Source organism: Nocardia sp. NPDC051052, assembly GCF_044456045.1.
In the GTDB taxonomy this organism is placed as follows: Bacteria; Actinomycetota; Actinomycetes; order Mycobacteriales; family Mycobacteriaceae; genus Nocardia.
Window position 1 is genome coordinate 1 of record NZ_JBITFL010000005.1, and the last position, 113,471, is coordinate 113,471.

The 113,471-nt window shown below is 68.1% G+C and carries 104 protein-coding genes; 53 read left to right on the plus strand and 51 right to left on the minus strand.

Annotated elements, in window-relative coordinates; genetic code table 11:
- Positions 1–223: 223 nt before the first annotated feature.
- From ACIBCN_RS17530 to ACIBCN_RS17545, 4 genes are all read right to left on the minus strand, one after another.
- Complete coding sequence (locus tag ACIBCN_RS17530) at positions 224–1,384, minus strand: VWA domain-containing protein (RefSeq protein ID WP_396992608.1); 1,161 nt, start codon at positions 1,382–1,384, stop codon at positions 224–226.
- A 118-nt stretch (positions 1,385–1,502) separates the two neighbouring features.
- Positions 1,503–3,950: a DUF5682 family protein gene (locus tag ACIBCN_RS17535; protein ID WP_396992609.1), complete on the minus strand. Its 2,448-nt coding sequence runs from the start codon at positions 3,948–3,950 to the stop codon at positions 1,503–1,505.
- A gap of 39 nt (positions 3,951–3,989) precedes the next feature.
- The gene (locus ACIBCN_RS17540) at positions 3,990–5,015 is read right to left on the minus strand and encodes an AAA family ATPase (protein WP_396993293.1); all 1,026 of its coding nucleotides are present in this window, start codon (positions 5,013–5,015) and stop codon (positions 3,990–3,992) included.
- Between the two features lie 71 nt (positions 5,016–5,086).
- A complete protein-coding gene (locus tag ACIBCN_RS17545; RefSeq protein ID WP_396992610.1) occupies positions 5,087–7,960 on the minus strand; it encodes an SWIM zinc finger family protein in 2,874 nt (957 codons plus the stop codon).
- Positions 7,961–8,383: 423 nt separating this feature from the next.
- On the opposite strand from ACIBCN_RS17545, the gene ACIBCN_RS17550 reads away from it, so the two are divergent.
- From ACIBCN_RS17550 to ACIBCN_RS17565, 4 genes are all read left to right on the plus strand, one after another.
- On the plus strand, positions 8,384–10,801 hold the full coding sequence (locus ACIBCN_RS17550) for an AAA family ATPase (protein ID WP_396992611.1): 2,418 nt from the start codon (positions 8,384–8,386) through the stop codon (positions 10,799–10,801).
- Positions 10,802–10,814: 13 nt separating this feature from the next.
- A complete protein-coding gene (locus ACIBCN_RS17555; RefSeq protein ID WP_396993294.1) occupies positions 10,815–11,264 on the plus strand; it encodes a hypothetical protein in 450 nt (149 codons plus the stop codon).
- Between the two features lie 102 nt (positions 11,265–11,366).
- Positions 11,367–11,756: a YchJ family protein gene (locus ACIBCN_RS17560; protein WP_396992612.1), complete on the plus strand. Its 390-nt coding sequence runs from the start codon at positions 11,367–11,369 to the stop codon at positions 11,754–11,756.
- A gap of 15 nt (positions 11,757–11,771) precedes the next feature.
- The gene (locus ACIBCN_RS17565) at positions 11,772–12,047 is read left to right on the plus strand and encodes a SelT/SelW/SelH family protein (protein WP_396992613.1); all 276 of its coding nucleotides are present in this window, start codon (positions 11,772–11,774) and stop codon (positions 12,045–12,047) included.
- 39 nt (positions 12,048–12,086) lie between these two features.
- Here ACIBCN_RS17565 and ACIBCN_RS17570 read toward each other — a convergent pair whose 3' ends face one another.
- A complete protein-coding gene (locus ACIBCN_RS17570) occupies positions 12,087–12,311 on the minus strand; it encodes a zinc ribbon domain-containing protein (RefSeq protein ID WP_396992614.1) in 225 nt (74 codons plus the stop codon).
- 151 nt (positions 12,312–12,462) lie between these two features.
- Here ACIBCN_RS17570 and ACIBCN_RS17575 point away from each other — a divergent pair, with 151 nt between their 5' ends.
- Complete coding sequence (locus tag ACIBCN_RS17575; RefSeq protein WP_396992615.1) at positions 12,463–14,094, plus strand: carboxylesterase/lipase family protein; 1,632 nt, start codon at positions 12,463–12,465, stop codon at positions 14,092–14,094.
- Between the two features lie 76 nt (positions 14,095–14,170).
- Here the strand turns inward: ACIBCN_RS17575 and ACIBCN_RS17580 are convergent, their stop codons facing one another.
- The 3 genes from ACIBCN_RS17580 to ACIBCN_RS17590 all read right to left on the minus strand — a co-directional run bounded on the left by ACIBCN_RS17580 (position 14,171) and on the right by ACIBCN_RS17590 (position 17,746).
- Positions 14,171–15,478, minus strand: a complete 1,308-nt coding sequence (locus ACIBCN_RS17580; RefSeq protein WP_396993295.1) for a cytochrome P450 — start codon at positions 15,476–15,478, stop codon at positions 14,171–14,173.
- A gap of 117 nt (positions 15,479–15,595) precedes the next feature.
- Positions 15,596–16,318 (minus strand): TIGR03089 family protein, encoded by a 723-nt coding sequence (locus ACIBCN_RS17585; RefSeq protein ID WP_396992616.1) that lies wholly within the window; start codon positions 16,316–16,318, stop codon positions 15,596–15,598.
- A 3-nt stretch (positions 16,319–16,321) separates the two neighbouring features.
- Entirely contained in the window at positions 16,322–17,746 is a 1,425-nt protein-coding gene (locus ACIBCN_RS17590) for an LCP family protein (RefSeq protein ID WP_396993296.1), read from the minus strand.
- 292 nt (positions 17,747–18,038) lie between these two features.
- On the opposite strand from ACIBCN_RS17590, the gene rfbD reads away from it, so the two are divergent.
- From rfbD to ACIBCN_RS17605, 3 genes are all read left to right on the plus strand, one after another.
- Positions 18,039–18,908, plus strand: a complete 870-nt coding sequence (gene rfbD / locus ACIBCN_RS17595) for a dTDP-4-dehydrorhamnose reductase (protein ID WP_396992617.1) — start codon at positions 18,039–18,041, stop codon at positions 18,906–18,908.
- Between the two features lie 91 nt (positions 18,909–18,999).
- Positions 19,000–19,896: a glycosyltransferase family 2 protein gene (locus tag ACIBCN_RS17600; protein WP_396992618.1), complete on the plus strand. Its 897-nt coding sequence runs from the start codon at positions 19,000–19,002 to the stop codon at positions 19,894–19,896.
- 128 nt (positions 19,897–20,024) lie between these two features.
- Complete coding sequence (locus ACIBCN_RS17605; protein ID WP_396992619.1) at positions 20,025–21,104, plus strand: sugar phosphate nucleotidyltransferase; 1,080 nt, start codon at positions 20,025–20,027, stop codon at positions 21,102–21,104.
- A gap of 105 nt (positions 21,105–21,209) precedes the next feature.
- Here the strand turns inward: ACIBCN_RS17605 and ACIBCN_RS17610 are convergent, their stop codons facing one another.
- Both ACIBCN_RS17610 and ACIBCN_RS17615 read right to left on the minus strand, forming a co-directional pair.
- The gene (locus tag ACIBCN_RS17610) at positions 21,210–21,908 is read right to left on the minus strand and encodes a response regulator (RefSeq protein WP_396992620.1); all 699 of its coding nucleotides are present in this window, start codon (positions 21,906–21,908) and stop codon (positions 21,210–21,212) included.
- The gene (locus tag ACIBCN_RS17615; RefSeq protein WP_396993297.1) at positions 21,905–23,434 is read right to left on the minus strand and encodes an ATP-binding protein; all 1,530 of its coding nucleotides are present in this window, start codon (positions 23,432–23,434) and stop codon (positions 21,905–21,907) included. Before ACIBCN_RS17615 ends, ACIBCN_RS17610 begins: the two co-directional genes overlap by 4 nt.
- A 191-nt stretch (positions 23,435–23,625) precedes the next feature.
- On the opposite strand from ACIBCN_RS17615, the gene ACIBCN_RS17620 reads away from it, so the two are divergent.
- A complete protein-coding gene (locus ACIBCN_RS17620) occupies positions 23,626–24,993 on the plus strand; it encodes a cation:dicarboxylate symporter family transporter (RefSeq protein WP_396992621.1) in 1,368 nt (455 codons plus the stop codon).
- 106 nt (positions 24,994–25,099) lie between these two features.
- On the opposite strand, the gene ACIBCN_RS17625 is transcribed toward ACIBCN_RS17620, so the two are convergent.
- Entirely contained in the window at positions 25,100–25,525 is a 426-nt protein-coding gene (locus ACIBCN_RS17625; protein WP_396992622.1) for a DUF4267 domain-containing protein, read from the minus strand.
- A gap of 106 nt (positions 25,526–25,631) precedes the next feature.
- Between ACIBCN_RS17625 and ACIBCN_RS17630 the strand changes: the two genes are divergently transcribed.
- Positions 25,632–26,222 carry a TetR/AcrR family transcriptional regulator gene (locus ACIBCN_RS17630; protein WP_396992623.1) on the plus strand — a complete coding sequence of 197 codons (591 nt, stop codon included), beginning with the start codon at positions 25,632–25,634 and terminating at the stop codon, positions 26,220–26,222.
- 148 nt (positions 26,223–26,370) lie between these two features.
- The gene (locus ACIBCN_RS17635) at positions 26,371–27,825 is read left to right on the plus strand and encodes a phytoene desaturase family protein (RefSeq protein WP_396992624.1); all 1,455 of its coding nucleotides are present in this window, start codon (positions 26,371–26,373) and stop codon (positions 27,823–27,825) included.
- A gap of 78 nt (positions 27,826–27,903) precedes the next feature.
- Here ACIBCN_RS17635 and ACIBCN_RS17640 read toward each other — a convergent pair whose 3' ends face one another.
- The 7 genes from ACIBCN_RS17640 to ACIBCN_RS17670 all read right to left on the minus strand — a co-directional run bounded on the left by ACIBCN_RS17640 (position 27,904) and on the right by ACIBCN_RS17670 (position 34,631).
- On the minus strand, positions 27,904–28,830 hold the full coding sequence (locus ACIBCN_RS17640; protein ID WP_396992625.1) for a cation diffusion facilitator family transporter: 927 nt from the start codon (positions 28,828–28,830) through the stop codon (positions 27,904–27,906).
- Between the two features lie 110 nt (positions 28,831–28,940).
- Positions 28,941–30,158: a mannose-6-phosphate isomerase, class I gene (gene manA, locus ACIBCN_RS17645; protein ID WP_396992626.1), complete on the minus strand. Its 1,218-nt coding sequence runs from the start codon at positions 30,156–30,158 to the stop codon at positions 28,941–28,943.
- Entirely contained in the window at positions 30,158–31,360 is a 1,203-nt protein-coding gene (locus tag ACIBCN_RS17650) for a tobH protein (RefSeq protein ID WP_396992627.1), read from the minus strand. Before ACIBCN_RS17650 ends, manA begins: the two co-directional genes overlap by 1 nt.
- 232 nt (positions 31,361–31,592) lie before the next feature.
- Entirely contained in the window at positions 31,593–32,969 is a 1,377-nt protein-coding gene (locus tag ACIBCN_RS17655) for a phosphomannomutase/phosphoglucomutase (RefSeq protein WP_396992628.1), read from the minus strand.
- A 137-nt stretch (positions 32,970–33,106) separates the two neighbouring features.
- Positions 33,107–33,487: a DUF3499 domain-containing protein gene (locus ACIBCN_RS17660; RefSeq protein WP_396993298.1), complete on the minus strand. Its 381-nt coding sequence runs from the start codon at positions 33,485–33,487 to the stop codon at positions 33,107–33,109.
- Between the two features lie 241 nt (positions 33,488–33,728).
- Positions 33,729–34,208, minus strand: a complete 480-nt coding sequence (locus ACIBCN_RS17665; protein WP_167768837.1) for a metallopeptidase family protein — start codon at positions 34,206–34,208, stop codon at positions 33,729–33,731.
- Positions 34,209–34,397: 189 nt separating this feature from the next.
- On the minus strand, positions 34,398–34,631 hold the full coding sequence (locus ACIBCN_RS17670) for a WhiB family transcriptional regulator (protein WP_029901515.1): 234 nt from the start codon (positions 34,629–34,631) through the stop codon (positions 34,398–34,400).
- 522 nt (positions 34,632–35,153) lie between these two features.
- On the opposite strand from ACIBCN_RS17670, the gene cofD reads away from it, so the two are divergent.
- The 8 genes from cofD to ACIBCN_RS17710 all read left to right on the plus strand — a co-directional run bounded on the left by cofD (position 35,154) and on the right by ACIBCN_RS17710 (position 41,959).
- On the plus strand, positions 35,154–36,149 hold the full coding sequence (gene cofD, locus ACIBCN_RS17675) for a 2-phospho-L-lactate transferase (protein ID WP_396992629.1): 996 nt from the start codon (positions 35,154–35,156) through the stop codon (positions 36,147–36,149).
- Positions 36,149–37,489 (plus strand): coenzyme F420-0:L-glutamate ligase, encoded by a 1,341-nt coding sequence (locus ACIBCN_RS17680; RefSeq protein ID WP_396992630.1) that lies wholly within the window; start codon positions 36,149–36,151, stop codon positions 37,487–37,489. The genes cofD and ACIBCN_RS17680 overlap by 1 nt, the downstream gene beginning before the upstream one ends.
- 73 nt (positions 37,490–37,562) lie before the next feature.
- Positions 37,563–38,081 carry an NUDIX hydrolase gene (locus ACIBCN_RS17685; protein ID WP_396992631.1) on the plus strand — a complete coding sequence of 173 codons (519 nt, stop codon included), beginning with the start codon at positions 37,563–37,565 and terminating at the stop codon, positions 38,079–38,081.
- Positions 38,082–38,263: 182 nt separating this feature from the next.
- A complete protein-coding gene (locus ACIBCN_RS17690) occupies positions 38,264–39,514 on the plus strand; it encodes an alkane 1-monooxygenase (protein ID WP_396992632.1) in 1,251 nt (416 codons plus the stop codon).
- Positions 39,511–39,684 (plus strand): rubredoxin, encoded by a 174-nt coding sequence (locus ACIBCN_RS17695; RefSeq protein WP_396992633.1) that lies wholly within the window; start codon positions 39,511–39,513, stop codon positions 39,682–39,684. Before ACIBCN_RS17690 ends, ACIBCN_RS17695 begins: the two co-directional genes overlap by 4 nt.
- Positions 39,681–39,863 carry a rubredoxin gene (locus ACIBCN_RS17700; protein ID WP_396992634.1) on the plus strand — a complete coding sequence of 61 codons (183 nt, stop codon included), beginning with the start codon at positions 39,681–39,683 and terminating at the stop codon, positions 39,861–39,863. The genes ACIBCN_RS17695 and ACIBCN_RS17700 overlap by 4 nt, the downstream gene beginning before the upstream one ends.
- Before the next feature lie 40 nt (positions 39,864–39,903).
- Complete coding sequence (locus ACIBCN_RS17705; protein ID WP_396992635.1) at positions 39,904–40,524, plus strand: TetR/AcrR family transcriptional regulator; 621 nt, start codon at positions 39,904–39,906, stop codon at positions 40,522–40,524.
- Positions 40,525–40,717: 193 nt separating this feature from the next.
- A complete protein-coding gene (locus ACIBCN_RS17710) occupies positions 40,718–41,959 on the plus strand; it encodes an alkane 1-monooxygenase (RefSeq protein WP_396992636.1) in 1,242 nt (413 codons plus the stop codon).
- 18 nt (positions 41,960–41,977) lie between these two features.
- Here ACIBCN_RS17710 and ACIBCN_RS17715 read toward each other — a convergent pair whose 3' ends face one another.
- A complete protein-coding gene (locus ACIBCN_RS17715) occupies positions 41,978–43,024 on the minus strand; it encodes a glycerophosphodiester phosphodiesterase family protein (protein WP_396992637.1) in 1,047 nt (348 codons plus the stop codon).
- Between the two features lie 101 nt (positions 43,025–43,125).
- Between ACIBCN_RS17715 and ahcY the strand changes: the two genes are divergently transcribed.
- The gene (gene ahcY, locus ACIBCN_RS17720; RefSeq protein ID WP_396992638.1) at positions 43,126–44,628 is read left to right on the plus strand and encodes an adenosylhomocysteinase; all 1,503 of its coding nucleotides are present in this window, start codon (positions 43,126–43,128) and stop codon (positions 44,626–44,628) included.
- 56 nt (positions 44,629–44,684) lie between these two features.
- On the opposite strand, the gene ACIBCN_RS17725 is transcribed toward ahcY, so the two are convergent.
- Positions 44,685–44,927 (minus strand): hypothetical protein, encoded by a 243-nt coding sequence (locus ACIBCN_RS17725; protein WP_396992639.1) that lies wholly within the window; start codon positions 44,925–44,927, stop codon positions 44,685–44,687.
- Between the two features lie 125 nt (positions 44,928–45,052).
- Between ACIBCN_RS17725 and ACIBCN_RS17730 the strand changes: the two genes are divergently transcribed.
- From ACIBCN_RS17730 to hpf, 6 genes are all read left to right on the plus strand, one after another.
- Positions 45,053–45,700 carry a dTMP kinase gene (locus tag ACIBCN_RS17730; RefSeq protein ID WP_396992640.1) on the plus strand — a complete coding sequence of 216 codons (648 nt, stop codon included), beginning with the start codon at positions 45,053–45,055 and terminating at the stop codon, positions 45,698–45,700.
- A 78-nt stretch (positions 45,701–45,778) separates the two neighbouring features.
- Positions 45,779–46,456, plus strand: coding sequence for an MtrAB system response regulator MtrA (gene mtrA, locus ACIBCN_RS17735; RefSeq protein ID WP_069163595.1), 678 nt, complete (start codon positions 45,779–45,781; stop codon positions 46,454–46,456).
- A 70-nt stretch (positions 46,457–46,526) separates the two neighbouring features.
- On the plus strand, positions 46,527–48,287 hold the full coding sequence (gene mtrB, locus ACIBCN_RS17740) for an MtrAB system histidine kinase MtrB (RefSeq protein ID WP_396992641.1): 1,761 nt from the start codon (positions 46,527–46,529) through the stop codon (positions 48,285–48,287).
- A gap of 5 nt (positions 48,288–48,292) precedes the next feature.
- Complete coding sequence (gene lpqB, locus ACIBCN_RS17745; protein WP_396992642.1) at positions 48,293–50,110, plus strand: MtrAB system accessory lipoprotein LpqB; 1,818 nt, start codon at positions 48,293–48,295, stop codon at positions 50,108–50,110.
- Between the two features lie 94 nt (positions 50,111–50,204).
- On the plus strand, positions 50,205–50,849 hold the full coding sequence (locus ACIBCN_RS17750; protein WP_396992643.1) for a ComF family protein: 645 nt from the start codon (positions 50,205–50,207) through the stop codon (positions 50,847–50,849).
- A 183-nt stretch (positions 50,850–51,032) separates the two neighbouring features.
- Positions 51,033–51,797 (plus strand): ribosome hibernation-promoting factor, HPF/YfiA family, encoded by a 765-nt coding sequence (hpf, locus tag ACIBCN_RS17755; protein ID WP_396992644.1) that lies wholly within the window; start codon positions 51,033–51,035, stop codon positions 51,795–51,797.
- A 79-nt stretch (positions 51,798–51,876) separates the two neighbouring features.
- On the opposite strand, the gene ACIBCN_RS17760 is transcribed toward hpf, so the two are convergent.
- From ACIBCN_RS17760 to ACIBCN_RS17775, 4 genes are read right to left on the minus strand one after another with little or no spacing between them, the layout of a single operon-like run.
- Entirely contained in the window at positions 51,877–53,016 is a 1,140-nt protein-coding gene (locus tag ACIBCN_RS17760) for an MAB_1171c family putative transporter (RefSeq protein ID WP_396992645.1), read from the minus strand.
- Positions 53,013–53,537: a hypothetical protein gene (locus ACIBCN_RS17765; protein ID WP_396992647.1), complete on the minus strand. Its 525-nt coding sequence runs from the start codon at positions 53,535–53,537 to the stop codon at positions 53,013–53,015. Before ACIBCN_RS17765 ends, ACIBCN_RS17760 begins: the two co-directional genes overlap by 4 nt.
- A 48-nt stretch (positions 53,538–53,585) precedes the next feature.
- The gene (locus ACIBCN_RS17770) at positions 53,586–54,023 is read right to left on the minus strand and encodes a hypothetical protein (protein WP_396992648.1); all 438 of its coding nucleotides are present in this window, start codon (positions 54,021–54,023) and stop codon (positions 53,586–53,588) included.
- 10 nt (positions 54,024–54,033) lie between these two features.
- Positions 54,034–54,741 carry a helix-turn-helix domain-containing protein gene (locus tag ACIBCN_RS17775; RefSeq protein WP_396992649.1) on the minus strand — a complete coding sequence of 236 codons (708 nt, stop codon included), beginning with the start codon at positions 54,739–54,741 and terminating at the stop codon, positions 54,034–54,036.
- 318 nt (positions 54,742–55,059) lie between these two features.
- Between ACIBCN_RS17775 and ACIBCN_RS17780 the strand changes: the two genes are divergently transcribed.
- Positions 55,060–56,352: an acetyl-CoA C-acyltransferase gene (locus tag ACIBCN_RS17780; RefSeq protein WP_396992650.1), complete on the plus strand. Its 1,293-nt coding sequence runs from the start codon at positions 55,060–55,062 to the stop codon at positions 56,350–56,352.
- Between the two features lie 451 nt (positions 56,353–56,803).
- Here ACIBCN_RS17780 and ACIBCN_RS17785 read toward each other — a convergent pair whose 3' ends face one another.
- From ACIBCN_RS17785 to ACIBCN_RS17800, 4 genes are all read right to left on the minus strand, one after another.
- Positions 56,804–57,040 carry a hypothetical protein gene (locus ACIBCN_RS17785; protein WP_396992651.1) on the minus strand — a complete coding sequence of 79 codons (237 nt, stop codon included), beginning with the start codon at positions 57,038–57,040 and terminating at the stop codon, positions 56,804–56,806.
- Positions 57,041–57,352: 312 nt separating this feature from the next.
- A complete protein-coding gene (bluB, locus tag ACIBCN_RS17790; RefSeq protein ID WP_396992652.1) occupies positions 57,353–57,973 on the minus strand; it encodes a 5,6-dimethylbenzimidazole synthase in 621 nt (206 codons plus the stop codon).
- A 419-nt stretch (positions 57,974–58,392) separates the two neighbouring features.
- The gene (locus ACIBCN_RS17795; RefSeq protein WP_396992653.1) at positions 58,393–58,620 is read right to left on the minus strand and encodes a hypothetical protein; all 228 of its coding nucleotides are present in this window, start codon (positions 58,618–58,620) and stop codon (positions 58,393–58,395) included.
- Between the two features lie 193 nt (positions 58,621–58,813).
- The gene (locus ACIBCN_RS17800; RefSeq protein WP_396992654.1) at positions 58,814–60,088 is read right to left on the minus strand and encodes a fatty acid desaturase family protein; all 1,275 of its coding nucleotides are present in this window, start codon (positions 60,086–60,088) and stop codon (positions 58,814–58,816) included.
- Positions 60,089–60,442: 354 nt separating this feature from the next.
- Between ACIBCN_RS17800 and ACIBCN_RS17805 the strand changes: the two genes are divergently transcribed.
- The gene (locus tag ACIBCN_RS17805) at positions 60,443–61,441 is read left to right on the plus strand and encodes an endonuclease/exonuclease/phosphatase family protein (protein ID WP_396992655.1); all 999 of its coding nucleotides are present in this window, start codon (positions 60,443–60,445) and stop codon (positions 61,439–61,441) included.
- A 56-nt stretch (positions 61,442–61,497) separates the two neighbouring features.
- Here ACIBCN_RS17805 and ACIBCN_RS17810 read toward each other — a convergent pair whose 3' ends face one another.
- The 4 genes from ACIBCN_RS17810 to ACIBCN_RS17825 all read right to left on the minus strand — a co-directional run bounded on the left by ACIBCN_RS17810 (position 61,498) and on the right by ACIBCN_RS17825 (position 66,336).
- Entirely contained in the window at positions 61,498–62,940 is a 1,443-nt protein-coding gene (locus ACIBCN_RS17810; protein WP_396992656.1) for a fatty acid desaturase, read from the minus strand.
- 82 nt (positions 62,941–63,022) lie between these two features.
- A complete protein-coding gene (locus ACIBCN_RS17815) occupies positions 63,023–64,180 on the minus strand; it encodes a ferredoxin reductase (protein ID WP_396992657.1) in 1,158 nt (385 codons plus the stop codon).
- A gap of 151 nt (positions 64,181–64,331) precedes the next feature.
- The gene (locus ACIBCN_RS17820; RefSeq protein WP_396993299.1) at positions 64,332–64,841 is read right to left on the minus strand and encodes a DUF6912 family protein; all 510 of its coding nucleotides are present in this window, start codon (positions 64,839–64,841) and stop codon (positions 64,332–64,334) included.
- A 73-nt stretch (positions 64,842–64,914) separates the two neighbouring features.
- Positions 64,915–66,336 carry a wax ester/triacylglycerol synthase family O-acyltransferase gene (locus tag ACIBCN_RS17825; RefSeq protein WP_396992658.1) on the minus strand — a complete coding sequence of 474 codons (1,422 nt, stop codon included), beginning with the start codon at positions 66,334–66,336 and terminating at the stop codon, positions 64,915–64,917.
- 304 nt (positions 66,337–66,640) lie between these two features.
- Between ACIBCN_RS17825 and ACIBCN_RS17830 the strand changes: the two genes are divergently transcribed.
- The 3 genes from ACIBCN_RS17830 (at position 66,641) to ACIBCN_RS17840 (ending at position 70,708) form a co-directional block, all read left to right on the plus strand.
- Positions 66,641–67,051: an Rv3235 family protein gene (locus ACIBCN_RS17830; protein WP_396992659.1), complete on the plus strand. Its 411-nt coding sequence runs from the start codon at positions 66,641–66,643 to the stop codon at positions 67,049–67,051.
- A gap of 204 nt (positions 67,052–67,255) precedes the next feature.
- A complete protein-coding gene (secA, locus tag ACIBCN_RS17835; protein WP_396992660.1) occupies positions 67,256–70,105 on the plus strand; it encodes a preprotein translocase subunit SecA in 2,850 nt (949 codons plus the stop codon).
- A 201-nt stretch (positions 70,106–70,306) separates the two neighbouring features.
- Entirely contained in the window at positions 70,307–70,708 is a 402-nt protein-coding gene (locus ACIBCN_RS17840; protein WP_396992661.1) for a YybH family protein, read from the plus strand.
- 30 nt (positions 70,709–70,738) lie between these two features.
- Here ACIBCN_RS17840 and rsgA read toward each other — a convergent pair whose 3' ends face one another.
- From rsgA to ACIBCN_RS17855, 3 genes are all read right to left on the minus strand, one after another.
- Positions 70,739–71,803 (minus strand): ribosome small subunit-dependent GTPase A, encoded by a 1,065-nt coding sequence (gene rsgA / locus ACIBCN_RS17845; RefSeq protein ID WP_396992662.1) that lies wholly within the window; start codon positions 71,801–71,803, stop codon positions 70,739–70,741.
- Positions 71,752–73,044, minus strand: a complete 1,293-nt coding sequence (gene aroA, locus ACIBCN_RS17850) for a 3-phosphoshikimate 1-carboxyvinyltransferase (RefSeq protein WP_396992663.1) — start codon at positions 73,042–73,044, stop codon at positions 71,752–71,754. The genes rsgA and aroA overlap by 52 nt, the downstream gene beginning before the upstream one ends.
- 273 nt (positions 73,045–73,317) lie before the next feature.
- On the minus strand, positions 73,318–74,826 hold the full coding sequence (locus ACIBCN_RS17855; protein WP_396992664.1) for an aldehyde dehydrogenase family protein: 1,509 nt from the start codon (positions 74,824–74,826) through the stop codon (positions 73,318–73,320).
- A gap of 208 nt (positions 74,827–75,034) precedes the next feature.
- On the opposite strand from ACIBCN_RS17855, the gene ACIBCN_RS17860 reads away from it, so the two are divergent.
- The gene (locus tag ACIBCN_RS17860; protein ID WP_396992665.1) at positions 75,035–75,820 is read left to right on the plus strand and encodes an SOS response-associated peptidase; all 786 of its coding nucleotides are present in this window, start codon (positions 75,035–75,037) and stop codon (positions 75,818–75,820) included.
- Between the two features lie 25 nt (positions 75,821–75,845).
- Here ACIBCN_RS17860 and ACIBCN_RS17865 read toward each other — a convergent pair whose 3' ends face one another.
- Together ACIBCN_RS17865 and ybaK are read right to left on the minus strand one after the other, a co-directional pair.
- Complete coding sequence (locus ACIBCN_RS17865; RefSeq protein ID WP_396992666.1) at positions 75,846–76,151, minus strand: hypothetical protein; 306 nt, start codon at positions 76,149–76,151, stop codon at positions 75,846–75,848.
- Between the two features lie 72 nt (positions 76,152–76,223).
- Positions 76,224–76,718 carry a Cys-tRNA(Pro) deacylase gene (gene ybaK, locus ACIBCN_RS17870; protein ID WP_396992667.1) on the minus strand — a complete coding sequence of 165 codons (495 nt, stop codon included), beginning with the start codon at positions 76,716–76,718 and terminating at the stop codon, positions 76,224–76,226.
- A 436-nt stretch (positions 76,719–77,154) separates the two neighbouring features.
- Between ybaK and ACIBCN_RS17875 the strand changes: the two genes are divergently transcribed.
- Both ACIBCN_RS17875 and rsrA read left to right on the plus strand, forming a co-directional pair.
- A complete protein-coding gene (locus ACIBCN_RS17875) occupies positions 77,155–77,730 on the plus strand; it encodes a sigma-70 family RNA polymerase sigma factor (protein ID WP_036559476.1) in 576 nt (191 codons plus the stop codon).
- Positions 77,731–77,750: 20 nt separating this feature from the next.
- Positions 77,751–78,020: a mycothiol system anti-sigma-R factor gene (gene rsrA, locus ACIBCN_RS17880; protein ID WP_396993300.1), complete on the plus strand. Its 270-nt coding sequence runs from the start codon at positions 77,751–77,753 to the stop codon at positions 78,018–78,020.
- A gap of 79 nt (positions 78,021–78,099) precedes the next feature.
- Here rsrA and ACIBCN_RS17885 read toward each other — a convergent pair whose 3' ends face one another.
- On the minus strand, positions 78,100–78,174 hold the full coding sequence (locus ACIBCN_RS17885) for a 50S ribosomal protein bL37 (RefSeq protein WP_022597109.1): 75 nt from the start codon (positions 78,172–78,174) through the stop codon (positions 78,100–78,102).
- A gap of 138 nt (positions 78,175–78,312) precedes the next feature.
- Between ACIBCN_RS17885 and ACIBCN_RS17890 the strand changes: the two genes are divergently transcribed.
- Together ACIBCN_RS17890 and ACIBCN_RS17895 are read left to right on the plus strand one after the other, a co-directional pair.
- A complete protein-coding gene (locus ACIBCN_RS17890; protein ID WP_357380764.1) occupies positions 78,313–78,528 on the plus strand; it encodes a biotin/lipoyl-binding carrier protein in 216 nt (71 codons plus the stop codon).
- Positions 78,529–78,548: 20 nt separating this feature from the next.
- Positions 78,549–80,063, plus strand: a complete 1,515-nt coding sequence (locus ACIBCN_RS17895) for a histidine kinase N-terminal domain-containing protein (protein ID WP_357380762.1) — start codon at positions 78,549–78,551, stop codon at positions 80,061–80,063.
- Positions 80,064–80,177: 114 nt separating this feature from the next.
- On the opposite strand, the gene ACIBCN_RS17900 is transcribed toward ACIBCN_RS17895, so the two are convergent.
- Together ACIBCN_RS17900 and ACIBCN_RS17905 are read right to left on the minus strand one after the other, a co-directional pair.
- On the minus strand, positions 80,178–80,432 hold the full coding sequence (locus ACIBCN_RS17900; protein ID WP_011211115.1) for a WhiB family transcriptional regulator: 255 nt from the start codon (positions 80,430–80,432) through the stop codon (positions 80,178–80,180).
- A 252-nt stretch (positions 80,433–80,684) separates the two neighbouring features.
- The gene (locus ACIBCN_RS17905; RefSeq protein ID WP_396992668.1) at positions 80,685–81,629 is read right to left on the minus strand and encodes a diacylglycerol/lipid kinase family protein; all 945 of its coding nucleotides are present in this window, start codon (positions 81,627–81,629) and stop codon (positions 80,685–80,687) included.
- 95 nt (positions 81,630–81,724) lie between these two features.
- Between ACIBCN_RS17905 and ACIBCN_RS17910 the strand changes: the two genes are divergently transcribed.
- Positions 81,725–82,150: a hypothetical protein gene (locus tag ACIBCN_RS17910; RefSeq protein WP_396992669.1), complete on the plus strand. Its 426-nt coding sequence runs from the start codon at positions 81,725–81,727 to the stop codon at positions 82,148–82,150.
- A gap of 40 nt (positions 82,151–82,190) precedes the next feature.
- Here the strand turns inward: ACIBCN_RS17910 and ACIBCN_RS17915 are convergent, their stop codons facing one another.
- From ACIBCN_RS17915 to ACIBCN_RS17940, 6 genes are read right to left on the minus strand one after another with little or no spacing between them, the layout of a single operon-like run.
- The gene (locus ACIBCN_RS17915) at positions 82,191–82,622 is read right to left on the minus strand and encodes an endonuclease V (protein WP_396992670.1); all 432 of its coding nucleotides are present in this window, start codon (positions 82,620–82,622) and stop codon (positions 82,191–82,193) included.
- 15 nt (positions 82,623–82,637) lie between these two features.
- On the minus strand, positions 82,638–83,123 hold the full coding sequence (locus tag ACIBCN_RS17920; RefSeq protein WP_396992671.1) for a GNAT family N-acetyltransferase: 486 nt from the start codon (positions 83,121–83,123) through the stop codon (positions 82,638–82,640).
- The gene (locus tag ACIBCN_RS17925; RefSeq protein ID WP_396992672.1) at positions 83,120–83,731 is read right to left on the minus strand and encodes an acid phosphatase; all 612 of its coding nucleotides are present in this window, start codon (positions 83,729–83,731) and stop codon (positions 83,120–83,122) included. Before ACIBCN_RS17925 ends, ACIBCN_RS17920 begins: the two co-directional genes overlap by 4 nt.
- A gap of 57 nt (positions 83,732–83,788) precedes the next feature.
- Positions 83,789–84,295, minus strand: a complete 507-nt coding sequence (locus ACIBCN_RS17930; RefSeq protein WP_396992673.1) for a nitroreductase/quinone reductase family protein — start codon at positions 84,293–84,295, stop codon at positions 83,789–83,791.
- Between the two features lie 39 nt (positions 84,296–84,334).
- Positions 84,335–85,570: a PQQ-binding-like beta-propeller repeat protein gene (locus ACIBCN_RS17935; protein ID WP_396992674.1), complete on the minus strand. Its 1,236-nt coding sequence runs from the start codon at positions 85,568–85,570 to the stop codon at positions 84,335–84,337.
- Between the two features lie 27 nt (positions 85,571–85,597).
- On the minus strand, positions 85,598–87,370 hold the full coding sequence (locus ACIBCN_RS17940) for a DEAD/DEAH box helicase (RefSeq protein ID WP_396992675.1): 1,773 nt from the start codon (positions 87,368–87,370) through the stop codon (positions 85,598–85,600).
- A 367-nt stretch (positions 87,371–87,737) separates the two neighbouring features.
- On the opposite strand from ACIBCN_RS17940, the gene ACIBCN_RS17945 reads away from it, so the two are divergent.
- The 3 genes from ACIBCN_RS17945 to ACIBCN_RS17955 are packed head-to-tail and all read left to right on the plus strand — an operon-like array spanning position 87,738 to position 90,467.
- Complete coding sequence (locus tag ACIBCN_RS17945) at positions 87,738–88,595, plus strand: hypothetical protein (protein ID WP_396992676.1); 858 nt, start codon at positions 87,738–87,740, stop codon at positions 88,593–88,595.
- 56 nt (positions 88,596–88,651) lie between these two features.
- Positions 88,652–89,719, plus strand: coding sequence for an alpha/beta fold hydrolase (locus tag ACIBCN_RS17950; RefSeq protein WP_396992677.1), 1,068 nt, complete (start codon positions 88,652–88,654; stop codon positions 89,717–89,719).
- Positions 89,720–89,777: 58 nt separating this feature from the next.
- A complete protein-coding gene (locus ACIBCN_RS17955; RefSeq protein WP_396992678.1) occupies positions 89,778–90,467 on the plus strand; it encodes a ferritin-like fold-containing protein in 690 nt (229 codons plus the stop codon).
- A 5-nt stretch (positions 90,468–90,472) separates the two neighbouring features.
- Here ACIBCN_RS17955 and ACIBCN_RS17960 read toward each other — a convergent pair whose 3' ends face one another.
- Complete coding sequence (locus tag ACIBCN_RS17960; RefSeq protein ID WP_396992679.1) at positions 90,473–91,309, minus strand: helix-turn-helix transcriptional regulator; 837 nt, start codon at positions 91,307–91,309, stop codon at positions 90,473–90,475.
- A gap of 102 nt (positions 91,310–91,411) precedes the next feature.
- Between ACIBCN_RS17960 and ACIBCN_RS17965 the strand changes: the two genes are divergently transcribed.
- Together ACIBCN_RS17965 and ACIBCN_RS17970 are read left to right on the plus strand one after the other, a co-directional pair.
- Entirely contained in the window at positions 91,412–91,963 is a 552-nt protein-coding gene (locus tag ACIBCN_RS17965; RefSeq protein WP_396992680.1) for a YceI family protein, read from the plus strand.
- Positions 91,964–92,126: 163 nt separating this feature from the next.
- The gene (locus ACIBCN_RS17970) at positions 92,127–92,354 is read left to right on the plus strand and encodes a DUF3107 domain-containing protein (protein ID WP_040738278.1); all 228 of its coding nucleotides are present in this window, start codon (positions 92,127–92,129) and stop codon (positions 92,352–92,354) included.
- A 62-nt stretch (positions 92,355–92,416) separates the two neighbouring features.
- On the opposite strand, the gene ACIBCN_RS17975 is transcribed toward ACIBCN_RS17970, so the two are convergent.
- A complete protein-coding gene (locus ACIBCN_RS17975) occupies positions 92,417–93,073 on the minus strand; it encodes a TetR/AcrR family transcriptional regulator (protein WP_150402487.1) in 657 nt (218 codons plus the stop codon).
- Between the two features lie 309 nt (positions 93,074–93,382).
- On the opposite strand from ACIBCN_RS17975, the gene ACIBCN_RS17980 reads away from it, so the two are divergent.
- The 3 genes from ACIBCN_RS17980 to ACIBCN_RS17990 all read left to right on the plus strand — a co-directional run bounded on the left by ACIBCN_RS17980 (position 93,383) and on the right by ACIBCN_RS17990 (position 96,661).
- A complete protein-coding gene (locus tag ACIBCN_RS17980; RefSeq protein ID WP_396992681.1) occupies positions 93,383–94,432 on the plus strand; it encodes a DUF3152 domain-containing protein in 1,050 nt (349 codons plus the stop codon).
- Positions 94,433–94,528: 96 nt separating this feature from the next.
- Complete coding sequence (gene moeZ, locus ACIBCN_RS17985; RefSeq protein ID WP_396992682.1) at positions 94,529–95,710, plus strand: adenylyltransferase/sulfurtransferase MoeZ; 1,182 nt, start codon at positions 94,529–94,531, stop codon at positions 95,708–95,710.
- Positions 95,711–95,806: 96 nt separating this feature from the next.
- On the plus strand, positions 95,807–96,661 hold the full coding sequence (locus tag ACIBCN_RS17990; RefSeq protein WP_396992683.1) for a TIGR02569 family protein: 855 nt from the start codon (positions 95,807–95,809) through the stop codon (positions 96,659–96,661).
- Positions 96,662–96,737: 76 nt separating this feature from the next.
- Here ACIBCN_RS17990 and ACIBCN_RS17995 read toward each other — a convergent pair whose 3' ends face one another.
- Both ACIBCN_RS17995 and ACIBCN_RS18000 read right to left on the minus strand, forming a co-directional pair.
- A complete protein-coding gene (locus ACIBCN_RS17995) occupies positions 96,738–98,246 on the minus strand; it encodes an MFS transporter (RefSeq protein ID WP_396992684.1) in 1,509 nt (502 codons plus the stop codon).
- A gap of 216 nt (positions 98,247–98,462) precedes the next feature.
- Positions 98,463–99,134 (minus strand): FadR/GntR family transcriptional regulator, encoded by a 672-nt coding sequence (locus ACIBCN_RS18000; RefSeq protein WP_396992685.1) that lies wholly within the window; start codon positions 99,132–99,134, stop codon positions 98,463–98,465.
- A 65-nt stretch (positions 99,135–99,199) separates the two neighbouring features.
- Here ACIBCN_RS18000 and ACIBCN_RS18005 point away from each other — a divergent pair, with 65 nt between their 5' ends.
- From ACIBCN_RS18005 to ACIBCN_RS18040, 8 genes are all read left to right on the plus strand, one after another.
- Positions 99,200–100,453: a CynX/NimT family MFS transporter gene (locus tag ACIBCN_RS18005; protein WP_396992686.1), complete on the plus strand. Its 1,254-nt coding sequence runs from the start codon at positions 99,200–99,202 to the stop codon at positions 100,451–100,453.
- 327 nt (positions 100,454–100,780) lie between these two features.
- A complete protein-coding gene (gene nirB / locus ACIBCN_RS18010; protein ID WP_396993301.1) occupies positions 100,781–103,291 on the plus strand; it encodes a nitrite reductase large subunit NirB in 2,511 nt (836 codons plus the stop codon).
- Between the two features lie 64 nt (positions 103,292–103,355).
- Entirely contained in the window at positions 103,356–103,757 is a 402-nt protein-coding gene (nirD, locus tag ACIBCN_RS18015; RefSeq protein WP_396992687.1) for a nitrite reductase small subunit NirD, read from the plus strand.
- 5 nt (positions 103,758–103,762) lie between these two features.
- Entirely contained in the window at positions 103,763–104,980 is a 1,218-nt protein-coding gene (locus ACIBCN_RS18020; protein WP_396992688.1) for a uroporphyrinogen-III synthase, read from the plus strand.
- A complete protein-coding gene (locus tag ACIBCN_RS18025; RefSeq protein WP_396992689.1) occupies positions 104,977–105,774 on the plus strand; it encodes a sirohydrochlorin chelatase in 798 nt (265 codons plus the stop codon). Before ACIBCN_RS18020 ends, ACIBCN_RS18025 begins: the two co-directional genes overlap by 4 nt.
- Positions 105,775–105,965: 191 nt before the next feature.
- On the plus strand, positions 105,966–110,066 hold the full coding sequence (locus tag ACIBCN_RS18030) for an amino acid adenylation domain-containing protein (protein ID WP_396992690.1): 4,101 nt from the start codon (positions 105,966–105,968) through the stop codon (positions 110,064–110,066).
- A 184-nt stretch (positions 110,067–110,250) separates the two neighbouring features.
- The gene (locus ACIBCN_RS18035; protein ID WP_396992691.1) at positions 110,251–111,228 is read left to right on the plus strand and encodes an alpha/beta hydrolase; all 978 of its coding nucleotides are present in this window, start codon (positions 110,251–110,253) and stop codon (positions 111,226–111,228) included.
- Positions 111,229–111,270: 42 nt separating this feature from the next.
- Complete coding sequence (locus ACIBCN_RS18040) at positions 111,271–111,612, plus strand: TfoX/Sxy family protein (RefSeq protein ID WP_396992692.1); 342 nt, start codon at positions 111,271–111,273, stop codon at positions 111,610–111,612.
- Positions 111,613–111,622: 10 nt separating this feature from the next.
- Here ACIBCN_RS18040 and ACIBCN_RS18045 read toward each other — a convergent pair whose 3' ends face one another.
- Positions 111,623–113,326: a metallophosphoesterase family protein gene (locus ACIBCN_RS18045; RefSeq protein WP_396992693.1), complete on the minus strand. Its 1,704-nt coding sequence runs from the start codon at positions 113,324–113,326 to the stop codon at positions 111,623–111,625.
- Positions 113,327–113,471 lie beyond the last annotated feature (145 nt).

Below are 113,471 nucleotides of genomic sequence, written 5' to 3' on the forward strand. Positions count from 1 at the left end.
CGCACCAACAAGGCCGACAAGCACCTTTCTCAAGCCTCACCCGACCCGCCTGGGTGTCCAGCACAACGTACTGAACCCCAACGAACTTAAGGAGCCCGATGGAATTCCTCACCACGCTCTCCACCCTGCTCGGCATCGCCGTGCAGTTGATCAACCTGGTCGCGGCGATCTCCAGCTTGTCCGGCTGATCTGTCAGGCGGGATCCGCGGCCACCAAGGGGGAGTCAGCTGTGGCTCGTGTTGGCGTTGGCCCAGGCTCTCAGGTCGCCGCGGTCCAGGGCTACGGCGAGTAGGGCGGGGAATTTGTCTGGGGTGCAGGCGAAGGCCGGGACGCCGAGGGCGGCCAGGGCCGCGGCATTGTCGTGGTCGAAGGCGGGGGCGCCTTCGTCGGAGAGGGCGAGCAGCACAACCACCTGGACGCCGGACTCCTTCATCGCATTGACCCGGCGCAGCATTTCGTCGCGGACGCCGCCCTCGTAGAGGTCGGAGATGAGCACGAACAGGGAGTCGGTGGGGCGGGTGATGAGGGTTTGCGAGTAGGCGATGGCCCGGTTGATGTCGGTGCCGCCGCCGAGCTGGGTGCCGAACAGGACGTCGACGGGGTCGTCGAGTTTGTCGGTGAGATCGACGATCTCGGTGTCGAAAACGACGAGCGAAGTCTTCAGCGAGCGCATCGAGGCGAGTACGGCGCCGAAGACGGAGGCGTAGACGACGCTGGCGGCCATCGAGCCGGATTGGTCGATGGCGAGCACGACATCGCGTTGTACCGCTTGGGCTTTGCGGCCGTAGCCGACCAGCCGCTCGGGCACGACGGTGCGATGCTCGGGCAGGTAGTTGGCCAGGTTCTTGCGGATGGTGCGGTCCCAGTCGATATCGCGCAGCCGGGGCCGGGAGACGCGCGCGGCCCGGTTCAACGCGCCGGAGACGGCGGCCACCGTGTGCGCGGCGATGCGCTGCTCGATCTCGCGCACCACCTTCCGCACCACCAGACGCGCGGTGGCCTTGGTGGTCTCGGGCATCACCCGGTTCAGGCTGAGCAAGGTGCCGACCAGGTGCACGTCCGGCTCGACCGCCTCGAGCAACTCCGGCTCCAGCAGCAGCTGGGTGAGGTTCAGCCGTTGCACCGCGTCGCGCTGCATCACCTCGACGACGGTCGAGGGAAAGTAGTTGCGGATGTCGCCGAGCCAGCGGGCCACCCGAGGCGCGGACCCCTCCAGGCCGCCCGATCGCTTGCCCGAGGTCCGCTCGTCGTCGTTGTACAGCGCCGACAGTGCCCGGTCCATCGCGACGTCGTCGCCCTCGCCGAGTCCGCCGAGCCCCTCCTCGGCGGCGGCGCCGAGCACCAAACGCCAACGGCGTGACTGTGTTTCATCGATGGCGTTCATCGCATCCCCTGAGTGCCGGTCGAGTCATCGCTCGAGGTGAAGCTGCATGTCGGCCGACTAAAGGCGAGCCGCCGTGCCAGGGCGGTCGAGCCGGAATGTGCGGCAAGTGGTGGCAAGTTCATACCGAGACCCCCAAGATCTCCGCGGCGGCGCGTAGCGCGATGGTGCCGCGCGCGACGTCCAAACTTCCGTCGTCCGCACCGGTCCCGAGGGGTGCGGCACCGCCGTCGCGCACCGCCTGGCCGATGGCGCGGCGCTCGCCCGACTCGAAGGCGCCGAAGGTTCTGCGCAGCAGGGGGAGTGTCTCGACGAACTGGTCTTCGCGCAGTGCCCGCAGCCAATCGTCGATGAGGCGCAACAACTCTCGGTCGTGCACCAGCAGGAGCCCACGACCGCTGAGGAAGCCGTCGACCCAGGCGGCCTTCGCGGCGGCGGTATTGCCGACCGACAGGGCGGCGGAAAGCCGACGGGCGGAATCGATCTCGTCGATGATGCCCGCGTCGCACAGCAGCCGGACGGCGCGGCCGACGAGGACGCCGTGCACGTCGTCGCGATCGGCGAGCTTGCCGAGCGCGCCGAGCCATTCGCCGGTGGCCCAGCCGTCGTCGCGAGTGTTGATGGCGGTGTGCGCCGCGTCGAGCATGGTGCGGAGCTCGGTGGCCGCGTCGGTGTCCAGGCCGGTGACGGCGCCGGGCAGGCCCGCGCAGACCCGCACCAGCAGGCCGTCGGCGACGTGCGCGAGCGCCTTGGTGTCGGTGCCGCGGACGTCGCCGTAGCGCAGCGTCCTGATCAGGCCGGGCAGCGCGGCGAGCAGATGGGTGATGTCGTGGTCCAGCGCGGCGGCCGAGGCCAGCCGGGTGATCAGTCCGTCGGTGGCGCCGCCGAGATCGGCGAGCAGCACGACCTCCAGTGCCGCCGCGAGATCGCCGACGGTGCTGTCCGCGCGGCTCGCCGTGTCGAGGATCTTCGCCTCGGCGGCGGTGCGGATGGTGGTGCCCCAGCGGGATGCCTCGATGATCGAAATGGCGTACTCCGGTCGCCATTCCAGCGTCCAGGTCTCCCGGAAGGTGCCGGTGCTGCGCACCTCGCTGGCGGTGAGCGTGCCCCAGGGGATGTCGAGCACGCGCAGCCGGTGCAGCAGGCGGGAGCGCTCGACCTCACGTTCCTTGCGCAGGTCGAGGTCGAGGATTCGGGAGAGCGCCTCCTGCTTCATCCGCAGCGTGCGGATCCGGGCGCGCAGGTCGGCGTCGAGCGGGACGGTCGGCGTGCCCTCGGGCACGGTGCCGAGCGCCTCGCCGACGACGAGTTCGTTGACGACCAGCCGCAGCATGGTCTCGTCGCCCGCACACATCACCGCACGGGTGGCCTCGGTGACCTCGGACAACCCGGCCAGCGGGCGATCACGCATGGCGGCGAGGGCGTCGGCGAGGCGGACGGCCTCGATGATGTGCGCGCTCGACACCGGCAGATCGTGCGCCCGCAGCACCCCGGCCACCTTGGTGAGCCAGCGGACGATCGGCCGCTCGGTCTCGGTGAACAGGTGGTGGTACCAGCCGGGTGAGGTGATCCCCGCGCCGTATCCGGAGATCGTGGACAGTCGCGAATGCGTCCACGGCACCCAGGTCAGGGTGGCTTTCGTCTTCGGAAGTCCCTTCAGCAGCCGGGTATCCGCGGCCGCGGTTCCGAGCTTGCCCGCGAGGGCGGGCGCGTGCCAGGCGCCACATACCACCGCGAGGCGGACCGCCCCGTCTTTGAGCGCCTTGCGCATCGTCTGCCGCATGTAAGCCTCGCGCCGCAGCGTGTGCGCGTCGATGCGAACGGGCCCGAGCCGGATCGGTTCCAGCTCGATGACATCGTCGGTTGCTTCGGCGACCGAGTTGGTGCCTGCCTCCCTGTCGTCGTCCGGTCGCAGGTCGATCGTCGGTTGCGCCGCCCGCGGCGGCGGATCTTGTTGGTCGGCATCGAGTTCGACCGCCGCAGTGGGATCGTCCAGCATGGCGGTGTTCGGCTCGAGCTCGGTCGAAACCTGCTCGGCGCCTTCGCGCAGCGCACCCATCGCCTCGGTGATCGCCGCGAAAGCGGTGGCGTCGGGGGCGGATTCGACGACCGCGTCCCACCACCGCTCGGCGTCGTCGTAGCCGCCCGCCGCGGCGAGCTCGGTCAACGGGTCGAACCGATCGCCGGGCTCCTCCTCGGCGGCGAGCACCGTGGTGGCGGGCAGATCGCAGAATCGAACGGGCACACCGTGTTCGGCGGCAAAACGCAGCGCCTGCCACTCCGGCGAGAACACCGCGTACGGCCAGAACGCCGCCTTCGCCGGTGCGTCCGGCACGTAGGCCAGCAGCGCGACCGGTGGCGCCATCCCCTCGGCCGCGACATACCCGACCAGCGGATCGGCGTCGGCGGGCCCCTCGATCAAGATGATGTCGGGCTGAAATGCCTCCAGCGCCAACCGAAGTGATCGCGCGGAACCCGGCCCGTGGTGGCGGATGCCGAACACGCGGGTCTGCGGGCCGCCGGACGTCGAGCGATCGTCGGCCGCGACGTCGTGCTGCGCTTGCGTCATGGTGTCACCCCCTGCTGTTCCGCCTGCTGATTTCGATGCTCACCCGGAGATCTCGCGGCAGGCCCGGTAGAAGTCCGACCACTCCGGGCGTTCGCGGACAACGGCTTCCAGATACTCGGTCCACACGACCGCGTCGGCGACCGGATCCTTGATCACCGAACCAAGGACGGCGCCCGCGATGTCGGCGGCGCGCAGGACGCCGTCACCGAAGTGCACCGACAGGGCGATCCCGTTGGTGATCACCGAGATGGCCTCGGCGGTGGAAAGAGTGCCGGAGGGCGATTTGAGCTTGGTGCGGCCGTCGGCGGTGATGCCGGACCGCAATTCGCGGAAGACGCGCACCACCCGGCGCACCTCCTCGGCCGCGGCGGGCACCTTCGGCAGTTCCAGCGAGGCGCCGAGCTGTTCGACGCGGCGGCTGACGATGGCGACCTCCTCGTCTTCGCTGGCGGGCAGCGGCAGCACCACGGTGTTGAAACGGCGGCGCAGCGCGGAGGACAGCTCGTTCACGCCGCGGTCGCGATCGTTGGCCGTGGCAATGACGTTGAAGCCCTTGGCCGCCTGCACCTCGGTGCCGAGTTCCGGCACCGGCAGCGTCTTCTCGGACAGCACGGTGATCAGCGCGTCCTGCACATCGGAGGGGATGCGGGTGAGCTCCTCGATCCTGGCGATCGAACCCGCGCGCATCGCGGTCAGCACCGGCGACGGCACCAGCGCGCCCTCGCTCGGGCCCTCGGCGAGCAGGCGCGCGTAGTTCCAGCCGTACCGGATCGCCTCCTCCGCCGTCCCCGACGTGCCCTGCACGAGCAGCGTCGATTCACCGCAGATGGCGGCCGAAAGATGCTCCGACACCCAGGTTTTGGCGGTGCCGGGCACGCCGAGCAGCAACAGCGCCCGGTCGGTGGCCAGCGTCGCGACCGCCACCTCCATCAGCCTGCGCGGACCGACGTACTTCGGGCTGATCACGGTGCCGTCGTCGAGGGTGCCGCCGAGCAGGTAGGTGACCACCGCCCACGGGGAGAGCCGCCAGGACGGCGGGCGCGGACGTTCGTCGGCGGCCGTCATGGCGCGCAGTTCGTCGGCGTAGGCCTGTTCGGCATGCGGACGCAGCAGGTCGGGCGTCACGTCGGTAGTGGTCACTGCAACTCCTCGAGCATCATCGAGCGGTGGTTGAGGTCGTGTGCGAGCTGATCGAAGGCTCGCTCCCAGGTGGGATCGCCGCAGCGGCGGGCCACCACGGCGGCGGCGCCCGCGGCGTCAACGGGTAGGTGCACCGACGCCGCGGACAGCAGCGATCGGTGCGCGTTGGGGGTGTTGCCGTGCGCCTCCGGGCGGCGGGCCGCCGCGCGCGCACGTTCGAACAGCAGCAGCATCAGGTGCTGCGCCAGCGGTTCCGGCCACGGATGCCCCATCGCGGGCAGCAGCGCCTCGATCTCGGAGAGCCAGGAGCCGTCCAAATCGAGCAGGTGCCGGGTGCGATCGGCCATCGGTAGCAGCGCGAACAGTTCGCGCCTGCGCAGCATGGCGACGTCGGTTGGCACGCCCGCGTCGAATACGGCCCGCGCCCACACCGAATCATGCTGTGCCAGTGCGGCATCCACCCAGCCATCGAAGACCGGCTGGCGGAAGCGGTCGTCGATGGTGGCCTTGACCGCCTTGTCGGGTGCGCCGAGCACGCTCGCCCAGTGGCTGAGCGGTGTCGCCGCCACCAGCTGGCGCAGTCGGCCCGCGGTGACGTCGGGTGCGCCGCCCCACCGGTAGGTGAACTCGACGCTGCGGTCGGTGATGCCGTCGCGATGCGCGGGCGGATCGAGCGTATCGGGCAGGGCGACAACGAGTTCGGTGTGCAGCATGCGGTGTTCGACACGGACCCACTCGGTCGCCCGCCGCGTCATTCGGTGCGCGAACGCCGAATCGGACAGCAGCGTGAGCAGACCGGCGGCGGTCCGCCGGACGTCGGAACGCCGATCGTCCAACCCGGCTTCCAACAGCGGTTCGTCGGCCCGCGAAATCCCGTCGGCGAGTACGGCGAGCAGCTCCGCCTTCAACGGCCCGGATTCTTTCGGCCATGCCGCGGCGAGCGTTTCGCGCGCCGCGTCGGCATCCCGGCGGCGCAGCTCGGCCAGCCAGCCCCGGCGCTCCGGCGGCTGCCCGAACTGCCAGACCTCCTCGGTGGGAGCCGCGGTGGACTGCCTGCGCACCAGGTTTCGCCATTCCGGATGCTGGCCTGCGAGCCACCGCCCGCGGGCGCCCGCCAGGCGCAGCAGCGGTTCGCGCAGTTCGGCACTGCTCTTCGCCTGGTCGAGCAGCTGGCCGCACAGCGCGTCGGGCGCGCGATAGTCGTGCGGCGCTGCCGCGGTGAACCATTCGGACAGGAAGGGGGAACGCTCCTGCAGCATCCGGGAGAGGTGACCGGCCGCGCTGGGGGGCAGCCGCCGCCGGGTGTCGTCCTCGGCGGGCTCGGGCGCCTTCGCGGTGGCCGGGCGGACTCCGCCGCGCGCGAAAATATCCTGGAGCGCGGCGGATTCGAGCAGGCGCAGCGCCGGATCGGCGGGTAGCCGGTGGGCGGCGTCGGCCACCGGCGCGGCCAGCCGGGTGAGGTCCGGTGCCCGGCGCGCGGTGCCGAGCAGCGCGACGGAGGTCAGGTCGGCGGCGTGCGCGGAGTTCGTCGTTCGAGCATTGGGCGCACTCCGGCCGACCGGATCGAGCCTGGCCAGATCGATCACCTCGCCGGCACTGAACACCGAGATCGGCACCAAGCCCTCGAGGGTCCAGTCGGCGGCAACGGTCACCGGATGGCCGCCGGACACGCCGAGCAGCCGCCATGGCTGCTCAGTCGGTGCCATCGGCAGTGCGGTGCCGTCGGATTCGGTGATGTACCAACCACTTTCGGTGAGTACCGGTACCACGTCGACGAGTAGCACCGGCCATCCGCGCAGCCACGGATCGCCGCCGAGTGCCGCGGCGTGGTCGGCGAGCGCGGCGGCCACCGTGCCCGGCCGGTCCGGATCGGTCGGCAGCGTCGTGAAAGGCTCTGCCGCACTGTGCCGTTCACCCCAGAGCGCGCGCAGCGGGGCGGCGCCGGGGTAGTAGTGCAGGTCCGCTTCGGCGAGCAGGCCGAGGGGCGGCACGTCCGCGGGGAAGCCCGGCGACCCGAATGAGTGGTCGACCACCAGCGCCCAACGCCGAGACTCGCGCCCGTACAACCACGTTCGCCGGGTGTAGAGGCGTTCGTCCTCGGTGATCCGCACGCCGAGCACCATCCACCGATCCCGCACGGCGGGCTCGGTGCGTACCGCCTCTGCGGGATTCGGATAGCCGACATGCGTGCGGATGCTGGCGCGTAGCTCGGGCGCGAGCTCGTCCAGCCGGCTGTGCGCCGTGACGAGCAGGTGCAGCCGCGCGTATTCGCGCAGCACCACCTCGGGCCAGTCGTCCCTGGTAACCACTGCGGTCGGCAGCTGACGCAGCGCCGAGGCGACGCCGGGTGCCTGCGCGTCGACCATTCGGGCGGCGATCGTCTCGAACGCCCGGAACGATCGGTCGGTCTGCGCCAGGCCGGTGCGCACCTGATCACCGAGCCACACATCGAGTTCGGCGAGCCCCGCGGTGACCCGGACCCGCCGCTGTTCCGCGGTCGCCGGATTCGCGGTGCGCGTGGCCGCCTCCGCCGCGGGCTCGGCCGCTTTGGCGATCCGGCCGTCGATCCAGCCGGCCGCGAAATCGATGGTCTCCGGTGCCTGCTCGACCCGGCCCGCAGCCCACTCCAGCAACAGCGACAGCGCGTGCTTGCACGGGAATTTGCGGCTCGGACAGGAGCACTTGTACGCGGGCCCGGACAGATCGATGATCGTCTGATACGGCTTGGCGCCGCTGCCCTGGCACAGCCCCCACAGCGCGGTGTCGTGCTGCCCGGTACCGCGCCAGCGGCTCGCGAGTTTCCGCGCGGCGGACAGCGAGCTCGCGTCCGGCGCGAGCGCCGTGACCTGGTCCTCGCTCCAGCGCGTCATGTCTTCCCCCGTTCCTCGGTTGACCGGATTTCTACCCCAGGGCACCGACAAGTGCCGACCCGGCCGGTGTGGTTCGCACGGAAATTGCTGTGCCGTCGCGGGTTTCGATGTCAAAAACCTCTTGCGTACATGGGTGTTCTCTGGCATTCTGTCCTGTTCGGCTCGACCGAACCATCCAAATCGGGTGATACACCGACGAGCTGCCCGCCGGGGCTGGCGAGGGGTGGACATCGAAGCGCGGCCCCAGCCGTTTCGATGGCCATATCCATCCCCGCGCGGGCAGATTCGCATCGGGGCCGGAGGATTTCCTCCGGTGGGCGAATCCGACGCGATCGGGTAGCGTTTCGCACAGCTTCGACAGTGGCGCCGTGCACGGAGCCGGAGGACCGGTAGCGGCTCGGTGGTGGAGGGGGTCCAATCAAAGTGCGTCCCGACGCCGATCCGGTGCCGAGATTGACCGAGGTGGTTACCCGCAGGCTCGCCGCGGACCCCTCGGTGACCCCGTCGGTCGCACGAACCGTGCTGCGCGCCCTCGGCGGCACCGAGAACGATGAGCGGGCAACCGAATTCGACGACGGCGGGATCTTCCTGCGCGCCATCCGGGTGCGCGGCTTCCGCGGCATCGGCCCGCAAGCCGAGCTGCAATTGCCGCCCGGCCCCGGCCTCACCCTGGTCGTCGGCCGCAACGGCAGCGGCAAGTCCAGCTTCGCCGAGGCCGCCGAGTTGGTGTTCACCGGCGGAAATCGCCGCTGGGACGGTCGATCCGCGGCCTGGCGGGAGGGCTGGCGCAACCTGCACGACGGCGGCACCGCCCGCATCGAGGTGGAGCTGCTCACCACCGGCAGCAAGCCACAGCTGACCATCGCCAAGGAATGGGCCGCCGACGCGGACCTACCCGACGCGACCTGGACCGAACAGCATCCGCCCACCGCGCCAACCGAATTCGATATGGACCGCTGGGCAGGCAGGCTGGAGCTCTACCGCCCGTTCCTGTCCTACAGCGAGCTCGGCGCGCTGGTCGACGGCAAACCGAGCGACCTGTTCGACGCGCTGCACCAACTGCTCGGCCTCGACGAACTGACCTTGGCGCAGGAGCGAATTCGGCTGCGCCGCCTGGAACTGGAACGCGCCGTGCGCGATTCACGCCAGGAACGCCTCGAGCTGCTCGAGGCACTCGAGACGGTGGCCGACGACCGCGCGGTGCGGGTGAACGGCCTGCTCCGCCCCGCGCAACCGGACCTCGCCGCCGTCGGGCGCGAGGTGATCGGCACCTTCGACGATCCGGACGGCCCGGCGGGCCTGCGCGCGATCGTGCGGCTCACCCTGCCGACGGCGGCGGAGGTCGCGCAGGTGGCCACCCGGCTCGCGGAATGCGGCACGGCGCTGACTCGCGGTACCACCGCCGATGCCGAGGCCGACCTGCGCGTGCTGGAGTTGTTGCGCCGGGCCCGCGACCACCACACCGCCACCGGTACCTGTCCGTGCCCGGTGTGCGGTCGCGGCGACCTGGACGACGCGTGGGCGCGCGAGGCCGACGCCTCGATCGCCGCCCTTGCCGCGCGGGTCGACGCGCTGACCACCGCGCGCACCGAACTCGGCGACGCGATGCGCGCGGCGCGGTCGCTGCCGGATCTCATTCCGCCGGAACTGGATTTCGACCCGCGCAACCCGCCCTCGGTGGATACCGCCGCCGTCCGCCGGGCCTGGGCCGACTGGGCCGCGCTCACCTCCGCCGACTACAGCACCGACCTGCCGGACCGGCTGCGCGGCGCGCACGCGCGACTGGTCGACGAACTCGAACAGGTGCAGCAGGGCACCCGCAAGGAACTCGACCGCCTCGACGAGGTGTGGACCCCGCTGGTGCCGCGCATCGTGAGCTGGCTGGAGGGCGCGCGCGAGGTCGCCGCGCACGCCGCCGAACTGCGCACCGTCAAGAAGGCCGAGGACTGGCTCAAGTCCGCCACCGCCGGCCTGCGCGGCGAACGGATGACGCCGCTGGAGACCACGGCGCGCTGGGTCTGGCAGACGCTGCGCCAGCAGAGCAACGTGGAACTCGGCTCGATCACCTTGCAGGGCAACGCCGGAACCGCCCGCCGGGTGCTGCTCGACGTCACCGTCGACGACGTGGACGGGGCCGCGCTCGGTGTGATGAGCCAGGGCGAGCTGCACGCACTCGGGCTGTCGCTGTTCCTGCCGAGGGCCACGGTCGAGGAGAGCCCGTTCCGCTTCGTCATGATCGACGACCCGGTGCAGGCGATGGACCCGGCGAAGGTGGACGGGCTGGCCAGGGTGCTCGCCGCGGTCGCGTGGACGCGACAGGTGGTCGTGTTCACCCATGACGAGCGCCTCGCGGAAGCGGTGCGCCGGATGCAGCTGGACGCCACCGTGCTGGAGGTGCAGCGCCGCGACCGTTCGGTGGTCGAGGTGCGGGTATCCAGCGACCCGGTCCGCCGCTATCTCGACGACGCCCGCGCGCTGGTGCGCACCCCGCAGCTGCCGCAGGCCATCGCCGACGAACTCGTCGCCACCTGCTGCCGTTCCGCGGTGGAGGCCGCGAGCCTGGGCCGGGCCAGACGCACCCTGCTCGCGGACGGCATGAATCACCGCGAGGTGGAGCGCCACATCGATGCGGCCCAATCCACCAGGGCCAAGGTCGCTCTCGCGGTGATGGGCGTCGGCGGCAAGGTCGACGATCTCAACAAGCATCTCGTTGCGCGCGAAGGGAAATGGGTGGTCGAGGCGCTGCGCGACGCGACTGCCGGTGCGCACGTGCCGATCGGGCGCGGCATGCGCGAATTGATCACCGAGACCGAACGATTCGTCGCGTGGCTGGCGAGGTGACCGCGCGGTGGCGATGACGCAGCGCGGGCCGCGCCGCGGTCCGGACGGTGGCGGGCGCGGAAAGCGCGGACCGGCGAAGAGCCCGAGGCGGCCGCGGCCGTCGGTGGCCGAGCGGCTCGACACGGTGGATCGCCTGCTGGCCGGATCGGTGACCGACGCGGGTGGCCTGTGGTCCCGCGCCACCGCGTGGATTCTGCGAATCGCGTTGGAGCAGTCCGTCGATGAGCTGTGGACCAGGCTGGCGCCCGCCCTGATGCGCTGTCCGATGCGGGCCCAGCTGATCGCACTGCGCACCTTCGCCGGTCCCGAGGTCGCCGCGCAGGTCGCCGCCCTGTGGGCCGCGCTCTCCAGGGCCGCGCACCACCACGACTACGAGCTCGCGCCCAGCGTCACCGACCTACGCCGCTGGCGCGAACAAACCGTCGCGATCGCCAAGGCCCTGTCGGCCGTCGAGGCCCGCTGAGCGGCGGAATCGACCGGCCGGGCCAGCTCGCTCGGGACGGTGTGCGGCCGGTCCTGGCTACCCGGCCCGATCTTGTTGCGGGCGACGCGCGACAATCGACGGATGAGTGGGACGCGGATGTGTCCGTGTGGCCGGGGCGAGGCCTTCGACGACTGCTGCGGGCCGGTGCTGAACGGGAAGCGGGCGGCGGCGACCGCCGAGGCGTTGATGCGTTCGCGCTACACCGCTTTCGCGGTCGGGGACACCGATTATCTTCGTGGATCGTGGCATCCGCGGACCAGGCCTGCGACGCTGGAGCTCGACCCGGGGCAGCGGTGGTTGTTCCTGGAGATACTGCGCACCGCTGACGGCGGGCTGTTCGACGAGACCGGCCTGGTCGAGTTCGTCGCGCACTATCGGGCGCAGGGCACCCGTGGCTCCCTGCACGAGGTGAGCAGGTTCCTGCGCGCCGACGGGGCCTGGGTCTACCTCGACGGTGAAATCGAAGGCTGAGTACCGTGACCCACTATGTCCCGTGTCGCGATCGAGTACTGCACCCAGTGCCGCTGGCTGCTGCGCGCGAGCTGGATGGCGCAGGAGCTGTTGAGCACCTTCGCCACCGAACTCGGTGAGGTGGCACTGATTCCGGGGACGGGCGGCGTTTTCCGGATCACCGTCGACGCCGAACAGATCTGGGAACGCAAGGCCGACGGCGGTTTTCCCGATATCGCGGTGTTGAAACAGCGGGTGCGTGACCGGGTCGCGCCGGACCGTGATCTCGGCCACGCCGATCGCCGGGACTGAACCCGGCCCCGGCGACACTCGATCGCGGTACCGCGACGCTCAGCCGCAGCAGCCTCCGCCGCAGCACCCACCTCCGGCCGACGGCGCGGCCTGACTCGGCGCAGGCGCCGCATTACCCCGGCTGACCGTGCCAAACGTGGTCAGCAGCTTGACTGTGTCGGCATGGCCGCTCGGGCAGGACGCCGGACTCGACGACTCCGCCATCGGGCGGTTCATCTCGAAAGTGTCCCCGCAACTGCGGCACCGATAGCTGTAACTCGGCATCGGTCAAGCGTACCGCCGGGGTCTCATAATGGTGCGTCGCGTTCCCAGGTCGTCAGCATGGACGTACTCTCGAAGAAGAGATCACGAGGTGCGGGGCCCGCTGCAGCAAATCGGCAGCACACCGATGGGTCCCTGGCAGGAGGTGCGAACCATGCGCGAACGCGGCGAGCCGATCAGTACAGCCACTCCGGGCACTCAGTTCGAGACCGAACCGGGTTGGGAAGTGGGCTCCGCGCCGGTTGCCACCACTACCTCGGGCAATATCCGCGGACGCTGGGACGGCCCGGTGGCGGTATGGCGCAGCATTCCGTATGCGGCGGCGCCGAGCGGGGAAAACCGTTTCCTTCCGCCATTGCCCGCGCCCGAGTGGTCGGGAACCCGGGATTGCGCGGTCTTCGGCGACATCGCCCCGCAGACCATGGGCAACATGGTCCCCGTCGACTCCGACCTGCGGATGGGCGAAGACTGCCTCTGGGTGAACGTCTGGTCGCCCCGGCACGACGTCGGCGACGTTGTGCACACCTTCGAGACCGGCGAACCGCGTCCGGTGCTGGTCTGGTTGCACGGCGGCGCCTACTGCCTCGGCACCGCGGCGCAGGGCATCTACGACGGACGCAAGCTGGCCGAGGCCGGTGACGTCGTGGTGGTCACCGTGAACTACCGGCTCGGTGCGCTCGGTTTTCTCGATCTGTCCTCGCTGCCGGGCCCGTTCACCCCGAATCTCGGGCTGCACGACCAGATCGCGGCGCTGGAATGGGTGCGCGACAATATCGCCGCGTTCGGCGGCGACCCTGGCAACGTGACGTTGTTCGGCGAATCCTCCGGTGCCGGTTGCGTTACCGCGCTGCTGACCTCGCCGCGCGCGGCCGGGCTGTTCCACAAGGCCATCGCGGAGAGTCCGCCCGCGACTACCGTTTTCGGTCAGGAACGGGCCGCCGCGGTGGCCCGGCGGTTCCTAGAGCTGCTGGAACTGCCCCCGCATCGGGCCGTCGAACTGCTCGACTGGCCGATCGAGAAGATCGTCGAGGTCGCGGGCATCCTGCTCGACGAGATTCCGTTGAAGGAGCCGGGCCGGTTGGCGGCGGCGCCGGTGGTGGACGGTGATCTGTTGCCGACCTATCCGATCGAGCGGTTCCAGCACGGGCGCTCGCATCGGGTGCCGTTGATGATCGGCACCAACAAGGACGAGGCGTCGCTGTTCCGGGTGTTCCGCTCGCCGATCATGCCGGTGACCCCGGACGCGGTGAACGCGATGCTCAGCGATGTGGCGGCCAGCCATCCGGAGCTGTCGCACGAGCGGATCGCCGAAATCACCTCCGCCTACCCGGATCTGGACAAGACTCGCGGCGCGCTGGCCATGTCGGGCGACGCCGCGTTCCGGATGCCCGCGCACTGGGTGGCCGACGCGCACGCGCAGCACTCACCGACCTGGATGTATCGCTTCGACCACGCGACGCCGATGCTGCGCGCCGCCCGGGTCGGCGCGGGGCACGCCACCGAATTGCCTTATGTGTTCGGCAATTTCGGCTCGTTCAACCATGATCCGACGTTCTGGCTCGGCGGCCGCAAGGTGGCCATGGAGGTATCCGGGCGAATGATGCGGCGCTGGTTGGCTTTTGCCACGCACGGCGTTCCCGCCGCGCTCGACGGCTCGAAACACTGGCCGCCGTACCGTCCGTCGACGCGCACCACCTTGCTGATCGACACCGTCGACCGCATCGTCGACGACCCGGACGCGGATCTGCACACCGCGTGGGGCGAGCAAGCGGTCGGCTTCGGCTGACCGCCCCGCGTCTCGGTTCTCCCCATGGCCGCAACAAAATTGGCGCGGGTACGCGGAACCGAGTCGCCGCGCGCGCTCAGACGGCGGTGGCTTCGGGGGTGCGTGCCCGGCGACCGAGCCGGACCGGCAGCTGCTCATATCCATGCAGCGTGAACAACTCCCGGCGCCGCGGTGCTCCGTCCAGTTGCAAATCGGGGAAGCGGTCGAACAGCGACTGCAGGGCGTAGACGCCTTCCATCCTGGCCAGGCTGGCCCCGAGGCAGACGTGGATGCCGCTGCTGAACGACAAGTGCTCCTTGGCATTCGCGCGGCCGACGTCGAAGCGGTCCGGCTCGGCGAACACCGCGGGATCGCGGTTCGCGCCCGCCAGCGACAGCACGACCGTGTCGCCCGCGCGCAGCTGGTTGCCGTTGATGTCTATGTCGCACAACGCGGTTCGAGCCGTTGTCTGGACCGGCGAGTCGAAGCGAAGAATCTCTTCGATGGCATTCGGCCACAGCTCGGGCTCGGCGCGCAGCCGCGCCAATTGTTCCGGATGCTCGAGCAGCTGGACCACGCCGTTGCCGATCAGGTTCACCGTGGTCTCGAAGCCCGCGCCCATCAGCAGGCTCGCGGATGCCTTGAGCGCGAACATATCCAGCTCACCGGCGGTGACCAGGGTGCTGAGAATGTCCTCGCCCGGGGTGCGGCGCAGCCGCGCGATGTGCTCGTCGAAATAGTCGTTCATCACCTCCATGGCCCGCATCGCGCGCCGGTGCGCACGCCAGGAGATGCCGACGTCGAGCAGCGGGGTCAGCTGGTCGCCCCAGTGCAGGAATCGTTCCTTGTCCGCGTCGGGGAAGCCGAGCATTTCGGAGATGATCGCGATCGGAACCTGCGCGGCGAAGGCGGTGATCAGATCGGCCGAGCCGCCGGACGGCAGCGCGTCGAGCAGTTCCGCGGTGACCGTTTCCACCCGATCGCGCAACCTGGCGATGGCGCGGGGGGTGAACGCGGAGGCGACCGGCTTGCGCATCTTTGTGTGCTCCGGCGGGTCGATCACCAGCATGGACGGCGGCTCTACCGGGCTCGGCGGCAGCGGGAAGCGCTTGGCCAGCTTCCGCATCGGCGCGGGGGTGTTGAAGCTGTCGGTGCTGCGCACACCGAATCGGTTGTCGCGCAAGATGGATCGGCACAGCTCGTGGTCGAAGCTCGCCCAGGCGATGGAGGTGCGGATCAGCCTGCCCTCGCCGCGTAGCCGCTCGATGAGGGGATAAGGATTGGCGAACCCGGTGGGCCCGCCCATCAGTTCGGCGAACGGCTCACCGCGCCGTGCCTGCGCGCGCAGCACGAGCCGGGGCGCGCCTTGACCGGATAACCAGCGGAACCAATACTGCGGCTTCATCATTCACCAACCCCGTCGTTGTGAGATAGCTCCACCGTACGGAAACCTGCCAGGATGTGGAACGTCCCCTAGTCGGACTTCCGCCTATACCGTGGTAGGAGTGAACCGCCTGCGGGGCTAGGCACGCTGGGCGGTGACGCGTTCGGATTCGATGCGGCGCTCGCGTAGGGCCGGGTCCGGGTTGACGACCTGAACCAGCGACGCGCCCGCGGCGAGTACCGCGACGAAGCCGTCGATCAGTTCGGCGGGAGTGTCCCACGGGGCGCTGGACAGCACCCGGTCGCCCTCCGAAAACCCTTGGCGCATGGCCGATTTCTTCGCTTCCGCGAACACCTCCGGCACCGGCATGCCGTCCAGCGCGGCACCCGCGCCACCCGGCAGGAACTGATCGCCGTGCACCCGCACGGAGGTGGCGAAGTCGGTCACGCCGACCGGCAGATCACGCACCGGGGTGCCCATCGCGTCCAGGGACAGTGCCGCGACCTCGGCGATGCCGTCGGCATCATCGATCCGGTCGGGCGTCACCAGGGCCAGTTCGGCGTCCGGGTCGGGGCGGAGCACCACCTCGGTGCCCGCCCACCAGCAGCCGAGCAGCACGGCGGCGGTCTGCCAGTGCGCGGGCAGCAGCACCGCGATCCTGGCGCCGGGGCTGAGGCCGAATTCGTCGCGGATCAGGTTGGCCGTCTTGGCCGCCCAGTTCGCCAGGGTCAGCCCGGACAGCTCGATCCGGGCGCCGGTGGCGTCGTCGTAGTAGGTGACGCGCGGATTCGCCGGCTCGCGCGCGAGAATCGGATCGAGCACCTGCTCGGTGAGGGTGAGCGCCTGCTCGAATTCACGCATGGTCTAGTTCACGCATTTCGGTCCGTTCTGGCCTGCGTCGATCGGTGGGGCGGGCGGGACTGGCGTCGCGGTGGCGCTCGACGTTCCGGAGAAGTCGAACATGCCCCCTGCCGCCGAGCCCGGACCAGAATAGTCGCTCGCCAGCACCACGCTCACCGAATCCGGCGACAGCGTCGTATCCGTGAGCACCGGCAGCCCGCCGAGTGCCTTGGCCACCGCCTTGGCCTTGGGGTCGGCGGTGCTCGCGGCGAGCACCCGGCTGCTCGAGACGCTGGGACCGGTGTAGTTGCCGACCAGCCCTTCGCGGAACCCCTTGCCGCTCAACGCCTGCGCGACCTGACCGGCCAGGCCACCGACGCCGCTGGCGTTGTACACGCTGACGGCCACCGTGCCCGGATCCACCGCGGGCTCGTCCGATTCGGCGGATTTCCCGTCGACCAGCGAGCCGACATAGGACTTGACCGCCTTGGGATCGACCCGGACCACCGATTCGCCCCGGTCGGTCAGGTAGTTCAGATCGGTGACCGGAATGGTCTCGAATTTCACCTGCCCGCCCGAAAGGTCCTGCAGCTGTTGCAGAAACGCGAGCACGTCCCAGTCGTCGTCGAGCACGACCGTGCGCCCGACCGCGTCGCTGAGCTGCTTCATCTTCGCGGGGTTGCCGAGCGTCTTCGCGTTGAGTACCTGCCCGACCAGCTGTGCCATGAACACCTGCTGGCGCACGATGCGATCGAGGTCACCGCGCGGCAGATTGTGCCGCTGCCGCACGAAGCTCAGGGCCGCGGGGCCGTCGAGGCGCTGCCGGCCGGCCGGGAAGTCGGCGCCGGACATCCATTCGTCGACGGGATTGCTCAGGCACACCTCGACCCCGCCGACGGCGTCGGTGAGCAGCACGAAGCCGAGCAGGCTCACCTCGGCGTAGTGATCGACGCTGATACCGGTCAGGTTAGCCACGGACTTGATCAAGGCCTGGCGGCCCGCCTGGGTGGACTGCTTGTCCGCCTCGGCCTCCGCGACGCCCTGGTTCATCAGCTTCAGCCGCTGTGTCTCTTTGGTCGCGCCATACGCCGAATTGATCTTGCCCTTGCCGAGATCGGGGATGTCGACGTAGGAGTCACGAGGAATGGAGATGGCGGTCGCGGACCGGCCATCGTTGGGTACCCGGATCAGCACGATGGTGTCGGTATTGGTGCCGACCTCGTCGCCCGCGTGCAGCAGCGCGCGCTCCCGATCGGACAGCGGATTGCCGTGCGCGTCGGTGCGGCTGTCGACGCCGACCAGCAGAATGTCCACCGCGCCGTCGCGCCCGCCGCCGAGGCCGAGGTTGCCGATCCGCTCGATATTGGAGATCAGGCTGTCGACGCTGTGCCAGGCGAAGCCGGTGATGACGAGCACCACGGCGGCGAGGGCCGCGGCGAAGCCACGCAGCGGGCCGCCTGCCGGTAAAAGCGATTCAGCGCCGCGCGGCCGGGTCACCCGGGACCTCCTGCGCCGCAGCTACTTTGTGTCCTCTCGACAACTCGACATCCTTTCGACAAGCTCGGGGCCTCTTTCGACAGCACGGTCTGAGTGACCACCCCACCTTTCTGTATCCCCCGGCACCCATGCGGCAAACCCTTGTTCGCGGTGGGCACCAGCCGAGGGCAACTGACTGAAGGCTAACGAATGGCGACGCGGGCGCCCGCAATCCGCAGGTGTGGCGGCGTGCCAGACTCGACCCGTGACAGCCTCGACATCGTCCGACGCCACCCGGCCCGTGCGCCTCGTCGTGACGGGCGCGGGTGGGCAACTCGGGCGGGAACTGCTCCGCCGCGCGCCCGATGCCTGTGCCTTCGGACGCCGCGACCTCGATATCACCGACGCGGACGCGGTCGCCGCCGTGCTCGAAACGGGTGATGTGGTGCTCAATTGCGCCGGCTACACCGCGGTCGACCAGGCCGAGTCCGATGTCGCGGCGGCTTTCGCGGGTAATGAGACCGGGCCCGCCGTGCTCGCCGCCGCTTGCGCGCGGGCCGAGGCCAGGCTTATTCACCTGTCCACCGACTATGTGTTCGCGGGCGTGCACGACCGTCCGTACGAGACCACCGATCCCACCGGGCCGGTCAGTGTCTACGGGGAGTCCAAACTCGCTGGGGAACAGGCGGTGCTGACGCTGGCTCCGCGGGCGCACGTGGTGCGTACCGCGTGGGTATATGCCGGGCGCGGAAGCGATTTCGTCGCTACCATGCGGCGGCTGGAGCGCGAGCGCGACACCGTGAACGTGGTCGACGATCAGCTCGGGGCACCCACCTACGCGGCGGATCTCGCGGCCGCCCTGCTGGAACTCGCGGGTCGTCCGGACGCACCCCGGCTGCTGCACGCCACCAATGCCGGGCAGGCCACCTGGTTCGAGCTCGCGCGGGCGGTATTCGAAGGAGTCGGCGCCGATCCGGCGCGGGTCCGGCCGTGTGACTCGTCCGCATTTCCGAGACCTGCACGGCGCCCGGCATATTCGGTGTTGTCGCATCGCGCGTGGGATGACGCCGGGTTGACTCCGTTGCGTCCATGGCAGGTGGCACTGGGGGACGCGCTGGCGCGGGTATCCGACTAGGCTGTGCGGTCGTGAGTGAGCGCAGCGAGCGAACCTTAGGCACGGCCGTCGAAACGGTCACAACGGAGCCGAGCGTCAGCGAGGCGGAGTTGTGAGCCTTTCCGATTCCGCCAAGCCGGGGCTGGCCGTCGTCACGGTGACCTATTCGCCGGGCGAGCACCTCGAGCACTTCATCACCACGCTCGCCGATGCCACCTCCGAGAAACCGCAGGTGATTCTCGCCGACAACGGATCTACCGACGGGGTGCCGGAGCTGATCGCCGAGGCCAATTCGCACGTGCGGCTGCTGCGCACCGGCGGCAATATCGGTTACGGCGGTGCGATCAACCGGGCCGTCGCCGAGATCGATCCGGATATCGAGTTCGTGGTGATCGCCAATCCGGACATCCGCTGGGGCACCGATTCGATCGACAAGCTGCTCGAAGCCGCGAAGCGCTGGCCGCGGGCCGGTGCGCTCGGCCCGCTGGTGCTGGAACCGGACGGCAGCGTCTACCCGTCCGCCCGCCAGGTGCCCGGCCTGCTGGACGGCGCCGGCCACGCGATCCTCGGCACGGTGTGGAAGACGAACCCGTGGACCCGCCGCTACCGCCAGGAGAACGAGCAGGTCTCCGAGCGCGTCGTCGGCTGGCTGTCCGGGTCCTGCCTGCTGGTGCGGCGCGCCGCCTTCGACTCGATCGACGGCTTCGACTCGCGCTACTTCATGTACATGGAGGACGTCGACTTCGGTGACCGGATGGGCAAGGCGGGCTGGCACAACGTGTTCGTGCCGTCCGCCGAGGTCACCCACGCCAAGGGACATGCCGCGGGCAGGCATCCCGAGGTGATGCTGCCCGCGCACCACGCCAGTGCCTACCGATTCCAGGCCGACCGGCACCCGCACTGGTGGCAGCTGCCGTTGCGGCTCGCGTTGCGGGCCGGACTTGCGGTGCGCTCCCGGATTGCGGTTCGATCTGCGCTGCGCCAACAGGCGCAAGAAGCGGGTCACTAGACACGCGGCTGAGCGACAATGGCGACGGGCCCGCACATGTTTCGGTGCGGCCCGGCGTGAACTGGCGCAGGCCGCGAGCCGATCGGCGCGCGCGCAACAATCGATCCACTGTGAACAGGGGACCTTGAATGGCAGGAAATGCAGGCACCGACGCCGTGATCCTGGTGGGCGGGCAGGGCACACGACTGCGCCCGCTCACCCTTTCGGCACCCAAGCCGATGCTGCCGACGGCCGGGTTGCCGTTCCTCACGCATCTGCTCGCCCGCATCGCCGACGCCGGGATCACGCACGTCGTGCTCGGCACCTCGTTCAAGGCGGAGGTGTTCGAGGAGCACTTCGGCGACGGTTCCGACCTCGGCCTCGAGCTCGAGTACGTCACCGAGACCGAGCCGCTCGGCACCGGCGGCGGCATCCGCAATGTGCTGCCCAAGCTGCGCGCCGACACGGTGATGGTGTTCAACGGTGACGTGCTCGGCGGCACCGAACTCGGCGCGGTGCTCGATACGCACGAGTCGACGAACGCCGACGTCACCTTGCACCTGGTCCGGGTGAGCGATCCACGCGCTTTCGGCTGCGTGCCCACCGACGAGAACGGCCGGGTCACCGCGTTCCTGGAGAAGACGCAGGATCCGCCGACCGATCAGATCAACGCGGGCTGCTACGTCTTCCGCCGCGAGTACATCGAGAAGATCCCGTCGGGCCGCCCGGTCTCGGTGGAGCGCGAGGTGTTCCCGACGCTGCTCGCCGAGGGCGCGCGCGTGCAAGGGCACGTCGACTCGTCGTACTGGCGGGACATGGGTACCCCCGAGGACTTCGTCCGCGGCTCCGCCGACCTGGTCCGCGGCATCGCGCCCTCGCCCGCCCTGCCGGGGCAGCGCGGCGAATCGCTGGTTCATCCCGGTGCAGGCGTCGCACCGGGTGCGTTGCTCATCGGCGGCACGGTCGTCGGTCGCGGGGCCGAGGTCGGCGCGGGCGCCCGCCTCGACGGCGCGGTCATCTTCGACGGCGCGGTCATCGAGGCCGGTGCCACCGTCGAACGCTCGATCATCGGCTTCGGCGCGCGCATCGGGCCGCGTGCGCTGGTACGCGACGGCGTTATCGGTGACGGTGCGCAGGTCGGTGCTCGCTGCGAGCTACTACGGGGCGCGCGCGTCTGGCCAGGGGTGGAGATCCCCGACGGCGGAATCCGGTTCTCCACCGACGTATAGCGGCGGCAAATGCTTGCCCCGGCTCTCTTTTCGCCGGAACGGTCGGCGCGATGGATTCGCGCCGACCGCCACCGTCGTGCCGTCGAGTATCAGCCGGTGCGGCCTTTACGCTTTGGTTTTCCAGACGTAGCGGGTCTTGGGGCGGCCCGCACGGCCGTAATCCGAACGGCGGGTGACCAATCCGTCGTCGGCTAACTTCTCCAGGTAGCGCCATGCGGTGATGCGGGAGACGCCGATCGTGCTGGCGGTGTCCGCGGCGGTGATGCCCTCCGGCGCGGCGCGGACGGTGCGGGATATTTCGTCGAGGGTCTGCGGCGCAACACCTTTGGGGGTGGTGGCACGCTGGTCGGAGGTGCGTAGCGCGCTGAGGGCGCGGTCGATGTCGTGCTGGGAGACCGCCGTTTCGCCCGCGGGGAGGGCGGTGCGGAATTCGCGATAGCGGTCGAGTTTGTCCCGAAAAGCGGCGAAGGTGAACGGCTTCAAGAGATAGAGGACAACGCCGTGCGAGACGGCGGTGCGCACCATGGCGAGGTCGCGGGCCGAGGTGATGGCGATGACGTCGGGTCGGGGAGCGAGGCCGGTCAGTGCCGCCGCGACATCGAGGCCGCTGGCATCGGGCAACCCGATGTCCATGAGCACCAGGTCGATCGGCGTGCCCTCGGCCGCGGCGTCGGCGGCCGCACGCATCGCCTCGCGACCGGTGTGCGCCACCCCGACGGGCGTGAAGCCCTCGATGCGGTCCACATAGGCGCGGTGTGCCTCGGCGATGAGGGGTTCGTCCTCGACGATCAGCACTCGGATCACTGTGCGTCCTTTCGCGGAATCGTCACGGTTACCGCGCTTTCCGGATCTAGTTCGGTACGGATGGTCCCCCCGTGCCTGGCCACCAGCCGGTGGACCAATGCGAGGCCGAGCCCGTGATGGTCGGCCTTGGTCGAATAACCGCGCTGCGACGCGCGCGTGAATGTTTCTTCGGACATCCCAGGCCCGCTGTCGGCGACGCGCACATACAACGCCGAATCGTGCTCGGCCGAAACAGCTTCGGCGTTTTCCCCGGCGCCACCCTGGTGTCGAATGGTGACCTCCACCCAGCCCGACGGGCTCTCGGCGGCGGCGTCGATGGCGTTGTCGATCAGGTTGCCGACCAGGGTGACCGTCTCCTGCGGGGAGAGCGGCTCGATCGAGTCGAGCGCCGTCTCCTCGGTGATGGTCAACTCGATGCTGCGTTCGGCCGCCTGATTGACCTTGCCGAGCAGCAGCGCCGCCAGCGCGGGCGAGCCGACCGCGTCGAGCAGCCGATCGATAAGCGCTTGGGACAGTTGCAGTTCCGAGGTGGCGAAGTCGACCGCCTCCGCGTAGCGGCCCAACTCGACCATGGTGACCACGGTGTGCAGCCGGTTGGCCGATTCGTGTGCCTGCGCGTGCAGTGACTCCGCGAAACTGCGCACCGAGTCGAGTTCGCCCATCACCGCTCGCAATTCGGTATGGTCGCGAATGGTCATCACGGTGCCGATCGGCCGTCCCTCCCAGGTGACGATGTCCTGGTTGATGAGCAGGATCCGGTCGCCGGTCACGTGCATCTCGTCGCGGACAACGCCCCAGCTCATCTGCCGCATCGAGGTCGGTAGATCGCCGCGGCGCACCTCGCCGTCGGGCAGTTCGAGCAGCCTGCGCGCCTCGTCGTTGACCACCTCGGCGCGCTCACCGGCCATGCCGAAGACCACCAGTCCCTCGTGGATCGAATGCAGGACGGCGTCGTGCTGCTCGTACATGGCCCGCAACTCTTCGGGCGCGAGCCCGTGCGTCTGCCTGCGCAGCCGACGGCTCAGCAGGAACGACCCGCTGCCGGAGACGATCAGGCCAGCCGCCGCCACGCCGAGGATCAACGGCAGCTGCGTGGCGACCTGGTCGCCGATCTTGGCCCTGGTCACCCCGGCGGACACCAGCGCCACCACGCGCCCGCCGTCATAGACAGGAGTCACCGCTCGGATCGACGGGCCGAGGGTGCCGGTGAAGGTTTCGGTGAAGGTCTCCCCGGCCAGCGCGCGGTCGATGTTCCCGCTGAACGGCTGCCCGATCATGGCCGGGTTGGTGTGCGTGTAGCGGGTGCGGTCCGGCGCCATCACGACGATGAAGTCCATGCCGGTCGCGTTGCGGATGCGCTCGGTCACCGGCTGCAGCTGGGCCGTCGGGTCGGTGGCGTAAATGGCGGTCAGGGTGGACCGCGCCTCAGCCACGCTCACCGCGACATCCCGTACTTCGCGGGTGGTCGTCACGTCGCTGTGGTGCCGCGCGTCGAGCACCGCCAGGACCGCGCCGACAGCGACCATCAGAGTCAACACGATCAGCTGTAGCGCGAAGGCCTGACCGGCCAGGGATAGCCGACCGCGTCTCACTAGCTGCTTTCCTCCACTGAACGTAATGCACCAAACCGTGACCGGCGTCACCCGGACCGTCATCATTCTGCCTGGAAGGCGTGAGGCACCTCACGTCGGCACCACTTCGGAGGACATCACCACTTATGAGCGAAGCAACACCGGAAGCACCACCGCGTAAGCGTGACCGCACCCACTGGCTGTATCTGGCCGTCATCGTCGCGGTCATCGCGGGCATTCTGGTGGGCTGGCTCGCGCCCGGGTTCGGGCAATCGGTTGCTCCGCTCGGCACCATTTTCGTGAACCTGATCAAGATGATGATCGCGCCGGTCATCTTCTGCACCATCGTGCTCGGCATCGGGTCGATCCGGTCGGCGGCTACGGTCGGCAAGGTCGGTGGGTTGACCATCGCGTACTTCATGGTCATGTCGACCGTCGCGCTCGTTATCGGGCTTGTTGTCGGCAATCTGATTTCGCCCGGCACCGGGTTGAACCTCGGCAAAACCATCAATGCGGGCAAGGATCTCGCGAAGACCGCACATGGCGCCGGTGGCACCTGGGACTTCCTCACCAGCATCGTCCCCACGACAATGCTGTCTTCGCTGACCTCGGGCAGCACGTTGCAGGCGCTGTTCATCGCGCTGCTGGTCGGTTTCGCGGTGCAGGCCATGGGCAAGACCGGTGAGCCGATCGTGCGTGGCGTCGCACTGATACAGAAGCTCGTGTTCCGCGTGCTGGTGATGATTCTGTGGCTGGCGCCGATCGGTGCGTTCGGCGCGATCGCGAATCTGGTCGGTAAGAGTGGTCTGGACGCCGTGCTGAAGTTGGCAACGTTGATGATCGCGTTCTACCTGACTTGCTTGATATTCGTGTTCGGCGTGCTCGGGGTGATGATGTGGGCGATTGCTCGGGTGTCGATACTCAAACTGGTCCGCTATCTGGCCCGCGAGTACCTCTTGATCCTCGCGACCTCGTCGTCCGAGTCGGCGTTGCCTCGGTTGATCGCGAAGATGGAGCACATGGGCGTCGAGCGGACGACCGTGGGTGTGGTTGTGCCGACCGGTTATTCGTTCAATCTGGACGGCACTGCAATTTACCTGACAATGGCCTCTTTGTTCATCGCGGACGCGATGGGTAAACCGCTCAACATCGGCGAGCAGATCGGCCTGCTGCTGTTCATGATCGTGGCGTCCAAGGGCGCGGCCGGTGTCACCGGTGCCGGCCTGGCCACCCTGGCCGGCGGCCTGGAGAGCCACCGCCCGGAATTGCTGGACGGCGTCGGCCTGATCGTCGGCATCGACCGCTTCATGTCCGAGGCCCGCGCCCTCACCAATTTCTCCGGCAACGCCGTCGCCACCGTGCTCATCGGCACCTGGACCAAAACCATCGACGTCGACCGCACCCGCGAAGTACTCGATCGCAAACTGCCCTTCGACGAACAAACCATGGTCGACAACGACCACCCCGCGCAGCCGCAGCAGGGGCCCGAGACCAAGGACCTGGTCTCGGCCTAGCTGCCCTGTGAAACACGAAGGGCCCGCAGGATCTGCGGGCCCTTCGCCATGTCCGGGACGATCACTCAGTGCCGCCGAAGCCCTCTCGAACTATCTCGGACGAGGGTCAGGCGTTGACTGCGACGGGTTGCGGGGTGGTCTTGGTGGCGAGTTGGTGTTCGCGGAGCAGGAGGGCGCCGGTGAGGAAGACGAAGGCGGCGGTGAGGCCGTGGATACCGAACGCGGCGGCGGTGGAGCCGCTCCAGCTGAGCACGGTCAGCATGTCGCCGACCGGGACCAGGGCGATGACCAGGGTGGCGATGCCGAGGGCGTAGCGCTGCTTCGCGGCGAGCAGCACCAGGATCAGCACGCCGAAGACGGTGTCGCGCACGCCTTTCAGGTTCATGAACGCGGTGGCGTCGCCGTCCGGCCAGGCGGGCAGGCCGAAGCCGGGCGCGATGGCGTCGGGGGTGAACAGGTAGCTGATGCCGATGTACAGGATGAAGGCCGCGCCGATGAGGGAGAAGGCGGTGGCGATGCGCGAGGTGGTCATGGTGCTGCTCCTTGGTGCGGGTTGTCCTATTTTCTAGCGTTGCTAGGTTCTCGAACAACCCTAGCGGAGCCTCGATAGCTTGTCTAGCACTGCTAGTATTTTGGATATGAGTCCGCAGACCCGCAAGGAACGTGAACGAGCCGAACGCCATCAGCAGATCATCGATACCGCTCGTGAGCTGGCGGAAGCGCAGGGGTGGGAAGCGGTGACGGTGCGCAAGCTGGCCGAGCGGATCGAGTACAGCCAGCCGGTGCTCTACAGCCATTTCGCGGGCAAATCGGCCATCGTGACGGCGGTGGCGCTGCAGGGGATCGTCGATCTGACCTCGGCGATGCGGAGGGGTCACGCCGAGGCGACGAGCCCGGCCGACGCGCTGTACCGCGTGACCCGCGCCTATCTGGATTTCGCGGCCGCCAATCCAGCCCGGTACGAGGCGATGTTCATGATGAACCTCGATCTGGTCTTCGGCCTGGACGCGCCGCAGCCGCTGGTCGACGCCTTCGCGGAACTGGAGGCCCTGTTCCGACCGTTCGTCGACGAGACGGACGTCGGCGCCCGGACCGAGGTGGCCTGGAGCGCGATGCACGGCCTCGCGACCCTCGACCGCGGCGGCCGGCTCCGCCCGGACCTGCGCGAACAACGCCTCGACATCCTCGTCGGCGAATGGCTGGCCGCGGTCGGCGCGGATTCCGCGTAGTCCCCGCATCGTCGGCGAATCCTGTTCCCGCTCATCGAATCGACCGTGCCGCGCGGTGACAGTTGCCTTCGCCGCCGACCTACCGAGCCGGGTGTGATCGGACGCGCATTTCGGGAGCGAGCGAGTCTCGATCGGTAGCGTGGGGGATATGCCTGATGTTGTGGTCGTCGGTTCCGGGCCGAATGGTCTCGCCGCCGCGGTGATTCTGGCGAAGGCCGGACTCTCGGTGGAGGTTTATGATGCCGAGTTCACAGCGGGCGGCGGGTCGCGGACGGCCGAGCTGACGTTGCCCGGATTTCAACACGACGTGTGTGCCGGTGCGCATCCGATGGCGTTGGCGTCCCCGTTCTTCCGCGCGTTCGATCTCGCGGCACACGGCGTGGAGCTGCTGACGCCCGAGGCGTCCTACGGTCATCCGATGGACGGCGGCACGGCGGGAGTGGCCTGGCGCGATCTGGAGCGAACCGTCGAGGGCCTCGGCCGCGACGGTGCCACCTGGCGCTCGCTGTTCGAACCGCTGGTGCGGCACTGGGAGTCGGTCGTCGACCTGGCGATGTCGGACCTGCGCCGCCCGCCGAAGGACCTGCTGACCGCGGTGCGGTTCGGCCTGCGGACGCTCGAGCAGGGATCGCCGTTGTGGAACACCAGGTTTCGCGACGATGCGGCCCCCGCGTTGCTGACCGGCGTCGCCACCCACGCGATCACCCCGCCGCGCCGGGTGCCCGCCGCGGGCGCCGGACTCCTGCTCGCGACGCTGGCGCACGCGGGCGGCTGGGTGATTCCGCGGGGTGGTAGCCAGGCGATCCCCAACGCGCTGATCGCGGAGCTCGAACGCCTCGGCGGCCGGGTGCACACCGGACACCGCGTCGACTCGCTCGGGCAGTTCGACGATGCTCGCGCGGTCGTCCTCGATCTCACGCCCGCGGAATTGATTCGCATCGCGGGTCATCGGCTGCCGGACCGATACGCCAAGCGGCTCAGGCGTTTCCGCTACGGCGGCGCCGCGTGCAAGGTCGATTTCGCGCTGGCGGGTCCGGTGCCCTGGCAGGCCGATGGCCTCGACCGCGCCGGATCCCTGCATCTGATCGGTACCCGTGCCGAGGCGATGACCGCCGAACACGCGGTCGCCGCCGGGCAACACGCGCAGCGGCCCTATGTGCTGTCCATCCAGCCCGGTGTTGTCGATTCGACTAGAGCCCCGGCGGGCAAGCACACCTTCTACACCTACGCGCACGTGCCGAACGGTTCGACCCGAGACGTCAGCGACGCGGTCATCGCCCAGGTCGAGCGCTTCGCCCCTGGCTTCCGCGACCTGATCCTCGCGAAGCACGTCTACACCGCGGCCGAAATGCCCGCGCACAACGCCAATTACATCGGCGGCGACATCTCGGCGGGAGCGATGACCCTGCGTCAGTTCGCCTTCCGACCCACCCCGCGCTGGAATCCTTACGCCACACCGCTTCCCGGCGTATACCTGTGCTCCTCGTCGACCCCGCCCGGCCCCGGCGTGCACGGCATGTCCGGCCTGCACGCCGCCCGCCACGTGCTGCGCCAGCGCTTCGACATCACCACCGACCCGCTGGACCTGCTCCGCGGTCCCTAGTCCCGCTGCCGGTCACAGCCGCACACCTTCTGACGGCGAGTCTGTGTGCGGGGGATCAGGATGTGTGCGGCTGGTCGGCTATCGGGTCGCGGCTTCGGTGCGGTAGAGATCGGGCTCGAGATACATGACCCGCGCCGCGGGAACAGCGGCACGGACTCGCGCTTCCGCGTCATCGATGGCCTTGGCGAGCTGGGCGACGTCGAGGCCGGGCACCGCGCCGATCTTGGCGGCCACCAAAAGCTCTTCGGGACCGAGGTATTGGGTCTTGAGGTGGATCACGCGGTCGATGCGGTCACCGTCGACGAGGTTCTCCCGGATGAGGCGGTCCTCGGCGGGGGTCGCGCCCTCACCGATCAGCAGGCTCTGCATCTCCACGATCAGCACGATGGCGATGACGCCGAGCAGGAGGCCGATGGCGATGGTGCCGACACCGTCCCACACCGCGTTGCCGGTGAGCATGGTCAGTCCGACGCCCGCGAAGGCGAACACCAGGCCGACCAGCGCGCCGGTGTCCTCCAGCAGCACCACCGGCAGTTCCGGGCTGCGCGAGTTACGGATGAACCGCCACCAGCTCGCGTCGCCCTTGAGCGGCGCGGACTCCCGCATCGCGGTGCGGAAGCTGTAGGACTCCAGCGCGATCGCGATGAACAGGATGACGATCGCCACGATCGGCGAGCTCAGTTCCTCCGGATGCTGGACCTTGTGCACGCCCTCGTAGAGCGCGTATCCGGAGCCGAGGGTGAACAGCACCAGCGCGACGATGAACGAGTAGAAGTAGCGGTTGCGCGCGTACCCGAACGGGTGCAGCGCGTCGGCCTCCTGCGCGGCGCGCTGCTGGCCGAGCAGCAGCAGCGCCTGGTTGCCGGTGTCGGCGACCGAGTGCACCGCCTCGGCGAGCATCGACCCGGAACCGGTGATCAGCGCACCGACGAACTTCGCCACGGCGATCCCCGCGTTCGCCGACAACGCGGCGAGAATCGCCTTTTTGCCACCACCAGCCGACATGCCCTGGACGTCCTCTCTCCGAATTGCCTGATCCTGGCTAACTTAGCGTGTGCTGGCATCCGAGGGCCCGATGCCTAACCGATCACCACGGTCGCGGGAATGCGCGTCGATCAGAGCTTGCCGACGCAGGCGCAGAAGAGCTGAGCCGCGCCGTCCAGCGCGCGGGCGCGAATGTCGGTGTCGGCGGCCGAGATCCACGCGGCCGCGCCGCGCGCCAGCGTCAATTCGGACGCGCCATGCAGCAGCCGCACCGAACCCGCCGTGCACAGCACGATGCCGGGACCCGCCGCGGTGAGCGGGACCTGGGCCGAGCCCGCGGTGAGGTCGAAGCGGCGCAGCTCGAATTCCGGTGCGGGCGTGCGGTAGCGCACCGAGCCGTCGCCCGCCGGTTCCGGCAGCACGACGGGCAGGTTGATCGGCTCGAAGTCGAGCACCCGCAACAGTTCCGGCACGTCGACGTGTTTGGGGGTGAGGCCGCCGCGCAGCACGTTGTCGGAGTTGGCCATGATCTCCACGCCGAGTCCGCGCAGGTAGGCATGCAGATTGCCGGCCGCGAGGAACAGTCCCTGGCCGGGTTCCAGTGTCAGCCGGTTCAGCAGCAGCGCCGCGAGCACGCCGGCGTCGCCGGGGTATGCCTCGGCGAGTTCGAGGGTGGTGCGCGCCTCAGGGGTGAACTCGCGCTTGCCTTTTCCGGACAGGTACCGAACGCAGCCGTCGAGCACCTCGGGCAGCAGCGTGGCGAGCACGTGCTGGGGCAGCGTGATCCAGGTGGTGAACAGGGTGCGCAGCCCGTCGGAATCCGGTTGCGCGGCAATCAGGTTGGCGAACGACTCCAGTCCGTCGACCCGCAGCGCCCTGAGCAGCTCGACGGTGCGGTGTGGGTCGCGGAAGCCGGCGAGCGCCTCGAACCGATCCAGCGCCACCACCAGTTCCGGCTTGTGGTTGTCGTCGCGGTAGTTGCGCATCGGCGAGTCGAACGGCACCTTGGTGCGGTTCTCCCGCTCGAAGCCGGCGTGCGCCTGCGCGGTGCTCGGGTGCGCCTGCAGCGAGAGCGGCTCCTCGGCGGCCAGGATCTTCAGCAGGAACGGCAGCTTGCCGCCGAATTCCTGGGCGGCGCGGCCCAATTCGCGCTGCGGATCCTCGGCGACGAAATCGAGCAGCGATCGGGGGTCGCCGTCGATCAGGACGTGCGCGGGATCGGCTGGATGCGCGCCGAACCACAGCTCGGCCTCCGGATGCGCGGACGGAACGGGACGGCCGCACAGCTGAGCGAGCGCGGTGCGCGAGCCCCAGGCGTACGAGCGCAGCGCACCAACGAGTTCGTGCACTAGTAGCTTCCCCCGAACTGCCCTTGGCTGCCGGCCGCGGTGCCGCGGGTTCCGATCAGCCGTAGGTAGGCGGCGGCCATTTCCAGTCGCACGGCGAGCACGGCGAACTGTTCGAGTTCGCCGCCGGGGCCGGGCGCGGGTTCCTCGGGGTGCGCCGGGACGGGCACCGAGGGGTCGATGAGGCCGGTGTGCAGCAGATCGAGTTCGGCGTTGACCAGGTCGGCGTCGACCAGGCTGGACCCGGTGCCGCCGAACACGGCGATCCGCCGGCGCGCGGCCGCCTGGTCGGGGTCGGCGCTGAGCACGAACACCCGGATGCGTTCCACCTGCACCGGACCGTCGAGCTCCTCGTCGTGGAACAGCGGATCGAAGCCGGGCGCGGATTCGCCTGCGGCCTCGACCATTCGGGACTTGGCGGCCACCGCCTCGGCCAGATCCACCGCGGTGGCGACTCGGCCCGCCGACTGCAGCAGCACCTCGGCGCCGTGCTCGGCCAGCTCGGCCGCGGCGGGGGAGTCTCCCGCCAGCACGACGCCGCGCTGATGCATGCGGGAGGCGAGGGTCTTGGCGGGGTTGCGGAAGACCTCGTTGGTCGGCCCGGCCCGCAACGCCTCGGCGTCGAGCACATCGGCCAGCTCGGTGAGGTCGGGCACGAGCGTGCCGCTGCGTTGCGGGTCGACCGCGCGCAGGACGGCGATTCCGGCGGCGAGGAAGCGCAGCAGCCGGTTGTGATCGAGTACCTGGACCCGAGGCGCCAGCACGGCGGCCCGGCCTGCCGCGACGGCACGCATCGGTCCCTCGATGGGTGTGGCGACGACCACCTCGGCGCCGCGGCGCAGCGCCCGGTCCACCGAGTCGGTCAGGCGCGGATCGCCCGCGTCGTCACCGGCGACCAGGACGACGTCGAGCGGGCCGACCCAGGGCGGCAGCGCGGTGACGGGCACGACGGGCAGACCCGCGCGGTCACCGAGCGCGGCGACGAGCAGACTCGCGGCGCGTGCGGCCCGGCCGGAGCCGGAGACGAACACCACGCTGCGCGGTCGCAGTCCGTCCAGACGCGCGAGCGCGTTCTCGTCGACGGCTGCCGCGGTGGCACGGACCTGAGCGCCGCCGGAGGCGGCCGAGCGCAGGGCGCCGCCGGTATCGGCCGCCTCCAGCGAAGCGGCGTCATCCAGGTCGAGTACAGGTGTTCCAGCGATCATCGGGCGTCCCACCTCCCCTCATCGCGCTGAGTCGTTTCCGCCCTCGCTCGCTCCCGGGTCAGCTGCCACGCCGGGCCCGAGTCGGGCGAATCCAAGGCCTGTGATTCCACTATTCCAGTCAGGAGCGGACGATGCTCAGAATCTCTGCATCGGGCCGAGCCGTCTACTTCTTCCCAGCCCTTCGCTGAATCCTGAGCATGTGATTCCATCCGCCGTAATTCCACTATCCCAGTCAGGAGCGGACGATGCTCAGAATCTCTGTTACGAGTGCGTCTACTTCTTCCGGCGATCTGGCTTCGACGTTCAGCCTGAGCAGCGGTTCGGTATTGGACGCGCGCAGATTGAACCAGGCGTCGTCGGCCAGCTGGATGGTCACGCCGTCCAGCCTATCCACCGAGATCGTCCGATCCCCGAATGCCTCCACCACAGCCATCGTCCGCTCCTTCGCGTCCGGCACTGTGGAATTGATCTCTCCGGAGGCCGCATATGTTTCATATGCCGCCATCAGCTCCGAGACCGGCCGGTCCTTTTCGCCGAGTGCGGCAAGCACGTGCAGCGCCGCGAGCATGCCGGAGTCGGCGCCCCAGAAGTCGCGGAAGTAGTAGTGCGCGGAGTGCTCGCCGCCGAACACCGCGCCGGTCGAGGCCATCTGCTGCTTGATGAACGAGTGGCCGACCCTGGTGCGCACCGGGGTGCCGCCGAGCGCGGTGACCAGCTCGGGCACCGCGTGCGAGGTGATCAGGTTGTGGATGATGACCGCGCCGGGCTCCTTGACCAGCTCGCGCTCGGCGACCAGCGCGGTGATGGTGGACGGGGACACCGGGTCGCCCTTCTCGTCCACCACGAAGCAGCGGTCGGCGTCGCCGTCGAAGGCGAGACCGATGTCGGCGCCCGACTTCACCACCAGGTCTTGCAGATCGACCAGGTTCTTCGGGTCGAGCGGGTTGGCCTCGTGGTTGGGGAACGAGCCGTCCAGCTCGAAGTACAGCGGGACGATGGTCACCTGCGGCAGCGCGTCGAACACGGCGGGCACGGTGTGGCCGCCCATGCCGTTGCCCGCGTCCACCGCGATGGTGAGCGGGCGGACCGCGGACAGGTCGACCAGGCCGCGCAGGAAGGTCGCGTAATCGGCGAGCAGGTCGACGCTGGTCGCGGTGCCGTGCGGCCCGTCGTAGCCGGGCACGCCCTCGGCGACCTCGGTCTTGATGGTGGCCAGGCCCGTGTCCTGGCCCACCGGAATGGCTTTGGCGCGGCACATCTTGATGCCGTTGTAGCGGGCCGGGTTGTGGCTCGCGGTGAACATGGCGCCGGGGCAGTTCAGGCTGCCGGACGCGAAGTAGAGCTGATCGGTGGACGCGAGCCCGATGTGCACCACGTCGAGGCCCTGGGCGAGCACACCGTCGGCGAAGGCGTTGGACAGCTCGGGGGAGGAGTCGCGCATGTCGTGTCCGATGACGGCCCGCGTCGCGCCTTCCGCGCGCATCAGCCTGGCGAAGGATGCGCCGATGTCCCTGACGAATTCGGCGTCGATCTGTTCACCGACCACACCGCGAACGTCGTAAGCCTTGATCACCGCGTTTACGAATTCGGCGGAGCGGGCGAGTGTCATGGTGACCACCCTAGGGGATGGCAGGCGGCGTAGCCGACGGGGTGGGTTCAGAACAGGGGATGGCAGGCGGCGTAGCCGACGGGGTGGGTTCAGCACAGCGGTTGCGACGCAAAGGGTTGGCCTGGTCCGCGGTTTGTTCAGGAGGGCGGGTCGGGAAGTACCCGGAGGTGTCCCCTGCGGCCGGTGCGCGTGGTGCGCTGCGGCGGCGGGGCATAGTCACGGTAGCCGCGCTGGTCGTGTTCGGGTGGGCGGCGGCGCAGGCCGGCCTCGCGGACCGCTTCGGCGAGCGCGGTCAGGTCATCGTCATCCGGTGTGCTGGAGGAGAATCCGCCTTCGTGGCGAACCATTTCCCAGCCCTTCGGGGCGGTGATGCGGGAGCCGTGTGTTTCGCAGAGATCCCAGGAGTGTGGTTCGGCGACGGTCGCGAGCGGTCCGACGACGGCGGTCGAGTCCGAGTACACATAGGTGAGCGTCGCGACGGCCGGATTCTTGCAACCTGGACGGCAGCAACGACGCATGGGGATCACGCCGATGAGAGTAACCCTCCCGGCGTGCCGATGCGGCTAGACACGCTCAGGAATCGGGCAAAAACTCCCGTCACGCGGCGGCTGCCGGTGACGGGCGAGGGGCCTCGGGCCGTGCGGTGGCACCCGAGTGGTGTCGGTGCGCGGTCTGCGGGCCGCGCACGCGGTGTCGGTAATCAGTTATCGCTGCTCGCAACAACATTCGTTACCGAGGTGCGCGCGGCTTGGTCTGTCTTTACTCGGGTTCGGGGTCGATGATGTCCGGGTCGACGCCGAGATAGGTGGCGATCTGCTGGACCAGCACCTCGCGCAGCAGGTCGACCAGATCGTCGGGATCGCTGGCGCGCAGCTCGAGTGGCTTGCGGAACAGCACCACCCTGGCGCGGGTCGCCGTGCCGTGCCGGTCGACGCCCGCCGGGATGAGCCGGGACAGCGGCACCGGGCCGTCGGCGACGACTTCGTCCGGCCAGGTGACCGAATCGGGGTGCAGCGGACGGATTTTCGGCACGTCGTCGACCGCGATATCGAGTTTGGTGAGCCGGTCGTGCCAGCGCGTGTCCAGTGGGGCGAACGCCTCGAGCACCAGCCGGTCGAACTTCTGGCCCCTGGTGCGCCAGGCGGGCACCGTGGGCGGCAACATCGGCCCACGTACCCCGCGACCACGGCGGATCACCGACCGCGCGGTCGGTGGACGACGATTCCGGGAACGTGCCATGGGTAAAACCTAGTCAGCCCGCCCGGCGCCCGCGCACCCAGTGCTGCCCGCGTCGGCCGTGTTGCCTGCCGACGGACTCCGGGTGCGGGTCGGGCGTACCCCCGGAGCTACCCGTGTCTCGCGAGAACCGTTGTCGCCGTGGCGACTTGTCGCGCTTGCGGATAACTCGGGGGTCAACCCAAGTCTTTTCTAGCCGATGCCACGCTTGAGGCGGCGGCGCTCCCGTTCGGAGAGGCCACCCCAGATGCCGAAGCGCTCATCGTGGGCGAGTGCGTATTCCAGGCACTCGTCGCGCACCTCGCAGCCCATGCAGATCCGTTTCGCCTCGCGAGTCGAGCCGCCCTTCTCTGGGAAGAACGCCTCCGGATCGGTCTGCGCGCACAGGGCACGCTCTTGCCACTGCTCTTCGATGGATTCGAACATCTCGTCGAAGCCCGTGACGATCAGGCTGAGCCGGGGCGCTGACGCTTCGTCACCCTGGTCAGGTTGAACCATCGAGACTTCGTCACCCCCCTCACGATCGATCCAGCCGTTGTCTGCGCAGACGCCACGTGCTGCGCCTGCTGTGGAATCGGTCGGCGAGACCATCTCGTTGGCCATCGCTCCGCCTCCTCACTGTGTGTTAGCGCAGAATGATTCGATCCGTCGGACCAACACGCTTACCGACGGCCATACCCCGCGACGTTGTCCCGCGGACGTCCCCGAGCTCGTCATCTCGATGCGAACATCTGTTCGAAAAGCCGTTCGCGCCTTGCACTCTCGCGCGAACCCGAAATGACATGACTGTGATTAGACACGCCGGACGTGTCGATGGTCAAGCGACCGTCGCTATTCCGTTACTATCCGCGAACGCTTTCGAAGATGATCTTGAGTCGGAGTAGGGCAAATGACCAGCAACTATGGCCCGAACATCGCCCGGTCCGACAGCGCATAGGCTGTGCGGATGTGACTTCCCTTCAAGCGGACACCGAACCCGTCGGCGGGCCACGGATTGCCGTCCTGGTCGGGGGTGTCGGCGGCGCCCGCTTCCTCCAGGGCGTCCGGGAACTGCTGCCCGATGCCGATGTCTCCGCGATCGTGAACGTCGGTGACGACGTCTGGATGCATGGCCTGCGAATCTGTCCTGACCTTGATACCTGCATGTACACCCTCGGTGGCGGCATCGATACTGAGCGTGGCTGGGGCAGGCCCGCCGAGACCTGGCACGCCAAGGAAGAGCTGGCGAAGTACAACGCGCAGCCGGACTGGTTCGGTCTCGGCGATCGCGACCTCGCCACGCACCTGGTCCGGAGCGAAATGCTGCGTGCCGGGTACCCGCTGTCCGCGGTGACCGAGGCGCTCTGCAACAGGTGGCAGCCCGGCGTGAAACTGATCCCGGCAACCGACGATCGGTGTGAAACGCACGTGGTTGTGAGCGACCAGGACAACCCTGGCGAACGTCGCGCGATCCATTTTCAGGAGTGGTGGGTTCGCTATCGGGCGAACATCGAGACCCATGGATTCGCCACAATTGGGGCAGAGGATGCCAAACCAGCCCCGAATGTGATCGAGATCATAGAGTCGGCGGATGTGGTCTTGCTCGCTCCCTCGAACCCCGTGGTGAGCATCGGCGCCATCCTCGCGGTGCCCGGTATTCGCGGCGCGTTGCGCACGACTGACGCCAAGGTGATCGGGATTTCGGGGGTGATCGACGGAAAACCGCTGCGCGGGATGGCCGACGAGTGCCTGTCGGTGATCGGGATCGAGACGACTGCCGAGGCGATCGGTCGTTACTACGGGGCCCGCTCGGCCACCGGCATTTTGGATGGTTGGCTTATCCACACCACCGACACCGCGGCCGTGCCCGGTGTCGAAGTACGCAGCGTGCCGCTGTTGATGACCGATCCGCCGACCACCGCCGAGATGGTGCGGGAGGCGCTGGACCTCGCGGGAGTGAAGTAATGACCATCGATCACGCGGCAGGCGAGCTGAGCATCCTGCCGATCACGGGGCTGCCGGAGTTCCGTCCCGGTGACGACCTCGCGCAGCACATCGCCGATCGCGCGCCCTGGCTGGCCGACGGAGATGTGCTGGTGGTGACGAGCAAGATCGTCGCCAAGGTCGAGGGCCGCATCGTCGAGGCGCCGCTGGATCCGGCGGAACGCGACGCGATGCGCCGCGCCCTGGTCGAGCAGGAAGCGGTGCGGGTGCTGGCACGCAAGGGCCGCACCCTGATCACCGAGAACAAGCTCGGCATCGTGCAGGCCGCGTCCGGCATCGACGGCTCCAATGTCGAACAGGGCGAATTGGTCCTGCTGCCCGCCGATCCCGACGCCAGCGCGAAGGCATTGCGGTCGGCGCTGGCCGAGCGGCTCGGTGTGCAGGTCGCCGTGGTCGTCACCGACACGATGGGCCGGGCCTGGCGCAACGGCCAGACCGACACCGCGATCGGCGCCTCCGGTCTGCGGGTGCTGCACGACTACGCGGGCGCGGTGGACGGGCAGGGCAACGAGCTGCACGTCACCCAGGTCGCGATCGCGGACGAGCTGGCCGCCGCGGCGGATCTGGTGAAAGGCAAGCTGGGCGGCGTGCCGGTCGCGGTGGTGCGCGGGCTGCCGATCACCGACGACGGGTCGAGCGCGGTGGATCTGCTGCGCGGCGGCACCGACGACCTGTTCTGGCTCGGCACCGCCGAGGCGATCGAGCGCGGGCGCCGCGAGGCGGTGCTGCTGCGCCGCTCGATCCGCCAATTCGCCGATGCCCCGGTCGATCCCGAACGGATCCGCGCCGCGGTCGCGGTGGCACTGACCGCGCCCGCGCCGCATCACACCCGTCCGGTGCGCTTCGTGTGGCTGCGCAAGCCGGGTCCGCGGGCCGAGCTGCTGGCGGCGATGGCCGAGAAGTGGCGTGCCGATCTCACCGCGGACGGGCTGGCACCCGATCGGGTGGAGCGCCGAATCGCCCGTGGCCGAATCCTTTTCGACGCGCCCGAGGTGATCATCCCGTTCTGTGTGCCGGACGGCGCGCACGCTTATCCGGACGAGCGGCGCCGGGCGAACGAGCGCACCATGTTCACCGTCGCGGTCGGCGCGGCGGTGCAGGGTCTGCTCGTCGCGCTGGCCACCGAGGGCCTCGGCAGCTGCTGGATCGGGTCCACGATCTTCGCGCCGGAGCTCACCCGCGACGTGCTCGGTCTCGATGACGACTGGAATCCGTTGGGCGCCATCGCCATCGGCCATCCGCTCGAGGACCTCACACCACGCCCGGTGCCTGGCTCCGGGTTCGGGCTTGTGGAATTGTGAGCGAGCGTAGCGAGCGAACCGAAGACACAGCACCTGCGGTCGCGGCGGAGCCGAGCGCTAGCGAGGCGCAGCTGTGAGCGCCGCTTCGCTGCACGCGTCGGCCACCGAACTACTCGAAACCTGGTCTCCCGCCGAGGGTGCCGACCAATCGCTGCGCCAGGCGATGCTCGCGTTCCTCGGCTCGGCCCCGCGCGGCTGCCTGCGCGAGCACGCGCCGGGGCACATCACCGCCTCGGCGGTGGTCTTCTCGCACGACGAGCGCGAGGTGCTGCTGACCCTGCATCCCCGGGTCGGTAGCTGGATCCAGCTCGGCGGCCACTGCGAGGAGGGCGACGACACGGTGGCTGGCGCCGCGCTGCGGGAGGCGATCGAGGAGTCGGGCATCGACGGGTTGCGGCTGGAGACGGAACTGTATGGGGCCCAGGCGCATCCGATCACCTGCTCGCTCGGCGTGCCGACCAGGCATCTCGATCTGCTGTTCCGGATCACCGCGCCCGCGGGTGCCGTCCCGGTGCGCAGCGCGGAGTCGACCGACCTGCGCTGGTGGCCGGTCGGCGCGCTGCCCGCGAACTCCGACGTGCTGCTGCGGTAACACCCCTCGACGACCAACACCCCGGCCGGACCCGCTCCGGCCGGGGTGTTTGCGTTCCGGCCGCCCACATTGCTTTACAAATCAGCCGATTTGTCTAGACAAACGACAAATCGATCTCTATCGTCCATTTCAGAGGTAACGCACGTCACACGTGACGTGCCGCTTTTGGATTGGAGGCAACGATGTCGATAGAGGCCGACACGTCCGCGCAGCCGGCGACCACCCCGGACTGGCGCGATCGCAAGCGCTACATGTGGCTGTGGGGGTTGTTCGCCCCCACCGGCCTTTTCCTGATCGGGATTCCATTGATCCTGGCGCTCAACGCAATTGGCTGGAGTCATCTTGCCCAGGTGCCGTTCTGGCTCGGGCCGATTCTGGTGTACATCCTGATTCCGTTGGCGGACATATTTTTTGGTCCTGACGGCGACAATCCGCCGGACGAGGTGATGGAGTACCTGGAGCACGACAAGTACTACCGCTATCTCACCTATCTGTATTTGCCGTTCCAGTACGCGTCGCTGATCATGGCCTGCTATTTGATCACCGCCGACCAGGTGAGCTGGCTCGGCTTCGACAACGGCCTGCACCTGGTCGACAAGATCGGCTTGGCGATCACGGTCGGCATGCTCGGCGGCATCGGCATCAATACCGCACATGAATTGGGGCACAAGAAGGTTCAGCTGGAGCGCTGGTTGTCCAGGATCGCGTTGGCCCAATCGTTTTACGGGCATTTCTATATCGAGCACAATCGCGGCCATCACGTGCGCGTCGCGACGCCGGAGGATCCGGCGAGTTCCCGTATCGGCGAAAGCTTCTGGGCGTTCTGGCCGCGCACCGTATGGGGCAGCCTGACGTCATCGTTGCGGTTGGAGAAGACCCGCCTCGCGCGGCTCGACAAGAAACCGTGGAGCCTGCGGAACGAGGTGCTGAGCGCATGGCTGATGTCGGCGCTGCTGTATGTGGCCTTGGTCGCGGTGTTCGGCATCGCCCTGCTGCCCTACTTGGTGCTGCAGGCGGTGATCGGCTTCAGCCTGCTCGAGGCGGTCAACTACCTGGAGCATTACGGCCTTGTCCGGCAACGCACTTCGTCGGGCCGGTACGAGCGGCCGGCGCCGGTGCACAGCTGGAACAGCGACCACATCGTGACCAATATCTTCCTGTACCACCTGCAGCGGCACAGCGACCATCACGCCTACCCGACCCGGCGCTACCAGACGTTGCGCAGCTGGGACGGTGCGCCGAATCTGCCGAGCGGCTACGCCAGCATGATCCTGCTGGCCTACTTCCCGCCGCTGTGGCGCCGGGTGATGGACAAGCGGGTGCTCGCGCACTATCACGGGGACATCACGCGCGCGAACATCCACCCGGCGAAGCGGGACAAGATCATTGCACGCTACCAAGGCGGTGCCGCGACCGGCGAGGTGCGGGCATGAAGCGTTTTCGCTGCCCCGTCTGTGATTACGTTTACGACGAGGCGAAAGGTGCGCCGCACGAAGGATTTCCCCCAGGGACACCCTGGGCGAAAATTCCCGATGACTGGTGCTGTCCGGACTGTGGTGTCCGGGAAAAGATCGATTTCGAACTGGTGGGAGCTGTCAAATGAAAGAATACAAGCTGTTTCAGTGTATTCAATGCGGCTTCGAATACGACGAGGCCATGGGCTGGCCGGAGGACGGGATCGTCGCGGGAACCCGCTGGGACGACATCCCCGACGACTGGACCTGCCCGGACTGTGGCGCGGCCAAGGCCGACTTCTTCATGGTCGAAATCGAACGGTCGTGAGGTTTTGACTGCGGGAACCGCCCGTGACAGGGTCGCCGGTATGCCGCGCTCCGGAACCCGCATCCCCTATCAGGAGGCGGCGCGTGAACTCTTGCGCGCCTCGGTCCTCGGGGCGATGCGCGAACTACTCACCGAACGGGACTGGTCCAAGATCACCCTTGGTGATGTGGCGGCCAAGGCCGGGGTGAGCAGGCAGACGCTCTACAACGAGTTCGGTTCCCGCAGTGGCCTCGCGCAGTCGTACGCGCTGCGCCTGGCCGACGATCTGGTCGATCACGTGGACGCGGCCATCACCGGCAATGTCGGCGATGTGCGTGCGGCCTTCCGTGAGGGAATGACCAATTTCTTTGTTGACGCCGCGTCCGATCCGCTGGTGCAATCACTGCTCGCCGGCGAGGTGAAATTGGATCTGTTGCGGCTCATCACTCTTGATGCTGGGCCGTTGCTCGCCCAAGCGACCGGTCGACTGTCCCTCGCTTTCCAGCACAGCTGGGTGGCGGCCACCGCGGCCGAATCGGAGATCATCGCGCACGCGCTCGTTCGCATCGCGATGAGCTACATCCCGACGCCGCCGGGCCCCGGGCAGGACGCGCCGGGAGAGTTGAGTGCGTTGCTGAGTCCGTACGTCGAGGCGATTCTGGCGGCCCGGATCGATCACTGATCGAACCCTGAAGAATCCCAGTCTGTTTGCACTAAGTAAGCCAGGACTTCAAGCGTCTGTGAGCCCGCTTAAAAACCAACTGCCATGGATGTAACCCTCATCACGTTTCGGCCGTCAAGTTCTGCGAAACGCCCGTACAGTCTGGAACTATTCTCGTACATCGGAGTTAGGGTTCCTATTTAGCGGGGCAAACGTGCAAACGGTTGGCAAACCGGCGGTATCTACTGATCCCAAACGTCACTTATGGGTTTTCGGCTTGATCGCTCCACTGAGCGCTCTGTTGCCCTCGCAACTCGTGTTGCAAACGGGCGCAAAGGTGTTCTGGTGGATCGGTCCAATCATCGTGTTGATCGTCATCCCGGTCCTGGACTGGGTTGTCGGCGAGGACGGCACCAACCCGCGCGATGAGGATTACGAGTTGCTGAGCAACGACCGGTACTACCGGTGGTGCACTTATCTTTTCCTTCCTGTTCAACTGATCGGCCTGTTGATCGCCTGCGCCATGTGGGCCGGTCACGAGCTGACCATCGTCGACAAGCTAGGCCTGGCAGCCACACTCGGCTTCGTCAGCGGCATCGGCATCAACGCCGCGCACGAGCTCGGCCACCGGGTCGAGCACGCGGAGCGCTGGTTGGCCAAGGTCGCGCTGGCGCAGTCGTTCTATGGTCATTTCTTCGTAGAGCACAACCGAGGTCATCACGTGCGGGTGGCGACTCCCGATGACCCGGCCAGCGGGCGGCTCGGCGAGACGCTGTGGGAGTTCCTGCCGCGCAGTGTGTTCGGCAGCTTCCGCTCGGCCATCGAGCTGGAGCGGGTGCGGCTGCAGCGAAAAGGCCTGCGCTGGTTCAGCGTGCACAACCACATCCTGCAGGCGTGGTCGATGAGCGTGGTGCTGTTCGGCACCATGTGCGCGATCTTCGGTATCGGCATCCTGCCGTGGCTGTTCTTGCAGGCCGTGATCGGCGCGTCGCTGCTGGAGACGGTGAACTTCATCGAGCATTACGGCCTGCTGCGGGCGAAGCGCCCGAACGGGAACTACGCGCGCTGCTCGCCGCGCGACAGCTGGAACAGCGATCGGTTGGTCACCAACATCTTCCTGTTCCATCTGCAGCGGCACAGCGACCATCACGCCAATCCCGGCCGCAGGTATCAGACGCTGCGCAGTTCGATGCAGGCGCCACAGCTGCCCGCCGGCTACGCGACGATGATTCTGTTCGCGATCGTGCCGCCGGTGTGGCGGGCGATCATGGACCATCGGGTGCTCGAGCACTACGACGGCGACGTCACCAAGGCGAATATCCATCCGCGCAAGCGCCGTCGCCTGCTGGAGCAGTATGGGACCGTCGCGACGCTGCGTGCCGCGACCCAGGCGGATTCGGCCCCGGCGCAGCAGGATTCGGCGGAGTCCGACGTGCCGGAGTCCGGCGCCGCGTAGTCGCCCGGCTACCCCGGCTCAGTGGTGGTAGGCAGGAGGCAGGGGTAACCCCTGCTCCTGCAATACCTCCCGCGCGCGGTCGGGGTAGTCGGTGATCACGCCGTCCACGCCGGTGTCGAGTTGCGCGGCGATGGTGGCCTTGTCGTTCACCGTCCACGGGATCACCCGCAGGTCGAGGCCGTGCGCGCGCTCGACGTAGGCCTTGTCCGCTACCAGGGCGAAGCCGGGTTCGCCCGCCTTCTTGCCGTTGGGTACGGAGTAACCGGGTGAGGCCGCATTGGCGCCGAGCGCCCGCACCGCGCCGAGCGGATCGCCGGCGAAGTCCTCGTAGCGGATCGGGCCGAGCCACTTCGAGCCGGCGGCGAAGGTGGTGTCGTCATAGAGCGCCACCAGGGGGATCGCCGGATTCGCCCTGCGCACCAGCGGAAGTGAACGCCAGTCGAAGCTCTGGATGTCGACGTTGCCGGTCTCGTCCGCCGCGGCGACCGTGCTCAGGATGACATCGACGAACTCCTGCGGCGCCGCCGACTGCTCGGGATGCTCGGCCTCCACCTTCGTCTCGATGTTGTAGCGCAGGTGCGCGCCACGGTAGGTCTTCACCAGATCGAACAGCGCGGGCAGCGTGGCTATCTTGTTGCCGGGCATCGCCTGCTGGCCGGGGAAATCGGCGAGGGTCTTGCCACAGTCCAGCGTTTGGGTCTGCGCGTAGGTCAGCTCGTGCATCAGCTTGCCCACGTAGGGGAACTGCGGATCGTCCGGCACCACCGGCGCGGTGTCCGCGCACTTGGTCGCGAGCACCGTCGGGTCGTGCCAGATCATCGGCATTTTGTCCGAGGTGAGCACGATGTCCAGTTCCAGTGTGCTCACGCCGAGTTCGATCGCCTTGGCGAAGCCGATCAGCGACTCCTCGACGGTGAGACCGCGGCCGCCGCGGTGCGCCTGCAGCTCCACCGTTCGCGGCGGGGTAGCCGGTGACGAGTCCGATCGGCTGTCGCAGGCGGCGCTCACACCGAGGACGAGGGACCCGGCGACAGTGGCCGTGACTATGGCGCGGAGGTTCGGCATCGCGCCAAGCTAGCAAGGGTGAGTACGGTGTACCCATCCGCCGCGCCAGCGATTAACCTTGCGTGTTGGTACCGACATTCCAGGAGAGGCAGACAGAGGCTATGACGACCTCAGAACTTCACGCCCGAACTGAACTCACCGCCGATGTCCGTAATGGCATCGACTTCAAGGTGGCAGATCTGGCGTTGGCCGAATTCGGCCGCAAGGAGATCCGGCTCGCCGAGCACGAGATGCCCGGGCTGATGGCGCTACGTCGCGAATACGCCGATGTGCTGCCGCTACAGGGCGCGCGCATCTCCGGCTCGCTGCACATGACCGTGCAGACCGCGGTGCTGATCGAGACGCTGGTCGCGCTCGGCGCCGAGGTTCGCTGGGCCTCCTGCAACATCTTCTCCACCCAGGACCACGCCGCCGCGGCCATCGTGATCGGCCCGCACGGCACCATCGACGAGCCCAAGGGCATCCCGGTGTTCGCCTGGAAGGGCGAGACCTTGGAGGAGTACTGGTGGGCCGCCGAGCAGATGCTCACCTGGCCCGCGGGGCCCGATTCAACACCAAGGCCGGCCAACATGATCCTCGACGACGGCGGTGACGCCACCATGCTCGTGCTGCGCGGCGCGCAGTTCGAGAAGGCGGGCGTGGTGCCGCCGGCGGACGAGAGCCACTCGGCCGAGTACAAGGTGTTCCTCAACCTGCTGCGCGAGCGCTTCGAGTCCGACAAGGGCAAGTGGAGCGCCATCGCCGATTCGGTACAGGGCGTCACCGAGGAGACCACCACCGGCGTGCTGCGGCTGTACCAGTTCGCCGCCGCGGGCGAGCTGGTGTTCCCGGCGATCAACGTCAACGACTCGGTCACCAAGTCCAAGTTCGACAACAAGTACGGCACCCGCCACTCGCTGATCGACGGCATCAACCGCGGCACCGATGTGCTCATCGGCGGCAAGAAGGTGCTGATCTGTGGCTACGGCGACGTCGGCAAGGGTTGCGCGGAATCCCTTGGCGGACAGGGCGCCCGGGTGCAGGTCACCGAGATCGACCCGATCAACGCGCTGCAGGCGCTGATGGACGGCTACGACGTGGTCACCGTGGAGAGCGCGATCGGCGACGCCGACATCGTGATCACCTCCACCGGCAACATGGACATCATCACCCTCGACCACATGAAGGCGATGAAGGATCACGCGATCCTCGGCAACATCGGTCACTTCGACAACGAGATCGACATGGCCGGCCTGGAGCGCTCGGGCGCGACCCGGATCAACATCAAGCCGCAGGTCGACGAGTGGACGTTCAAGGAGTCCGGCAAGGCGATCATCGTGCTGTCCGAGGGCCGTCTGCTGAACCTGGGCAACGCCACCGGCCACCCGTCGTTCGTGATGTCCAACAGCTTCTCCAACCAGGTGATCGCGCAGATCGAACTGTGGACCAAGCCGGACGAATACGACAACGAGGTCTACCGCCTGCCCAAGCACCTCGACGAGAAGGTCGCCAAGATCCACGTCGAGGCCCTCGGCGGCGAGCTGACCAAGCTCACCAAGGATCAGGCCGAATACATCGGCGTCGATGTCGACGGCCCGTACAAGCCGGAGCACTACCGCTACTGAGACCTGTTGTTCTGCCGGTCCTTTCGGACCGGCAGGACGGGTTCGATCAGCTGATATCAGATCTGGCAGGTCGGGCTGGGGTGCAGCAGCCAGCACAGGACCGAACCGGGGTATGCCGACCCGCTGGCACTGCCGCTGTCGGCGACAGCGGCCGGGTTGGCGGCCACCGGTGCCGCGGCGGGCTCGAGGGTGAGCGGTGCGGCGGTGGCGGTACCGCCACCGAGCACGAGGGCCGCGCCGAACCCGACGGCGGCGAGGGTCATGCGGATCGGGGTGCGGGACATGACGGACGAGCTCATGGTTCTCCAGATGATCATGTTCAACTGTGTTTGACGGTTCAATAGTCGTGGCCCGGTGCGAAAACGTTACCCACCAGGCGAACCCGCGCATGGGTAGTCGACAACCAGCCACTAATCTGCTGCGCATGGGTGCGTTGGTTGCGGTGGAAGGCCTCGACGGTGCAGGCAAGCGCACGCTGATCGATGCGGCTGCCGGCGAGTTGAGGGCGCGCGGTTTACGCGTCCGAACGATGGCTTTTCCACGCTATGGGCAATCCGTGCATGCCGACCTGGCGGCCGAGGCGCTGCGTGGCGGTCACGGCGATCTGGCCGAGTCGATCAACGGCATGGCGCTGATGTTCGCCATCGATCGGGCGGGGGCCAGGGATGAGTTGTCGAAGCTTTTGGCCGACAACGACATCGTGGTGCTCGACCGCTATGTCGCGTCCAACGCGGCGTATTCGGCGGCCCGGCTCGAACAATCGGACGACGGCGAAATCGTGCGCTGGGTAGGCGAATTGGAATTCGGGCGGTTCGGACTGCCGGTGCCCGCGCTGCAGGTATTGCTCGACGTGCCGACCGAGGTCGCGGCCGAGCGAGCGCGCCTGCGCGGTGAACTCGACGACAGCCGGGCGCTCGACGCGTACGAACGCGATGGCGGGCTGCAGCACCGTACCGGCGCGGTGTACCGTGAGCTCGCTCAACGGAACTGGTATGGGCCGTGGTGGATATTCCGATCCGGTGACGATCCAGCCACGTTGGCTGCGCGATTGGCCGATTTGATTACCCGCTAGGGTTAGATGTGCGGCGGGTTCACACCAGTGTTGGCGTGGCAGCCCGATCCTGGCCTGGGAGATGACAACATAGTAATTATGAAGCCGAAGATTCTGGTCGTCGACGACGATATGGCACTCGCAGAGATGCTCACGATCGTCTTGCGCGGGGAAGGGTTCGACCCGCACGTGGTCGGCGACGGCACACAGGCCCTGGCGGCGGTTCGCGAGATCCGCCCAGACCTGGTGTTGCTGGACCTCATGCTGCCCGGCATGAACGGCATCGATGTATGCCGCGTGCTGCGGGCCGATTCCGGAGTACCGATCGTGATGCTCACCGCGAAGACCGACACGGTCGACGTGGTGCTCGGACTCGAGTCCGGTGCTGACGATTACATCGTCAAACCGTTCAAGCCGAAGGAACTCGTCGCCAGGGTGCGCGCTCGATTGCGCCGCACCGAGGACGAGCCCGCCGAGCTGTTGTCCATCGCCGACATCGTGATCGATGTGCCCGCGCACAAGGTGACTCGTGGCGGCGCGCAGATTTCGCTGACGCCGCTCGAGTTCGATCTGCTTGTCGCGCTTGCCCGCAAGCCGCGTCAGGTGTTCACCCGCGAGGTGCTGCTCGAACAGGTGTGGGGCTACCGGCATGCCGCCGATACCCGCCTGGTGAATGTGCACGTGCAGCGGCTGCGCGCCAAGGTCGAGAAGGATCCCGAGAATCCGGAGATCGTGTTGACCGTTCGCGGTGTCGGTTACAAGGCCGGACCGCCGTGATCGGTCGCGTTTCGCGAATCGTGGCAGCGTTCGTGCGGACGGAGGCATCGAGCGCCGACGAGGCGCGGCGGTGAGCGATCGCTCCAGGAACCAACTGGAGCGGCGACTGGCCGCGGTGGCAGTCCGGTTCACCGAACTGGGCACGGCGCTCGGTCACCTCTGGCAGCGATCGCTGCAACTGCGCGTCGCGGTCTCGACGATCACCCTGTCGCTGATCGTGATCACGATCCTCGGCGTGGTGCTGACCGACCAGATCACCAACCGGATGTTGGACACCAAGATCAACGCGGCGGTCGAGGAGATGGGCCGCGCGCGTAACGCGGTGCACCAGCAGCTGGTCGGCACGCACGACACCGGCGCCCAGCTGAAAGAGGCGCGCAACGCGCTGTCCAGCGACGGCAGCCCGCAGACCGGTGTCGCGGGCAGCTACGACGTGGCGCTGGTGATGATGAGCAGCGGCCAGCAGGAGGTCAACGCGGGCCCGATCCAGGACGTGCCCAACGAGCTGCGCAACTTCGTGCGGCGCGGACAGGTCAGCCGCCAGTTCACCACCGTCTCGGACTCGAGCGGGTATCACGGGCAGGCGTTGATCATCGGTAGCCCGAGCACCGAAGTGCCCACGCTGGAGATCTATCTCATCTTCCCGCTGGCCAGCGAGGCGCGCAGCCTGTCGCTGATGCGCGGCACCATGCTGATCGGCGGCATCGTGCTGCTCGTCTTGCTCGCCGCGATCACCGCGTTGGTGACCAGACAGGTGGTGCTGCCGATTCGTTCGGCGGCGCGGATCGCCGGTCGCTTCGCCGATGGCAGGCTCAAGGAACGCATGCTGGTGCGCGGCGAGGACGACATGGCGCGGCTGGCGCAGGCGTTCAACGAGATGGCCGAGAGCCTGTCCAACCAGATCACCCAGCTGGAAGAATTCGGAAACCTGCAGCGCCGCTTCACCTCCGACGTCAGCCACGAGCTGCGCACCCCGTTGACCACGGTGCGGATGGCCGCGGACCTGATCCACGGTAGCAGCGACGATCTGGATCCGGCGCTGGCCCGCAGCGCGGAGCTGTTGGTCAACGAGCTGGATCGGTTCGAGGGACTGCTCAACGATCTGCTCGAGATCAGCCGCCACGACGCGGGCGTCGCCGAACTGCAGATCGAATCGCTGGACGTGCGGATGTGCGCGCGGGCGGCCATCTCGACGGTGCGCCACCTGGCCAAGGATGCCGGTGTCGAGGTCGTGATGGATCTGCCGGAGGACCCGCTGGTCGCCGAGGTCGATCCGCGCCGGGTCGAGCGGGTGCTGCGGAATCTGCTCGCGAACGCGATCGATCACAGCGAGGGCAAGCCGGTGCTGATCAGGATGCGCGGCGACGGCGACGCCAACGCGGTCTCGGTGGTGGTGCGCGATCAGGGTGTCGGCCTGCGGCCCGGCGAGGAGAAGCTGGTCTTCAATCGGTTCTGGCGATCGGATCCGTCCCGGATGCGCCGTTCCGGCGGCACCGGCCTCGGGCTGTCGATCAGCGTCGAGGACGCGAATCTGCACGAGGGCAGGCTCGAAGCCTGGGGTGAGGTCGGGATCGGCGCGAGCTTCCGGCTGACGCTGCCACTGGTGCGCGGCAAGAAGCTCGGCGCGAGCCCGCTTTCCCTGGAACCGGTGCGCAAGCAGGCCGCCGGGCGACAGGTCGAACTGGAGATCGTGCCGAATTCGGCTGAGCCGGAGCCGGATACGACGCCGGGCGATAATGCGGCCGCGCCGGTCTCCGGGAACGGATCGGGGGCCGTCGCACCAGCGCAGCCGGGTGCCGACGCGGTGACCGAATCCGGGGAAGGGGTTTGATGAGCATGCGTGTCGGTGCTGCGAAAGTGCGGCGGCTGTTCGCGTTCGCCGCGGCGGCCCTAGCCGTGTTGATCGTGCTCTCCGGGTGCGCGAGCCTGCCGGAATCCTCGGCGCCGCAGGCGCTCGGCACCATCAACCGCGAACCGACCTCGGAGGGGCCACCGGCCCCCATCCAGGGACGCGACCCCGATCTGCTGCTGCGTGACTTCCTGCTGGCCACCGCCGACCCGACCAATCGGCATCTGGCGGCCCGGCAGTACATGACCCCGTCGGCCGCGGCGCAGTGGGACGACGCCGCGGGCACCACCATTGTGGAGAAGCCGGATACCTTGCGCGAGTCGCGAACTGGCGACAAGGCGACGTATCGCATCCGCGCGCGCAAGGTCGCCGACTTGGAGAGCAACGGCGCATACCACGCCTCGGCGGACCCGCCGCTGGAGAACAAGATCGAGATGACCAAGGTCAACGACGAGTGGCGCATCGACGAGCTACCCGACGGTGTGGTGATGGACGCCATCGCGTTCGGCAAGATGTACCGGCGCTACGTGCTCTACTTCGTCGATCCGACCAGCAGCGTCGTGGTGCCCGACCTGCGCTGGGCCGCCGTGCCCAAGGCGCAGGTGACCCAGCGGCTGCTCGGCATGCTCGGCGAGGGCACTCAACCCGCGCTCGCCCCGGTGCTGCGCAACGAGCTGGCCGCGCCGATCACCTTGCGCGGCCCCATCACCAAGGCCAACGGCGATCCGGACGAGGTCGGCGTCGGGCTCGGCGGCGTGAAGATCGACTTCGCCGGCGCCTCGGCGCTCAATCCGCACGATCGTGAGCTGCTCGCCGCGCAGGTGGTGCTCACCCTCGCGGGCGCGGACGTGCAGGGCCCCTACATGCTGCTCGCCGACGGCAAACCGTTCGACGACCGGTTCACCGGCAGCGGCTGGTCGATCACCGACGTCCAGCAGTACAGCCAGCCGACGCTGGGGAACAGTCAGATCGGGCTGCACGCGCTGCGCGGCGGCGCGCTGGTGCAGGTGCCGGAGAACAACGCCCCGATCGTGCCCGCCCCCGGTTATTTCGGCACCGTGAACAACCTGTTGTCCGCCGCGCTGTCGCCGGACAGCCAGCTGGTCGCCGGCGTCGCGGACACCGGACGGCCCGCGCCGGAACAGCCGCGCACCCTGATGGTCGGCACCTACGGCGGCAACGCGATTCCGGTCGCCAACGGTACTACCATCACCCGGCCGTCCTGGAACATCGACGGCACCGCCGCGTGGGCCGTCATCGACGGCGAGCGGGTGGTCCGCGCGGTCAACGACCGGAGCACCAACACCGTCTCGGTACAGGACGTGGACACCTCCGCGCTCACCTCGGCGGGACCGGGCTCGACCTTCCGTACGCCCATCACCGAGCTGCGGATTTCTCGTACCGGCGTGCGGGCCGCACTGATCGCCGACGGCAAAGTCTATGTCGCGGTGGTCATCCCGAAGCCGGGCGGCGGCTTCGCGCTGGCCTCGCCGTTGCCCGTCGGCGTCAATTCGAGTGCGGCGGCCGTGTCGTTGTCGTGGTTCGGTAGCGACCGGTTGATCATCTCCAGGGAGGGCAATGTCGATCCGGTCGGCACCGTGTCGATCGACGGGTCGCAGCCGATCCCGCAGACCAGCCGAAACCTGACGGCACCGGTGCGGCAGGTCAGTGCCACTCCGGAACACCAGTACGCCGCCGATTCTCGTGCCGTACTGGAGTTGACGAGCAACCCGGATGGTGGCGAGCCGTACTGGCGTGAGGTGCCTGGGCTCGGCGCGAACGCCGTCCCGGTGCTGCCGAGCTGAGCACTTTCCGGTAAATGGTTCCGCGGCAACGGAATCAGCGATGTGCCGCGCCGGGCATCGGGACGTTGTCGGTGGGTGCGCGCACACTCGGGCGATGCGGACCCTGCTCGATCTGATCCTGCCCGCCTCGTGTGCGGGCTGTCGTGCCGTGGGCGTCGGCTGGTGCGCCGAATGCGCGGCGGCGCTGGCGGGCCCGCCGACGCGGGTGTGGCCGAGGACCGATCCCGGGGTGCCGTGCTGGGCGCTCGGCCCGTACGCGGGGCCGGGGCGCCGGGCGGTGCTCGCGGCCAAAGAGCAGGGGCGCCGGGATCTGGCCGAGCCGCTCGGGCTGGCGCTCGCCGGTGGTCTCGCCCGCTTGCGGGCCCGCGATCGGCCACTGCTGCTGGTGCCCGCGCCGAGCCGGACGGTCGCGGCGCGCAGGCGCGGCGGAGATCCGGTGCTGCGCATGGCGCGGGTAGCCACGAGTTGGCTGCCCGATAGCCAAATGATATCTCTGCTGCGAGTGTGGTGGGGTGTGCGTGATTCGGTGGGCTTGACACCCGGTGAGCGGGTTCACAATCTCGGCGGTCGTGTCACCACACTACCCGGCCGCCCGGCCACGCCGGAGATCCCGGAAAACGCCGAGGTAGTGCTGGTCGACGACGTACTGACAACCGGTGCAACGGCCGGTGAGTCGGTGCGCGCGCTTGCTCGAATCGGCCTCCGGCCACACGCCGTACTGGTTATCTGTGCTGCTTGACTCCGGGAAATTTGCGTGAACACTGGCGCACTCCCCGATGTCGTACTAGCGTCGCGATCACACACCCGAACCGGGAGTTTGGAGGTGGCGCCTCGGACAACATGTGCCGAGAGATCGTCGATCGGCACGGCTCATTCCCGCCGCACGCACGTTCGTTTGTGCGGCCATATTCGGGAGGTACGCGTGACGACTTCTTCACGACCTTCAGTGCAAGACGCCGACCCTTCGGTGTTGGATGACAGCACCTTGGACGTGACCGAACAATCCCTTGCGGACCAAACCAAGACGCCCCGCGCGGACGTCGTGGTCAAGGGTCGCAATGTCGAAGTTCCGGATCACTATCGAATCTATGTCGCGGAGAAACTCTCCAGGCTCGAACGCTTCGATCCGTCCATTTTCATCTTCGACGTCGAACTGTTTCACGAGCGAAATCGACGGCAGCGCAAGAGTTGTCAGCGGGTGGAGATCACCGCGCGTGGCAAGGGCCCGATCGTGCGGGCCGAGGCATGTGCCGACAGTTTCTACGCCGCGCTCGAGTCGGTGACGGCGAAGCTGGAGAGCCGCCTGCGCCGCACCAAGGATCGCCGCAAGGTGCACTACGGGGACAAGACCCCCGTGTCCGTCGCCCAGGCGACCGCCGACCTGGTGGACGAGAGCCTGTTCGCCCAGCCGAACGGCAACGGCTCCACCGCCGCGCACGACCACCCCGACGGCGACGCCCGCCGCCGCCCCGACGGGATGCCGGAAAACTCGGAATACGCGGCCGGACCCGGCCATATCGTTCGCACCAAGGTGCACACCGCGACCCCGATGTCCGTCGACGATGCCCTCTACCAGATGGAACTCGTCGGCCATGACTTCTTCCTCTTCCAAGACCGCGAGACCGACCGACCGTCGGTTGTCTATCGCAGGCACGCCTTCGACTACGGCCTGATCCGGCTCGCATAGTCCAAGGCTTCACCCATCCGCCGCTCCGGGCAGTCAGCGCTCGAGTTGGGTGCCCGGAGACCCGCTTCGGTCGAAGCGATCAGCCGCCTAGGCTAGGCTTCGCCGCGAAATCCGTGATATCCGTTGTCGTGGTATGCGTTTCGCGGCCGCGCCAGACCCGTGCGAGGTCGAGCAGGCGACGTATGTCCGAGTCGATATCGCTCGACGGCGCGCCGAAACGATCGGCCTCGCGCGGGGCGGCGGCCGGTGCGGCGCCGTTGCGCCTGGCCGCGATGGCCTGCCGCAGCTGCCTGGCGTAGCGCGCGGTACTGGGTGGGCCGAGCTCGGTCGGATGGTCGGCGGGTAGGTACCGGTGCAACTGCATCAGTGCGTCGCGGATCTCCACCGTCATGCGGAGCAAGCGTGCGTCCGGTGGGGCCGAACCTGTTGTGGGGAGCACTATTTCGGGTACCGCCGCGGTGAGATCGCGCCACAGCGGCCGCAGCCGACGGCAGTGCCGCCCGGCCCGGTTCCAGCCGGTGCGCGCCGACAATACCTCGATCAGCGGGACGGCCAGCATCGCGGCCAGCACGAACACCGTGCCGAAATTGGGTGCGGCCCAACGGGTCAGCTGCGGGTCGTCGGCTTGCCAATGGCCGGTGTGCCTGGCGATCGAACTGGCCAGACTCGCGCTCGCGATGAATGGCGTGGCCAGCAGGGCGGTGAAGACGACGCGCTCGTACCGGGTGACCTCGCCGCCGCGCAGCTCGCGCAGGCCGGCCCGCCAGACCAGCGTGCCCACCGCGATCAGCGGAATCCACATCACCGCCGACACCACGAACTCCTGCCAGCTGCTGTCCTGCCCGAGCAGCGTCCCGGCCCGCCGGTAAGGCGTGCCGACGATCAGGATCAGTAGCGCGGACGCGGCGGCGGCCAGGTCGAAGAAGCGCTGGCGGCGCGCGGCCAGCCGCGGGGCGGCGTCGGCCCACAGCAGCGCGGCGCCGAACAGGCTCGCGATGCCGAGCATGGTTGCGCCCATCGACAGCTGATGCAGCAGGCTGCCGAACCGCGGCGCGATGCCCCGCTCGAGCAGTATCAGCGACAGCGCCGTCCAGGCCAGGGCGCGGTTGAGCAGGCGGTCGATCGCGGTGCTGTTGAGCAGCGCGCGGCGCCCGAGGACCACGGCGACGACGAAGATGATCACCGGCACCGCGAACACCGCGGGGACCGGCGAGCTCACCGACGGCGGTCGCGGAAGAATGTCCGGTGCAGCAACGAGTCTCGGCGTGGTGGGCGCATGGCGTGCAGCATGACCATGTCGGCGAAGGTCTCGGCATCGCGTTCGCGGGTGGTGCCGTAGTCGGTGCGGCCGAGCACGTGCGCGATGGATTCCGGCGAGATCGACGGCAGCAGTTCGGCGACCGCGGCCACCGTGGGTGTGGTCGGCGCGGGTTCGCCGTCGGTCGGCTGCTCCGGCCCGTGGCCGAGCAGCATGTGGCCGAGCTCGTGCACGATGATGTGCTCGGCGTGCCACTCGGTGGTGTCCGCGCCATAGACGATGACATCGCTGTCCTGCTTGGCGATCCACAGTCCGCTGCCGGTGCCGCATCCGGTGCCCGCGAGCAGCGCGGTATCGATCGGCAGCAGGCTGATGCTGCGGCCGCGATACTGCGCGACATCGTCGAGATAGCTCGACAGATCCCACGGGTGCGGTATCGGTACGTCCCGGGTCAGGTTCCGGAACCGGGCCTGCATGGCCATGCGATCGTTCTCCTACAGCAAGCTCGTTGCCCCCAGTAGGTAGCGATATTACCGACTCGGCGGTACGGGCCGATCCGTGCTCTCGATGATCCTGGCGAGGATCGACTGGTCGACGTTGGAACCACGCAGCGCGATGCTGGAGACATTGGCGTCGCGCATGGTCGCGAGCAGCTCTAGCTCACGGTCGATGGCCGCGGCCGCCGGACCCGTCGTGGTGAGGTAATCGGCGGCAACGCCGAAGCTTTGCGCGATGGCCGCGAGCAGATCCGGTTCGACTGTGCCGAGGGCATTTTCGCTGTCGAATTCGCCGCTGCGTAGTCGCTCCAGCTGGCTCGCCGGGACGGCTCGGCGTAGGTAATCAGCTGCCTGCTCGGCTACCGCCGCGTTGCTGCGCTCCGGCGCGGAGCGGGGGTGCACGACCGCGAACAACCGGTTGATCTTGTGGCTCAGCGTGAGTGTTCTGTTGCCCGGCGCGTCGTCTGTCATCTCGGTCACCTCAGTGCCCACCGTTTCGACTCGCGGTCGTGGCCAGGTTGGCAGCCAGCCACCGTGCCTGGAACTGGCCTTCTGTCGCAGCATCCACGTCCTCCGATCGGCCGGCCAACCAGCGCCGGTATCGCCGTTCCTGCAGTTCGGCCGCGTCACTGGCCTCGGCGGGCACCTCGAGCAGGTGCGCGAACGCCATTTCGACGAGCGGGTGGAGTACTCGGCCCGGGCCGCCGTTGCGTTCGAGCATCGTGGTCGCGTAGCGCGCCGACAGGGTGGAGACCACCCGGTTGAGCTCGCTGATCGCGGCAACCAGTTGGGGATCGGACGCGGTGCCCTTGTCGACGGCGTCGTTGAGTCGGCCCGCGGTCGCGAGAAGGCCGGTGAGATCGGCGATTTCGAAGCGGATCGAGTCGGGCCCGGCCACTACGGACTCGCCGGGGTGGCGGGCGGACAGTGCGGGGTCGGCGACGGCGGGCGAGCCGCCCGCGTAGGTGCGCGCGGCACTGCCCGGCAGCCAGCGCAGCGGCGCGTCGAGTTTGTTCAGCGTTGTCGTGCTGATCGCCGCGTCGCCGTCCTCGATCTTGCGAATCGTGGGCGCCGATGGCCCGCCGAGGTCGCCGATCTGTAACTGCGTGAGTCCGAGCTCGTCCCGGCGTTCCTTGATGATTCGGCCGAATCTCTTCTGGCGCCGCGACAGCTCCGAAGGGCTATGCATAGTGCGCTCCAGGGTAGGCCCGAGCAGTGGCAAAGGCAAACCAATAGAAAATGTTTGAAAAATTTGTGGAAATATTGCTACTGTTCTGATGCGCCGAGTCGCACCCGACTTCGGCCTTGTGGAGCGTTCCGAGACGAGCAGGGGCGTTCGTCGGGACGGGCGCCTCCGGTCTGTTGCGCAACGGCGCGCAGCAGGCCGGAATCAGCGACGGTGGAGGGGAACGCCGCTGCGCACGGGATCACCGTCGGCGAAGGGGGTCGACGGTGAACTTACTATGGAGTAAGTTTGGTGGTCATAGATCTCTCGAAAGGAAATCGCATGGCCACCAAGGCTGCTCGCCGTGCCGTTATCGTGTCCGGTGCGCGCACGCCGTTCGTGCGTGCGTTCACCGGGTACACCCGCATGGATTCCATCGCGCTCGCCGATGCCGCGGTCCGTGGCCTGCTGGAGCGGACCGGGCTGCCCGGCGGCCAGGTGCAGGCGATCGTGTGGGGCGGGGTCATCCTGCCGAGCGCGGCGCCGAACATCGCCCGGGAAATCGCCCTTGACCTGCGGCTCGATGCCGGTTGCGAGGGCTACACGGTGACCAGGGCCTGCGCGTCGGGCCTGCAGGCGGTGACCTCCGCCGCGGCCGCGATCGAGCGCGGCGAATACGACATCATGATCGCGGGCGGCAGCGATTCCACCTCCAATGCCGAGGTCAAACTGCCGCAAAAGGTGGTGCACGCCGCGGCGCCGCTGGCGCTCGGCAAGCCGAAGCCCAAGGACTACCTGTCCGCGGTCGCGCAGCTCGCGCCGTTCACCCATCTGCTGCCGAGCAGGCCGAAGATCGCCGAACGCACCACCGGTGAGGTGATGGGGGAGTCGGCCGAGAAGATGGCCCGCATCCACGGCGTCAGCCGCGCCGATCAGGACGAGTTCGCCGCCCGCTCGCACCATCGCGCCGCCGCCGCCATCGATTCGGGCCGGTTCGACGACGAAGTGCTGCGGGTGCGCACCCCCGAGGGCACCGAGATCGACCGCGACGGATTGGTCCGTGGCAACACCAGCATCGAAAAACTATCGAAACTGAAGCCGGTGTTCGCCGAAAACGGCACGGTGACCGCGGGCAACGCGAGCCCGCTGACCGACGGCGCGTCCGCGGTGCTGTTGATGAGCGAGGAAAAGGCACTGGAGCTCGGCTACCGGCCGCTCGCCGCGTTCCGCTCCTGGAGTTACGTCAGCGTCGATCCGACCGACCAGGTGCTCATCGGGCCTGCGATCTCCATGCCGCGTGCGCTCGACAAGGCCGGAATGTCGTTGAGCGACATCGATTTCGTCGACATTCACGAGGCCTTCGCCGCGCAAACGCTGTCCGTGCTCGCCGCGCTCGGCAGCACCGAGTGGGCCAAGTCCCGCCTCGACCGGGACACCGCCGTCGGCGAGATCGACATCGACAAGCTCAATGTGCACGGCGGTTCGGTCTCCCTCGGCCACCCCTTCGGCGCCACCGGCGCCCGCATGGTCACCACCATGGCCAACGAACTAGCCCGCACCGGCAAAAACGCTGCGCTGCTAGGCATCTGCGCCGCAGGCGGCATCGGAGCCTCCGCGGTGCTCGAGCGCGTCTGACGCCTCGGTCGTCCGCCGCGCACAGTCTCGGCTGCCGCGCACGAGCTAGCTAGCAGTTTCGTGCGCGGCACGGCAAACCTTGCGCAGCATAGGCTTTCGCGGTTCAGCCGTCGGACACCGCGCGTCCGCTTGGTGCGCAGGGGTTTGCGTGCCGAGGCCGCTTGTTGCGCCGGGGCCTGTCTCTGCTGTGCGCGACTCAGCGGATATTTCGTGCGCGACGGGAGACAACTTGCGCAGCACAGGCTTTCGTGACATGCCCGCGTTCAGCGGACCTCGCCGAGGCAGCTTGCCGCGTGCGGAGGGTTCTTGTCGTGGCCGCTTGTTGCGTAGGGGTTTGCCTGGGGCGCACGAAATTGCCGGTGAGTTCGGGTGGGGCGGGACAAGGCATGTGCAGCACTGGATCTCGCGGCTTGGCTGGGTTCCGGTGAGCCGACGGTTGGCTGGGGCCGCGTTATCGTGCGCGGTCTGGGGGGATCACCGGGATGGTGCCGTCGGCGGTGGGGCGGACGCCGTAGCTGGTGTATGTGCGGCGGGTGGTCTGGGGTTTGCGGCCCTCGTCGGCGATGATTCGCAGGCAGGTGTCGTGGTTGGTTTCGCCGGGGCGAGCCTCGCGGCGCAGGCGGAGCATGGCGGAGGCGAGATCGATGCCGAGCTCATTCGACAGCCTTACGGCGTCGACATTGGCCATGGCAAACCTCCTGAACCTGAAGAACACTGCGTCCGCGAAAAATCCATTGTCCGAGATGGATCCGTCCTTGGCTTACCCAATCGCCGAGTCGGCGAATCCTCGGGTACCCGGACGGGCGGCCGTAAACCCCGTGATCTCTCACACACCGAAAGTTCCTCAACGGACAGCACATCGCTGACACTCCAGTGACAGGACATCCCGGACACTGATCGGCCGATCGGCGGGTGTTCGTCGATGGGCCAGAAGTAGTCACTCTGGAGCAGAGGCTCGCCGATGTTGCTGCCGGCGGGGCGACCGTGGGTGGGGGGCGCGTCAGGCGCGGTAGGTCTCGTGGTGGACGGCGTCGTGCAGGGGGCGGCCGCTGCGCCAGCCGAATCGTTCCAGGTCGGGGATCTGCTGGAACGCGTGGACGGGGCCGATGCACAGCCAGGCGACGGGGTGGATGCCCGCGGGCAGGGCGACGAGGTCGGTGAGGAATGCGGGGTCGTAGAAGGAGACCCAGCCGACGCCGATGCCCTCCGCGGTGGCGGCCAGCCAGAGGTTCTGGATCGCGAGAACGGCGGAGTAGACCCCGGTTTCGGGGACGGTGGCGCGGCCGAGCACCTGCGGGCCGCCGCGGCCGTGGTCGTAGCTGACCACGATGCCGGTGCCGCTCTCGACAATGCCCTCGATCTTGATCGGCTCGAAGGTGGCCGCGCGCTCCGGCGGCAGCGCGGTACGGAATTCGATCCGCTTGTCCGCCACATGATCCGCGAACTTTCGCAGCGTGCTCGGATCGCGCACCACCACGAAATCCCACGGCTGCGAATTCCCGACACTCGGCGCCCGATGCGCGGCTTCGAGAATCCGCCACAGCGTCGCGTCGTCCACCGGTTCTCCGGTGAACTCTGCTCGCACATCGCGCCGCGTCCGTATCGCTTCGTAAACACTCAACCCATCAGCACCCACCCGCTAACTCAACCACCCACGCCGTTCGCGCATTCGAGGGGAGTCAGATGGCGCCTAAATGATCTTCAACAGCGAACATATGACTCCCCTCGAATGCCGACAGCGACCATTTGACTCACCTCGGGCCAGGTGTGTGGTGCCGCATTTCGGCCTGACCATCTGGCTGCGCCCCGCGAGGCGGCCCCAGACCGGTATCGCCACAAATCCGCACCCTAACTCAGGATCCGCACTCGGAATAGGGCCCTAAAGTCAGGCGGATCACGAGTTGGGGTGCGGATTGGTATGCCAACCTGGGCGCTGCTCGCGGGCGGGTTGGCATTGCGTCGGACCGCAGCTGGGTCTTGCGGTTCGGATACGACTGTGCGGGCGGCGTATTCAGCTCGCCCGCACAGTCGATGCTCAGCTCAGTTTTGTTGCCCGTAATGCTCGATGATGGCACCGTTGCCGTCGTGGTCGCAGGTACCGCTCATCAGGCCGGGTGTGTTGACCAAATCGTTTTCCAGCTGCTTGGCGCAGTCCCACTCGGCGTCAGGGCCGCTGAAGACCTGTCCGTCGTAGGCCGATGCGACCCCTGCGGCGCTGAGCCCGATGGCCGCCACGGCGGCACAGGCATAGAAAACCTTGCGAAACATTGTGAATCCCTCCCGATGTGATGGCCCGGGTCCTCCCTTGTTGCCGGAGCCAGCTCTGAATTTATCAACGCATCGCGCCGTTGATGCTGCCAAGTTCGCGAGAGTTATTTGGCAGTGCCATGTTTCGTTGCGGCGCGCATACGCCGGCCCGGTCCGATGAGATCGGACCGGGCCGGGGACAGCGCCGAGCGGGTTACTTGGTGAGTTGCAGTGCGCGTTCGACGGGGGCGGGGCGGCGGGAGAGACGCTTCTTGCCCTCGGCGAGGGCGGTGCGCAGGCCGCGGCGTCTGCCGGTTGCCGGGTCGATGACCGGGCCCGCGGTGCCGGCGAACTTGCGTTCCGAGGCGGTTTCGGGGGCGTCGTCGACGGTGTCGCGCAGGTACTTGTTCGGCAGGGACAGCTTGAGGATGGTGCGCCAGGCCTTGAAGTACTGCACGGGCAGGGAGCCGGTGGTGTAGGGCAGGTCGTACTTTTCGGCCAGTTCCCTGACCTTCACCGCGATGTCGGCGTACCGGTTGCTCGGCAGGTCGGGGAAGAGGTGGTGTTCGATCTGGTGGCTGAGGTTGCCGGTCATGAAGTGGGTGAGCGGGCCGCCGGAGATGTTGGCACTGCCGAGCATTTGGCGCAGGTACCACTGGCCCTTGGTCTCGCCGTCGATGTCTGCCTTGGTGAACTTCTCCGCGCCGTCGGGGAAGTGCCCGCAGAAGATCACCGCGTTGGACCACACATTGCGGATCGCGTTCGCGGCGAGGTTGGCGGTCAACGTCGAGAAGAACGCGGGGCCGGTGAGCGCCGGGAAGATCACGTAGTCCTTGACGACCTGCTTGCCCATCTTGGTGAGCGCCTCGGTGCGCTTGCGCTCGAAATCGTCCCGCTCCGGAGTGCCGGGCTTGAACCGGCCCGCGGCCAGCTTGCCGAGTTCCATGTGCTGGATCGCGACGCCGTATTCGAAGAGCAGCTGCAGCACCAGGTTGTAGACCGGGTTGCCCAGGTTGAACGGCTTCCACTTCTGGTCGCGGGTGACGCGCAGCAGGCCGTAACCGATGTCGTCGTCCATGCCGAGCACGTTGGTGTACTTGTGGTGCAGGTAGTTGTGTGTGTGCTTCCAGTGCTTGGCCGCGCCCGCGTTGTCCCATTCCCAGGTGCTGGAGTGGATTTCCGGATCGTTCATCCAGTCCCACTGCCCGTGCATGGCGTTGTGCCCGATCTCCATGTTCTCGATGATCTTGGCGGTGCTGAGCAGGGCGACGCCGGCCAGCCAGGCGGGCGGTAAGAAGCTGGCGAACAGCACGCCGCGGCCGCTGATCTCGAGTGCGCGCTGCAGCCGGATCACGTTGCGGATATATCGCGCGTCGCGCGCACCGCGCGAGGCTTCGATATCCCGCCGGATCGCGTCGAATTCCGCGCCGAGTGCTTCCACGTCGGCGTCGGTGAGATGTGCGTATTCCTTGACATCCGAGATCGCCATGCCGGTTACAGTACCGTAGGTTACGAGACCGTAGGTTACGAGGACCTGAACGCCGATGTGGCAAATCCCGCATTGCTAACGCGGTCGTTTGATGCTAGGCCGATCGCCGGGGCGATACGGCGTAAAGCCTTCTCCCGCACAGCCTTCCGGCGCAGGCTCGGCCGCTCCGTTCGGTGCTTGATACTGCTCTATCGAACAGTTCCGCGCAACTCGTAGCGGCCGTCGCCCGCGGATACCCACTCGCGCTGGGAATATCCGGTCAACCAGCCACTTTGCCGAACTTTCGCCAGCAAGACATGTGCCGTTCCGAACATTCACCTAACTTCCAGCGTCCCTGACGAATGGAGTTCACTCATGCGATTATCGAAGGCGTTGCTCACGGCTGTTCTGCTGGCGAGCACCGCCCTGGTGGGGGCCGCGCCGCTGGCGCACGCCGACGACCACGAGCGGGTGCGCGTGCTCACCTGGAACATCCTGCACGGTGGCCGTGAGCCCACGCCGGACAATCTGAACGACCTGATAGATCAGGTAATAGACATCGAACCGGACGTGTTCTTCGCCGTGGAGACCTACGGCTCCGGCGAAACCATCACCGATGCGCTCACCCGCCGCGCGCACAATGGCCGCTACACCGGGGTGAAGATCACGGACCGTCCCGCCGGGTCGGACAACCTGTGGATCTTCACCAAATACGAGGTCGTCGCGACCTACCCGAAGCCGCAGGGCGGCCCGGTGAGCGACTTCAATCTCGGCGGCGTGCGGGTGCGCGTGCCGCACGACGGAGAGTTGAATCTGTTCGCCACCTGGCTCACCTACACCGATCCGTGGGACGGCTATCTGATCGACGAGAACGCGATCGACCGCCGCGATGGCCGCGAACCGCGCCACTCGGTCGCCGCCGTCGTGCAGGCCGAACGCGCACAGACGCAATACATCACCGACATCGTGCGCAACCAGATACCGAAGATGCTGGGCGGCAACACCGCACCGGTGCTGATGGGCGGCGACTTCAACACGCTGCGCTGCGCGGACTGGACGCCGAGCCAAGCGAACTGTCCGAACCACTTCGGGCTGAGTTATCCGCTGACCGCCACCAAGGCCGTCACCGATGCGGGTTTCGTCGACACCTTCCGCGCCGCCAACCCGGATGTCTGCGCCGTCCCCGGCCGCACGTGGAGCCCGTTGCCCACCGAAAAACTGCTCACCGATCAGCGGATCGATTTTCTCTTCGCCAAGGGCAACGTCGAAACGCGCGCGGCTCGCGTGGTGGACCAGCGCATGCGGCGCCACGGTCCCGGGGTGTTCTACTCCGATCACGCCGCGGTCGTCAGCGATCTGAAGGTGCGCTGGTGATGTCCTGACAGCGAGGGCCGGTACTCCGCCTGAGTACCGGCCCTCGACTGATCAGTTCACCGACGCCGGCGCGTGCGCCGCAGCGAAGCCCGCTGCCGCACGGCCTTGCGGCGCAGCGAAGCCTGCTCGGTGCGCGCCCGCTCCTGCAGCGCCACGGTGGCCTCGCGCAGCGCTTCCTTCTCGTGCTCGGCCTTTTCGCGCAGCGCGCGCCTGGCCTCGCGCAGCATTTCCTTCTCCTGCCGCGCCTTCTCCTTGAGCACCACCTTGGCCTCGCGCATCGCCGAGCGCAGCCCGCGCCGCTGCCCGGTCTCCGGGTCGACGCCGAGCCAGCTCGCGGTGTCCGAACTCGGCAGCGACGGCAGCGTGATACCGGCGAACTTGCGTTCCGAGGAGGTCTCGGGGGCGTTGTCGGCGGTGGCCTTCAGGAAACTGTCCGGCAGCGCGAGCTTGTGGATGGTCCGGAAGGCGAGCAGGTACTGCTTGCCGAGCGAGCCGGTGGTGTAGGGCAGGTCGTACTTGTCGCACAGCTCGCGCACTCGCACCGCGACCTCGGAGTACCGGTTGCTCGGCAGGTCGGGGAACAGGTGGTGCTCGATCTGGTAGCAGAGGTTGCCGCTCATGAACGCCATCGCGGGGCCCGCCTTGAAGTTGGCGCTGCCAAGCATCTGCCGCAGGTACCACTCGCCGCTCGTCTCGCCCTCGAGCTGCTCGATGGTGAACTTCTCGGCGCCGTCGGGGAAGTGGCCGCAGAAGATCACCGCGTAGGCCCACAGGTTGCGCACCAGGTTCGCGGTCGCGTTCGCCTTCAACGTCGACATGAACGCGGGGCCGGTGAGCGCCGGGTAGAACAGGAAGTCCTTGGCCACCTGCCGGGCGATCTTGCGACCGAACTCGCGGTTCGGCTCGGACATCAGCTCTTTCGGCGGAGTGCCGGACAGTTCCTTCTCGATACTCCAGTCGTGGATCGCGATGCCCCACTCGAAGGTGGCGGCGAGCAGCAGGTTCGCCAGCGGCTGCACCAGGTGCATCGGACGCCAGGCCTCGTCGCGGGTCATCCGCAGGATGCCGAAGCCGAGGTCCTCGTCCTTGCCGAGCACGTTGGTATAGGTGTGGTGGGAGTAGTTGTGCGCCCGGCGCCACTGCGACGACGGCCCGGTCTGGTCCCACTCCCAGGTGCTGGAGTGGATCTCCGGGTCGTTCATCCAGTCCCACTGGCCATGGCTGATGTTGTGCCCGAGCTCCATGTTCTCGACGATCTTGGCGACCGACAGCAACGCGGTGCCGGCGAGCCAAGCCCAGCGCTTGCGGCTGCCGAACAGCACCGCGCGACCCGCGACCTCGAGTGCCCGCTGCGCGGCGATGGTGCGCCGGATGTACTTGGCGTCACGCTCGCCACGGGACTGCTCCACCGAGCGGCGGATCGAATCGAGCTCCTGCCCCAGTGTTTCGATGTCTGCCGCAGTCAGGTGGGCAAATGCCTGAATATCGGTGATTGCCACCGGGTGTCCTTTCGCTGCTCACTTTGATTTGAGGGTACCCAAAGACTGTCAGCGGTGTCCGGAGCCGAGGCCCGGCGCGCGCTCAGACGTCAAGGGTGCAGTCGCCCGCCGCGGCGGAGATGCAGGTCTGCACCTTGTCGCCTTCGCGATGCTCGTCACCGTTGCGTAGGTCACGCACGTGCCCGGAACTCAGTGTCACGACACAGGTTTGACAGATGCCCATGCGGCAGCCGAACGGCATCTGCACGCCCGCGGCCTCGCCCGCCTCGAGCAGGCTGGTAGAGCCGTCGATCTCGGCGGTGCGGCCGGTTTTGCCGAAGGTGACGGTGCCGCCCTCGCCGACCGCGGAACGCTCGATCTCGAACCGCTCCACGTGCAGCCGGTCCGCGACGCCCGCGTCGCGCCAGTGGTGTTCGATCTCGTCCAGCATCGCGGCCGGGCCGCAGGCCCAGGTCTGCCGTTCGCGCCAGTCGGGGAACTTCTCGTCGAGCCCGGCCAGCGCGAACTTGCCGTGTTCGCCGGTGAGGTTGACGTGTGAGGTGAAACTCGGATGCCGATCGTGCAGGTCGCGCAGCTCGGCGCCGAACATCACGTCCTCGGCGGTGCGCGCGGAATGCAGGTGCTCCACGTCGGTGACCATGCCGCGGCGATCCATCGACCGCAGCATCGCGAGCACCGGGGTGATCCCGCTGCCCGCGGTCAGGAACAGCACCTTCTCCGGCGGCGGGTAGGGCAGCACGAAACCGCCCTGCGGTGCGGCGAGACGCACCACGGTGCCGACCGGAACGCCGCTGACGAGGTGGCTGGACAGGAAACCCTCCGGCATCGCCTTCACCGCAATGGAGATGACGCGCTTGCCGCCCGCCTCCGGGTCCGACCAATTCGGCGGGCAGGTCAGCGAATAGGACCGCCAGTGCCAGCGCCCGTCGATCAGCACGCCGATGCCGATGTACTGACCGGGTTCGTATTTGAAGTCGAAGCCCCAGCCCGGCTTGATCACCAGGGTGGCCGAATCCGCCGTTTCCTTGCGCACGTCGACGATGCGACCGCGCAGCTCGCGCGCCGACCACAGCGGGTTGGCCAAATGTAAATAGTCATCCGGCAGCAGGGGGGTGGTAACGCGTGCCACCGCCCCGCGCAGCACGTTCAGCCTGCCGCCGCGTTCGGCGACCGCGGCCGCCGGTGCCTCCAGCCACTCTCGCACGCCCCGCACGGAGAATCCCCCAGTTTTCGAGCTCATCGCTGCCGTTCGTCTTCCTGTTCGTCGGATGCGCTGCCCACGCAACAGCCAGGTTACGGCATCGTAGGTTGGCCGAGGGTGTCGTGGCGGTCACCCCGATCATCCTCCGGTGATCGACCGTTGGTCATCACCTCGGGGCGATAAGGGAACGTCAGAGGAGTTCGAGCAGGAACGGCAGTTCCTGCGCGGCGTACCAGGCCAGCTGGTGGTCTTCGGCGTCGCCGAGCACGAATTCGGCGTCGGCGTCGCCGAGGTCGGCGGCGTCCACCACGTCGACGGCCTTGGCCACCTCGGGCTCGGCCTCGACCAGGTCGACGTGCACGCAGCCGATCTGGTCGTAGGTGATGGGCCCGGCCAGCTTGACGACGGCGTCGTCGAGGTCGGAGCGCAGCTTCGCGCCGGTCACATCGGCGGCGATCACCGCGCGCCGATAGACCGGGCGGCCGGTCGCGGCGGGCTCGGCGTCGTCGGCCGGTTCGTCGGCCTCGTCGCGTTCGGCGGCGAGCAGGCGCAGCGAGGCGCGTGCGGCCTCACCCATCGCCACCTCGGCGAGCTCCTCGTCGTCGCCGGAGGCGTAGGCCTCGCGCAGCGCCGGGGTCACCGCGAACGCGGTACCGCCGATCGGGCGCAGTTCCCGGTTCGTGACGAGCTCGCGCAGCATCGGCACCGTCGCGGGGATATAGACCCGCAGGCGCGGAGCCTGCGGAGCGCCCCGAGGGCCCAAGTTCTCCTGATCAGACGCAGGCACCGAGCATCTCCTCCATGGAATCGCGCACCGACGCGGCCAGCACCCCGATGTCGGCCATCGCGTCGCGGTCGGCGTTGAGTCCGTAGAAAACGCGTCCGTTATAGGACGTGATCCCGATGCTCGAGGCCTGATTACGCAGCAGCGGCGACACCGGATACATCTCCAGCATCCGCGCGCCGCCGATGAACATCGGGGTCTGCGGACCAGGTGCGTTGGTGATCACCAGATTGAAAGTGTGTTCTGCGAAGGTACTCGCCGCGCGCACGCTCATGGCATGCAGGCTCGCCGGAGCGAACCCGGCCAGGTGCACCAGCGTGCGCGCGCGGACGCCGCGATGCTGCCTGCCGTTGGCCTCGGTGGCGTGCGCGATGTGCGAAAGCCGCATCACCGGATTCGGCTCGCCGACCGGCAGGTCGATCAGGAACGAGGACACCTCGCCTGCCGGTTTCAGCTGATCCCCGTCCGCCCCTTCGACATACACCGACATCGGCACCACGACGCGCAGCGTGGTCGATTCGGTGAGGCCCTCGCCGCGCGACAGCAGCCAATTGCGCAGCGCGCCGGTGACCACCGCGAGGATGACGTCGTTGATCGAGCAGTCGAAGCGCTTGCGGATCTTGCGGTAGTCGTCCAGGTCGGTGCGCACCACGTCGAAGCGGCGGTTGCGCGAGGTGCGCGCGTTCAGGGGGCTATCCGGCGCGCCGGTCGTCGCGGCGCGCACGGCGGACACCACCGAGTCCATCGCCCGGCCCGCGGCGCCGATCACCGCGAAGGCGTGCCCGCTCGCGCGCCGGGCCACCTCGATGGCCTCGCGCGGCTGGGCGACCAGGTGAGTCAGCGCCCCGACGAGCAGTTCCGCCTCGTTGGGTTCGCGGGGTGCGAGCCAGGCGTCGTCGGCGAGTTCGCGCGGCGACGGGCCGTTGTCGAGGATCACGTGGCCGATCTCCAGCGCGGTGTCCCCGTCGACCAGGGCCGAATGCGTCTTGGTGAAGATCGCACAGCGGTTGTCGGACAGGCCCTCGATCAGATACATCTCCCACAGCGGCCTGGTCTGATCCAGTGGCCGGGAGGCCAGCCTGGCCACCAGTTCGTGCAGTTGCTCGTCGGTGCCCGGACCGGGCAGCGCCGAGCGGCGGATGTGATAGGTGATGTCGAACTGGCTGTCCTCGACCCAGACCGGGCGGCCGAGGGCCAACGGGATCTCGCGCACTTTGCGCCGATAGCGGGGGACCAGCGAGAGCCTGGCGTCGACCAGATCGACCAGGCGGTCGTAGTCGAGCACCGGTTCAGCAGGGCCGCTGCCCTGCTCGGTATTTCGGAGGATGGCGAGGGCGCCGATGTGGATCGGATTGCTGCTCGACTCGAGCCGATAGAACGACGCGTCCTGCGGCGTCAGTCTCGTGATCACGCTGCCCGGTGCTCCTTTTTCGATGCCGCCTCGCGCTTATTGTGCTGTCGCCACAGGGATTCAGCTGCTCAGTTGTGGCGTATCCGGTGAAATCGGCGATCCCCTTTACCCGCCCCGGCTTCCGTGGCAAGCTGTTCGACTCGAGCACGGGGAACTCGATTCGATCACAGGGGGACACTGGATGCACAGTCGACGACCATCGCTTTCGCCGGCGCCACGGCTCGAACCGCCGCTGGATGGGGAGCGGCCGGGCCGCGCTCGGCCGGATGCGTTGTCGCCACGAGCCGCGCTGCCCTGCCGTCGCATGCCGTCACATAGCGGGCCAACCGATCGGGCGGCGCAGCGACGCGCCCGGCACGACGGACGTCCTCCATCGTACGGCACCGACGGTGAAACAGGTTCCGCGGCAAGTCGATTCGCTGAAAGTTCGCTGCGGCTGGTGTTGGAGGTGCTGGACGGCCGGCGCTCGGCGGTCCAGCTGCGCAGGCTCGCGACACCGCCGGTGTTCGCCGCCATCGAGACGCTCGCGCGGTCCGCGCCGCCAGGGCACGGGCTCGGTCCGGCCACCCTGACCAAGCTCGGCGTCGAGCTGACCGGCCCGAACTCCGCCGAGGTCTACGGCAGCTACCGGCGCGGACCCCGGGTCTTCGCGGTCGCCGCGTGCGTGGTGCTGCAGCGGGCGGGCTGGCAGCTGACCGCGTTCCGCGTACTGTGAGTACCAGGGCGGATGACGCGGCCACACGCTGATCCGGCCGAACGGCGCTGCTCGTCGGCACCTACGATCGGCACCGCATTACCATGGGGCGTGCAGCGGATTCCGCACTCGGAGCGCGAACCCGCACGCCGGCCGTGAGTCCACATCTCGCACCCGGCGCCGACGACACGAAATGACACACCGACCAGAGGACTGACGAGACCCGTGCCTGCGCTGACACTGACGAGGTTGCTACGGATTGGTGAGGGTCGCATGGTCAAGCGGCTCGCCAACTTCGCCGATCAGGTTCTCGACCTCGAGTCGGATTACGAGCTACTCACCGACGACGAGCTGCGCGGCAAGACCGACGAGTTCCGTGAGCGCTACTCCGACATGGTCGAGGAAGGCCACGCGGATCCGCTCGGCGCGCTGATGGCCGAGGCCTTCGCGGTGGCCCGCGAGGCCTCCTGGCGAGTGCTGAACCAGAAGCACTACAAGGTGCAGATCATGGGCGCCGCCGCGCTGCACACCGGCAACATCGCCGAGATGAAGACCGGTGAGGGCAAGACGCTCACCTCGGTGCTGCCCGCCTTCCTCAACGCGATCAGCGGCGACGGCGTGCACATCGTCACCACCAACGACTACCTGGCCAAGCGCGACTCCGAGTGGATGGGCCGCGTGCACCGCTTCCTCGGGCTCGAGGTCGGCGTGATCCTCGGCGGCATGACGCCCGCGCAGCGGCGGGTGGCCTACGGCGCCGACATCACCTACGGCACCAACAACGAGTTCGGCTTCGACTACCTGCGCGACAACATGACGCACTCGCTCGACGATCTGGTGCAGCGCGGGCACAACTTCGCCGTGGTCGACGAGGTCGACTCCATCCTGATCGACGAGGCGCGCACGCCGCTGATCATCTCCGGCCCGGCCGACGCCTCCAGCAAGTGGTACGCCGAATTCGCGCGCATCGCACCGCTGTTGAAGAAGGACCTGCACTACGAGGTCGACATCAAGAAGCGCACCATCGGCGTGCACGAGGCCGGCGTCGAGTTCATCGAGGATCAGCTCGGCATCGACAACCTCTACGAGGCCGCCAACTCGCCGCTGGTCAGCTACGTGAACAACGCGATCAAGGCCAAGGAGCTGTACTCGCGCGACAAGGACTACATCGTCCGCGACGGCGAGGTCATCATCGTCGACGAGTTCACCGGCCGCATCCTGGTCGGGCGCCGCTACAACGAGGGCATGCACCAGGCGATCGAGGCCAAGGAGGGGGTGGAGATCCAGCCGGAGAACCAGACCCTGGCCACCATCACCCTGCAGAACTACTTCCGCCTCTACGACAAGCTGTCCGGCATGACCGGTACCGCCGAGACCGAGGCCGCCGAGCTGCACCAGATCTACAGCCTCGGCGTGGTGCCGATCCCGACGAACAAGCCGATGATCCGCGCGGACCAGTCCGACCTGATCTACAAGACCGAAGAAGCCAAGTTCGCGGCCGTGGTCGACGACGTCACCGAGCGGCACGAGCGGGACCAGCCGGTGCTGATCGGTACCACCAGCGTCGAGCGCTCGGAGTACCTGTCCAAGCAGTTCACCAAGCGCGGCATCGCGCACACCGTGCTGAACGCGAAGTTCCACGAGAACGAGGCGGCGATCATCGCCGAGGCAGGCCGACCGGGCGCGGTGACCGTGGCGACCAACATGGCTGGTCGTGGTACCGACGTCGTGCTCGGCGGCAACCCGGACATCATCGCCGACCTCATCCTGCGCAAGGAGGGCCTGGATCCGGTGGAGACGCCGGACGCTTACCAGCAGGCGTGGCTGCCGACGCTGGAGCGGGTCAAGTCGCAGACCGCCGAAGATGCCGAGGTGGTGCGCGACGCCGGTGGCCTCTACGTGCTCGGCACCGAGCGGCACGAGTCCCGTCGTATCGACAACCAGCTGCGTGGTCGTTCCGGCCGTCAGGGTGACCCCGGCGAGTCGCGCTTCTACCTGTCGCTGGGTGACGAGCTGATGCGCCGCTTCAACGGTGCCGCGCTCGAGTCGATCATGACCAGGCTGAACCTGCCCGACGATGTGCCGATCGAGGCCAAGATGGTCTCCAAGGCGATCAAGAGCGCGCAGACCCAGGTCGAGCAGCAGAACTTCGAGATCCGCAAGAACGTGCTCAAGTACGACGAGGTGATGAACCAGCAGCGCACCATCATCTACGGCGAGCGCAACCGGATCCTGCGCGGCGAGGACATGGAGGGCCAGGTCCAGAGCATGATCACCGACGTGGTCACCGCCTACGTCAACGGCGCCACCGCCGAGGGCTACGTCGAGGACTGGGATCTGGACAAGCTGTGGACGGCGCTCAAGACGCTGTACCCGGTCAAGCTCAACTACAAGGACCTGACCGGCGAGACCGCGGTCGGCGAGGCGGGCGACCTCGGCCGCGAGGAACTGCTCGACGCGCTGCTCGACGACGCGCACGAGGCCTACGAGCGGCGCGAGGCCGAGATCGACGGGCTGGCCGGCGAGGGCAGCATGCGCAATCTCGAACGGCAGGTGCTGCTTTCGGTGCTCGACCGCAAGTGGCGCGAACACCTCTACGAGATGGACTACCTCAAGGAGGGCATCGGCCTGCGGGCGATGGCGCAGCGCGACCCGCTGGTCGAATACCAGCGTGAGGGCTTCGACATGTTCGCGGCGATGCTCGAGGGCCTGAAGGAGGAGTCGGTCGGCTTCCTGTTCAACCTGCAGGTCGAGGTGCAGCAGCCGCAGCCGGAGGGCGTCTCGGTCGATCAGGGCCTGCGCTCGCCGGTCGGTGCGATGGCCGCGCCGCGTCCGCTGCCCACCGACGAGGCGCCGGTCGCCAACGGCAGCAGCGCCCCGGCGGCGTTGCGCGCCAAGGGCATCGACGACTCGGCCCGGCGCGGGCTGAGCTACTCGGGTCCGGACGAGGGCGGGCATCGCGAGGTGCACAGCGATAAAGAGGAGTACGGCGACGGCACCACCCGCCGCGAGCGCCGCGAGGCCGCCCGCGCGCAGGAGAAGCCGAAGCGCGCCCCGAAGCCGCGTCGCCGCTAGGTGCGATGGCAGTGACGTTAGCGGCCGCCGGTGATCCGGCGGCCGCGTCAGCCGGTGCCCGGGGAGTTACCCATGTGCTGGCGAAATCAGTGGTCAGAAGGGCTTCGGCCGGGTGGGTTCGGGTCTGGAGCGGCACGGTCAGCTGGTGGTTTGTGCGGGAATCGGCGCGGAGTAAGGCGATTTGGCGTAACTTTGCCTGCCGTGGACCGAAGCACAGTTGAGGCATGGGTCAGCGAATATGAACGGGCCTGGCGATCAGCGGGCACCGACCGGCTCGGCGACCTCTTCGCCCCGGAAATCGGATACCAAGTTTCCCCATGGGCGGAACCGCTCACGGGTCTACCCGCGCTGGCGGAATTCTGGGAGACCGGGCGTGACGGCCCTGGTGAATCGTTCACGGTAGAACCCGAAGTCGTTGCCGTGGACGGACTCACCGCGGTAGTCCGGGCGGAGGTCGACTACCCCGACCAACCCGCCCGCTGGCGTGACCTTTGGGTGCTGCGCTTCGATCAGGAAGGCCGCTGCACCTGGTTCGAGGAGTGGCCGTTCGCGCCGGGCCAGCCCGACGGGCAGGAACAATCCAGCGCGGCGTTACCCGGCTGAGAGGCGCTGGGGAAAGTCCCCAGCCGTGATCTAGTCGATGGGCCGGGGAGCGTTGCTGGTCTGCCAGTGGTCGTTGGCGTTCAGCGCGGTGAGCAGGAGGCGGATGGCGGCCACTCGGCGCTCTTTGCCGGGCAGTTTGTCCAATGCGCACTCGGGGTCGGCGGGTGGGCCGAGGTGGGTGCAGCCGCGCGGGCAGTCCTCGATGGCGGCGGCGAGGTCGCTGAAGGCGGCGACCACGTCGTCGGGGGTGATGTGCGCAAGGCCGAAGGAACGGATGCCCGGGGTATCGATGACCCAGCCGCCGCCCGGTAGGGGCAACGCCACGGACTGGGTGGAGGTGTGTTTGCCTTTGCCGACGCCGGAGACCGCGCCGACAGCCCGGTAAGCGTCTGGCACAAGGCGATTCACCAAGGTGGACTTGCCGACGCCGGAGTGGCCGATGAACGCGGTAAGGCGGCCGCTGAGTAATTCGAGTACCGGGTCGAGCGGATCATCGACGCCGCCGTAGACGATGGTGAGGTCGAGATCCTCGAAGGCGGAAGCGAATTCGGACTCGGCGGCCAGATCGTGCTTGGTCAGGCACAGCACCGGATGCAGCCCACCGGCGTACGCGGCGACCATGCAGCGCTCGACGAATCCGGTGCGCGGCGGCGGGTCGGCAAGGGCGACCACCATGAACAACTGCTCGGCATTGCCGACCACGATCCGCTCGAACGGATCGGTGTCATCTGCGGTGCGCCGCAACACCGTTCGGCGTTCGGTGACCCGCACGATGCGGGCCAGCGAATCGGGTCTGCCGGACAGATCGCCGACCACGTCCACCTGATCGCCGACCACGATCGGGGTGCGGCCGAGCTCCCTGGCTCGCATGGCGACGATGTGCCGGTCCGGATCGTCGCCGAGCACACAACCCCAGCGGCCGCGATCCACCGACACCACCATGGCCGATTCCGCATCACTGTGCTGCGGACGGGTTTTCGTGCGCGGACGCGAACTCTTGCCCGGGCGTACCCGGACGTCGGATTCGTCGTACTCGCGCTTTCTCAGTGCGCCGGCCCTTGATCGGGAAGCGTCGGATCGAGCATTTGTTCCCACAGCGCAACGAAATTCGGCAGGGTCTTGGCCGTGGTGCCGATGTCCTCGATCTCGATGCCGGCCACCCGCAGCCCGAGAATCGCTCCGGCCGTTGCCATTCGGTGATCGGCGTAGGAATGCCAACGGCCACCGTGCAATTCGGCGGGCTCGATCTGCAGCCCGTCCTCGGTCTCGGTGACCTTGCCGCCGAGGCGGTTGATCTCGGTGGACAGCGCGGCCAGCCGGTCGGTCTCGTGTCCGCGCAGGTGCGCGATGCCACGCAGATGCGACGGGGAATCGGCCAGCGCCGCCAGGGCCGCGACCGTCGGAGTCAGCTCGCCGACGTCGTGCAGGTCGATATCGATACCGGCCAGGCGATCGGGGCCGTGCACCGTCAGCACGCCGTCGAAGACCCGCGCCTCGGCGCCCATCCGCACCAGGATCTCGCGGATCACGTCGCCGGGCTGGGTGGTGAGCCGCGGCCAGTGCGGGATCTTGACCTCGCCACCGGTGACCGCGGCGGCCGCCAGGAACGGCGTCGCGTTGGACAGATCCGGCTCGACATCCCAGTCCACCGCGCGAATCGCGCCGGGCGCCACCTGCCAGGTCTGCGCCAGGCGGCTGTGCTCGGGCGCCTGCACCTGCACGTCGGCCCGGCGCAGCATCTCCACGGTCATCTCGATGTGCGGCATCGAGGGCAGCGCCTTGCCGTCGTGGTGCACGATCAGACCCTCGTCGAACCGCGCCGCCGAGAGCAGCAGGCCCGAAACGAACTGCGAGGAACCGGAGGCGTCGATGGTCACCGTGCCGCCGCGCAGCGCGCCCTTGCCGCGCACGGTGAACGGCAACGCGTTGCCGTCGATGTCGGCGCCGAGGCTGCGCAGCGCGTCCAAGATGGTGCTGAGCGGGCGAACCCTGGCCTGCGCGTCGCCGTCGAAGGCCACATCGCCGGCGGCCAGCGCGGCCACCGACGGCAGGAAGCGCATCACGGTGCCCGCGAGCCCGCAGTCGACCCCGGCGCCCCGCAGCGGGCCCGGGGTCACGGTCAACGTGTCCCCGTCGCCCTCGATGCCGGTGCCGAGCGCGCACAACGCCGCGATCATCAGGTTGGTATCGCGACTGCGCAACGCACCGGACAGCGTCGAAGGACCATCGGCCAGTGCGGCCAAGATCAAGGCCCGGTTCGTGATCGACTTCGATCCAGGCAGGGTTACGGTCGCGTGTACCGGGACATCGACATGGGGCGCTGGCCAGAAACTCACGACGCTAGTCTATTGGCCGCGTGGCCGCGGCGTGGTTCGCGGCCCTATTAGTCAGCATCGCGCAGCGATTCGATGAGGGGCGGTGGTCGGGCGACGGGTGGGCCTCGCGTCCGAGCCGTCGAGACTCGCGCCTGCGGCGCATGCGCTTCGACGACTCGGACGCGAGACGGCCGCGAACGGGTCGCTCGTAAGACTCGCTCCGTGGTGGTCGTGTGAGCGGGACTGTCGAGGTTCCGGGTCGACCGATACGGCGTTCTGGCGCAACCGAATTGCTTACTTGTGCCGTCCGTGCAGGAACGGGACCAGCTTGCGAAGCAGCTTCATGGTGGACTGGGTGCGCGAGTAGCTGAGCAGTGCCATGCCGGGAATCGCGAAGCGCTGCACCGCGATCGAGTGCGGGCGGGCGAATTCGCGCAGGCCCGGCTCGCCGTGGATGCGGCCGATGCCGGAATCGCCGACGCCGCCGAACGGCAGGCCGGGGATGGCGGCGAAGGCGAGCACCGAGTTCACCGAGGTGGCGCCGACGTGCAGCCTGCGCGCGATCTCCAGGCCGTTCTTCTTGGAGTACACCGCCGAGGACAGGCCGTACTTGGAGCTGTTGGCCAGTTCGACCGCCTCGTCGACGCCGTCGACGGTGCGGATGGTGACCGTCGGGCCGAAGGTTTCCTCCTGCACCGCCTCGGACTTCTCGTCCACGTCGACCAGCACGACGGGCTCGATGAACGGCGCCTTCACCGATTCCGGGCCGCCGAGCACGGCGGTGCCGCCGTTCTTCAGCGCGGACTCGATGTGGCGGCGCACGATGTCGACCTGGCTGGGCATGGTCATCGGGCCGTAGGAGGCGTCGGCGCCCGAGCCGGGCCCGACCTTCTCCAGGATCTTCTTCACCTCGGCGACGAACTCGTCGCGCACCGACCGGTCGACGTACACCCGTTCCACGCCCGCGCAGGTCTGGCCGCTGTTGGCGGTGGCACCCCAGGCGACCGCGTCGGCGGCGGCCTTCACGTCCGCGTCACCCGCGACGATCACCGCGTCCTTGCCACCGCATTCGAGCAGCACCGGGGTGAGGTTCTCGGCGGCGGCGGCCATGATCCGCTTGCCGGTCGCGGTGGAGCCGGTGAACGCGAGCTTGTCGACGCCCGACTTGACCAGCGCCGCGCCGGTCGCGCCGTAGCCGTTGATGGTGCTGAACACGCCCTCGGGCAGGTCCGGGTTGGCCTTGGCGAACGCGTCGGCCAGGAAATTGCCGATGCCGGTGGAGAATTCGCTCGGCTTGAACACCACGGTGTTGCCCGCGGCGAGCGCGTAGCCGATGGAGCCGTTGGGGGTGTAGACCGGGTAGTTCCACGGGCCGATCACGCCGACGACGCCGAGCGGGCGCTGCTCGACCCTGGCGGCGAAGTTCGACATGAACGCGCCGGGGGAGACCTTCTTGGGCGAGAGCACCTTCTTGGCGTTCTTGGCCGCCCAGGCGATGTGCTCGAGCGCCAGCATCAGTTCCAGGAAGGCGTCGTCGAGCGGCTTGCCGTTCTCGTCGTGGATCAGCTTGCAGAACTCGTCGGAATCCCTGACCAGCTGGCTCGACCAGCGCAGCAGGTGCGTCTTGCGCTCGTCGTAGCTCAACGCGCCCCAGGTGGCGGCGGCCGTGCGCGCCTTCGCGACGGCCGCGAGCACCGCCGCGTCGTCCGCGATCGGATGGGTGCCGATCACCTCGCCCGTTGCGGGGTTCACCGACGTGAGCGCTGTGTCGTGGTCGGCAGGTTTGGTGTCGGTGGATGTCACGATGGGTCTCTCCTCTTGCCGGATGGATGCTCGGGACGACGACGATCCCGGTTGCTCCTGGCGGTGGCCGGTCGGTGCGCAAGCGTCAGCGGACGGGCACAGAGACCACCCATCCTCTGAGAGAATGTTAGGTCAAAACTCTCAACTGGTCACTAGCTGTGGATCAATTGTCCACGAGATTGTCGGTGGTGGGTGGGAGTATCGGGATATGTGCGGACGATATGCGACCACGACAGACCCCGGCCGGCTCGCGGTCGAGCTGGATGCGATCGATGAAACCGACAGCACTGCGGGCTCGGGCAATTTCACCAACTACAACGTCGCGCCGACCACGCAGATCCTCACCGTGGTGGAGCGGCACGAGCACGGCCACCAGGACGACGAGCCCAAGCTGCGGCTGCGGCGGATGCGCTGGGGCCTGATCCCGTTGTGGACCAAGGCCGCCGAGCCGGGTGTTCCGGTGAAGGGCAAGCCGCTGTTCAATGCCCGCGCCGACAAGGCCGCGACCACGCCCTCGTTCCGCGACGCGGTGAAATACCGGCGCTGCCTGGTCCCGATGGACGGCTGGTACGAGTGGGTCGTCGAGCCGGACACCGGAGCAAAGGGCAAGGCGGTCAAGAAGCCCTTCTTCATGGCACAGGCCGACGGCTCCCGGCTGTACATGGCCGGGCTGTGGTCGGTGTGGCGGGACAAGTCCCTCGAGGAGAGCGAGCCGCTGCTGTCCTGCACCATCCTCACCACCGACGCGGTCGGCGACCTGACCCGCATCCACGACCGCATGCCGCTGCCGATGCCGCAGGAGCACTGGGACGCCTGGCTCGACCCGGACCACCCGGCACCCGCCGAGCTACTGGCGACGCCGAGCGAAGCGGCGATCGCGGGGATCGTGGCGCGACCGGTGCCGTCGCTGGTCAACAGCGTGAAGAACAACGGACCGGAACTGCTCGAGCCCCTGTCGGCAGACGCGGAAGCCGGGCAGATCAGTTTGCTCTGATCGCCCGGCTCCGCACTCGGCTACCTCAGAGCGAACACTTCACGGCCGGGCTCGCGATATTGAGCCCGCATTTGACGATGCCGGTGGCCAAATCGATGACCTGGGTGGTCACCGTGCCGCCGAGCTTCTCCGCCTTTTTGCCCTGCTCGTCCGGCTTGGGTGTGCTCGGCGTGCCATCGTCGGTGCCCAAGCCGTCGAAGGGGAAGTCGACCTGGGCCGCGATGGGCGCTGCGGCCGCCGTCGGAGCGTGCAGCGCGAACGCGCCGACGGCCAAAGTGAAGGTTCCGAGCAGGGCGACGATCACGGTGCGGACACGCTGGTGCGCGGGCATTTCGCATCACATCCTCGAGTCGGACGAATCTGGCCCGTCCATTGACGCACAGATTGTGTCGAATCAAGTGAATTACCGGGTCCTCACTGTGGCGGTCACCGCCGAGGTCAGCCGCACCAGGTCGGCAGGTGCCAGCTCGATCTCCAGCCCGCGGCGGCCGGCGCTGCACAGGATGCGATCCCAGGTCAGCGCGGAATCGTCCAGCACGGTCGGCAACAGCTTGCGCTGACCGAGCGGCGAGATGCCGCCGAGCACGTACCCGGTGGTCCGCTCGGCCTTCACCTTGTCGGCCATGCTCACCTTCGACACGCCGAGCGCGGCCGCGGCGGCCTTGAGCGACAACGTATTCGGCACCGGAAGCACCGCGACGGCGAGCGAGCCGTTGGCCATTTCGAGCACCAGTGTCTTGAAGACCTGCGCCGCGGTCACACCCAGCTCGTCGGCGAGCGCGTCGACCGCCTCGGTGCCATAGGAATCGGCGCGCGGATCGTGCTTGTAGGCGTGCACCCGGTGGGCGATCTTGGCCTGGGTCAGCGTCCGGATCGCCGGTGTCGAGGCTCCTGCCATGGCGGAAACCTTAACGACGAGACCCGTCCGGCCCGCAACGGTTTTTCGGCTGCTGGCGTTTCGCTGCGGGAACACAGGACGTGTCCCGCATGTTGGAAGCGAGTACAGAGCGCTCGGCCGGGACGAAATCCCCGGTCGTCGCCTGATCAGCCCAGTAAATGACGTGAAGGAGATGTCGGTGCCCGTGCTGCTCGACGAACGTCCGATCTGGACGAAGACGTCACCGACGGAAGCCGGATTCCCATTCGAATTGCCAGTGCCGGTAGATTTGGCAGGTACGGCGATCGAAGGGACAGGTGTGACGAGCGACCATGCGGCGCGAGCGACGGGCCCGGAGGCGGCTGCGGAGCGTAACCGCGCAGGGACCCGCGAGGGCCGCGAATCCGATACTGACGGGGTAACCGACGGTGTCGGCGCCGCGGTCGACGAAACCGAGCTGGCCCAGCGGTTCGAGCGTGACGCGCTCCCGCTGCTCGACCAGCTCTACGGCGCCGCGCTGCGGATGACCAGGAACCCGGCCGACGCCGAGGATCTGGTGCAGGAGACCTACGTCAAGGCGTTCCAGGGGTTCAAGTCCTTCAAGGAGGGCACCAACCTGCGCGCTTGGCTGTACCGGATCCTGACCAACACCTACATCAACTCCTACCGCAAGAAGCAGCGCCAGCCCGCGCAGTACCCGACCGACGAGATCACCGACTGGCAGCTCGCCGCTACCGCCGAGCACACCTCGCAGGGTCTGCGTTCGGCCGAGGTCGAGGCGCTGGACGCGCTGCCGGACGACGACATCAAGGCCGCGCTGCAGGAGCTTCCGGAGGAATTCCGGATGGCCGTGTACTACGCGGACGTCGAAGGCTTCCCATATAAGGAAATCGCCGACATCATGGGCACCCCCATCGGTACCGTGATGTCCCGGCTGCACCGTGGTCGCAAGCAGCTCAAGGGTTTGCTCGCCGATGTCGCGCGCGAGCGTGGATTCAACCGTTCGGGGGAACGCCAGGAGGTCAAGCAGTGAGCACCGAGCGGGACCCCGATATGGACCTGGATTGCACGGCCGTACTCACCGATATCTGGCTGATGCTGGATGGGGAGTGCAACGACGACACCCGTGCTCGGTTGCAGCATCACATCGATCATTGCTCGCCCTGCATCGAGGCCTACGGCATCGAGGAGAAGATCAAGGGTCTGCTGAGCCGCAAGTGCGGCGGCGACCGTGCGCCGGACGCCCTGCGCGAACGGCTGACCTTCGAGATCCGCCGGACGGTGACGGTGGTGGAGACCAAGATCGACTCCGCCGAGTCCTAACGCGCAGCGCAAACAACTGAGCGGCACGCCTTCCCTACGGAAGTGCGTGCCGCTCTGCGTTTTTCGGCCGAGCTCTCGCTCAGGCGTTTGGCCGCTTGCCGTGGTTGGCCGCGTTGCCCTTGCGACTACGCTTCTTACGTCCGCGCTTGCCCATGAGTAGTCTCCCTTCTGGTTGAAGGCCATTCTTTCACGTGTGGTTGGCTATACCTTCAGCGGATGCAGGCCGTGCGGCTCGGCCGCTCGGACTCGCCGGGAGAGCTGCGGCGAACCAACCGAACGAATGGGGTGTCAGATGGCTGAGGAAGTGCTCGCCGAGCTGGTGTCGGTCGTCTACCAAGTTGTGGCCAAAGAGGGCGATACCGTCAAAGAGGGCGACACCCTGGTGATCCTCGAGTCGATGAAGATGGAGATCCCGGTGCTGGCCGAGGTCGGCGGCACTGTCACCTCGATCGGCGTCAAAGAGGGCGACGCCATCAAAGCCGGTCACCTGATCGCAGTCATCTCCTAGAGCGTTAGCGGTAGATCTTCATGGCGACGCTGAGCGAGCTATTAGCTGAACACACCGACCTACCCGGCGTCGCCGTGGACCATCTGCAGCGCGTGGTGGGTGATTGGCAGCTGCTTGCCGATCTGTCCTTCGCCGATCTGCAGCTGTGGGTCGGCGCGGGACCGATCGCGGCGGGCGCCGACATCGTGTGTGTCGCGCAATGCCGTCCGACCACGGCATCCACCGTGCACCACGAGGACCTGGTCGGCACCCTGGCCCTGCAGGCCGACCATCCGCAGGTGTTCGAGGCGTTGATGTCGGGCAAGATCGTCCGCGCCGATCGTGATGTGGAGACCGCGGGCGTGTATCACCCCACCCCGGTGCACGCGATCCGCGAGGCCATCCCGGTGCGCTGCGGCGACGACGTCATCGCGGTGCTCAGCCGGGACACCGACGTACAGCGCTCCCGGGTGCGCAGCACGCTCGAAATCGCCTATGTCGCTTGCGCCGACGATCTGTGCCAGATGATCGCCGACGGCACCTTCCCGACCACCGAGGATCGCGCGGCCACCCATTCCAGCCCGCGCGCCGGTGACGGATTCATCCGCCTCGACACTGAGGGCATCGTCGTCTACGCCAGCCCGAACGCCCTGTCCGCCTATCACCGGATGGGCCTGCAGGCCGATCTCGCGGGCCAGGATCTCGCGGTCCTCACCCGCTCGTTGATCACCGACCCGTTCGACGCGCAAGAGGTGGTCGGCGACATCCAGGCCGCGCTGGCCGGGCGCACCGGCCGCCGGATGGAGGTGGAGGCGCGCGGCGCGACCGTGCTGCTGCGCACCCTGGTGCTGCGCCCGCACGGCGAATTGGCCGGTGCCGCAGTACTTGTGCGCGATGTCACAGAGGTCAAACGCCGGGATCGGGCGCTGCTCAGCAAGGACGCCACCATCCGGGAGATCCACCACCGGGTGAAGAACAACCTGCAGACCGTCGCCGCGCTGCTGCGGCTGCAGGCACGGCGCACCGAGAACGAGGAGGCACAGGTCGCGCTCACCGAGTCGGTGCGCAGGGTCACCTCCATCGCGTCGGTGCACGAGATGCTGTCGATGTCGGTGGACGAAGAGGTCGACCTGGACGAGGTGGTCGATCGGCTGCTGCCGATCATGGCCGACGTGGCCACCGTGCACACCGCTCGGATCAAGGTGCGGCGGGCGGGCTCGCTCGGTGTCTTCTCCGCCGAACGCGCGACGCCGCTGGTGATGGTGCTGACCGAGTTGGTGCAGAACGCGATCGAGCACGCCTTCGATTCCGGCGAGAACGGCACGGTGACAATCCGTTCCGAGCGCTCGGCGCGTTGGCTCGACGTGATCATCAGCGACGACGGCCGCGGCCTGCCCGCCGGTTTCAGCCTGGAATCCTCCGACCGCCTCGGCCTGCAAATTGTGCGCACGCTGGTGACCGCGGAACTCGGCGGTTCGATCGGCCTGCACCCCGGTGCCGACATCGGAACCGATGCGGTACTGCGGGTTCCGTTGGGTCGGCGTTCCGGCCGTTAGTAAGTCGTTTCGTTATATGCGTTGTGGTACAAGAGAGCCCGGCACCTCGAGGGTGCCGGGCTTAAATGCGTTTACCGGACCGGGGCTGATTGGTCCGGTAAATCCGATCGTCTGCTAGACGACGGTGCGGGTGCGCGTGCGTGCGTTGCGACGCTTGAGCGCCCGGCGCTCGTCTTCACTCATACCGCCCCACACGCCGGCATCCTGTCCGGACTTCAGGGCCCAGGACAGGCAGTCGGCGGTAACGGGGCAGCGAGCGCAGACCAGCTTGGCATCGGCAATCTGCGCGAGCGCAGGACCACTGTTACCCACCGGGAAAAACAGTTCGGGGTCCTCGTCGCGACAGATGGCCTTGTGGCGCCAGTCCATTCCTCTGCTCCTTTGCTGGGCGCCGCAAATGGCGCCGACGGTTTGTGGATCGTTCACTTGTGCGACTCGAATGTTTCCGCACGGTTGCTTGTGAATGCTTTCACGAACACCGTAGATGTCAATAGGTATCTGGTGCACCGTGGGGAAGCTCACGCTCTATCGGCCCCCGTTAGGGGAACCTGCCCGGTCCTTTGTACTCGCTCTACCCAGTTTTCGCAGCACTACCACGATGTTTTTCGTGCGTTTCCTGCATCACTCTGGTCGCGGCGCCACGACATCCAAGACGGCGGGCACGGCCGTGAAATCCACCACGTTGCGCTTCCCGATAAAGTCGCCATCGATTTGCAGACCGATGGGTTCCTTCGTCTCGATACGCACGGACGGAACGTTGTCTTCGCGAAACAAATTGCGAGACTTGGGGTTTCCGTCGACTGCCAAGAGCTGTCTGGCAAGCAGCAGTGTAGGCAGTACTGCCATGGAACGCACGGCAAACACGCCGAGACCGTCTTCGAACCTTGTGCCGGGGTTGGTGTGCACCGGCGTGGTGTTGAGGTAGGTCCACGGCGTGGTGTTCGTTACGAAGGCGTAATGCACGTCGGTAACCGGCTCGTGGCCCGGGACCTCGATCCGGACGCTCGGCTCGTTCCGCTTGGCCCGGAAGAACTGTCGTACGGTTGTTCGAAGGTAGCGGGCGGGGGAGGCGGTCTTCCCGTCGGCGCGGCTCTCATCGATCGCCTCGCACACGTCGGCGTCCAGGCCGACGCCCGCGCTGAAGCAGAACCAGCGGTCATCGGCGAGGCCGAGCCCGATCCGCCGGTCCCGGTCCAGCGTGAGCAGATCGATGAGCTGGTTGGTAGCGGTCACCGGGTCCGGTGAGATGCCGAGCGCCCGCGCGAACACATTCGCCGAGCCGCCGGGGATCACGCCGAGCCGGGGCAGCCAGGCCTGGCCGTCGTTGAGCTCGGGCAGCGGCAGGAAGCCGTTGATGGTCTCGTTGACCGTCCCGTCGCCGCCGTGCACGACGATCAGATCCATCTCGTTGGTCGCGGCCCACTGCGCCAATTCGGCGGCGTGGCCGCGGTGCTGGGTGTGCGCGACGGTCAGTTGGGTGCGGCTCTCCAGGGCGTGTGCCAGCAGGTCCCGCGTCGCCGGCGTGGTGGAGGTGGCATTCGGATTCACGATCAGCAGCGTCCGCACGTCCCGCAGCCTAATCGCCGCCGGATCCGTCCGAAAAGCCGCTGAACCGCAACGGTCGCGGCGACGTCGACTACGGCGGGTCGTAGGCTTGTCGGGTGGCTGAGAACGCGGACGTTTCTGGTGGCGCGCCGAAGACGGTGCGTGGCGCGGGTGGGCTGGTGACGCTGGAGGGTGCCGTCGCCGTGATCGCCGCGCTGGTGTTGATCGTGCGCGGGCTGCTCGGCCACGATCAATCCAAGGCCAGCGGCTACGGCACGGCCGCCTGGTTCGGCATCCTCGGCGGCGCGGTGCTCGCCGCGGGCATCGGGCTGCTGTTGGGAAAGCGCTGGGGGCGCGCGATCGCGGTGATCGCCCAGTTGCTGCTGCTGCCGGTCACCTGGTCGTTGCTCACCGACTCGCATCAGCCGGTCTTCGGCACGCTGCTCGGCGTCGTCGTCATCGCCACCCTGGTGCTGCTGTTCGCCCCGGCCTCCACGCGGTGGATGGCCGCCGACTACGCGATCGAGCCCGAGAAATCTTGATCAACGTGGCTTGACCCTGGGTGTCGTACCCCGTTGACGGCTATTCGGCGAGTGCCGCGCGGCAGAGCGAGTCGGCGCGCCGAGTGGTTTCCGGAAGGCGGTAGTTCGGGGTGAGACCGAGCACCTGGGCGCACGCGGTGTCGAGGTCGACGCGGTGGCCGATCGAGACGAAGACCGGCTTCACGCCCGTCCTGGTGCGCAAAGCGGCACCGACGACCTCGCCGTCGATGGTGATGTCGGTGCGTGCGCCGCGCTCGGGTGCCGGTTCGAGGTAATCGCCAAGGACGGATGTGGCGACGCCGATCGATGGCAGGCCGGTGATAACCCCGAGGTGGCAGGCGAAGCCGAAACGTCGTGGATGGGCCAAACCCTGTGCGTCGCAGACCAGTAGGCCGGGTGCGGCGTCGAGTTGCGCCAATACCCGCATGGTGGTGGGTAATTCGCGGAAGGCGAGCAGGGCGGGCGCAGCCACGTCATCGTCGGTGAGCTACTGGGCTTCCTTGGCCAGCTTGCCGAGCGGCTCGCCGGTGAGGCGGTAGCCGACCCACGCGTCTTGCGCTGCGGCGCCGAGGGATTCGTAGAAATCGATCGACGGCTTGTTCCACGTCAGCACGGCCCAATCGAGCCTGCTGTACCCGTTGTCGACGGCCTCCTTGGCCAGGGTGGCGAGCAGCGCCTTGCCGTAGCCCTTGCCGCGCGTTTGCGGCTTGACGTAGAGGTCCTCCAGGTAGATGCCGTGCACGCCGTTCCAGGTGGAGAAGTTCAGGAACCAGATCGCGCAGCCGACCAGCTCGCCGTCCTCCTCGACCACGTGCGCGAAGACCTTGGGATCCGGACCGAACAGCGCGGTGTCCAATTGCGCTGTGGTGACCGTGCATTCGTCGCTGGCCTTCTCGTATTCGGCGAGGTCGTGCACGAGGCCGACGAGGCCCGGCACGTCGGCGGGGACGGCGCGGCGCAGTTCTGCGGTCACAGTGTTACTCCATCAGCGGTGGGAACCAGGTTGTGCGCCAGGATGGTTCGCACAGCGTGTTCATAGCTCAGCACGGTCAGCGCGCCGGTCGACATGGCGAACCGGCGACCCTCCCGCAGGTCGAACTCGGCCCAGCGGGCGATCAATGCCCGGGAGAAGTGTCCGTGCCCGACGAGCACGATATCCCGTTCGGGCAGTAGCGGTTCCACCGAGGCGAGCACCCGATCGGCCCTGGCCCGCACCGCATCGGCGGACTCGCCCCCCGGCACGGCGCCGGTCCAGATGGTCCAGTCCGGTGCGGTCTCGCGGATCTCCGGGGTGGTCAGGCCCTCGTAGTCGCCGTAATCCCATTCGGCCAGGTCGTCGTCGACGGTGGGGTCGGTGAGTCCGGCCAGCGCCGCGGTCTGCGCCGCACGCTGGCGCGGGCTGACGAACACCAGCGGATCGCGCAGCTTCAACGCGGTCAGCAACGGGCTCGCGGCCCTGGCCTGAGCCTCGCCGTGCTCGGTGAGGGGCAGGTCGGTGCGGCCGGTATGGCGCCGCTGGGTGGACCAGCTGGTCTCACCGTGTCGCAGCAGCACTAGTCGAGCGTCATCGAGTACTGACATGGATCCATCATGGTTCACCCGCCCCGAGCCGTATCGCTCGGCCGGTGTTCCCCCCGGTCAGCTCGGCTGGTCCAGGGTCAGCACGACCAGCGGCAGCGGGCGCTCGACCTTGGACTGGTAGTCGGCGAGCAGCGGATTGTGCGCCAATGCCCAGGCGGCGAACTCGTCGTACTCGGCGCCTTCGAGCGCGTGCGCGGTGCCCTGGTAGGTCTTGTTCCCGAACTCCAGCGTGACCCGCGGGTCGGCCTTCACGTTGTGGTACCAGGCCGGGTATTTGCCTTCGATGAAGGAGCTCACGTAAAGGATCTCGTCGCGGCGCAGCAGGCCGAGCGGGACCACGTGCCGCTTGCCGCTCTTGGCGCCGGTGCTGGTGAGCAAGAGTAGTTCGGCGCCCGCGTAGGCCCCGCCGACCTTGCCGTCGTTCGACCGGAATTCCTCGATGACGCCGCCGTTCCAGTTCGCCATCTGCTGCTCGGAGAACTCCTGGTTCCATGGCGCGTGGGGATCGTCGAAGGAAGTGACCTTCTCGGTCGAATCCGTTGCGGGGCTCTGCGGTTCGTTCATACCCGCAGTCTGCCGCAACCCACCGACAAGTTTCTGGGCTCAGCCGAGGGCGTAGAGGTCGGTCCCGCGCTGTTCGAGGACGGTCGTGCCGAGCACCGCGAGTGAGATGGGCGCGCCGTTGTAGCCGGGGCGGTCCACCGGGATGCGGCCGACCTCGGCGCCGGAGGCGGGATCGAGGGCGGCGATCGCGCCCTGGGTCGGCATGAGCAGCCGGCCCGCCATCATGCTCGGCGAGCCGAGTGCATTGGCGGCGGTCCAGATCGGGTCGAAGGTGCTGCCGTTCAACGCGATAACGCTGTTGCCGGTGAAAACCAGGTAGGCCGAACCGATTCGGGTTGTCGCCGTCTTGTCGCTGAGCGGTGCCGAAAGCTGGTGCACCACAATCGGATTACCGGTCGCGTCGTAGACGGCCAGGCGCGGGGCAGCCGCTTCCACGCCCGCGGTGGCCGGTCCGCCGGGCAGGTAGAGCACGATCCTGCTGTCCGACACCGCGAGTACGCGCGCGTCGGGCGAATCCGAGCCCGCCCCGGTCAAGATGTGCGAGCCGAACTCCTCGGGCACCGTGTTGTCCTTCGGTGCGGGATTCAGCATGGTCAGCCGGTCGGCCGGATCGTCGGGGCAGCGCTCCAGCACGCCGAGCCGGGACGGGCTCGAGCCCGAGGACAGCAGCGTGCAGCCTTTGCGCGGTTGGGTTTTCACGTTCACCGGTGCGTCGACGAACCCGTATTCGATGGTGCGGACCAGGTCCGAGCGCCACATCTCCAACCGCTTCGGCCCCTGTGCGAGCACGTAGGTGCCGTCGACCGACAGCCGCACGGACTCGTCCATGTAGCTGCTGCGTGCGGTGCGCCTGGCGCCGCTGTCGCCGGCCAGCAGGGTGGCCTGGCTGCAGCCGCGCTCGTCGCGGTAGACCGCGACCACGGTGCTGAACTGGCCCTCGACCCCGCAGAGCGGCATGTCGCGCCGGTAGTGCCAGAGGTCCTGGCCGGTGCGTGGGTCGTGGCCGGTGACCGTGCCGTCGGCCGCGGTGACCGCGACGCCCGCCGAGGTCAGCGCCCTGCCGCTGGCGGCATCGGGCGCATGCCACAGCTCACGCAGCGAGGTGGGCAATTGGTCGGCGGCGACCGGAGTCGGTACGGGCGAGCTTGCGGTCACCGACTCGGTGCCGTTCGCATCGCCGCGCACCCACACCACCACCGCCGCGATCACCACGAGTACGGCGATCGCGGCAGCGGAGATGACGTCGGCGCGCGTTCGCCGCTCGGGTGCGAGCACGATTGCGAGAGTAGCGGATCCGGCCGGTCAGACCGAAGCCGTGGCGGGCTCCACCGCGCTACCACTGTCTTCGGACACGGTGTCACCGGCGGGCTTACGGCGACGGCGCCTGCGACGCGCGGGCTGGTCGCCCGACTCCGCGTCACCGATTCCGTTGTCGTCCGCGGCGTCGGCGGTGGCTTCGGCGGCGTTGTCCGTGCCGTTGTCGCCCTCGCCCGCGGGCTTGCGCCGACGGCGCCTGCGACGGGCAGGCTGGTCGCCGTTCTCGTCGGCGGGGGCGTCGTCGGCCGGGTGCGCGCCGTTGCGTGGTGTCGCGTCCTCGGCTCCGTTGGCCGCGGTGCCGTTCCCGTTGGTCTCGGTCTCGTCGATCGGCTGGCCGCGCACGGTGCGCTTGCGGTTGCGCTTGCGCGGGGCCCGCGCGGGGCGCTCCACGACGACCGCGTCCTCGTCGCGCTCCGCCGGCTTGGTCTTGCGGACCGTACCGGTCACGCCATCGGGGATGCCGAGTTCGGCGAACAGGTGCGGCGAGCGCGAGTAGGTCTCCACCGGCTCGGCCATGCCGAGGGCGAGGGCCTTGTCGATACCGGCCCAGCGGCCGAGCTCGTCCCAGTCGATCAGCGTCACCGCGATACCGGTGCGCCCGGCCCGGCCGGTACGCCCGATCCGGTGCACGTAGGTCTTCTCGTCCTCGGGGCACTGGTAGTTGATGACGTGGGTGATGTCGTCGATGTCGATGCCACGCGCCGCGACGTCGGTCGCGACCAGCACGTCGATGCCACCCTTGCGGAACTTGTTGAGCGCCTTCTCGCGGGCGATCTGACCGAGGTCACCGTGCACGGCGCCGACCGAGAAACCGCGCTCGGCGAGATCGTCGGCGACCTTCTGCGCGGTGCGTTTGGTCCTGGTGAAGATCATGGTCGCGCCGCGGCCCTCGGCCTGCAGGATCTTGGCGACCAGCTCGCTCTTGTCCAGCGCGTGCGCGCGGTAGACGAACTGCGCGGTGCGCTCGTGGATGGCCGTTTCGTGCGCTTCCTCGGCCCGGATGTGCGTCGGGCGGCTCAGGAACGTGCGCGCCAGGGTGATGATCGGGCCTGGCATGGTGGCCGAGAACAGCATGGTCTGGCGCTTGTCCGGGACCATGGTCAGGATGCGCTCGATGTCGGGCAGGAAGCCGAGGTCGAGCATCTCGTCGGCCTCGTCCAGCACCAGCACGCCGACCTTGCCGAGGATCAGATGGTTCTGGTTCGCCAGGTCGAGCAGGCGGCCAGGGGTGCCGACGACGACGTCGACGCCGGTGCGCAGCGCCGCGATCTGCGACTCGTAGGGACGGCCACCGTAGATGGAGGCCACCTTCAGCGGGCCCTGGTGGTTGGTCAGGTACTTGCTCGCGTTCTCCAGGTCGGAGGTGACCTGGATGCACAGCTCGCGGGTCGGCACGATGACCAGCGCCCGCGGCGTGCCGTCCAGCGGCGTGGTGCCGGTGTCGGCGGTGGCGATGCGATGCAGCAGCGGCACGCCGAAACCGAAGGTCTTACCCATGCCGGTGCGGGCCTGACCGATGAGATCTTCACCGGCGAGCGCCAACGGAAGAGTAAGTTCCTGAATAGCGAAAGTACGTTCGATGCCGATCTCGTCGAGCGCGCGCACGATTTCGTCGCGAACGCCCAATTCGGCAAATGTGGGTGCGGTATGTGTTGCGTCCAGTTCGGCGGTCAGTAGCGTCTCCGCTACCCCGGGTTCCTGTTCGACAGTGATCTTGCTCAGGTTCGTGCCTTCCTCGTAATCGCGTCCCGCGCGCACGAGGTGGGGCGGACCGGTCGGCCCGCGACGACCACGTCTCCGCCTGTGATACTCACCCGGCCGCGTTCCGGATGTCTTCGGGTGCTGCGGCTAGGCGGCTACCTCGGGAGACATCGGCGCGGCGCACTGGTGATGCGAAGCTGGTGCGCGCACATTTTCCTGGACGACGAAACCTCGGCTCGTAATGCCGATCGGCCGGTCCCGCGGGGCGGTACGCGCACTGATCTGGCAACTCCATCGAGCGAAACTTTTCGTTGTCCGGTGCGATTGTAGCGTGATATTGTGCGCGGCTCGAATTGCCGCCGCCGATTAATCGGGAATCGAACTCCGGTATCGCGCTGCCGTTCATCGACGTACGCTGCGCGACATGGCAATTCATCCCGCGCGGCAAATCTGGAAGACTCTCGAGCCACTACACGACGTGGTCTATTTCGGGGCCGGTGTCAAGGAGGCAGGAGTCGCGATCGGACTGCGCGGTTACTGGCAAACGTACTTCGCATTTCGGGCGGCGCCGCTCGGTGCGGTGACTCCCGCCACAGTGCAGGCGATCTTTGCCGGTTTCCATCCGGAAATGGTGCGCAAAGCACTGCCGGGGGCCTGGTCGCGGGCCACCCCCGAGCAATGCCTTGAGGTCAGGCTCGATCTGTCTACCGCGCTGCTGCGCGGTCTCGGCGCGGGGGAAGCGGAATGTGCCCGCGCGGTTTCACTGCTCGCGCCGGTGCTCGAGCAGGCCGATCCGACCGGCAGGCCGCTCTACGCGGCGAACGCGGCGCTGCCGCTGGCCGCAGATCCGGTGGGCGCGCTCTGGCAGCTGACTACCTCGTTACGTGAGCATCGCGGCGACGGGCACGTGGCCGCGCTGGTGACGCACGGCCTGACCGGGCGGCAGGCGATGGTCATGCAGGCGGCGGCGGGTAAGGCGACGGAATCGGTACTGCGCGGGGCGCGTGGGGTGTCCGACCGGGAGTGGGCGGACGCGTTCGACGAATTGCGAGCCAGGGGAGTGGTCGAGGGGGAGCCGGTCAGCCCGGCGTTGACCGGCAGTGGCGCCGAGTTGCTCGGCCGCGTCGAGGCGAGCACGGACGACGCGGCCTGGAACGGCGCGCTGGCGGTGCTGTCCGCCGACTCCATCACCGAGTTGACGACCTCGCTCGCGCCGCTGGCCGACCGAGTGAACGCGGCCATCGTGCCGTTGGCCAATCCGCTCGCCATGGGCAAGCGATAGCCGCGAAACCGGACTTGCCTGTTACCGCCGGTACCGAGATGTGAGACATTTTCGGGGTGAATATCGCGGACACCGTCACGATCGCCGCCCGCAACGCGTGGGCGTTGACCTTCGGTTCGGGCGTCGAGGCACCCGACCCCACCCCGTCGACGGTGCTGTGGGACGAGCCGCACCGCCAGCTGCGCCGCTTCGAGCATCGCCACGGCGCCGCCGAAACGGCCTCGGCCGCAACGGATTCCGCGGTGCTGCTGGTGCCGCCGCTGGCCGCGCCGGCCAGCTGCTTCGACCTGCGCCCGGACCAGAGCCTGGCCGGTTTCCTGCTGGAGACCGGCCGCGCGCCGTACGTGATCGACTACGGCGACATCACCTTCGGCGATCGGCGGATGGGCTTCGAGGACTGGATCGACGAGATCCTGCCCGAGGCGGTGCTTCGCACCTCCGCCGATCGCGACGGCAGGCCGGTCGATCTGGTCGGCTGGTCGCTGGGCGGCACGCTGGCGTTGCTCACCGCCGCCGCGCATCCCGAGCTGCCGATCCGCTCCATCACCGTGGTCGGCGCCCCGCTGGACTACGACAAGATGACGGGCATCCCGCAGCTGCGCGCGGTCGCCAAGCTCACCGGCGGCATCGGGACCTCGACACTGGTGCGCGCCGCGGGCGGCGTGCCCGCGCCGCTGACCAGAATCGCGTACAAGATCACCTCCTGGGACCGCGAGCTGACCCGCCCGTGGTTCGTCGCCAGCAATATCGCGCGCACCGAGGCGCTGGCCAGGATGGAAACCATCGACCGGTTCATGGCCGAGATGCCCGGCTACCCCGGCCGCTTCTACGGCCAGCTGTGGGGCAGGTTGATCCTGAACAACGACATCGGCCGCGGCGTCGTGCAGCTGGGCAAGCGGCGCATCGAGCTGGCTCAGGTGAGCGCGCCCGTGCTGCTGGTCGGCGGCCCCACCGACGTGATCACCCCGGCCGCCGCCGTCGAGGCGGGCACCAGAACCCTCACCGGCGCGGCCTCGGTGCGCTACGAAACCTCGCCGGGCAGCCACCTCGGCATCCTCACCGGACCCGATGCGCGCAACTCGACATGGGCCTATTTGGACAAGTTCTTGGCGGAGAGCGCGTGAAATCGGACAACTTTCGCTCGCCGACGGCGTGACCGCTGACGAGTACTAGGCTGAGGCTATGGGAGCACAGTCACCTGCCGCGCTGGGTGTTTCGTCGACCGATGCCGACCTCGCCGATCATCCCGGCGTCATAGATCTGTTCGCGGTGCTCGCCTACGGTGAGATCTCCGCGTTCTACCGGCTGGCCGAGGAAGCCAAGCTGTCGCCGACGCTGCGCGGCAAGGTAGCGGTGGCGAAGATGGCCTCCGCCGAGATGGGCCATTTCAACGCGCTGGAGTCGGCGCTGGCCGAGCGCGGCGTCGACATCTTCGACGCGATGGCGCCGTTCGTGCGCGCGCTGGACGCCTATCACGCGTCCACCGACCCCTCCACCTGGCTCGAGTCGATGGTGAAGTTCTACGTCGGCGACGGCATCGCCGCCGACTTCTACACCGAGATCGCCGGCGCGTTGCCCCCCGAGGTCGCCGAGGTGGTCCGCGACGTGCTCGCCGAGACCAGCCACTCCGAATTCGTCGTCGAGGAGGTGCGGCGCGCGGTCGCGACCAGCCGCTCCGAACGCGACCGGCTCACCCTGTGGGGCAGGCGCCTGCTCGGCGAGGCGATCACCCAGGCGCAATACGTGATGGCGCAGCGCGACGAGCTGACCGAACTGGTGCTCGGCGCCGCGGGCGACCTCAACGGCATTGCCGCGCTGTTCGAGCGCATGCAGGCCAGCCACGCCGAGCGCATGGCGCAGCTCGGTATCTAGAACCCTTATTCGTTGACGGCGGCCGGGCGAACCAGCCGCAGGCCGTGGGTCTGCGCCTGGGCCTGGTCGGTGAGCCACACGATGATGCTCTGATCGCGGTCCGCCTCGAGCGTCTCGAACGGGACCTGCACCAGGCCGTGCACCGGGTGATCGATGTGCAGCATGCCGGAGATGCTCGCCCCGACGTGATGCGGCTTCCAGCGGCCCGCGAACTCCGGGTTGCGGCGCAGCGCGTCGATCGTCTCCAGTAGCGTATCGTCGCCCGGCCAGCGCAGCTTGGCCCGCGACAGCGCGGCGGCGAACATATCCGCCGCCTCGGACCAGTTCCGCAGCACCTGCCGCGCGGCCGGATCCCGGAAGGTGTACCAGGCCAGGTTCGGCTGCCCCTCGTTGTCGAGCAGGCCGAGCGGCGCGACGAAGTCCGCCCATGCCGCGTTCCAGCCGAGCACATTGAGCCGGCGGCCGACCACGAACGCGGGGGTCGGCTGCAACGCGCGCAGGATCGACTGAATCGTGTCGGCGACCTTCTCCTCGGCGGATTCGCTACCGGGGCACCGTGATTCGTTGCCGGAGGCGAGCGCGAGCATGCTGAAGTGGTGCCGCTCGTTGCCGCGCAGCAGCAGCGCGTCGGCGAGCGCGTCGACCACCGCCACCGAGGGGTTGGTGTCGCGCCCCTGCTCCAGCCGCGCCAGATAATCGGCACTCACACCGGCGCGCACGGCGACTTCCTCGCGGCGTAACCCCGGCGTCCTGCGCCGCCTGCCCTCCGGCATGCCGACGTCGCCGGGCCGTAGTTCAGCCCGCCGTGCGATGAGGAATTCCGCGAAACCGTTGCGTGCCATGGGGTCCATCGTGCCGTGTCCTAGGAGGCTTAGCCTCGCCCTGTCAGGACCAGGATAACGGCGGTCTGGTTAACGGACCGTGGTCCGGCAAAGGTGGTTGGTATGACAACTTCTTCCGAATCCACCACCACCGCCCAGTCGCTCAAGCCCGGCGCCTGGACCCTGGACACCGCGCACTCGTCGGTGGCCTTCACCGTCCGCCACCTCGGCATCTCCAAGGTGCGCGGCGGATTCACCCGGTTCGAGACCGAATTCGTGGTCGACGAGTCCGGCGCCGCCACCCTCGGCGCGACCATCCACCTCGAGTCGTTCGACACCGGCAACGCCGACCGCGACGCGCACATCCGCACCGCGGACTTCCTGGACGCCGCGAACCGCCCGACGCTCACCTTCCGCGCCACCGAGCCGGTGCAGATCGCGGAGAGCTTCGAGGTCGAGGGCGAGGCCACCATCGGCGGCGTCACCAAGCCGGTCACCCTGGACGTCGAGTGGGGTGGCGTGCAAGAGTTCGGCGCGACCGGCGACCGGCACGCGGGATTCTCCGCCACCGGCACCATCAAGCGCACCGACTTCGGCGTCGGCGGCCTGATGCCCGGCATGCTGAGCGACAAGGTCAACATCGAGCTCGAGATCCAGCTCATCGAGCCGAAGTAAGGTCACGGCACTCCGCAGCCCCGCACAACGATGTGCGGGGCGCCGTTATGTTCGGTGCGGTACCGCTGTTCGCTGAGGGCGCAGGCAGGCGTCTGCCGTCACGGCGTTGCCCTGCACTAGCCTTGGATCGACAGCACAGGACTCTTACGTTCGGAGGTTGGCCGTGGAGGTCAAGATCGGTATTTCGGATAGCCCGCGCGAGCTTTTGATCAACAGCTCGCAGACCCCGGAAGAGGTCGAGGCGCTGGTGTCCGGTGCGCTGAACGGCAGCGGCGGCGTCGTGTCCCTGACCGACGACAAGGGTCGCAAGTTCCTGATCCAGGCCTCGAAGGTCGCCTACGTCGAGATCGGCACCGTCACCAGCGGCCGAGTCGGCTTCGCCACCGTATAAAGACCCACAGCAACGAGCCCCTGCAACTATCGGATGCAGGGGCTCGCGCTTGTTCCAAGCAGTCAGTCGATCGGATGCAGCGGCACGCGGGACAGGCCACCCCAGGCGAGGGAGACGGTCGTATCGATGGCCTCCTCCTTCGGGATGGGCCGGTCGGCCTCCAGCCAGTAGCGCGCGGTGAATTGGCTCGCGCCGACCAGGCCGACCGCGAGGATGCGCGCCCGGTACGGGTCCAAGCCGGAATCGTGCGCGACCACATCGAACACCGCGTCGACACAGGCCTCGGTGGCCTGCTCGACCCGGCGCTGCACCTGCGGCTCGCTGGTCAGGTCGGATTCGAAGACGAGCCGGAAGCCCTGCATCTCGTTGTCGACGAAATCGAAGTAGGCCTGCACGGCGGCGCGCACGCGCTGCCGGTTGTCGGTGGTCGACCGCAGCGCCTGCCGGACGCTGGACACCAGCATGTCCACGTAGTTCTGCAGCACCGCCAGATACAGCTCCAGCTTGCTGGTGAAGTGCTGATATAACACCGGCTTGCTCACTCCGGCGCACTGCGAGATCTCGTCCATGCCCGCGGCGTGATAGCCGCGCTGCACGAAGACTTCGCTGGCCGCCGCGAGTAGTTGCAGACGTCGCTCGTCACGCGGAAGTCGGGTGCCGCGTTTGGCAGGCTCGGACGACGATCTACGAGACGCCATCCGGTCCACGAGGTCAGTCATTTCGGCTCTCCCAGTTGATTCCCCGGCAAGGGGTAAGCACCGGGTATCCCAAGAACGATACTCGGTTGTTGCCCGCCCGCAGACCGGCCCCGGAGAACTGGTGGAACGCGGTGAGAAATGTCGCACCCGCCGGCCGATGTGGCGTGCCCGACGGCGCCGCTTGCGCCCTGTGAGAACCTGGTGTTCGTGACTTTCCGCGCCGACCGACCCGGGGAGCGGCACGCCGATCCGCCGGTTACGTCCGGCGGCGGGCGCGATTCGCGCCGCCGTGCTGGCCCCGGCGCGCCCGGTTCCGTAGGGTCGGAACCCGTGGCAAGGTCAGGCCAAGAGGCAAAGCCCGATTCGCCGCGCCGCGACCGCAACGGCGTCGAGATCTACGATCCGCTCGGCCTATACGGTCAGCAGGATCGTTCGCACCAACCATTGCGCGCCAGTTGGGATCCCACCGCCGTGGCCGAGGGCAGGACCAGGGACCGGCCCGAGCGCAGCGTCAAAAAGCAAAGCGCGCTAGGACGATTCGTCTCCACCTACGGTTGGCGGGCGTATGCGTTGCCGGTGCTGTTCGCGGTCACGGTTTTGGTGGTGGTCGACGCGGTGCGCGGTTCCGACCCGGCGACCACGGTGAGCGGCGTGCCCGGTCTCGGGCACCTGAGTCCCCGCGCCGCGAACAACGGCATCATCGGCGGGCCGAACGGCGACGGCCACTTTCCCACCGACCTGCCGACCGGCGCGCTGCCGGAGGGCGGCAGCTTCGCCGAAACCGGCACGGGCGCTTGGCATACGGTGCCGGGGTCGACCGCCCAGATCGGCACCGGCACCGACTCGGTTTTCCGCTACACCGTCGAAATCGAGGACGGCGTCGACACTTCGGGTTTCGGCGGCGACCAGTCGGTGGCGAAGTTGATCGAGTCCACCCTCGCCAACCCGAAAAGCTGGACGCACGACCAAAAGTTCGCCTTCCGCCGAGTCGACCAGGGCGACACCGACTTCCGTGTCTCGCTCACCTCCCGCGAATCCAGCCGCAAGGCCTGCGGTTTCGAGATTCCGATCGACTCTTCCTGCTACAACGCCGATCTCGGCCGGGTGGTGCTCTCCGAGGTGCGCTGGGTGCGCGGCGCCATCGCGTTCGAGGGCGACATCGGCTCCTACCGGCAGTACCAGATCAACCACGAGGTCGGCCACGCCATCGGCTACCACCAACATCAGCCGTGCGAGACCGACGGCGGCCTCGCGCCGGTGATGATGCAGCAGACCTTCGGCACCAAGAACAACGACATCGCCACCCTCGAACCGGACGGCGTGGTCCCGATGGACGGCAAGCGCTGCCGCTTCAACCCCTGGCCGTACCCCCGCGGTTGACCCGATCCCCGGTGCGCGACGATAGGTCGGGAAGAACGGTCTGGTCGCGGGTGTTGTAAGTCGAGATCGACCCATTCGATTCGAGGAGTCCTGGACGTGTCATCACCTAAGTCCCTGCCGCCGTTGGTCGAGCCTGCCGCGGAGCTGACCAAGGACGAGGTCGCCCGCTACAGCAGGCACCTGATCATTCCCGACCTGGGCGTGGACGGGCAGAAGCGGTTGAAAAACGCCAAGGTGCTGGTGATCGGCGCGGGTGGGCTCGGCTCCCCGGCGCTGCTTTACCTGGCCGCGGCCGGCGTCGGCACCCTCGGCATCGTGGAGTTCGACGAGGTGGACGCCTCGAATCTGCAGCGCCAGATCATCCACGGCGAGTCCGACATCGGCCGCCCGAAGGCGGACAGCGCGCGCGACTCGATCCTCGAGATCAACTCCGGCATCGACGTGCGGCTGCACAAGATCCGGCTGGAGCCGGAGAACGCCGTCGAGCTGTTCGCCGACTACGACCTGATCGTCGACGGCACCGACAACTTCGCCACCCGCTACCTCGTCAACGACGCGGCGGTGCTGGCGGGCAAGCCCTACGTGTGGGGCTCCATCTACCGCTTCGAGGGCCAGGTCTCGGTCTTCTGGGAGGACGCGCCGGACGGTCGTGGCATCAACTACCGCGACCTCTACCCGGAGGCACCGCCGCCGGGCATGGTGCCGTCCTGCGCCGAGGGCGGCGTGCTCGGCGTGCTGTGCGCGTCCATCGGCTCGGTGATGGTGACCGAGGCGATCAAGCTGCTCACCGGCATCGGTGAGCCGCTGCTCGGCCGCCTGATGGTGTACGACGCACTGGACATGAACTACCGGACCATCAAGCTGCGCCGCGACCCGGAGCGGCAGCCGATCACCGAGCTGATCGACTACGAGGCGTTCTGCGGGGTGGTGTCCGAGGGCCAGGCCGCCGCGGCCGGCTCGACGGTCACCGCACGCGAGCTGAAGGATCTGCTCGACGCGGGCAAGGAGATCGAGCTGATCGACGTGCGCGAGCCGGTCGAGTGGGACATCGTGCACATCGAGGGCGCGAAACTCATTCCGAAGGACCGCATCCTGTCCGGCGAGGCACTGTCCGAGCTGCCGCAGAATCGCCCGATCGTGCTGCACTGCAAGACCGGTGTGCGTTCGGCGGAGGCCTTGGCCGCGCTCAAGCGGGCGGGTTTCTCCGACGCCACCCACCTGCAGGGCGGAGTGATCGCCTGGGCCCGGCAGATCGACCCGTCGCTGCCCGTCTACTGATCGACCGAAGGACGCGGTGACCCCGGCCCGAGCGGCCGGGGTTGCGCATCGGCGCGGCGTGCTGTACGGCGTCCACCGCGGCGGTACGGTACGGCCGTGACTTCTGTGGAACCCCCCGAGCACGTGCGTGCCACGTTCGGTCTACGCGAGGTTTCCCCGGTCACCTTGGGCGACTGGGAAGGTGGCTGGCGGTTCGGGGACGTGGTGCTCAGTCCGGTCGCCGATCATGCTCGGGCGGCCTGGTCGGCCAAGGTGCGCGAGGCGCTGAAGGTGGACGGGTTGCGGATCGCCCGCCCGGTGCGCGCGACCGACGGCCGCTATGTGGTTTCCGGCTGGCGGGCGGACACGTTCCTGGAGGGCATTCCGGAACCCAGGCACGACGAGGTGGTTTCGGTGTCGCTGCGCCTGCATCAGGCGACTACGCACCTGGAGCGGCCGCGTTTCCTGGTGCAACCGCCCGTTGCCCCGTGGGTCGACGTGGATGTGTTCGTCGCCGCCGATCGGGCCGCCTGGGAGGCGGTGCCGCTGCGCAGCCTGCGCGCCGGCGGCCCGCTGCCCTCGGCGGATTCGCCCGACGGGCAACGCAGCATGGAGCTCATCGGCCAGCTGGCCACCCTGCGCAAGCCGGTGCAGTCGCCCGCCCAGCTGGTGCACGGCGATCTGTTCGGGACGGTGCTGTTCGCCGGGACTTTCACGCCGGGCCTCACCGACATCACGCCGTACTGGCGGCCCGCGCCGTGGGCGGCCGGGGTGATCGTGGTGGACGCGCTGGCCTGGGGTGGCGCGGACGACGGACTGCTGGAGCGTTGGCGGGACCTGCCGGAGTGGCCGCAGATGTTGTTGCGCGCGGTCATGTTTCGGCTCGCCGTGCATGCGCTGCATCCGCGCTCGACGCCGGAGGCGTTCCCCGGTTTGGCGCGCACGGCGGACATGGTCCGCCTGATGCTGTAGCACGCAAACGCCGGCCGCCGAAAGCCTTGTCGATCAAAGGCTCTCGGCGGCCGACGTGCGTTATCCGTTGTGCCGGTTACACCTTGGCGTAGGCCAGCGACGGCATCCGCTCCACGGCGAACGAGGACCGCAGGTAGAACCACCAGGTGAGCGCGCCCATCAGCAGGAACGCCACCGCGTAGCCCCAGAACGCGGGCGCCATCGTGTGGTAGTGCACGTTGGACAGCCGCAGCGCCTGCTGCAGCAGCCAGCCGCCCGAGGCGCCGACCGCGCCGATCACGCCGATCGCCGCACCGGCCTGCCGCCGCGCCGAGGCGGTGGACTCGGTGATGTCCAGGCCGTGCTCGGCGGCGTACTTCTTGGAGATCGCGCTGAAGATGGTCGGGATCATCCGGTAGGTGGAGCCGTTGCCGATGCCGGTCATCACGAACAGCACCAGGAACGAGATCAGGTACAGCGGAAAGCTTTTCAGCTCAAGCGAGGCCATGATCATGGCGACCGAGACGGCCATGCCGACGAACACCCACAGGGTGATCTTGGCGCCGCCGATCTTGTCGGACACCCAGCCGCCGAACGGACGGCTGAACGACCCGACGAACGCGCCGAGGAAGGCGAGGTTGCCGATGGTGCTGATCCAGCCGATATTGGCCAGGCTCGGGAAGTTGGCCTTGATCAGCGTCGGGAAGGCGAAGGAGAACCCGATGAACGAGCCGAAGGTGCCGACATAGAGCACCGCCATCACCCAGGTGTGCTGATTGGTCAGCGCCAGCCGGTAGGACTTGCCGTCGGACTTGGCCGTCGCGATGCTGTCCATGTAGCGCAGCGCGGCGACGAACGCGACCAGGATGAACGGGACCCATACCAGGATGGACAGCGTGATGCCGAAGCGGTAGCCCGCCGGGTCCTTTGCCATGATGTGCGTGCCGAGCGTGATCAGCAGGGGCAGCACCAGCTGCGTCTGTGCCACACCGAGATTGCCGCCCGCCGCGTTGATGCCGAGCGCCGCGCCCTTCTTGCCCTCGGGGAAGAAGAAGTTGATGTTCGACATCGACGAGGAGAAGTTGCCGCCGCCGACGCCGGCGAGCGCGGCCAGGATCATGAAGACCCACATGGGCGTGCCGGGCTGGTTGATGAAGTACGCCAGGCCGAGCGTGGGAATGAGCAGCATCGCCGCGCTGAACGCGGTGAACGCGCGCCCGCCGAATTTCGGGATGGCGAAGGTGTACGGAATGCGCAGCGCCGCACCGACCAGCGTCGGGGTCGACGACAGCAGCAGCGCGTTGCTCACCGCGGTCGGGTCGCCCTTGCCGAGCCCGGCCAGGAAGCCGAAGCCCGCGGCACCCATGCTGGTGACGACGGTGCCCCAGATGACCCAGATGCTGAAACCGAGGTTCTCGGCGAACACCGACAGCATCAGGTTCTTGCGCGCGGTCCGCGCGCCGCCGGACTCCCAGAACTTCAGGTTGTCCGGCTCCCACTGCGCCAGCCAGCGTCCGCGGGTCTGGTGCTCGAAGGCCGGGGTGTCCGATGGAGCGTCAGTCGCGGTGTCCGACTCGGTGCCGGTTGCGGCTGCGATGGCAGTCATCGGCGTCCTCTCGTTCGCACTCGACCGGCCCTCGTCGCGGCACTGGCGCCGCCGGCGGAGTCGAGTTTGCCTAGCTACGGTCGTTTCACAACGTAGGGGCCGGTTGTTGCGGCACCGTGGCTTCGCGTGACGTTCGAGGCAATTCCGACTCACACCTGGGACGGACGGCAAGTGAGAGTCGCGCACCCGGCGTCCGCTGCGGCGGAAGAGCGCTGACTATCGCACGTCGGGATATTCGGCGATCAGCGTGTTGAGGAAGCAGCGGGCCGCCTCGGCCGCCCGTTGCGGGTCGCCGTCGATCACGGCGTGCACCAGTTCGGCGTGTGCCTCCGGGAAGGAATCGTCGGATTTCAACGTCCTGGCCCGGATCACCTGTTCGATGATCGGCAGCAGCGAGTCGTAGAACTCGAGATAGACGGCGTTGTGGCTGGCCACCACGATGGCGCGGTGTAACTCGACGTCGGACTCGATCGCGGTGGGGTTGTCGTCGTTGTACGCCTTGTCCCGCTCGCTGAGCAGCTGGAGTAGGTTCGCGATATCCGTGTCGTCACGGCGGCGCGCGGCCAGCGCGGCGGCCGTGGTGTCGAGCGCTAGGCGGAGTTCGAGGACGTCCCGTTCTTCGGCGTCGGCGAAGTACTTGCCGAGGGTGCCGCCGAGGTCGGAGGAGGCGATCACATAGGTTCCCGAACCTTGGCGTCGCTCCAACATCCCCGCGTGGACGAGGGCCTGGACGGCCTCGCGCACGGTGTTTCGACCCGTTCCGGTGAGCTCGGTCAGCTCCGGTTCGGTAGGGATGCGAGAGCCGATGGGCCAACGGCTGGAACGAATTTCGGCACGCAGCTGCTCGGTGACCTGGGCGATGAGGCTGGTGCGCCGGACTGGTTGCACTTGCATAGAGTACCGCTCATCACAAATCGTTGCCTCCTATCATCCGGTCATCCTATGATTTCGCAGTGACCGCTACCCTCCAGAAAACCTCGACCGAGCAGGAATCACCGCAGGTCGAGCGGCGTCGGCGCGCGCTGACGGAGGGTCGTCTCCTTGTTCTAGCCGCCATTGTCATGTCCGCGCTCACCCTCCGCGTCGCGGTCACCGCGTTCAGCCCACTGGCCGAGCGCATCGGCAACGACGTGGGCTACGGCACCGCGGTCGTCGGCGTCTTCGGCATGATCCCGACCGCGATGTTCGCGGTGTCCGGCCTGCTGACCCCGGTGCTGGTCCGTCGCCTCGGACTCGAGCGCACCGCGCTGGTCGCCATGCTGATGGCCGGCCTCGGCCAGCTGGTCCGGGTGCTGCTGTCCGGTACCGGTGAACTCCTCGTCTTCTCCGCCCTGGCCCTCGCGGGCATGGGCATCGGCAACGTGGTGATCCCGCCGCTGGTGAAGCGCTACTTCGCCGATCGGCTCGCGGTGGTCAGCTCGCTCTACATCATGATGGTGCAGCTCGGCACCGTGGTGCCCGCGTTCGTCGCGGTCCCGATCGCCGACGCGCACGGCTGGCGGATCTCGCTCGGCCTGTGGTCGGTGCTCGGCTTCGCGGCGGTACTGCCGTGGCTCGGCGTGCTGCGTGACCGGCGCGGCCGCGACGTCCAGGACACCACCGCGCTGCCCACCGACGCGCCGCGGGCCGGGCGGGTCTGGCGTTCGCCGGTCGCCTGGGGCATGGCGGGCATGTTCGGCATGACGTCCTTGATCACCTACGCGCTGTTCACCTGGCTGCCCAAGATCCTCAGCGACGCCGGAGCAAGCGCCGGCTTCGGCGGTTCGATGCTCGGCCTGTTCGCGGTGGTCGGTCTGGCCGCGGCACTCAGCGCGCCAACGGTCGTCACGCGCTTCCGCAATCCGTTCCCCGTCGTGGTCGGCTGCGCGGCCTTCTTCATCGCCGCCTTCGTCGGCCTGCTCGTCGCCCCGATGAGCGTGCCCATCCTGTGGGTGGTGCTGCTCGGCCTTGGCCCGAGCACCTTCCCGATGGCACTGACCCTGATCAACCTGCGCACCAACACCCCCGGCGGGTCCGCCGCCCTCTCCGGCTTCACCCAGGGTGTCGGCTACGCCGTCGCCTGCCTCGGCCCGCTGCTGTTCGGCGTGCTGCACTCGGCCACCGACGGCTGGCTCGCGCCGTTCCTGCTGCTCGGTGTCGCCGTGCTGGTGCTGCTGGCCGGCGCCTGGCTGGCCTGCAAGCCGCGGATGCTCGAAGACACCTGGTGAACTGAGCGCTGTCGGTGCGGTTGTCCGAATCGGATGCCCTCACCGTTCGAGTTGCGGGGCGGTGCGGGGGCGTTCAGGCTGTTCGCAGCACACCTCACCGGCTGACCCTCGCGCGGTCGGCCTCTTGGTGACGCACGGAAACCGTTGCGTCACACCCGCGTAACATTCCGCCGAGCTCACCCGGGTGTTCGGGCCTCCGTGAGCAACCGTTGATGCGCCGGTCATCGCGCGCAGCATGGCGGCAATACCTGTTTCCTACCGTTGGGCCAACCGGATCATTGGAGGCCCTTCTTGAGCACCCCGACGAATCACCCAGTCGCACCTGCCCTGCGCAAGACCGCCGTGGTCGTAGGCCATGGCATGGTCGGGCATCGTTTCGTGGAGGCGCTGCGCTCGCGGGACGAGGTGGGCCAGTGGCAGGTGGTCGTGCTGAGCGAGGAGCGGCTGCCCGCCTACGACCGCGTCGGCCTGTCGGCGTACGTGGGGGCGTGGGACAGCGCCGCGCTGGCGCTGCCCGGCAATGAATACGCGGGTGACGCACTGGTCGAGCTGCGGCTCGGGCAGCGGGCCGAGGCGATCGACCGGGATGCCCGCAAGATCACCACCTCGGCCGGCGACACCATCGCCTACGACGCCCTGGTGCTCGCTACGGGCTCGTACGCGTTCGTTCCCCCGGTTCCGGGCCATGACCGACCGGAATGCTTCGTTTACCGCACCATCGACGATCTGGACGGCATCCGGGCCGCCGCTGAAGCCGCCGGGCCCGGCGCCGTCGGCGTGGTAGTCGGCGGTGGCCTGCTCGGTCTCGAGGCCGCGAACGCCCTTCGGCTGCTCGGACTCACGCCGCACGTGGTCGAGTACAACCAGCGGCTGATGCCCGCCCAGGTGGACGAGGGCGGCGGCGCGATCCTCGAGCGCCTGGTCACCGATCTCGGCCTGCACGTGCACACCGGTGTCGGCACCTCCTCGATCGACCAGGCCGACAACGGCATTCGGGTCAGCCTGTCCGACGACTCGGTGATCGACGCCTCGCTCGTCGTCTTCTCCGCCGGCGTCCGCCCGCGCGACCAGATCGCCCGCGACAGCGGCCTCGAGGTCGGCCCGCGCGGCGGCATCATCACCGATCTCGGTTTACAGACCTCGGATCCGAGCATCTGGGCCATCGGCGAATGCGCCGCGGTCGAGGGCACCTGCTACGGCCTGGTCGCGCCCGGCTACACCACCGCCGAGATCGTCGCGGACCGATTGCTCGGTGGCGCCGGCGAATTCCCCGGTGCGGACATGTCGACCAAACTCAAGCTGCTCGGCGTCGACGTGGCCAGCTTCGGCGACGCGCACGGCACCACCGAGGGCGCGCTGTCGGTGGTGCTGCACGACGCCGCCAAGGGCACCTACGCGAAACTCGTTGTCTCCGATGACGCGCAGATCCTGCTCGGCGGCATCCTGGTGGGTGACGCCACCGCCTACGCCGCGCTGCGCCCCCTGGTCGGGCGGCCGCTGCCCGCCGAGCCCGCCGCGCTGATCTCGCCCGCCGGTGCGGAATTGGGTGCCGACGCGCTGCCCGATGACGCGCAGATCTGCTCCTGCAACAACGTCTCCAAGGGCGCGATCTGCGGTGCCATCGAGGATGGCGCCTGCGATATCGCCGGCCTCAAGAAGTGCACGTCCGCCGGAACCTCCTGCGGCGGTTGCGTTCCGATGCTCAAGAAGCTGCTCGAACAGTCCGGCGTGGAGATGTCGAAGGCGTTGTGTGAGCACTTCGGCCAGTCGCGCGCCGAGCTGTTCCAGATCGTCCAGGTCACCGGCATCCGCACCTTCTCCGCCCTGATCACCAAGTACGGCAAGGGCACCGGCTGCGACATCTGCAAGCCGACCGTCGCCTCCATCCTGGCCTCCACCTCCAGCGAGCACATCCTCGACGGCGAGCAGGCCGCACTGCAGGACACCAACGACCACTTCCTGGCCAACCTGCAGAAGAACGGCACCTACTCGGTGGTGCCCCGGATGCCCGGCGGCGAGGTCACCCCCGATCAGCTCATCACCATCGGCCAAATAGCCAAGGAATTCGACCTTTACGTCAAGGTCACCGGCGGCCAGCGGATCGATCTGTTCGGCGCCAGGGTCGAACAGCTGCCGCAGATCTGGCAGCGCCTCGTCGATGTGGGCATGGAATCCGGTCACGCGTACGGCAAGTCGTTGCGCACCGTGAAGAGCTGCGTCGGCTCCACCTGGTGTCGCTACGGCCAGCAGGACTCGGTCGGCATGGCCGTGCTGCTCGAAAAGCGTTACCGCGGACTGCGTTCCCCACACAAGCTGAAGCTGGCGGTGTCCGGTTGCGCCCGCGAATGCGCCGAGGCGCGCGGTAAAGATGTCGGTGTGATCGCCACCGAAAACGGCTGGAACCTGTATGTCGGTGGCAACGGCGGACTTTCGCCCAAGCACGCGGTGCTGCTCGCCGGTGAGCTGGACGACGAGACACTGATCAAGTACATCGACCGCTACCTGATGTTCTACGTCCGCACCGCCGACCGCCTGCAGCGCACCGCGCCGTGGCAGGAGGCACTCGAAGGCGGCATCGACTACCTGAAGCAGGTCATCTGCGAGGACAGCCTCGGCATCGCCGACGAGCTGGCGGCCTCGATGGACCAGCATGTCGCCGGCTACCGCGACGAGTGGGCGGCGGTGCTGGAAGACGAGGAGAAGCTGTCGCGCTTCGTTTCCTTCGTGAACGCCCCGGATGAGACGGACCCCACAATTTCGTTCGATGAAACCGGAGAACGCAAGGTACCGGTGCTGCTGGGCATGCCGGACGTGTCGGTCGCCACGCACGGGAAATGACGGCTTAACCCCATAGAAACAGGCCGCCTGTACCAATGGGTAAGGCGTTTGGAGGATGACACCCATGACCGTGATCGATACCCCCGGCATCGCCGCAGTTACCGCCACCGGTTGGACCCAGGCGTGCAGGCTCGACTACCTGATTCCCGGCCGCGGCGTCGCAGTGCTGCTGCAGGGCGGCCGCCAGGCCGCCCTGTTCCTGCTGGCCGACGGCATGCTCTACGCCGTGGGCAATATCGACCCGATCGGCCGGGCCGCGGTCATCTCGCGCGGCATCGTCGGTGACCGCGGCGGCGTCCCGGTGGTCGCCTCGCCGTTGCTGAAGCAGGCGTTCTCCCTGGTCGACGGGCGCTGCCTGGACGACGAATCGGCGCTGCTGCCGGTGTACGCGGTCCGCGTAGCCGACGGCATCGTCGCGATCTCCAACGAGCCGGTAATTTCCGGGCTCGCTTCCTCGGACGGGTAAACCGCATGACAACCATCGACGCGGGCCCCTGCCTCGCCGGGTTCACCATCGGCATCACGGCGGCCAGACGAGCCGACGAGTTCGCCACGTTGCTACTGCGGCGCGGCGCCGACATCGTGTCGGCCCCCGCCATCCGGATCATCCCGCTGGCCGACGACACCGAGCTGGAGCGGGTCACCCGCCAGCTCATCCTCGACCCGCCGCGAATCACGGTGGCCACCACCGGTATCGGCTTCCGCGGCTGGATGGAGGCGGCCGAAGGCTGGGGCGTCGCGGAGGACCTGCGCGCGACGCTCGGCGCCACCCGGATGCTGGCGCGCGGCCCAAAGGCCAAGGGCGCCATCCGGGCCGCCGAATTGCGCGAAGAATGGTCACCCGCCTCGGAATCGTCCGCGGAGGTGCTCGATCACCTGCTCGCCGAGGGCGTGGAGGGCGTGCGCATCGCGGTGCAACTGCACGGCGCCACCACCGAGTGGGAGCCGGTACCCGACTTCTGCGAGGTATTGCGTTGCGCCGGCGCGGATGTCGTGCCGGTGCCGGTGTACCGGTGGATGCCGCCGGCGGATCAGGGTCCGATGGACCAGCTGATCGAGGCCATCGTGACGTCCAACCTGGACTGTGTGACGTTCACCAGCGCGCCCGCCGTGGCGTCGATGTTGATGCGCGCCAAGGAAACCGGACTGCTGGAGGGCGTGCTGCACGCGCTGCGCGGGCGGGTGCTCGCGGCCTGCGTCGGCCCGATCACCGCCGCGCCGCTGGAAGAACTCGGGGTGGCCACGTCGATGCCGGGACGTGCTCGGCTCGGTGCACTGGCCAGGCACGTCGCCGAGGAACTGCCGCGGCGGGCCAACCGGATCTACGCCGCGGGACACACGCTCAGCGTGCGTGGCGGCTGCGTGGTGGTCGACGGTGAGGTGCGCCAGCTCGCGCCCGCGCCGATGGCCCTGATGCGGTCGCTGGCCAGGCAGCCCGGCCGGGTCGTGTCCCGGGAGCACCTGCTGGCCGCGCTGCCCGGTGGCGGTGACGACACGCACGCCGTCGAGACCGCGATCGCCAGGCTGCGCGCCGGGCTTGGTGCGCCGAAGGCGATTCAGACCGTGGTCAAGCGCGGCTACCGGCTGGCGCTGGACGCGGCCGAATGCATCGACAACAATCCGCGACCCGAGTTGCTGCCGCAGGTAGGCATGCCGACGCGGTACGTGCAGACCATGGGGCCGTCATGACGGAACCCGCCCTGGTGCTGGTTGCGCACGGCACCAGGAGCACCCGTGGGGTTCAGATGATCGCCGCGCTGGCCGAGGCGGTGGCCAGGGAGCTCGGCGTCGCGGTTTCGGGGCGCGATGCCGAGCTACCCGCGACGTCGGCCCCCGCGGTGCGGACCGCGTTCGTCGATGTGCTCGGTCCGTCGCCCGCCGAGGTGCTGCGCGACCTGCGTGACGCGGCGGGGGAATCCGTTCCCGCAGTGGTGGTTCCGGCCTTTCTCGCGTCTGGTTACCACGTGTATCAAGACGTGCCACGGGAAGTGGCCGAAAGCAACCATCCGGCCGTAGCGGTCACCCCGGCCATGGGTCCGGATCCGGCGTTGGCTCGGATCATGACCATGCGCCTGCGCGCCACGGGTTGGCGGCCGGGCGACGCGGTCGTCTTCGCCGCCGCCGGTTCCTCGGATTCCCGTGCCCGGCACGATGTTCGACGTGCCGCCGCCATGCTCACCGACCACCTCGGTGCACCGGTCCGTCTCGGATATATCGCCACCGGCTCCCCTCGGGTACCGGAAGTGGTTGCCGAACTGCGTGATTCCGGCGCCGAACGGGTGTTCATCGCGTCATATCTGCTGGCGCACGGCCTATTTCAGCAACGCCTGCACGACGCGGGCGCGGACGGTGTCGCCGAGCCGATCGGCGTCCACCCCGCCGTGGTCCGGCTCATCGCCGATCGCTACCGCGCCGCCGCGCGGGATCTGGTGCGTCGTTCGAGCCAGGGGCGCATCGAGACGTCCCGGGCTCGCACCGCGTAGCACGGAATTCGCCCGGGACGTACTCGTCCGCCGGGGGTCTGGTCGAATCCCTCGGCTCTGTCCCGTTGTCTGTGCTGGCAGCGTCTTTTGCACGCGCCGATCATGCTGGAATAACGGTGAGTTCGGGCTCTGATGCCGTAAGTTTGCCCGGGAACGATTCAGCGGTGGCTTCCGAATGCATGGGAGGCGTGTTGACCGGAGCCGACGACGGCGTGCCGCGCGAGGTGACGGCACGGCGGATGTATCCACTGTCGACGGTGCAGCAGAGCTGGTGGGTGGCTCAGCAGTTGCAGCCCGCGGTGCCGCTCACGGTCGCGATGTACCTGGATCTTTCGGGTCCGCTCGAGATCGCGCTGATGTCGGCATGTGCCCGCCGCGCGGCTCGCGAACTCGAATCGCCCCAGCTGCGGCTCTCGGCCGTCGGCGGATATCCGCGGCAGTACGTCGACACCGCTGCGGAGCTGCCGATCGAGGTGGTGGATCTGACCACCGACATCGATCCGGTCGCGACGGCTCTGGCTGTGATGGAGCGTGACTACAGCGCACCGCTGGATCCGGTCACCGACGAGCACACCGTCGCCACGCTGTTTTGGGTGGCTAGGCAGCGTCACCTGCTGTATTTGCGCAGCCACCATATTGTGCTGGACGGCCTCGGCGCCGCCGCGGTGCTGCGCCGCACCGGAGAGCTCTACCGCGCCGAAGTTGTCGCGGCCGAACGGCGCGCCGAAACGCGGGAAGCGGCGGTCACGACGAGCGGCGCCGCGACGGTGCCGCCGAACGGTACGGTCAGCGGCGGCAAAGCTGATTCGGCACAGGCAATCTCGGCCTTGTCGCTGCCCGAGCTATTGGAAGCCGAACGGGCGTATCGAGATTCACCACGCCGTGCGATCGATCGAGACTACTGGCTCGGCCAGCTCGACGGCCTCGGCGCTCCGGTGAGTCTGGCCGGCCTGCCCGCCGCGGCACAGGCCCGCCCGCACCGGGTGACGGCGACCGTCGATGCCGCCACCGCCGAATTGCTCGCCGCCGCCAGGGCCCGGCACGGCGCGACCTTTCCCGAGTTGGCCCTCGCGGCCTTCGCCTGCTTCCTGGCGCGGATGACCGGCAACGAAGAAGTCACCCTCACGCTGCCCGTCCCCGCGCGCACCACCGCGCGCCTGCGGCGGTCGGCCGGCTCGATGTCGAATGTGGTGCCGCTGCGACTGGCCGGCCTCGACACGAGCACCGTCGGTGCGGTCATCGCCCAGGTGCGGTCGACGGTTATCGGCGCCTTGCGCCACCAGCGCTATCGGTTCGAGGATATGCAGCGCGACAGCGGCCGCGATCAGGCCTTCGGCAGCGGATTCGGGCCGTTGGTCAACGTCCTCGGTTTCGCCGAACCGCTCCGTCTCGGCCCGCTGGTCGGCCAGGCCCGACTGCTCGCGCTCGGCCCGGTCGAGGATCTCATGGTCAACGGCTATCAGGCCGGCCCGGACGACCGCTCGGTCAGCATCGACTTCCAGGCCAATCCGGCACGCTACCAACACCATACGGTGGTGCGGCAGCACCGCATGTTTCTCGAGTACTTCAGCGATTTCCTCGCTGCCGAATCCGACGGCTCGATACCAGCGCTGCGCCGTACCCCGTCGGCTCCGTCGGCCGCGCCGCCCGCGGGGCCGGTGCGGGTGCTGCCCGACCTGCTGCGCGTCGGCTCGACGCCGGATGCCGTTGCCGTGCAGGACGGTACCCGCGTCATGACCTACCGCGAACTCGACGAGGCGTCCGCCCGCTTGGCGCGCGAGCTGATGGCGGGCGGCGCACGTCCCGGCGAGTTCGTGGTGGTGGCGGTCCCGCGATCGCTGGAATCGGTGCTCGGGCTGTGGGCCGTCGCGAAGACCGGCGCCTGCGTCGTCCCGATCGATCCGGCCGATCCCGTCGCCAGGATCGACACGGTCATCGCGGATTGCCAAGCGCGGCAAGGAATCACAGTCAGCGCAGTGCGGGATAGACTGTGCTGCGATACCGGATTCTCCGGCCGGGCCGACCTCGAAGCTCCGACAGGTTCGGACCGCACGGGCGCGATGGGTTGCGGCATTGATTGGCTCGTGCTGGACGATCCGCGGTCCGCGGCGGAGGTCGAGCGCCGGGCGGCGACGCCGGTGACCGACGGGGAGCGACCGCGTTCCTTGCGGCCCGCGCATCCGGCGTACTTGATCTACACATCGGGCAGCACCGGGCGGCCCAAGGGTGTGGTGGTCAGCCATCGCGGCCTCGGTTCGCTGACCGACTACATCGTCGAACACTGGGGCCTCGACAAGGATTCCGTGGTGCTGCATTCGCACGCGCCGTCCTTCGACGCGCACCTACTCGATCTCCTCGCGGCGTTCGCGCCCGGTGCCCGGTTGGTGGTGCAGCCGCCGTCGGTCGTCTCCGGCGCCGAACTTGCGCGGCTGCTCAGGGATGGTGGCTGCACCCACTTCCTGACGACCCCGGCGGTGCTTGCCACGCTGTCGCCATCCGAGGTACCGAGCCTGTCGGTGGTGGCGGTCGGCGGGGAAGTCTGTCCGGCCAAGACAGTGCGCGAATGGGCACCGCACGTGCGATTGTTCAACGGGTACGGGCCCACGGAGGCTACCGTAATGGCCACGGAGACAGCCGCATTGGCGGTCGACGAGCCGGTGACCATCGGCCGCGCGCTACCCGGGGTGCTCGCGGTGGTGCTCGACGCGCGGTTGGCGCGGCTGCCCGATGGTGCCAGGGGCGAGCTCTACCTCGGCGGCATCGGCGTCGCCGATTGTTACGTCCGCAATCCGGCGGGCACCGCGGTGCGGTTCATCGCCGATCCGTTCGGGGTCGGGCGACGGCTGTACCGGACCGGCGACCTGGTCAGCGCGGGCCCCGCAGGGGTATTCGAGTTTCTCGGTCGCGTCGACGCCCAGGTCGAGGTGCGCGGGCGGCGGATCGAGCCCGCCGAGGTCGAGGCGGCGCTGCTCGCCGGGCCGGAGATCGGGTCTGCCCTGGTCGTGGTCGCTGACGCGGGTCGGCCCGAGGCACGGCTGGTGGGATACGTCGTTGCCGCCGCGGGCGCGGCGTTCGACGCCGCGGCCACCCTGCACCGGTTGCGCGGGACGCTACCGGCCGCGCTGGTGCCCTCGGCGCTGGTCGAACTCGACCGGCTGCCGGTGACGAGCAACGGAAAACTCGATCGGGCCGCCTTGCCGACATCGGCTATCGTGCCGCGTCCATATTGCGCGCCGGAGACCGTGATCCAACGTCTGGTCGCGGAACGCATCGGCGCGTCCACCGGCCAGACAAAGGTCGGACTGAACGATGACTTCTTCGAACTCGGCGGGAATTCCATTCTCGGAGTGGCGGTCTCGGCCGAGTTGGCGGCGGTGACCGGTGTGCCGGTGACGGTGCGCTGGATATACACGGCGCCGACGGTGCGGGCGCTCGCCGAACGGATCACCTGCTACGACGGCACGGATACCAGCGACGACGACGCGCTCGGCGTGCTGCTCGCGTTGCGTCGCGAGGGAACCCGGCCGCCGCTGTTCTGCGTCCACTCCGCGGTCCCGCTGGCCTGGTGCTACGCCGGATTGGCCCGCTACATCACCGACCGCCCGGTGTACGGCCTGCAGGCGCCGACGTTGACCGGACCGTCTCGCGCGATCGGCACCATCGACGAACTGGCCGACAACTACGTCGACGCGATGCTCCGTGTCCAGCCGGAGGGGCCGTATCACCTGCTCGGCTGGTCGCTCGGCGGCCAGATCGCGCACGCGATCTCGGTGCGGCTGCGCGCCAGGGGCGCCTCGGTGGCGGTGCTGGTCATGCTGGACAGCGTCATCTTTCCCGATGGTGTCGACCCGCCGCCCGCCCCGCGGATGCGAGATCTGCTGACGCATCTGCTCGGTGACGAACCGGCGGACGGCGACACCGCCCCGGAACTGACCGCTGCCGAGGCTGCTGACGAATTGGCCCGCGCCGGTGCGTCATTCGGCACCGGCCTGGCCGCCGCGCAACTGGAACGGCTGCACCGGGGCTACGTCGACGGCGTCGCACTCTCGCATGGCTACCGTCCCGCCGTCTTCGACGGTGACCTGCTGTACTTTTCAGCCACCCGTGGCGTGACCGAATTGTTCGGCGCCGACATGTGGCGGCCGTTCATCACCGGCGACCTCATCGAACACCCGGTGGCGGCGACACATGCGCAGCTCACCAATGCGGCGGTGGTCGCCACGATCGGCCCGATACTGGCGAGGCACTTGGAGCGAACGGCGGTGCCCGCGCCGGCGCGCAGCGCGCGGTGAACGCTCAGCACATTTGTGCACACCGTTGTCGTCGTGGCCGGCTTTCCATTGCTGATCGATTGCTGAATGCCGGTAGCGGCTGAGTTCGCCGACGACATGGCCACCGACCTGCGCGTTCATTCGTTCGGCGAACACGCCCGGTGAATGCCGGATGTCCCGGCGGCCCTGATAGATACTCGACGCCATGCGCCGGCTGATGCGATGCCTGGTTCCACTTCTCGCGGTTGTCGCCGCGATCCTCCCGGCCACCACGGCCGCCGCCGACCCCGGTTCCCGCATCCTGGAGGTGCGGCCGCTCGGCGGGCGGGAAATGGAGGTCGTCGTGCAGTCGGCGGCCATGAACAAGCCCATCACGCTGTGGATGTCGCATCCCGGCGCGGGTGCGCCCGCGCTGTATCTGCTCAACGCGGTGGACGGCGGCGAGGACGGCGGCCCGTGGACGCGGCGCACCGATGTCGCGGAGTTCTTCGCGGACAAGAACGTCAACGTGATCGTCCCGATGGGCGGGCGCGCCAGCTACTACACCGACTGGCTGCGCGACGACCCGGTGCTCGGGCGCAACCAGTGGACCACCTTCCTGACCAAGGAACTGCCGCCGCTGCTGGTCGCCAAGTTCGGCATGACGGGGCGCAATGCCATTGCGGGACTGTCCATGTCGGCGACCTCCGCGCTGAACCTCGCGACCGGCGCACCCGGCCTCTACCAGGCGGTCGGCGCCTACAGCGGATGCCCGCGCACCAGTGATCCGGTGGCGCAGGCGTACGTGTCGTCGCAGCTCGCGGTGTTCGGCGCGAACGCGACCAACATGTGGGGCGGGCCGGAAAACCCCGCCTGGGTCGCGAACGATCCGATGCTGCAGGCGGAACGCCTGCGCGGGCTGGCGCTCTACGTCTCGTCGGGCAACGGCGCACCGGGCGAGCACGACAACATCGGCGACCGCGGCATCGACGGCAACCCGGCCCGGCTGGCCGACCGCATGCTGGTCGGCGGCGTGATGGAGACGGTCATCGGCGGGTGCACCCGGCCCTTCGTGGATCGGCTGCACGAACTCGGTATCCCGGTCACCGCGAACCTGCGCCCCGCGGGTACGCACGCCTGGACCTACTGGCAGGACGACGTGCACCAGTCCTGGCCGCTGTTCGCCGCCGCGATCGGTGCCTGAGTAGCTGTCGAACTTGTCGGTGCCGAGGGCGACAATTCCGGTATGGCGTATGACGAGGAACTGGCCGACCGAGTTCGGTTTCTGATCAAACCGGGGCCGGAGCTGTCCGAGCGGAAGATGTTCGGCGGGCTGGCCTTCCTGATCGGCGGCAATATGGCGGTGGCGGCCAGCGGGCAGGGCGGCCTGCTGGTCCGGGTCGATCCGAAGGAAAACGACAAGCTGCTCGCCATCGATTTCGTGCGGCCCATGGTGATGGGTGGCCGGGAACGGATCGGCTGGCTACGCGTCACGCCCGACGCGGCCGACGACGACGAGGTGCTCCGGGAGTGGGTCGACCGCGGCGTCGGCTACGCGCGGTCGCTGCCGCCGAAAAAGAAGAAGTAGTCCGCGGCGCTCAGCCGCGGACCTGCCTGCGGTAGGTGACCCGGTCGAACTCGCGGCCGGACTCGTCGACGGCGGTCACGTCCATTTCGCTGGCGAAGACGCCGGGACGGACGTCGACGCGCAGGAACGAATAGTTGCGGAACCGCACCCGCGACCACGGGGCCGCCTCGTCCAGCTTGTCGCCGCCAGGCGCCCACACGTAGCTGTTGGGCACCGAGGTATCCGGTAATTCGTTGCCACGGTAGGACTCCCGCGAACCCGGCTGGAAATCGTAGCGGGGGCGTCCGCCGCCGCCGACCGTGTAGTAGACGGTGCCGTCGGTCTCCGGATAGACCACCGAATTGTCGCCCGCTACCTTCGTCGCGGCGTTGCCGCGGATCGGGTCGGTGCGTTCGAAAACGTGGTTGTGTCCCTGCAGCACCAGATCCACCTGGTAGCGGTCGAACAGCGCCACCCAGGCATCGCGCACCCCGCCGTCGCTGGCGTGCGCGTCGGTCGTCGAATAGGCGCAGTGGTGGAAGAAGCAGACGAGGAAGTCGATGCCGGGGTCCGCCCGGTAGGCGGCGAGCGTGCGCTCCACCCAACTCGTCTGTGTCCCACCGGAATACCCGGTGTTGGCGCGAATCTCGTAGGAGACGTCGTTGGCGTCGAGCGAGAGCACCGCGACATTGCCGTAGGTGAACGAATACGCCGACGGGCAGCCCGCCGGCCCGTTGCCGGGGAAGTCGAGTCGCGCCGCGTGCCCGCCATAGCCGAGGGCGCCGTAGGTCGCCTCCATGTCGTGGTTGCCGGTCGCGAACATCCACGGCGTCTGGGCGGCGCTGGCCTCGATGGCGCCGAAATAGACGTCCCACACGTAGGGGTTGAACTTGTCGAAGCCGTTCGGGAGTTGTCCACCGTGCGAAACGAATTGGGCGGGCTTGCCCGCGCCGGACGGATCGGCGTAGGCGATGTCACCGGCCAGGATGTGGAAATCCGGTCTGGCCGCGGCGATTTGGCGCAGCACGTTGGTGGCGTGTGGCGCGTTCGGATCGTTGTCCGCCTTGTAGTACTTGTCGTCGTAGTCGCCGGGCGCGACACCCGCTGGCAGCGCCGGTGTTTCGTCGGTGCCCTGATCGCCCATCATGGTGAAGCGGAACGGCACGATCGCGGCTCGCGCGGTGGGCATCGCGGTGGCGGCGGCGCGGATGTCGCCGGTGAACCCGTCGGCGGTACGCCAGCGATAGAAGTGCGGTATCCGGCCAGTCAGTCCGTCCACCGGCGCGTGCGCGTAGAACTGTTCTGCCGCAAGCACTCCGCCGTCGCTGCTCGGCAGCTGGGTCAGCAGGTTGCGCACCTCGGCCTGCACCGTCGCGCCGAGCGCGGGCGTCGGGCCGTGATCGAGAAACACCTTGGTGCCCGCGGGCTGCCTGGACAGCTGGGCGGCGAAGCGGAGCTGGCTGGTCGAGTCCGGCCCGAACCCGACGTGCCGGCCGCCGACCGCGAGCTGTGCGTCCTGGGCGTAGGCACGCTTGCCGAACGGCGAGGTGCCGACCGCCGCCACGGCCGCGGCCGCCGCGGCCCCGCGCAGGATATTGCGGCGCGACACCGGATGCCGACGTAAGTAACCGCGGTGCCATTCGTGCTGCTCGGCCATTGTCATCTCGGCGGAGCGCCCGCCTGGAATTCCGGTTTCCGGAATGTCGCCTGCGGGATTCAGCGGATTCGACGCCATACCGACCGATGTTGCGCCGCTCGAGCCGCCCCGGCAACTCGACACCGCGAGCCGAGTGCGAACACCGGGTGAACTCTGTCGATCCGGACATCCGCGGCCAGGCAACCCCGGCGCGCCTCCGAAGCCGGGAATCCAGTCACGACCA

What these genes read in the sequence shown, in the direction of transcription:
- ACIBCN_RS17530 (WP_396992608.1), bottom strand. Translation starts at nt 1,384, where the DNA reads ATGAACGCCATCGATGAAACACAGTCACGCCGTTGGCGTTTGGTGCTC.
- ACIBCN_RS17535 (WP_396992609.1), bottom strand. Translation starts at nt 3,950, where the DNA reads ATGACGCAAGCGCAGCACGACGTCGCGGCCGACGATCGCTCGACGTCC.
- ACIBCN_RS17540 (WP_396993293.1), bottom strand. Translation starts at nt 5,015, where the DNA reads ATGACGGCCGCCGACGAACGTCCGCGCCCGCCGTCCTGGCGGCTCTCC.
- ACIBCN_RS17545 (WP_396992610.1), bottom strand. Translation starts at nt 7,960, where the DNA reads ATGACGCGCTGGAGCGAGGACCAGGTCACGGCGCTCGCGCCGGACGCG.
- ACIBCN_RS17555 (WP_396993294.1), top strand. Translation starts at nt 10,815, where the DNA reads ATGACGCAGCGCGGGCCGCGCCGCGGTCCGGACGGTGGCGGGCGCGGA.
- ACIBCN_RS17560 (WP_396992612.1), top strand. Translation starts at nt 11,367, where the DNA reads ATGAGTGGGACGCGGATGTGTCCGTGTGGCCGGGGCGAGGCCTTCGAC.
- ACIBCN_RS17565 (WP_396992613.1), top strand. Translation starts at nt 11,772, where the DNA reads ATGTCCCGTGTCGCGATCGAGTACTGCACCCAGTGCCGCTGGCTGCTG.
- ACIBCN_RS17570 (WP_396992614.1), bottom strand. Translation starts at nt 12,311, where the DNA reads ATGCCGAGTTACAGCTATCGGTGCCGCAGTTGCGGGGACACTTTCGAG.
- ACIBCN_RS17575 (WP_396992615.1), top strand. Translation starts at nt 12,463, where the DNA reads ATGCGCGAACGCGGCGAGCCGATCAGTACAGCCACTCCGGGCACTCAG.
- ACIBCN_RS17580 (WP_396993295.1), bottom strand. Translation starts at nt 15,478, where the DNA reads ATGAAGCCGCAGTATTGGTTCCGCTGGTTATCCGGTCAAGGCGCGCCC.
- ACIBCN_RS17585 (WP_396992616.1), bottom strand. Translation starts at nt 16,318, where the DNA reads ATGCGTGAATTCGAGCAGGCGCTCACCCTCACCGAGCAGGTGCTCGAT.
- ACIBCN_RS17605 (WP_396992619.1), top strand. Translation starts at nt 20,025, where the DNA reads ATGGCAGGAAATGCAGGCACCGACGCCGTGATCCTGGTGGGCGGGCAG.
- ACIBCN_RS17615 (WP_396993297.1), bottom strand. Translation starts at nt 23,434, where the DNA reads ATGGTCGCTGTCGGCGCGGTCCTGGCGGTGCTCGACGCGCGGCACCAC.
- ACIBCN_RS17620 (WP_396992621.1), top strand. Translation starts at nt 23,626, where the DNA reads ATGAGCGAAGCAACACCGGAAGCACCACCGCGTAAGCGTGACCGCACC.
- ACIBCN_RS17625 (WP_396992622.1), bottom strand. Translation starts at nt 25,525, where the DNA reads ATGACCACCTCGCGCATCGCCACCGCCTTCTCCCTCATCGGCGCGGCC.
- ACIBCN_RS17630 (WP_396992623.1), top strand. Translation starts at nt 25,632, where the DNA reads ATGAGTCCGCAGACCCGCAAGGAACGTGAACGAGCCGAACGCCATCAG.
- ACIBCN_RS17635 (WP_396992624.1), top strand. Translation starts at nt 26,371, where the DNA reads ATGCCTGATGTTGTGGTCGTCGGTTCCGGGCCGAATGGTCTCGCCGCC.
- ACIBCN_RS17640 (WP_396992625.1), bottom strand. Translation starts at nt 28,830, where the DNA reads ATGTCGGCTGGTGGTGGCAAAAAGGCGATTCTCGCCGCGTTGTCGGCG.
- ACIBCN_RS17650 (WP_396992627.1), bottom strand. Translation starts at nt 31,360, where the DNA reads ATGATCGCTGGAACACCTGTACTCGACCTGGATGACGCCGCTTCGCTG.
- ACIBCN_RS17655 (WP_396992628.1), bottom strand. Translation starts at nt 32,969, where the DNA reads ATGACACTCGCCCGCTCCGCCGAATTCGTAAACGCGGTGATCAAGGCT.
- ACIBCN_RS17660 (WP_396993298.1), bottom strand. Translation starts at nt 33,487, where the DNA reads ATGCGTCGTTGCTGCCGTCCAGGTTGCAAGAATCCGGCCGTCGCGACG.
- ACIBCN_RS17665 (WP_167768837.1), bottom strand. Translation starts at nt 34,208, where the DNA reads ATGGCACGTTCCCGGAATCGTCGTCCACCGACCGCGCGGTCGGTGATC.
- ACIBCN_RS17670 (WP_029901515.1), bottom strand. Translation starts at nt 34,631, where the DNA reads ATGTTCGAATCCATCGAAGAGCAGTGGCAAGAGCGTGCCCTGTGCGCG.
- ACIBCN_RS17680 (WP_396992630.1), top strand. Translation starts at nt 36,149, where the DNA reads ATGACCATCGATCACGCGGCAGGCGAGCTGAGCATCCTGCCGATCACG.
- ACIBCN_RS17690 (WP_396992632.1), top strand. Translation starts at nt 38,264, where the DNA reads ATGTCGATAGAGGCCGACACGTCCGCGCAGCCGGCGACCACCCCGGAC.
- ACIBCN_RS17695 (WP_396992633.1), top strand. Translation starts at nt 39,511, where the DNA reads ATGAAGCGTTTTCGCTGCCCCGTCTGTGATTACGTTTACGACGAGGCG.
- ACIBCN_RS17700 (WP_396992634.1), top strand. Translation starts at nt 39,681, where the DNA reads ATGAAAGAATACAAGCTGTTTCAGTGTATTCAATGCGGCTTCGAATAC.
- ACIBCN_RS17705 (WP_396992635.1), top strand. Translation starts at nt 39,904, where the DNA reads ATGCCGCGCTCCGGAACCCGCATCCCCTATCAGGAGGCGGCGCGTGAA.
- ACIBCN_RS17715 (WP_396992637.1), bottom strand. Translation starts at nt 43,024, where the DNA reads ATGCCGAACCTCCGCGCCATAGTCACGGCCACTGTCGCCGGGTCCCTC.
- ahcY (WP_396992638.1), top strand. Translation starts at nt 43,126, where the DNA reads ATGACGACCTCAGAACTTCACGCCCGAACTGAACTCACCGCCGATGTC.
- ACIBCN_RS17725 (WP_396992639.1), bottom strand. Translation starts at nt 44,927, where the DNA reads ATGAGCTCGTCCGTCATGTCCCGCACCCCGATCCGCATGACCCTCGCC.
- ACIBCN_RS17730 (WP_396992640.1), top strand. Translation starts at nt 45,053, where the DNA reads ATGGGTGCGTTGGTTGCGGTGGAAGGCCTCGACGGTGCAGGCAAGCGC.
- mtrA (WP_069163595.1), top strand. Translation starts at nt 45,779, where the DNA reads ATGAAGCCGAAGATTCTGGTCGTCGACGACGATATGGCACTCGCAGAG.
- lpqB (WP_396992642.1), top strand. Translation starts at nt 48,293, where the DNA reads ATGCGTGTCGGTGCTGCGAAAGTGCGGCGGCTGTTCGCGTTCGCCGCG.
- ACIBCN_RS17750 (WP_396992643.1), top strand. Translation starts at nt 50,205, where the DNA reads ATGCGGACCCTGCTCGATCTGATCCTGCCCGCCTCGTGTGCGGGCTGT.
- ACIBCN_RS17765 (WP_396992647.1), bottom strand. Translation starts at nt 53,537, where the DNA reads ATGGCCATGCAGGCCCGGTTCCGGAACCTGACCCGGGACGTACCGATA.
- ACIBCN_RS17770 (WP_396992648.1), bottom strand. Translation starts at nt 54,023, where the DNA reads ATGACAGACGACGCGCCGGGCAACAGAACACTCACGCTGAGCCACAAG.
- ACIBCN_RS17775 (WP_396992649.1), bottom strand. Translation starts at nt 54,741, where the DNA reads ATGCATAGCCCTTCGGAGCTGTCGCGGCGCCAGAAGAGATTCGGCCGA.
- ACIBCN_RS17780 (WP_396992650.1), top strand. Translation starts at nt 55,060, where the DNA reads ATGGCCACCAAGGCTGCTCGCCGTGCCGTTATCGTGTCCGGTGCGCGC.
- ACIBCN_RS17785 (WP_396992651.1), bottom strand. Translation starts at nt 57,040, where the DNA reads ATGGCCAATGTCGACGCCGTAAGGCTGTCGAATGAGCTCGGCATCGAT.
- ACIBCN_RS17795 (WP_396992653.1), bottom strand. Translation starts at nt 58,620, where the DNA reads ATGTTTCGCAAGGTTTTCTATGCCTGTGCCGCCGTGGCGGCCATCGGG.
- ACIBCN_RS17800 (WP_396992654.1), bottom strand. Translation starts at nt 60,088, where the DNA reads ATGGCGATCTCGGATGTCAAGGAATACGCACATCTCACCGACGCCGAC.
- ACIBCN_RS17805 (WP_396992655.1), top strand. Translation starts at nt 60,443, where the DNA reads ATGCGATTATCGAAGGCGTTGCTCACGGCTGTTCTGCTGGCGAGCACC.
- ACIBCN_RS17815 (WP_396992657.1), bottom strand. Translation starts at nt 64,180, where the DNA reads ATGAGCTCGAAAACTGGGGGATTCTCCGTGCGGGGCGTGCGAGAGTGG.
- ACIBCN_RS17820 (WP_396993299.1), bottom strand. Translation starts at nt 64,841, where the DNA reads ATGCTGCGCGAGCTCGTCACGAACCGGGAACTGCGCCCGATCGGCGGT.
- ACIBCN_RS17830 (WP_396992659.1), top strand. Translation starts at nt 66,641, where the DNA reads ATGCCGTCACATAGCGGGCCAACCGATCGGGCGGCGCAGCGACGCGCC.
- ACIBCN_RS17860 (WP_396992665.1), top strand. Translation starts at nt 75,035, where the DNA reads ATGTGCGGACGATATGCGACCACGACAGACCCCGGCCGGCTCGCGGTC.
- ACIBCN_RS17865 (WP_396992666.1), bottom strand. Translation starts at nt 76,151, where the DNA reads ATGCCCGCGCACCAGCGTGTCCGCACCGTGATCGTCGCCCTGCTCGGA.
- ybaK (WP_396992667.1), bottom strand. Translation starts at nt 76,718, where the DNA reads ATGGCAGGAGCCTCGACACCGGCGATCCGGACGCTGACCCAGGCCAAG.
- rsrA (WP_396993300.1), top strand. Translation starts at nt 77,751, where the DNA reads ATGGACCTGGATTGCACGGCCGTACTCACCGATATCTGGCTGATGCTG.
- ACIBCN_RS17890 (WP_357380764.1), top strand. Translation starts at nt 78,313, where the DNA reads ATGGCTGAGGAAGTGCTCGCCGAGCTGGTGTCGGTCGTCTACCAAGTT.
- ACIBCN_RS17895 (WP_357380762.1), top strand. Translation starts at nt 78,549, where the DNA reads ATGGCGACGCTGAGCGAGCTATTAGCTGAACACACCGACCTACCCGGC.
- ACIBCN_RS17900 (WP_011211115.1), bottom strand. Translation starts at nt 80,432, where the DNA reads ATGGACTGGCGCCACAAGGCCATCTGTCGCGACGAGGACCCCGAACTG.
- ACIBCN_RS17925 (WP_396992672.1), bottom strand. Translation starts at nt 83,731, where the DNA reads ATGTCAGTACTCGATGACGCTCGACTAGTGCTGCTGCGACACGGTGAG.
- ACIBCN_RS17930 (WP_396992673.1), bottom strand. Translation starts at nt 84,295, where the DNA reads ATGAACGAACCGCAGAGCCCCGCAACGGATTCGACCGAGAAGGTCACT.
- ACIBCN_RS17945 (WP_396992676.1), top strand. Translation starts at nt 87,738, where the DNA reads ATGGCAATTCATCCCGCGCGGCAAATCTGGAAGACTCTCGAGCCACTA.
- ACIBCN_RS17955 (WP_396992678.1), top strand. Translation starts at nt 89,778, where the DNA reads ATGGGAGCACAGTCACCTGCCGCGCTGGGTGTTTCGTCGACCGATGCC.
- ACIBCN_RS17960 (WP_396992679.1), bottom strand. Translation starts at nt 91,309, where the DNA reads ATGGCACGCAACGGTTTCGCGGAATTCCTCATCGCACGGCGGGCTGAA.
- ACIBCN_RS17965 (WP_396992680.1), top strand. Translation starts at nt 91,412, where the DNA reads ATGACAACTTCTTCCGAATCCACCACCACCGCCCAGTCGCTCAAGCCC.
- ACIBCN_RS17975 (WP_150402487.1), bottom strand. Translation starts at nt 93,073, where the DNA reads ATGACTGACCTCGTGGACCGGATGGCGTCTCGTAGATCGTCGTCCGAG.
- ACIBCN_RS17995 (WP_396992684.1), bottom strand. Translation starts at nt 98,246, where the DNA reads ATGACTGCCATCGCAGCCGCAACCGGCACCGAGTCGGACACCGCGACT.
- nirD (WP_396992687.1), top strand. Translation starts at nt 103,356, where the DNA reads ATGACCGTGATCGATACCCCCGGCATCGCCGCAGTTACCGCCACCGGT.
- ACIBCN_RS18020 (WP_396992688.1), top strand. Translation starts at nt 103,763, where the DNA reads ATGACAACCATCGACGCGGGCCCCTGCCTCGCCGGGTTCACCATCGGC.
- ACIBCN_RS18025 (WP_396992689.1), top strand. Translation starts at nt 104,977, where the DNA reads ATGACGGAACCCGCCCTGGTGCTGGTTGCGCACGGCACCAGGAGCACC.
- ACIBCN_RS18035 (WP_396992691.1), top strand. Translation starts at nt 110,251, where the DNA reads ATGCGCCGGCTGATGCGATGCCTGGTTCCACTTCTCGCGGTTGTCGCC.
- ACIBCN_RS18040 (WP_396992692.1), top strand. Translation starts at nt 111,271, where the DNA reads ATGGCGTATGACGAGGAACTGGCCGACCGAGTTCGGTTTCTGATCAAA.
- ACIBCN_RS18045 (WP_396992693.1), bottom strand. Translation starts at nt 113,326, where the DNA reads ATGGCGTCGAATCCGCTGAATCCCGCAGGCGACATTCCGGAAACCGGA.